Below are 113,719 nucleotides of genomic sequence, written 5' to 3' on the forward strand. Positions count from 1 at the left end.
ACCAGATCCTGCTGCGGCGTAGGGCTGCTGCCCTGTATGGCATCCGGCACGCTGACGCAACCGCTTAACGCTACGGCGATAAGCCCGGCAATGGCGCCACGAACGATGAATTTTTTACCTGCCATGATGCTGCTCCCGATCTCAATATTCACTTACTAAGATTCATTCGCGGCCAGGAAGTTTCTTCCACGCAACTTCATTACGCAAATAAACGGGTTCCGCTTTGTCTACGGCGACCGTTTTGCCCTGAGCCAGTAGCTGACAGGCAATCGGCAGCATATCTTCGGCCTCAGGCAGGTTAACTCCACCGTCGCGCAGCGTCACGCTTGTTCCCTGCGCCATCTCAGGCCATGCGGCCCAGCCGGTGCCAACGGTGGCCCATTCGCCGCTCAGGGCGCTCAGGCGCTGCTGTACCGCTTCCGGCTTAAGCACCGCTTCGCTTGCTTCGCCGTGCCATACGCCCTGCTCATCACGCTGGTACTCCGCCCAGTACACTTCGCCCATGCGCGCATCGATAGCGGCCAGTACGCGGGTTGCGCCCTGTTTGCGCCACGCCCCCTGCGCCATTGTCGCCAGCGTGGATACGCCGATCATCGGCAGATCGGCGCCTAGCGCCAGCCCCTGCGCAATACCAATGCCAATACGCACGCCGGTAAAGCTACCCGGCCCGCGGCCGAACGCCAGCGCGTCGAGGTCGGTAAGGCTCACGCCGCCTTCAGTGAGAATATCCTGCACGATCGGCAGAATACGTTGAGTGTGTTCACGAGGACAAAGCTCGAAGTGAGCACAGGTTTTACCATCATCCCACAGGGCAGCCGAACAGGCTTCCGTGGCAGTATCGATAGCCAGAATTCGCATGGTTAGTCGCGCTCTCGCAGTTACGGATCAACAAAATGACGCGCATCTTATCACACTTTGCCACGCATTACCGCGTCGATGACAGCGCCAGGAATCGCACCGCCCGGCGAATATCGCGGGTGCGCGGGGCTGGCGGCAGGCTGGCGAGGAACGTTGCCCCATAAGGGCGCATCACCAGACGGTTATCGCAAATCACCAGCACGCCGCGATCGTCAACGTCGCGGATCAAGCGGCCCACGCCCTGCTTGAGGGTAATGACCGCATCAGGGAGCTGCACCTCCTCAAACGGATCGCCGCCACGCAGGCGACAGTCTTCCATTCGCGCCTTCAGCAGCGGATCGTCCGGCGAGGTAAACGGCAGCTTGTCGATAATCACCAGAGAAAGCGTATCGCCGCGCACATCAACCCCTTCCCAGAAGCTGCTGGTGGCAACCAGCAGGGCGTTCCCGGCGCTGACAAATTGTTGCAGCAGTTGGCCTTTACTGGTTTCACCTTGTAACAACACCGGCAGGGTCATGGTGGCGCGGAACTGCTCGGCGAGATCGCGCATCATGGCGTGCGAGGTGCACAGCATAAAGCAGCGCCCGTCGTTGGCCTCAATCAGCGGCTTAAGCATCGCGGCCAGATGGCGCGCGGCGCCGGGCTGATTGGGCAGCGGCAGATTGCGCGGCACGCAGAGCAGCGCCTGGCTGGCGTAGTCGAACGGGCTTGGCAACAGCAGCGAGTGCGCCGCTTCAATGCCCAGTCGTTCGGTAAAATGGTGCAGATCGTCGTTCACCGACAGGGTGGCAGAGGTGAAAATCCAGCTGCCCGGCTTGGCCGCCATCACTTCTTTGAATTTATCCGCGACGGTCAGCGGCGTCAGCGCAAGGGTGAAGTGGCGGGAATTACATTCATACCAGTAGCTATAGCCGGGTGTGTTGATCTCTTTTAACCGCTTAAGCCGCGCACGGTAGAGCGTGGCCCGTTCAAAGGCGGCGTCGAGCAGCGCGGAGCGGCCGAGCGACAGCTTTGCGACGTCGTAACACAGCTCAAGCGCATCGTCGAGCAGCAGCAGCGCGCGCTGCACGGCGCTGTCCGCCAGCAGATCGCGCAGGTTTCCGCGATAGCCCGGGTCGCCCACCTGCAGGCGGAAATCCTGCGTCGCCTGCGCCAGGCGGTCGGCACATTTCTGTAGCTGCTGGGTATCTTTGAGTTCAGTGCGGTAGGCAATAACCACGTCTTTCGCGAGATCCAGCAGCTGGCGGCTGGAAAGCGACTGGCCGAAATACTGGCTGGCGATATCCGGCAACTGGTGGGCTTCATCGAAGATCATCACATCGGCCTCGGGGATCAGCTCACCAAAGCCGCTCTCTTTGACCACCATGTCGGCAAGAAACAGGTGATGGTTAACCACCACCACGTCAGCGTCCATGGCTTTTTTACGCGCCTTCACGACAAAACAGTCCTGATACTGCGGGCAATCGCTGCCCAGGCAGTTGTCATTAGTACTGGTGACCAACGGCCAGGCCTGGGAGTCTTCAGGGACGCTCACGCAGGTGCTGATATCGCCATCAAGCGTCTGGTTAGCCCAGCTACGCAGCAGGATCACATCGCTCAAGGTGTTAACAGGCAGGTCGCCGCCCGCCAGCGCCTGCTGCTCCAGACGTTCGAGACACAGATAGTTTGAGCGCCCTTTCAGCAGCGCCAGCTTACCGGTGAACGTCAGCGCCTTCGCCACGGTGGGCAGATCCCGACTGTAGAGCTGATCCTGTAACGCCTTGGAGCCAGTAGAAATAATGACTTTTTTACCCGCACGTAGCGCGGGTGCCAGGTAGGCATAGGTTTTACCGGTACCCGTACCGGCTTCCACTACCAGCGGCTGACCTTCGTCAATCGCCTGAGCGACGGCGTGCGCCATCTGACGCTGCGGTTCACGCGGTTTAAACCCGGTTATCGCCTGCGCAAGCTGGCCGTCTGCTGCAAAATCGTCCGTCACGTTACCCCCTGGAAAAATTTCCAGTGATTATGTCAGGCCAATCGGGCTTACGCCAGCCGAAGTCGTGACGCGGCGGCGACAATGTGGCAGTCTTAGCGCGATGACGTGATGTGAATAAGGAAATGGAAATGACAATTGTACGTATCGATGCCGAAGCGCGCTGGTCTGATGTTGTGATCCACAACCAGACCCTCTACTACACCGGCGTACCGACAAACCTGGACGCCGATGCGTTTGAGCAGACGGCAAATACGCTGGCGCAGATTGACGCGATGCTGGAAAAACAGGGCAGCAATAAGTCGCGCATTCTCGACGCCACCCTCTTCCTGGCGGACGGCGATGATTTTGCCGCCATGAATAAAGCGTGGGATGCGTGGGTGGTTGCCGGTCACGCGCCGGTGCGTTGCACCGTGCAGACGAAGCTGATGAACCCGAAATATAAGGTTGAGATTAAGATTATCGCCGCGGTGTAAATCAGTATGCCGTGCCTCCCCGGATCGGTGAGGCACGGTATCTGCACGCCGCCATCCGGCAACGTGCGCCAAATGCCTGATGGCGCTACGCTTATCGGGCCTACAATCCCGGACACCACATCAGCTGCTCTTTCAACTGTAGCGTCTCCTGCGGCAAGCACTTCAGCACGTCACGATAGCTCGCCGACTGCTTTGGATACCCGCGCACCGTCTGCAACAGGACACGCAGCGCGCTGTCCCAGACAATCCCCTGCAAATCGCTGTATGGCCAGAGATCCGGTTCGCGGATAAACGGTACCAGGTAGTCAATTCCCTGCTTCACCCCGCGCCCGTCACGAATGTGGTTCCAGCGATCGAACTCAACGTGCTCGGCATAGCGGTTGAGCAGCAGGTGCGCCTCCAGGTTAAACAGCGAGTAGTGGAACGGAATAGTGCGCTCCAGTTCCATCGTCTGCTTGCCGTCCTGGTCAATCTGCGCCGCCATACGCTGGGTGATCCCCTGCTCAATAATCCTCGCCACCAGCCCTTTGTCACCGTAGAACAACGCATTCACCGCGCGCTGGGCGTCGTACCAGGTGCCGTGGTTGTTGTGCCAGACATATTCAGAATGGCCGATTTCGCTGTAGTACATCCAGTGGTTAAAGTCGCGGAACCACTGATGTAAACCGATAATATCGTCGGTATCCAGTACGCTGGCGCCGTTAATCAGCCCGATGGTGTCCACCACCATCCACAGCAGGCGGGTATCGATAAGCCCGGTGCCGCGCCCGGAAACAATCCCCGGAATGGCCTGGCCATAGTTCAGATGCGGGTTCATACGCGTATCCGCGTCAAGGAACCAGCAGCGTATCTGCTGCGCCGCAGCCTGCGCGTACTGACGCTGACCGGTGAAATACCACGCTAAACCTAAAGTCAGGCAGCGTTCACACATGCGGATAATTCGCGACGTGTCGGTATCGTTATTTTCACACTGCGGGTTAATGTGCCCGTCGCGGCGAATATACGGCAGCCCGTTGGGCCGCCGGGGATTGGGCCACCAGTAGGTGCCCAGACTGTAATAATCATGCGCATCGCCGCTCGCCGGGCGCAGCTTCTTATGCACCACGCTTTCCGGCGGCTCGCGCCGAAGCTGGTCCGCCTCGGCCACCAGCTTGCTCAGCGCCAGCTGCAGCGGCGAAAACGGCTGTTTCAGCCCCGCGCGGGCGTTTTCAAGGCAATTTTCATCAAGGGTGTACAGCTTCATCGCCACCTTATTGTTCCTCCAGGCATGCTATGCGCTGGCCGCTTTGTGCGTCGAACAAATGCACGCCGGAGAGCTTCGGCTGCAGCCAGATATTATCGCCCTCTTTCACCGCCAGGCGCTGCTTAAAGACCGAAGTAAAAGCGCCGCCGCCGGTGTCGCAGAACAGCTGCATGTCTGAGCCGGTGTTTTCCACCGCCGTGACCTTTGCCGCCAGCGCATCATCGCGCGCCTCGTGCACCACGTTGACCTGTTCCGGGCGAATCGCATACACCACCTGCTGGCCATGTTTGACCTGCATGCCCGTCGGCAGCGCCAGCAGCGAACCATCCTTCAGACGCAGGCTGGTGACGCTGCCATTGAGCACCACTTCGCCCGGCAGTTGGTTGATTTCAGGCGATCCGATAAAACCAGCAACGAACAGATTGGCCGGCTGGTCATACAGCTCCAGCGGCGTCCCGGCCTGTTCGATACGACCATCGCGCAGCACCACAATCATCTGGCCCATAGTCATGGCTTCAATCTGATCGTGGGTCACGTATACCGAGGTGGTTTTCAGGCGTCGGTGCAGGTCGCGAATCTCGCCGCGCACCTGGGTACGCAGCTTGGCATCCAGGTTAGAGAGCGGTTCATCAAACAGGAACACCTGCGGTTTACGCACGATAGCGCGCCCCATCGCCACGCGCTGACGCTGGCCGCCGGAAAGGTCCTTTGGCAGACGCTCCAACAGCGGTCCCAGCCCCAGCAGCGACGCAGCTTCGTTCACTTTGTCGTTAATTTCGCCTTTCGGCAAACGCGCCATTTTCAGGGCAAAGCCCATGTTTTCACGCACCGTCATCTGCGGATAGAGCGCGTAGCTCTGAAATACCATCGCAATATCGCGCAGTTTTGGCTCCACGTCAGTGACGTTCCGCTCGTTAATATGCACTTCGCCGCCGGAAATCTCTTCCAGACCGGCAATCATCCGCAGCAGCGTTGACTTGCCGCAGCCGCTCGGGCCCACCAGAACGCAAAACTCGCCGTCAGGAATAGTCAACGACACATCTTTAATGACGTGTGCCTCGCCGTATGATTTACGCACGTTATTCAGTACAACGGATCCCATCGGTAGCTCCTTATCCTTTGACCGCGCCGGACATAATCCCGCGGTTGAAATGTTTTTGCAGGCCCAGGTAGACGATGATGCTCGGCAGCATCGCTAACAGCGTAATGGCGATAAAAATGTTTGGCGTGATGCTCTCATCGGTACGCAGCGTGCCGAGGATCACCGGAATGGTGTTCAGGCTGTCCTGGTTCACCACAATGAGCGGCAATAAATACTGGTCCCAAATCATGATGAAGCCGAAGGTGACCACCGTGCCCAGCGCCGGCTTCACCAGCGGCAGGATGACGTGGAAGAAAATCTGCCACTCGTTGGCACCGTCAATCCGCGCCGCCTCTTCCAGCTCTTTCGGAATCGCCGACATAAATTCGGTCAGCACGAAGATGGAGAACGCCCAGCCGACCACCGGCAAGATCATCCCGAGGTAGCTGTTGTACAGCGAGGCGTCAATAAACGGCAGCCGCCAGTTAATGATCATGTACAGCGGAATGGCGATGACCTCTTCCGGCAGCATCATGGTCGAGAGAATGACCAGGCTCACCAGCGCCACGCCGCGAAACTTTTTACGCGCCAGCGCATAGGCGGCCAGCGCGCTCACCGACACCTGCAGGATGGTGCCGAAGAACACCACCAGGATGGAGTTCAGCAGATACTGCCAGACGCCAATGTCCTGCCAGGCAAAGATAAAGTTTTCCAGCGAGAACTGGTTCGGCCACGCCAGCAGCTCCCCCGGCTTCACCGGCGCGCCGCTGAACGCGGTCGCGACGATGCCCCAGAATGGTCCAACAAAAACAATCAACAGCAGCGCATAGATGCACCAGCGACCTGCGGTATCCCAACGTTTACTTAACATCGCGGCTCCTTAGTAACGTGCGATACGTTTTTTCAGCGTCAGATGGCAGATGGTTAACACCACCGTGAAGGCGAACAGCAGGAATGACACCGCCGAGGCGTAGCCGTAGTCGAACTGTTCAAAGCCCAGTTTGTAGATATGGGTCATGATCATCTCCGTGGCGTTAGACGGCCCGCCGCCGGTGGTGGCATACACTTCGGCAAACACACGGAAGCCACGAATGAACGAAAGCATCAGCACTACCGACAGCGCGGGGATCATGCCGGGCAGCGTGACGTAGCGCAGGCGGTTCCACCAGTTTGCGCCGTCGACGTTGGCGGCGTCGTACAGATCGCGGCTAATGCCTGCCAGCCCGGCGATGAAAATCACCATGTTGTAGGGCACCGCTTTCCAGATATGCAGCAACATAATCACCCCAAGCGCCTGATCGGAGCTGGCCAGAAACCCCTGGTCGGCCACGCCAAACCAGCTGAGAATATGGTTTACCACCCCATTCGGCGTTGGGTTGAACAAAATACGCCACATTTCGGCGACAATCGCCGCACTGGTTACCGCAGGCAGGAAGATGGCGGTACGGATGAAACGCAAATGGCGCGCCGGGCCTTCCAGCAGCATCGCGAGGAAGAACGCGAGAATTGCGGCCGCAAACATCGTCACTAATACGTACAGCAACGTGTTGACGACCGCCGCGTGCAGCTCCACGTCGGCAAAGGCACGGGTAAAGTTCGCGAACCCCACCCATTCGTCCGGCTGGTTAAAGTTGACCTTATAAAAGCTCATCACCAGACCCTGGATCATCGGGATAAACTTAAACCAGCTGAAGATCACCAGCGCCGGGGCGAGAAACAGCCAGGGTATCAGCGCCCGTTTGCGCTTTGCCGTCAGCCAGCCGGTCGCGTCAGGCGAAGCGGCTTGCTTTAGCGGCGAGGACTTCGTCTCATGCAGCGTCATCACTTACTCCTTTATTTAGCCAGCACATTTTGTTTCGCCAGCTCGGCATTGACCTTCTCGTCCGTCTTTTTCAGCTCTGCGGTAATATCGCTGTTACAGTCAGCAAAGATACGGTTGAAACCGTCGGCAGCGACCTGACGCACCGGCGTCCAGTTAGGGATTTGCGGTACGTAACGGCCCTGCTCGTTATACAGGCGGGCAAAAGTCTCCCAGCGGTCGTCCTGATAGACGTCCTTCACGTTGACATTCTGGTTCACCGGCAGGCGCACCACCGGAATATGCTGGCTGCCCTTGCCCATCCCGATCTCCTGCCCTTCCGGCGAGATCATGAATTCAATAAATTTGCGCGCCGCCTCTTTCTGCTGGCTGCTTTTCATCATAAAGACGGTGGTTCCTTCGGCGAGGGTCGCTTCGCCTTTCGGCCCGACAACCGGCACCACTTCGAATTTCTCCTTACCTGGGTCTTTATCAAACAGCGCAATATGGTACGGGCCGCTGAAGAACATCCCGCTCTGCCCGGAACGGAACGACGGGATCACGTCGGCAGTCGTCGCGTTAATCGCCCCCGGCTGAGTCACCTTCTCGCACATCATGGTGCGCATAAAGGTCATCGCCTGCGCGACCTCCGGCGTAGCCAGCGAGGCGCTGAACGTCCCGTTATGTTCTTTGACGAAATCACCGCCCGCCTGCCAGATAAAGCTGCTCATAAACCAGCTGGCGTAGCCGCGCGTGGTGGAGCCCGGCATGATAAAGCCGTAGGTATCGTTTTTACCGTTGCCGTCCGGATCCTGGGTGGTAAACGCTTTGGCCAGCGTCTGAATATCCTCCCAGCTTTTCGGCTGCGGCAGACCCAGCTTTTCACGCCAGTCCTTGCGCACAAACAGCGCGAAGGTTTGCGCCGAGGTCGGTACACCGTAGTACTTGCCATCGATATAACGGGTGCTGTTCCAGGCGGTAGGATAAAGCTGGTCGCCGCCGCTGATGGTTTTCGGGTCGATCTCATCAGCAATACCGAGCTGTATAAACTGGCCCAAAGAAGCCGCATCGTTGAAGATCAAATCAGGTAGGGCGTTGCCCGCCGCCGCACGCGCCAGGCGCTGCTCGAAGTCGGTCGTGGCATTGAAGTATTCAATTTTTATCCCGGTCTTCTTCTCGAACGTCTCGGCCTCCTGCTTATAGATATTCTTCGAATCGTTGCTGGCGCGGATCCAGACGTTAAGCGTCGTGGCGGCGTAGCTTTGGCTCACACCAAGACCCAGGGCGGAAAGCAGTAATAATGAACGTAATTTATTCGCAGACATGGTGGCATATCCTTTATTGTAGGGCACAACGGTAAATAAATTCGCACCGGCTGTTTATCATTTCCTGATAAGCAGCCGACATTAATACAACGGACGTAAACGTTATTTTCGAATATTAAATAGAAATGTATTTTCCAATACAACCACGCCAAAAAGAAATCCCATTTCAAAAACGCAAAAGTTGAATCAGATCACATGAAAAAGTGATAATAAAAGTGACTTAATTATTAAATCATTAAAAATCATAAAGATATAATTTTACGCATTTCATTGAAGGAATCAAAAAATGTAGAAAATGGCCAAAATATGTGATCCGCACTACATTAAATGCGCCATTTTTTATTCACACCGCTAAATATGATGAAAGTCACAAAAAAAATCACTTTGTCTTTTACACTGCACGCAATCCTATTTCAGAAATTATTTTGTTAATTAAAAAGCCTGCCTTTTGCGTTTTATTAAATACGCAATGGGGTAATTCTCTTGTTATCTTTTCTCATATTTGCAGAAGGGTTATCACTATGAGTTCAATACCACGTCAAGGACTATTAGGCATTGCCTTACTCTGTTCCGGGCTGAGCGCGTCGCTGTACGCCGCCGAACCGTACACGCTGGATGCTAAAGATCTGGCCTTCAGCCGTCAGCAGATCGCCGCCAAAGACCCGCTGTTCGTGCAGGCCGAAGGCGCGCTGTTGAAAAAGGCGGATCTGGCGCTAAAGCACCCGCTGTTTTCAGTTATGGATAAGTCGCTGGTCGCCGCCAGCGGCAACAAGCACGATTACTACAGCTTCCCGCCTTACTGGTGGCCGAACCCCGACACCCAAGACGGCTTGCCGTACATTCGCAAAGATGGGCAAACCAACCCCGATGCCAACAGCGACGCCACCGACAAAAACCGGCTGGTGAAGATGAGCAACGATGTCTCGACCCTGGCACTGGCCTGGTATTTCTCACATGACGACCGCTACGCACAAAAAGCGGCCGCGCAGATAAAATCCTGGTTCCTCGATCCTAAAACCTACATGACGCCCAATCTCCAGCATGCCCAGGCCATTCCCGGTATTAATACCGGGCGTGGCATTGGGATCATCGACAGCCGGGCGCTGGTTGAGGTGGTTGACGCCATCGCCATTCTGCAGCCGTCCGGTGTGCTCAGCGACAAAGAGATCGGCGAGCTGAAGACGTGGTTCGGTGATTTTTATCACTGGATGACCACCAGCCAGAACGGTTTTGAAGAAGAAAACTGGCACAACAACCACGGGACCTATTTCGATATGCAGGCCGCGACATTTGCGCTGTTCAGCGGCAACGCCGACGAAGCCAAAAAACGGCTGTACATCACCCAGCTACGCCGCATCGCCGGGCAGTTTGACATAGAAGGCCGCCAGATGGCCGAGCTGGAGCGCACGCGTCCCTGGCACTACAGCAACTTTAACCTTGACGCGTATAACCGTCTTGGTCGCCTGGGCGAAAAAGCGGGCGTCGATATCTGGAACTTTACCCTCGACGATCACAGCCTGCGCAAGGGCTACCAATACATCGCCGGCTTTATCAACAGCGACGCCGCCTGGCCGTGGAAAGATCTCGATAAAATGGATGACAAAAAAGCGCTGCGTAACCTTGCAAGCGCCGCTCACGCCTGGCCGGATGACGCACAGTTCCGTGAAAAAGCCCGGTGGCTGCGGGCAAAATATCCTGACGATATCACCACGCTGATTGCCCCGCTGCCAGCGTCGACAGAGGCCAGGGAAAACCAATAATGAAACAATTTTCTGGGCTATGGCCCGAGATTGCCAGACGTGCAGCCGGCAATAGCGGCCTGATTGAACGGCTCATTAAGGATGCACAACCGGCGCTCCACGCTGCGGTCTGTATTCCGCAAAGCGGGATCGCCACCTGGAATCTCTACTATTTTTGTCCGCACCACGGGGTGCGGCTGACCTGGCAGGCGGACTCACCGCACCATCATCGCTGCCCGGTGGACGGCGAAGTCTTCAGCGGCGAGCCGTGGGACGGCGCATGGTGGCGAGAAATGAACGGGCGCAACGCCAGCGCCTGTCAGCAGTTGGGGCTACTGTGGCAATTGACTGGCGAAACCGCCTACCGCGACAAAGTACGCACCCTTCTGATGGGCTACGCTGACGTTTATCCGGCCTATGAAGTGCATGGCGATATTCCGCACAACGGCCCGGGGAAAATGAACGCGCAAACTCTGTGCGAAGCCAACTGTATTCTCGATATGGCGCTGGGCTATGACTTTATTTGCCAGAGCCTTAGCGTGGCCGAACGCGAGCATATCAGCCGCCACCTCCTGCGCTGTGCGGCGACCTTTTTACAGGCGCATCGCAGTCCGCAAATCCATAATCATGAGGTGAAAATCAACGCCGCCCTCGGTGTACTGGGTTTTGTGCTGGAAGATGACAGCCTGCTGGAGTTTGCCGTTAACGCTCCCTACGGCCTTCGCTGGCAGCTCGAGCACGGCCTGCTGGCGGAAGGTCTGTGGTTTGAAGGTTCGGTACACTACCACTACTACGCGCTACAGGGCTTTTTTGCCTTTGAAAAACTGGCGCGCGGCAGCCGCTGGAGCCTGATTGACGGCCCGTGGTACCGGCAGATGCTCAGCTTCCCGCTGTCGCTGCTGCTCCCCGACGGTACCTTCCCACGCCTGAACGACTGCATTGCCGGTCAGGAGAAGCTGCACCACCGGGATCTGTACGAATTCGCGTGGTTTATCTGGCGCGATCCGCAGTACGCGGCGGTGCTGCAGTTTACCGATGTGCAGACGGATGAAATGGAAACGCTGCTCTGGCGCGCCCAACCGCTGCCAGAGGTCGCGGCCTCCCCCATCCCCGAGCATTCCCTGTTTGCCCCTGGTGCCGGTTTAACCCTCTGGCGTCGGCCGCAGCAACGGCAGGCGGTGCTGATAAAACACAGCCCGTGGGGCGGCGAACATGACCACTACGATCGCCTGAGCCTGCTGCTGTGGCACCGGGACGGCTGGCTACTACCGGATCTGGGCACCACCGGCTACGGGGCCCGAATGCACTATGACTACTACAAAAACAGCGCTACTCACAATACGCTAACGGTTAACCAGACCAATCAGCCGCCTGCCAACCCAACGGTACTGGGCCAGCATCAGGGTGACGACTATTTGTGGCTGGATTGCGAGGTGGACTGGGGGCAACCGCCGCCGACGCTTAACAGCCACACCCGCGTCGAGTGGGACGCCGAAGCCTGGCGCGAGGTACGCTTCCGCCGTCGTCTGCTGTGGCTGGACGATGTGCTGATCGACCTTTCGACGGTCGATAATCCGCATCGCCAGCAGCTTGACTGGACGCTGCATCTGGCGGCGCAGGCGCTTGACCAAAGCGGCACACCGCAGCCGTTCTCACTAGGCGGTCCGCTGCGAAACATGTCGTCGTCGACCGTCACGCCGCTGTATGGCTGCCAGCCGCGCCACTTTGCTCGCGAAGGCGATACCTTCGCCCTGTGGCTGGCCGGTGACGGAGAGCTGTGGCAAGGGCTGGCGCCGGATAACCCGGCGGTGAGCGACCTGAGCTATCTGGTTATGCGTAACCATCTGCCGCAGGCACAGTTTGTCTGTCTGTGGGATTTGGCTACCCGCTCACCGCTCACTGAAGTCAGCGTACACACCGCACGAGGCGCTACGCAGCTCACCTTCTGGCGAGGCGAGCGAGCGGCGCACGTCACGCTGCACGACGACCCTCAGCTGTTGCCGGATATCCAGCTTTAACCCGCCGCCTTCCGGCAACGGAAGGCGTATCTACCGCTTCTCAACGGTAATCAGGGTGACGAAAGGATGATACTGCCAGGGGATCGAGCCCCCCTGCTGGTACATTTTAGAAATGGTGCCGTCCAGATAGAGCATCTGCCGGACGTTGAGACGAGATTTTGCATAGCAGGCAAAATCGTAGAAATTGGTTTCGCGTTCGCTCAGCATAAATACCACCTTTCCCTGAGCGGTGATGCCGACGCCGTTGCGCAACTTGCGCGAACTGGCCGACGGCTTGAGTCGCCAGTTGATGATGCCATTTTCAATCAGCATCGGGCCGGACTGAACCGCGTAGTCCATGCCCTTCGTCGACTTTAGCTTATCGAGGCTGACAATCCCCGCCTGCTGACCACGCAGATAGAATACGCCCCCGGGCTTAATGAAAAAGTTGCCGCCGCCGGAAGCCCGGTTGAGGGCCGCTTTGCGCTCGCCGTTTTCAATGTACAACCCCAGCGGCGCATAGGCTTTATCGTAGATTCCGCCGTTCATCGCCATGTGCACCCGACCGTCGTCGTTAATCACATTAAGCAACCCACGCAGCGAACCGTAGGCCTTACCGTCGGGCTTAAGCCAGTACATCGCAATACGCTCGCGAGCAGCATCAACGGTATAGCTTTGCAGCGTCAGTTGAGGATCGGTTAGCGAGCAAGATTCTGCGGCCGCTGCTGTCAGCGGCGCTATCGCCAGCAGCAGCGTTAAACGGGATGCCATCGCTTACTCGTCTTCGTCCTCAAAGCGGGCGACGATGCGCTCACCGGTGTGGTTCGCACGCAGTTCATCGGCTACCAGCGCAATAGCCTGGCCGCTCGCCATACCTTGCGCCATCAGTTCCTGAATACGCTCGACGGCTTTCTGCTGCTGCTCATGGCTCAGTGAAGGTAATCCTGCAAACATTATTGACTCCTGCTACATTGTGGGCGCTTATTATTTCATGCTGCCCGATTCTTCGCCAGAGGCAGCGCAGACCTGGCTGGACAGAATAACCATGTTACACCCTTCTACGATGACGCTGCCGTGGCGACAGGACGCCGCGGAATTCTATTTTGCCCCGCTCAGCGCCTCTCCGTGGGCGATGATGCTGCACTCCGGCTACGCCGATCACCCGCACAGCCGCTATGACATCGTGGTCGCCGAACCCTGTGCCACGCTGGTAACCCACGGCGAAATAACCGTGGTAAACCACGATGGCAGCAGCCATACCTCAACGGCTGACCCGCTACATCTGTTGCAGCAGACGCTGGACGCGCGCGGTTTTGCTCGCGAGCCGTTAAGCGATTTACCCTTTACCGGCGGTGCCGTTGGGCTTTTCGGCTATGATTTGGGGCGACGGTTCGAAACGCTGCCGCAGCACGCCGAACGCGATATCACGCTGGCAGATATGGCGGTTGGCCTCTACGACTGGGCGCTGATTGTCGACCACCAGCGCGAGGTCGTCACCCTGCTCAGCTACGGCGATATCGATGCGCGTCTGGCATGGCTCCAACAGCAGGCAATGCCTGAGACCGAGCCCTTTGCTCTGACGTCGGCCTGGCACTCAAACATGAGCCGCCAGCAGTATGGCGAGAAGTTCCGCCAGGTGCAGGCCTATCTGCACAGCGGCGACTGCTACCAGGTCAACCTGGCGCAGCGCTTTCAGGCCCGCTATCGCGGCGACGAGTGGGCAGCATTTGTCCGCCTGAATCACGCCAACCGCGCGCCGTTCAGCGCATTTTTACGTTTTGCCGACAGCGCTATTTTAAGCCTGTCGCCGGAGCGTTTTATCCAGCTGGAACAAGAGCAGATCCAGACCCGCCCGATTAAAGGCACCCTGCCGCGCCTCGACGATCCGCAGGCCGACGCCGCGCAGGCGCAGAAGCTGGCCGCATCGCCGAAGGATCGGGCAGAAAATCTGATGATTGTCGACCTGATGCGCAACGACATTGGCCGCGTGGCCACGCCCGGTAGCGTACGCGTGCCGGAACTGTTTGTCGTCGAACCCTTCCCGGCGGTACACCACCTGGTGAGCACCATCACCGCCGAACTGCCCGCCGCGCTGCACGCCAGCGATCTGCTGCGCGCCGCTTTCCCCGGCGGCTCCATTACCGGTGCGCCGAAGGTGCGGGCAATGGAGATTATTGACGAGCTGGAGCCGCATCGTCGTAACGCCTGGTGCGGCAGCATCGGCTATCTCAGCGCCTGCGGCAATATGGACACCAGCATTACTATCCGTACCGTCACCGCTACCGGCGGCACGCTTTACTGCTCCGCTGGCGGCGGTCTGGTCGCCGACAGTAATGAAGATGCGGAATATCAGGAAACATTTGATAAAGTGAATCGTATCTTACATCAATTGGAGTCCTGAACATGGAAGAGCGTTCGCTGAATCTGGACGACTTTCTCTCCCGCTTTCAGCTGCTTCGCCCGCAGCCCAGCCGCGCGGCCTTAAACGCCCGCCAGGCGGCGGTGCTCGTGCCCATTGTGCGCCGTCCCGAGCCGGGTCTGCTGCTCACGCAGCGCTCAGCGCGTTTGCGCAAACACCCCGGACAGGTAGCGTTCCCCGGCGGCGCGGTAGACAGCAGCGACGCCTCGCTGATTGCCGCTGCCCTGCGTGAAGCACAGGAAGAAGTCGCCATTCCGCCAGAAAGCGTGGAAATTATCGGCATGCTGCCGCCGGTCGACAGCGTCACCGGTTTTCAGGTGACGCCGGTGCTTGGCGTGATCCCGCCGAATTTGCACTATCACGCCAGCGAAGATGAAGTGGCCTCCGTGTTCGAAATGCCGCTGGCCGAAGCGCTGCGTCTGGGCCGTTACCATCCGCTCGACATCCACCGTCGCGGCAATTCGCACCGCGTCTGGCTCTCCTGGTATCAGCACTATTTTGTCTGGGGCATGACCGCCGGCATCATTCGTGAGCTGGCGCTACAAGTGGGCCTGAAGCCCTGACTATACTTATCATAACCGCCGGTTTTCAGTATTAGTAAAATCACAGAGATTCATTAGTTAAATTCATGTGAATAGTTAAGCTGAACGCCGGGTTCCCTCATACACTATGCGCAGTTATTACATCGTTGCCGCAACAACGCGGCAACCCTGTCAGGAGTGTTAAAGTGATTAGTATATTCGACATGTTTAAGGTGGGGATTGGTCCCTCATCTTCCCATACTGTAGGGCCGATGAAGGCTGGCAAACAGTTCGTCGATGACCTGGTCGAAAAGGGACTGATTGATGACGTGACGCGCGTTGCCGTCGACGTCTACGGTTCACTGTCCCTCACCGGTAAGGGCCACCATACCGATATCGCGATTATTATGGGCCTGGCGGGTAACCAGCCGGACACCGTCGATATCGATGCGATCCCGGCGTTTATTCGTGACGTAGAAACCCGCGGCCGCCTGCTGCTGGCCAACGGGCGCGTGGAAGTTGATTTCCCGGCCGATGACGGCATGAGTTTTCGCAGCGAAAACCTCTCGCTGCATGAAAACGCCATGCGTATTCACGCCTGGGCCGGAGAAACTCTGGTTTACAGCAAAACCTACTACTCTATCGGCGGTGGCTTTATCGTCGATGAAGAACATTTCGGCAAAGAAGCCAGCGACGCGGTCAGCGTACCCTACCCGTTTGCTTCCGCCACGGAAATGCTCGGCTACTGCAAAGAAACCGGGCTGTCGCTCTCCGGTATGGTGATGCAAAACGAGCTGGCACTGCACAGCAAAAAAGAGATTGAAGACTATTTTGCCAACGTCTGGCAGACCATGCGCGCCTGTATCGACCGTGGCATGAACACCGAAGGCATCCTGCCTGGGCCGCTGCGCGTCCCGCGCCGTGCCTCTGCGCTGCGCCGCATGCTGGTGTCCAGCGATAAGCTCTCCCACGACCCGATGAACGTGGTTGACTGGGTGAATATGTTTGCGCTGGCGGTCAACGAAGAGAACGCCGCCGGTGGCCGCGTGGTTACCGCACCGACAAACGGGGCCTGCGGGATCGTACCGGCGGTACTGGCCTACTACGATCACTTTATCGAGTCGGTAAGTCCGGATATCTACATCCGCTATTTCCTTGCGGCGGGCGCTATTGGGGCGCTGTACAAGATGAACGCGTCTATTTCCGGTGCCGAAGTAGGCTGCCAGGGGGAAGTGGGCGTGGCCTGCTCAATGGCGGCGGCCGGCCTCGCGGAACTGCTGGGCGCGAGCCCGGAGCAGGTATGTATCGCGGCGGAAATCGGCATGGAGCACAACCTGGGGCTGACCTGTGACCCGGTGGCCGGTCAGGTGCAGGTGCCGTGCATTGAACGTAATGCGATCGCCTCGGTGAAAGCGATCAACGCCGCGCGGATGGCGATGCGTCGTACCAGCGAGCCGCGCGTGTCGCTCGATAAAGTCATTGAAACCATGTACGAGACCGGCAAAGACATGAATGCCAAATACCGCGAAACGTCGCGCGGCGGTCTGGCCATCAAAGTACAGTGTGACTAATCAGCCTTTTCACCCACCCCCTAATACGGGTGGGTGATTTATCTCCTTATTTTCCTCACAATTTTCGCTTCCCACTACACTTGCTGTGTCGGCACTGGTATTTTCATTATCAATACATCCGCACTGAGCATCGGAAATGCAGACAGCACAATGGATTATCAGGCAGTACCTCCGTAAGCGAATCGCGGTATGTATGGTGATCGCGGTCTGCGCCTTCGCGCTCACCCTGGGGACACGATTTATTTCGCAGCGTGGCGAAAATCAGAAACAGCTAGACCAGCTCACCGCGCATTCCGTTTAGCGATTGAATAAAATATTACAGCCGCTGCAATCTCGGCGCAGCGACATGCTTGCGCTGGTGGGCCAGCCCTGTCAGGCCATCCATTTGCCGTTGCGCAAGCTGGCCGTTGCGCTGCAAACCGTGCGCTCTATTGCGCTGGTAAAAGCCGGTAAGCTGTACTGTTCCAGCGCGCTGGGCGCACGTGACGTTGCGCTACACAGCCTCCAGCCACAGTTGCCCAGCCGTCTGCCGCTGCTGGCGCTGACGCTCGATCACTCCCTGATCGTGGGAACACCAATTCTGATTCAGTGGTACCCGGCCTCCGACGACGGTCAGGACGGCGTCATGGTCTCGATTAATATTGATTTGATCAGCAATATCATTCTTGAACCCTCGCCGCCGTTAATTAACCGTATCAGCCTGAACGTGGGCGATCTGAATTATCAGCACGGTCCCGGCATTAATAACGCGCTGTCGCCGGGTGACGACAAAATCTATACCCGTACATCCACCGCCTTCCCCTTTAGCATCAGTGCCTTGAGTCCGGGCCCCGCGCGGCTTGCGCTACGCAATCTGATCACCGATCTGCCGCTGGCAATTATTATGAGCGTGCTGTTTACATGGATCGCCTGGCTGGCAACCGCTGGGCGGCTGAGCTTCTCACGCGAGATCAACATGGGCATCGCCGGTAAAGAGTTCAGCCTCTACTGTCAACCGCAGATGGACGCCCGTATGCAGCGCTGCATCGGCGTTGAGATCCTGCTCCGCTGGCACAATCCCCGAGTGGGCTGGGTAGAGCCGGACGTGTTTATCCCGATTGCGGAAACGCAAAACCTGATTATTCCCCTTACCCGCTATGTCATCAGCGAAACGGCGAAAAAACTGCATTTGTTTCCCAACGATCGCGCGTTTCAGATAGGTATTAACGTCGCGGCTGCGCACTTTAAACATGGTCGGCTGCTGAAGGATTTACAGCAGCACTGGTTTAGCTATCAGCCGGTACAGCAGTTGACCATCGAGTTAACGGAACGCGATGCTCCGCATGATGTGAGCTATCCGCTACGCAGTGAACTGGGAAATCATCAGGTTAAGCTGGCAATTGACGATTTCGGAACCGGCAATAGCTCCCTCTCCTGGCTGGAGATGCTGCATCCTGACGTGCTGAAGATTGATAAAGCATTCACCGCAGCAATTGGCACCGATGCGGTGAACTCCGCGGTGACGGACATTATCATCGCGCTGGGGCAGCGCCTGAATATTGAGCTGATTGCAGAAGGGGTTGAGACGCAGGAGCAGGCGCTTTACCTGCAGCGCCACGGCGTGCATTTACTGCAGGGATATTTGTTCTCACCGCCAATGCCGCTGGCGGATTTCCCCCGCTGGCTGGCTGAGAATGAAGCAGAAAAAGTCTAGCCGCAGGAGCAGGCAAAACCCCGGCGTCAGCGCTGATACGCCTCGGCCGGGTGAACACGGATTACGCGTCTTCGTCGTGCGGTGAAGACAGCTTCAGCACCCGCACCTGATCGATACGGTAGCCGTTGGCCTCGGTCACGGTGATTTGCAGCGGCGGCAGTTCAACCGTTTCGCCCACTGCCGGAATCTGCCCGTTGACGGCAATCACCAGCCCCGCCACGGTGGCGTAGTCGTGATCTTCGTCCACGAGGTTATCCAGGCCTAGCGTCTGCTGTAGCGCGTGCAAATCGGTAGTACCTTTCACCCGCCAGCCTTCGCCATCGGCCACGATTTCCGGCGTTTCATCGGCATCCGGGAATTCACCGGCAATCGCTTCCAGCACGTCCAGCGGCGTGACCAGCCCCTGCACGACGCCAAACTCGTTGGTCACCATCACAAAGCTACCGCGCGCCCGGCGCAGCACGCCCAGCAGGTTAATCGGGTCCAGCGTGTCCGGGACGATAATCGCCGGGTTGGCGGCAGCCAGCGCTAACACATCTTCACCGGCTTCCAGCGCCACCAGCAGCTCTTTGGCGCGCACAATACCGACAATTTCATCCAGTTCGCCCCGGCACACCGGGAACAAGCTGTGCGGCGACGACAGCAGCTGCTGACGGATTTCATCAGCGTTCAGATCGGCATCGACCCAGCTGATTTCGCCACGCGGCGTCATGATGCTGCGCAACGAACGCGAGGCCAGCGTCAGCACGCCGTTAATCATGTAGCGTTCTTCTTCCACGAAGGCCCCTTCCGGCACCGGCACGGTCGTCGTGTGGCCTTCTTCCTGCGCGGCGCTGACCGGTTTGCGGTTGCCCATCAGGCGCAGGATGGCGTCTGCCGTGCGCGCACGCAGCGGCAGCGTTGACTGATGACGGATAAAGTTACGGCGCGCAATCTGGTTAAACAGTTCAATGATGATCGAGAAGCCAATTGCCGCGTACAGGTAGCCTTTCGGAATATGGAAGCCAAAGCCTTCAGCCACCAGGCTCAAACCGATCATCAGCAGGAAGCTCAGACAGAGCACCACGACCGTAGGATGTTCGTTCACGAATCGCGTCAGCGGTTTAGACGCCAGCAGCATCACGCCCATGGCAATCACCACGGCGGCCATCATGACCGGAAGATCGTTCACCATGCCGACGGCGGTAATCACCGCATCCAGCGAGAACACGGCATCCAGCACCACAATCTGCAGCACCACCACCCAGAAGCTGGAGTAGCCCTTACCGTGGCCTGAGTCGTGCTGGCGGTTTTCCAGCCGCTCATGCAGCTCGGTGGTCGCTTTAAACAGCAGGAACAGGCCGCCGACCAGCATAATCAGGTCGCGTCCGGAGAAACTCTGCCCCCATACGCTAAACAGCGGCGCGGTCAGCGTGACCAGCCAGGAAATAACGGAAAGCAGCCCCAGACGCATCACCAACGCCAGCGACAGACCAATAAGGCGGGCTTTATCACGCTGCTTTGGCGGCAGTTTATCGGCCAGGATGGCGATAAACACCAGGTTATCAATACCGAGAACAATTTCCAGAACGACAAGCGTCAACAATCCGGCCCAAATTGACGGGTCCATCAACAGTTCCATAAACCACTCCAACGAGAGACGTGACGAGTCATCGCTATGTCATGTTTAAGCGAGACGATACCGGGCGATAAAAAAAGGTGGCGCAGAAGGCCGGGAGGTGTGCCGCAACGGCGGTCAATGGCGAAAAGACGTCGGTGACGATCCATACTACGGGCTGATGCCCTATACTCCTGTGTAATTAAACGGAAATACAACATAGCAAAAACAATGAGCATTTTGGCAAAGATTTACGCGTCTTTGCAAAATGTAAGACAATTTTTTGCACCACAAAATAATTGCTGTCCTTTAACTAAATTACGGATCTTCATCACATTAATTATTCTTTCACTGTCTAAAATAATTCTCGGTAGTTATTGGATTTTCTCTCTAACCATTGTCTGAATCGATTCGGTTATGGCATCGGTTCAAAATGTATCAGCCCTACTGATACACACGATAATAAAGGAGGTAGCAAGTGACGATTGCTATTGTTATAGGCACACATGGTTGGGCAGCAGAACAACTGCTGAAAACGGCAGAGATGCTGTTGGGTGAGCAGGAGAATGTTGGCTGGATCGATTTCGTGCCTGGCGAGAATGCAGAAACGTTAATCGAAAAATACAACGCGCAGCTGGCAAAGCTTGATACCAGCAAAGGCGTGTTGTTCCTTGTTGATACCTGGGGCGGTAGCCCATTCAACGCGGCTAGCCGCATTGTTGTCGACAAAGAAAACTATGAAGTGATCGCCGGCGTCAACGTTCCGATGCTGGTTGAAACCTTTATGGCGCGTGACGATAACCCAAGTTTTGATGAGCTGGTTGCGCTGGCTGTTGAAACCGGTAGCGAAGGCGTGAAAGCGCTGAAAGCGAAACCGGTAGAAAAAGCCGCGCCCGTTGCCGCACCTGCTGCACCGAAAGCCGCTGCTCCAGCGAAACCGATGGGCCCGAACGATTACATGATTATCGGTCTGGCTCGTATTGATGACCGTCTGATTCACGGTCAGGTCGCCACCCGCTGGACCAAAGAGACTAACGTGAGCCGCATTATTGTCGTCAGCGATGAAGTCGCTGCCGATACCGTGCGCAAAACGCTGCTGACTCAAGTTGCTCCTCCTGGCGTAACGGCACACGTTGTCGATGTCGCCAAAATGATCCGCGTTTACAACAACCCGAAATACGCGGGTGAACGTGTGATGCTGCTGTTCACTAACCCGACTGACGTAGAACGTATTGTGGAAGGCGGCGTGAAGGTGACCTCCGTAAACGTCGGTGGTATGGCGTTCCGCCAGGGCAAAACCCAGGTGAATAACGCGGTATCCGTTGACGAGAAAGATATCGAGGCGTTTAACAAACTGAACGCACGCGGTATCGAGCTGGAAGTCCGTAAGGTTTCAACCGATCAGCGACTGAAAATGATGGATCTGATTGCTAAAGTGCCGAAATAAGCACTCTGGCAACTTTTTAGCTTTCACACTTAAGTTTGAATTAGCAATAGGAGAAGTACAATGGAGATTACCACTCTTCAGATTGTGCTGGTGTTCATCGTCGCATGTATTGCGGGTATGGAATCGATACTCGATGAATTTCAGTTCCACCGTCCGCTGGTCGCCTGTACGCTGATCGGTATCGTTCTCGGGGATATGAAAACCGGTATTATCATCGGTGGTACCCTGGAAATGATCGCACTAGGTTGGATGAACATCGGTGCGGCGGTTGCACCAGATGCCGCTCTGGCATCTATTATTTCCACCATTCTGGTTATCGCCGGGCATCAAAGTATTGGTGCAGGTATCGCACTGGCGATTCCGCTGGCGGCAGCGGGCCAGGTACTGACCATCATCGTCCGTACCATCACCGTGGCATTCCAGCACGCAGCAGATAAAGCCGCTGAAAACGGTAACCTTACGGCGCTGTCATGGATCCACGTCTCTTCCCTGTTCCTGCAGGCGATGCGTATTGCTATCCCGGCCGTTATCGTTGCTATTTCCGTCGGTACCAGCGAAGTTCAGAGCATGCTGAACGCCATTCCGGAAGTTGTGACCAGCGGTCTGAACATCGCCGGTGGCATGATCGTGGTCGTCGGTTATGCGATGGTCATCAACATGATGCGCGCAGGCTACCTGATGCCGTTCTTCTACCTCGGCTTCGTCACTGCGGCGTTCACTGACTTCAACCTGGTTGCTTTGGGTGTGATTGGCGCCGTTATGGCCGTTCTCTACATCCAGCTTAGCCCGAAATATAACCGCGTCGCCGGTGCGCCAGCTCAGGCTGCAGGCAACAACGATCTTGATAACGAACTGGACTAACAGGTGAGCGACATGGTTGATATGACTAAAACTACCACTGAGAAAAAACTCACACCGAGTGACATTCGTGGCGTGTTCATTCGTTCTAACCTGTTTCAGGGTTCATGGAACTTCGAACGTATGCAGGCGCTGGGTTTCTGCTTCTCCATGGTTCCGGCGATTAAACGCCTGTACCCAGAGAACAACGATGCGCGCAAACAAGCCATCAAACGTCACCTGGAATTCTTCAACACCCATCCGTATGTCGCGGCGCCAGTGCTGGGCGTAACCCTGGCAATGGAAGAGCAGCGTGCGAACGGCGCAGAGATTGACGATGCGGCCATCAACGGCATCAAAGTTGGTCTGATGGGGCCGCTGGCGGGTGTCGGTGACCCGATCTTCTGGGGTACCGTTCGTCCGGTCTTCGCGGCGCTGGGTGCCGGTATCGCGATGAGCGGTAGCCTGCTTGGGCCACTGCTGTTCTTCATCCTGTTCAACCTGGTCCGTCTGGCAACCCGTTATTACGGCGTGGCTTACGGTTACCGTAAAGGTATCGATATCGTTAGCGATATGGGCGGTGGCTTCCTGCAGAAACTGACAGAGGGGGCGTCTATCCTCGGCCTGTTTGTCATGGGGGCATTGGTTAACAAATGGACGCACGTGAACATTCCGCTGGTGGTTTCAACCATCACCGGTCAGGATGGTCAAACCCGTGTGACTACCGTGCAGACTATCCTGGACCAGCTGATGCCGGGTCTGGTACCGCTGCTGCTGACCTTCGCCTGTATGTGGCTGCTGCGTAAGAAAGTCAATGCCCTGTGGATCATCGTTGGCTTCTTCGTCATCGGTATCGTGGGCTACGCTATCGGCCTGCTGGGTCTGTAATATCTGCTGTTCGCCGGGGGCCCTGTGCCCCCGGTTTTTTTATCTGGAGGCTTAATGACCGTAACGGACCTGATACTGGTACTTTTCATTCTTGCGCTGCTGGCATTCGCCATTTACGACCAGTTCATCATGCCTCGCCGTCATGGCGCTACCCTACTCTCCGTCCCGCTACTGCGCCCAGGCCGCGTAGACAGCGTGATATTCGTCGTGCTGATTGTCATTCTGGTTTATAACAACGTCACCCACCACGGCGCAATAATGACCACCTGGTTATTATGCGCGCTGGCGCTGATGGGGTTTTATCTGTTCTGGATCCGCAGCCCCAAAATTATTTTCAAAACGGAAGGCTTTTTCTTCGCCAATGCGTGGATTAAATACAGCCGCATCCAGAAAATGAATTTATCCGAGGATGGCGTACTGGTGATGCAATTAGAGCAGCGCCGTCTTCTTGTGCGGGTCAAAAATATTGATGACCTGGAAAAGATCTACAATCTTCTCATTAACAATCAATGAGTTAAAATATAGCCATCGCTATAACTGTGTTATATTCAAACAGTCGTAATATAGCGTTGGCTATGTTTATTCCGCCAAATGACTTCCTATTTTTTAACTTCTTGATTACGCAATAAATCTAAATGAAAATCGTTATCATTAAACGATAAAATATGCAATAGCAAGAGTTGTTTTATATTCTAAAAATATGTTAAGGTTGCGCCCGTCGTTGGGGAGTAGCTGATTTCCACTTGCTGGGAATGTACGTGTCAACATACTCGTTGCAAAACGTGGTGCGTACGGATTACGTCAGTAGTCAAGCGAGACCATAGACGCATTTACTGCTGATTACTGGGGGCAGGAATGTGTCGTATGGAAACTTCCCGGTCTGGACACGCTCATGAATTTAACCGCCACTATCCTCCTTGCCTTAGGCATGTCAATGGATGCATTCGCAGCATCAATTGGTAAAGGCGCAACCCTGCATAAACCTAAATTCTCTGAAGCCCTGCGCACCGGTCTTATTTTTGGTGTGATTGAAATGCTGACGCCGCTTATTGGCTGGGGGCTGGGCATGCTGGCCAGCCGCTTCGTCATGGAATGGAGCCACTGGGTCGCGTTTGTGCTGTTGGTATTCCTCGGTGGACGTATGATCGTCGAGGGCGTCCGTGGCGATGACGACGAAGAAGAAAAAGAAGCGCCGCGCCGTCACGGCTTCTGGCTACTGGTCACCACGGCCATCGCCACCAGCCTCGATGCAATGGCCGTCGGCGTAGGCCTGGCATTCCTTCAGGTCAACATCCTGGCGACCGCTTTCGCTATCGGCTGCGCCACCTTCCTGATGTCGACGCTGGGTATGATGGTAGGCCGTTTCATCGGCCCGCTGCTGGGTAAACGAGCCGAAATTCTTGGCGGGATTGTGCTGATCGCGATTGGCGCGCAGATCCTCTACGCCCACTTTATGGGTTAATCAGCCTCTCGCTGCCAGGCGTGGATGGCAAAATCCGTCTGGCAGTCAAACTGGCTGCGCTGCTTAAGTGCATCCCACACGTCCGGCTTCGCCCGCCACGCAAACGGCGTCATCTGTAATAGCGTAACCGCTTCACTGCCGGTCAACGCCATCGGATAGGCCAGCGCTTCATGGCTGTGCAGCGTAAAACCCTCAATCACTTCCGAATGCGGCGCATGCAGCTGCACTTCGCTGTAGATTAATCCCTTCAGTTCGACCAGATGACGTGGGCCGGGCGTCACGGTAATGACCCACCCTCCAGGCTTCACCACGCGCTTCAGTTCCAGCGGATTACACGGGGCATAAATGCGGATCACCGCGTCCATGCAGCCGTCGGCAAACGGCAGACGCTGGCTGGAGGCGACGCAGAAATTCACCTGCGGATAACGCTTCGCGCCGTAGCGAACCGCCGTTTTCGACACATCGAGCCCCCACGTTTCCTGCGCTTCAGCGGCGAACGCGTGGGTGTAGTAGCCTTCACCACAGCCGATATCCAGTACCTGCCGCGGCGCAATCATGCGTAGCTTATCGCAAACGGCATCGCGCAGCGGCTGATAGTGCCCGGCATCGAGAAACGCGCGTCGCGCCTGCATCATCTCAGCGCTGTCGCCCGGATCGCGGGAGCGCTTATGCTGGACCGGCAGGAGGTTGACGTAGCCCTCTTTCGCCCGGTCAAACTGGTGGTGCTGCGGGCAAAGGTAACTATTGCCGCTGCGCGTGAGCGGCGCGTGGCAGAGCGGACAACTGTAGGACATAGCAACTCCGGCTTGATAACAAAGGGCGAAGTGTACCGCTATTCTGGCAGCGGCGGAAGGTAAAGCGAGGGGGAAATCGCAGGGGGTATAAATGATAAAGCCCCGCAATTGCGAGGCTTTATGTCTGATAATGTTGCGCTTGCGCGCCGCAAGATCAGTGGTCGTCGAATCAGATAGCGGTTACGTTAACAGCCGCTGGGCCTTTCTGGCCGTCCTGAATTTCGAACTCAACGTTCTGACCTTCAGCCAGAGTTTTGAAGCCGTTACCCTGGATTGCAGAGAAGTGTACGAATACATCTTTGCTGCCGTCAGCCGGAGTAATGAAACCAAAACCTTTAGACTCGTTGAACCACTTAACTTGACCTTTAATCTTTGCCATTTGCAAAATTCCTTAGAGTGTTTTCTGCGCCCGCAGGCGTTTTCATAGATAAAACTGAGACATGACTGCATGAGGCACTAATATAAGGTTCGGCAGAGAAGCGGTATCAACGTCAACGTGTTTACTCAGAACTTCTTTACTGATAATGCCATACATAAACAGAACTGTACCTCGTTTAACCCAAAACGTGTTATCACATACAACGTAAATAATGGCAAGCCATTTTTAAACGCGAGTCGATCGGCCGCACAAATCCCAACAAATCATTTGCTCACCGGCGCTTTTCCACCGACAAGAATGCGCTGCAGGTCTTTGCCAGACAGCCTGATACGTGACCTAGCCTACGGTAACGTAAGACTTTTTTAACATAGACCAACTTTTATCCTGCGTCCAGATTTTGCCTACCGCTTCATAAAAAATTTATATCGTTAGATTATTTTCGCTATAACTTTCATGCCCGCCGGTTTACCGGCTAGTTATAAGGCGTTCTTCTGTTGCCGCCCCTTCTCAGGACGTACTGCTTAATTGCGCTAACTATATTGCACCAAAATAATGATCGTTTCGTGACATTGCTTCATGATTAGGCAATAAAAACGTTTCGCTATTATGATTTGCATTATGCAAGCCGGGATTGCCTGGTTATTAAGCGACGCTACAACATTAATACCATCGATAATAATGTTGAGTTAAATAGAAAACATCAATGAATGATAAATAACAACAACATAAGGTTAGATCTTCAGCAGGAGGAATATCGGTGAAGCGCGCTCAACCACGTTTGCGCAAAATCATGCCAACGGCGCGCAAAGGTGACGAACAGTGATGGGGGGATGGAGTACGCACCGCTTTGGTGCAGCGCGTTGCGGTCCGGCAGCCCATTGCAGGCTGCGCGGTGTCATCACGCAAAGTGTTTATCGCTCGGCAACCAGGCGAATAAAATCATCTTTGTCGTCTTCTTCTACTTCTTCAGCTTTTGGCGCGTCTTCTTCTTTCTTCTCGGGCTCGTTTGCTTCGCACAGACGACGCAGCAGCGCATTCTGGCGCTTTTGCTGATCGAGCAGCGATTCAAGGAGTTCGATTTGCTCGTTAGCGCGGGAGCTGGCGCGGTTCACAAAGAACCACAGAACCAGGCCGACTAACAGCAGCAGGAAGGATAACGCCAGAGATGCCAGATTTAATGCCCCAGAACTTACAAGATCACTCATTTTACCACCTCAAAAGGAACGATCTATTCTACCACTCACATTACGGAAGGAAATGCTGCCGGCAAAAATGTTTTACCAGGGTATAAACCGGTTAATGCTGCAAATTCCGCTGAAAAACTGAACGTCCTGATCGCACATCACGTTGATCATCTGTGTCCAGAGCAGCAGGCAGGCGGCAATCACGAGTATCAGTAATACCCACCGAAACTTTTTCACTCCACTCTCCGCATGAATTCTTATTCAGATGCAACCAAATTAGCATGCTAACCTTAAACCGCGGCTAACTGTAATGGCATCTCGTGCTTTTAGGAATCATAGACTTGTATCAATGCGTTATCACGTTACGGTAGTATTGATGATAGATATAATAGAAGAGGAATGTTTATGCGCTTGTTAATCAGAACCATCGTTTGCCTGGTCATTATCGCGATTGGGGTTCTTTTGAGCGGCTACGGCGTGCTGGCGGGAAGCCAGAAGACCGCCGGTGGGTTAGGACTACAGTGTAAATATCTGACCGCAGAGGGATTTAGCACCGCATTTTATCTGCACGGTGACAACGGCGTTGTCGGCCGTCCGAGCTGCCCGCTGCTGCGCAAAAGCGTTAGCGTCGTCGATCAAGGCTAACGCCAGACGTAAAAAAACCGGCTATTTGCCTGATACCTGTCAGTTAAGCTAAATTCGTAGGTCGGATAAGCAAAGCACCCTCCGGCACACTGCGCTGATTGCCGGATGGCAGCGTAAACGCCTTATCCGGCCGACCGTTCCAGCTTCTGAATTCAACGCCTTAACTGACCAGCATTAGGCTATTTGCCGGTTTTTTTTCATTTCACCATCAGAATGGGTAATCGTTATAACCCATTTGTTCGGAAATTTTACGCGCCGCAGTATGCAACATCTCGACATACTCATGCAGACGTTCTTCAGAGAAACGTAGCGTCGGGAACGAGATACTCAGCCCGGCGATGACCACGCCAAAACGGTCGAATACCGGCACACCGATACAGCGCAGCCCTTCTTCCTGCTCTTCGTTATCTTCACCGTAGCCCTGCTTGCGCACCTGCTCGAGCACGGTAATCAGCTCGTCGGTATTCGCAATCGTACGCTCGGTACTGCACTTATACTCCACGCCTTCAAGAATCTGACGCACTTCAGCCGTATCGCGCCAGGCCAGCAGCACTTTCCCGATTGCCGTACTGTACAGCGGGTTACGACGACCGACGCGGGAATACATACGCAGGTTATACATGGAGTCGATTTTGTGAATGTAGACAATGCTGTCTTCATCCAGCGCGCCCAGGTGGATGGTCTCTTTCGTCAGACGAGAGAGTTCACGCATCTGGATGTCGGCACTGCGGATCAGGTCGACGTTTTGCAGCGCACGTGCGCCAAGCTCAAACAGCTTCAGGGTCAGCGAATACTTCTCGGACTCCCCTTCCTGGGCAACGTAGCCCAACGATTTCATGGTTTGCAAAAAGCGATAAACGGTGCTTTTCGACATCATGACGCGCTGCGAAAGTTCAGTAATGCCAATCTCGCGTTCTTCGCCAAGTGCCTGCAGGATACCAAATACCTTTAGTACCGAAGAGACAGAATCTGGCTGTTTGTCCAAATCTGCTGCTGACATTTATCACCTCATCGCAACTGTTTTATAAATATTAGAACCGGTTTTTATTATAATTTCGCAAGGCCGCCGTAGCAATGAAACTTCTGTGACCTGGTTACAAATCTTCGACATTCAATTGATTAATCAATGCTAGAATCATTCTCCGGTTAATAATTTCATCATAAACAAATTCCCACATGACTAAAAACATGATTGATGGCCTGCCGTTGCCTCAGCGCTACGGTGCCATTTTGACGATTGTCATCGGCATTACGATGGCCGTTCTCGACGGAGCCATCGCCAACGTTGCGCTGCCGACCATCGCCAGCGACCTGAACGCGTCGCCCGCAGCGTCCATCTGGATCGTGAATGCCTATCAAATTGCTATCGTCATCTCCCTGCTGTCTCTTTCTTTTCTTGGCGATATGATTGGCTATCACCGTATCTATAAAGCAGGGCTGGTCGTTTTCACCCTCACCTCGCTGCTGTGCGCGTTCTCGCATTCGCTGGAAATGCTGACCCTCGCGCGTATCGCCCAGGGCTTTGGCGGCGCAGCGCTGATGAGCGTCAACACGGCATTAATTCGTCTGATTTACCCGCAGCGCCAGCTTGGGCGCGGGATGGGGATCAACTCATTTGTCGTGGCGGTATCCTCGGCGGCAGGCCCGACGATTGCCGCCGCAATTCTATCGCTGGCCTCCTGGCAGTGGCTGTTTCTGATTAACGTACCGCTCGGCATTATTGCCTGGCTGTTAGCCGTACGCTTCCTGCCATCAAATGCCAGCCACAGCGATAAACCGCGTTTCGATCTGCCGAGCGCAGTCATGAATGCACTGACCTTCGGCCTGTTGATTACCGCACTCAGTAGCTTTGCCCAGGGGCAGTCGACCACACTGGTGCTGGCCGAAGTGGTCGCGCTGCTGGTCATTGGCTTCTTCTTCGTTCGCCGCCAGCTGCGCCTCCCGGTGCCGCTGCTGCCGGTTGATCTGCTGCGTATTCCGCTGTTTTCGCTGTCAATCTGCACATCGATATGTTCGTTCTGTGCGCAAATGCTGGCGCTGGTCTCCCTGCCGTTCTTTTTACAGACCGTTGTCGGGCGTAGCGAAGTGGAAACCGGTCTGCTGTTAACGCCATGGCCGCTGGCTACCATGGTAATGGCCCCGCTGGCGGGCTATCTGATTGAGCGGGTTCACGCGGGGCTGCTTGGGGCGTTAGGGATGGGGGTGATGGCCTGTGGGCTGTTTGCGCTGGCGCTGCTGCCCGCATCGCCGAGCGACCTCGATATCATCTGGCGTATGCTGCTGTGTGGCGCAGGCTTTGGTCTGTTCCAGTCGCCCAACAACCACACGATTATCGCTTCCGCGCCGCGCAACCGCAGCGGCGGCGCCAGCGGCATGCTGGGCACTGCTCGGCTGCTTGGTCAGAGCACCGGCGCCGCGCTGGTTGCACTGATGTTTAACCTCTTTGGCAACGGCGGCACCCACGTCTCTTTGCTGCTGGCAGGCGCGCTCGCGGTCATTGCTACGCTGTTCAGCGGCCTGCGCGTAACGCAGCCGCGCGCCCAAAGCTAACCCGCATTATCCAGACGATACCCGCCGCCGACCTAACAGGCCGGTATCGTCCACCGCCTCCAGCAGATTATTTTTGAAGATAAACAGGCAGGCCTCATTAAAGTTCTCCACGCCAAGACGCTCAGACAGTTCTGTTCGCTGACGATAAAGTCCCCGTGCCGACGTATTTAACGCATCGGCCACCTCCTCCATGGTTCTCCCGGCCATTAAAAGACGCAGCATGCGCTTTTCGCAAGCGCTGAGCGCCAGGTTCTCTAACCAGACCGGCGTCAAACGACGGCTTTTCATATTTAACAGCAGCGTAAACAGCGCGGCCGTATCCGTCGGCGCGAGTAGGCTGTGTAAAAATACCTTCATATTTAGCATCTCGGCTTCACGATAGCGCATATCCAGCATGATACAGGAGATCGGTTTTTTCGAGCGCATGGCATCAAGGATCAGATAGTCATAGCAGTGGAGCGGCGACCGGCTATCAATCAATCATGTACAGGATCTTTAGCTACAACCAATTGAAATAGATAGAAAAAAGGCTTCGTTTGTGATCTGATTTAATCGCAAAAAAAAACCGACACGCCCGAAGCCATGACTATAATCAATGCAACCCAGTACCTCAAGCAACTTCTTAGCTCTTCTGAACTCAACCGGATCGGTAAATTTACCGGTTTTTGTCAGCGACTCCGGGATATCCAGCCTGCGAGACTACTCCCGGCTCTGCTCTCAGGGCTTGGTTGCGACAAGGTGGATGGTATTGCTGGTTTGCATCGCCATTTCAATGCGTTGCAGCTCCATGATACTGACCAAATAGCGTATAAACCCTTTCACAACCAGTTACGCAAGCAGGGTTTTCCCTTGTTCATGCGCGCACTGGTTGAACGAGCCATCGCCTTACGCCTCAAGGAGTGTCTACCGGACGCCCACGGACTGGCAGGCTTTGAGCAGGTACTGCTGCAGGACGGGTCGTCATTCGCGTTACATCCGCAATTGGCAGAACATTTCCCGGGCCGATTCAATAAGCACAGCCCCGCTGCGGTAGAGTGTCATATGACCATGTCCTTGCTGGACCAGTCGCCGATATCGATGAGTATCACGGCGGATACCGAATCGGAGCGCAAGCATCTTCCGGCCGCAAATTCGTTAAATAACAAACTGTTATTGGCGGATGCCGGTTACATCAGCCGCGAGTACTTTGCTGATGTGACCAAAGCCAAAGGAAGCTATCTGGTCAGAGGGAGTCAAAATCTCAATCCCAAAGTACAGGCAGCTTACCGACAGGACGGCAGGGAAATGCCCAAGTTACTCGGAAAAAAGCTCAAGGATATCGATCGGAGAAGCTGCAGAGCCGAGGTTCTGGATCTGGATGTGAGTTCGGGAAAGTATAAATATCGACTCATAAGACGTTGGTTTGCAGAGGAAAAACGGTTCTGTATATGGATGACCAATCTTCCGCGTGAGCGATGGCCAGCCGAGAAGGTGATGGCATTGTATCGTTGCCGTTGGCAGATCGAACTGTTGTTCAAAGAGCTGAAATCACATAACCGGTTGAAGGCGTTCGCGACACGACAAAAAGCGATAGCGGAAGGCTTGATCTGGGCTAGTTTGCTGGCCTTGCTGGTCAAACGTCGGCTGGCGCTGACGCTGATTGGCAGCGCGGAGTTATCGATGCTGAAGATTGCCAAAAACAGCGCGCTTTGGTTAATGCCGATATTGGCGAGCATCATCCATGGTGCGTGGCAGGAAATAACAGAGAAGTTGGAGTGGGCAATGGTGTATTTATCCAAAAACGGCAAAAAGAGTAGGCAGAGAAAATCCAAGCAAAACAACACGTTAGACGGTATTATTAATTCGCTTGCCGCTTAAGGTTCTGTACATGATCAATCAATACTGAATACTCATCGGCACCACCATCAAATACCTTACGGTCGATCGAATCTAACTGGATAATATCAGGAAACAACAGTTCAATGCCTCTGACGAGGTAGCTGTCTTGCGTGACGAGCAGTATAGATGTTGCCACAAATCATCCCTTATACATTAAAGCAGGAACATCCTTTCAGGAGAAAAGACAACCTCCATTGCATGGCTTATTATAATGGTGACAAACGCGATTAATTTGATTCCCTCTCTCCGTCATATCAAGCACACACCACCTGCAGCACAGTAATGACGAGTCGTAATTATAATTAAAAAACAACCACAGAAAAGATGCCGATTATAAGATTAAGATTTTTTGTCATAAAACATCCTAAATATTAGCGGATAAAATGTCTTTTTCTTCGACGAGACGCGCATGACACAACGACAAGAATTAATACTTGAAAACCAACAAAATAGATCATTATCAATAGTTTAAAAATAAAAAACATGCTGAGATAAATCATAAGATTGCAGCCATCTACAGATAAATCCTAAAATATAGCAGCCATTTGTCGTATATTTATCGCCAAACATATCAGGTGTATATTAGCGTTCACACGGCCCGATCACGAGGAAAATTCATTATTACCTAAAGGTAAGTTAGACACTGCAAAAGAACAATCGCGTCATCACCATTATTACCTTTCCCTGAATCAGGATTGAAAGGCAGCCACGTTTTGTCATGGACTCTGGATACAGCTATGGTAAATAGATATGGATAGTTCGTTTCAACACAATAAAGCGCACGGTTATCTCAACTCGGCATTATCGCTTTCAGTTAGCCTGATATTACTCATTCCGAATCTGGTTCACGGCGCTGAATCCATATATGAACAAAAGATTCAGCAGGCAGGTAACGGTAATTATCGGCCATTTCTTATTTACGTTCAGCGCTATCAGCAGCATCGCGCCTTAAATGCCGAGCAGGTGGCCGACTGGTTACAGGTTGCATTATGGGCCGGAGACGACCGGGACGTCATTCACCTCTGGCAGCGCTATCAGGTGTATATGCCGCTGCCAGCGCGCGGGCTTGCGGCCGCGGCGCAGGCCGCCCGAAACCTTCAGCAGTGGCAAACGGCACTATTGCTATGGCAGCAGGCGCTGACGCTGGCACCCAATAAGGATGACTACCGTATTGGTTACATCAAAACGCTGGCCGACGCCCGTCAGGATACCCTGGCGCTGGAAGCCGCGCGCGGTTTGCTCGCCGAAAGCCCTACCCCAGCGCATCGGCAAACGCTCGCCTATGTGTATCAACAGCAGGGAAAAGAGTGGGATCGGCTGTTAAACGATACCCTCGCGCTCACCCAGAACTCCCGTGATAGCGCGTTGCTTAGCGAGTGGGTAACGGCATTAAGCCGCAACCGCGTTGATACGCCCGCGCAAAGACATGCTTCTGAAGCGAAGCTTTCGCCTGCCCAACAACGGCAATTGGATCTCAACGCGGTGGCTGAAATCGTGCGTCTTGCCGTGCTCCCTACGCGTACTGAGCGCGAGCGCTACCATCTGGCACAGCAGGCGCTCAGCCGCTACGAGGCGCTGCTAACACGCTGGAAAAATAATCCTGACGCGCAGATGGACATTCTACGTGCCCGTATCGACCGGCTTGGCGCACTCTACGCCAATGCCGATTACCCGGGAGTTACCCATGAATATCTTGCGCTGGCCGCCGCACATCAGGCCATCCCCGACTGGGCCATCGGCTGGGTCATTTCGGCCTATCTGGAACAACAAGATGTCGCCGCCGCCCAGACGCTTCTCGCCCGGTACCCCGGTTATGTCCCGGATGCGGAGGATGAGCAAAACGAACTGTTCTTCTCTTTACTGGATACTGGTCAATACCCTGCTGCGCGGCAATACGTGGACCGCGTCATGCAACATGCCCCTTGGGCTCGCTATAACCCCGGCGATCCCAGCGCGCAGCCTAATGACCTCTGGCTTATCGGCCAATCGCTCAACGTCCAGTATCTGACGGCAAGCAACGCGCTGGCGCAGGCACAAACCCTTGCCCGGCAGTTGGCCGATTCCGCACCGGGGAATCAGGGTTTGCAGATTGATTACGCCACCGTATTGCAGGCCCGCGGCCAACCCAGAAGCGCCGAACGCAGGCTCAAAATGGCTGAAGCGCTGGAGCCGACCAATATTGCGCTGGAAAGCCAGCAGGCCTACATCGCCATGGATCTGCATGAGTGGCGACAGATGGATTTACTGACGGATGATGTTATCGCCCGTACGCCAAAAGATCGCAGTGCACAAAAGCTGGCGAGGATGCGCGATATTCAGCATTTTTCCGAGCTACGCGTTAACGCCACTAAAGGGCTGTATTCCGACAACCCGATCAGCGGCTCCCGCGATCTGTCCTGGGATGCCACGCTCTACGGCCCGCCCATGGCGGACAGCTGGCGGCCTTTTGCGGGCACCCGCTTTGCGCAAGGCCATTTTGATGAAGGTAACGGTTCCGCCCATCACCTGTTTGGCGGCCTGGAGTGGCGGCCACGCGATTTTAGGGGAGAAATCGAGCTCTCCAGCAACCACTTTCACGGAGGCAGCAAGCCCGGCGGACGTATTATCGGCGAGTATCGCCCGGTCGATAGCTGGCAGTTTGGCGGCGAACTGGAGCGTATCTCGCGCTCCACGCCGCTGCGGGCGCTGCGCAATGGCATCAGCGCTAATCGGGCTGCCGCTTCGGTACACTGGTATCAGAACGAGCAGCGTAACTATCGCCTCAGCGCCGCTTACAGTGATTTCTCTGACGGTAACCGTCGACAGGAATACAACATAACCGGCGAAGAGCGGATATGGCAGCGGCCTTCAATGACGCTCACCCTCGGGCCAGAAATATCCTGCAGCACCAACAGCCGTGCAGACACGCTGTATTACAACCCTTCCAGGGATCTCGCTACGGCGGCTTCGCTGACCCTTGACCACGAGATGTATCGACATTACGACACGCTCTGGAGCCAACAAATCCTCGCTGGCGGCGGCGTTTACTGGCAGAAGCAACAATCCCCTGGCGCTATCACTCTCCTCGGCTACGGGCAGCGTATCCAGTGGAATAACGTTCTCGATACCGGGCTGATGCTCAATTGGGATAAACGCCCTTACGACGGCAAACGGGAAAGCAATCTCGCCGTCACCTTTGATGCAACTTTACGGTTTTAAGGATGAATATGCTGAATATACGTCTCCGTATCAGCCTGGTAGCCCTCGGCTGGCTATGCCTGAGCGCAGCCGTCTGCGCTCAAGCGGTACCGTTTATCGCCCCACGGGATCGCTCCCCGCTGGCTGCCAGCCAGCCGTGGCCGAAAAATCATTTTCTGGTGCTGGGTTATCACGACGTTGAAGATGATGTTGCCGATCAGCGTTATCTGGCCGTTCGCACCAGCGCGCTCAATGAACAGATAAGCTGGCTGCTGCACAACGGTTATCACGCCGTCAGCGTGCAGGATATTATCGATGCGCACGCATCGCGCAAGACATTGCCGCCGAAGGCTTTCTTACTGAGCTTCGATGATGGATACAGCAGCTTTTACACCCGCGTCTGGCCTCTGCTGAAGGCATGGAACGTCCCCGCACTATGGGCACCTGTCGGTAGCTGGGTGGATACGCCCGCCGGGCAGAAGGTCAATTTCGGCGGGTTGATGACGCCGCGCGATCGCTTCGCCACCTGGCAGATGGTGCAAGAAGTGAGCCGTTCATCATTGGTTGAAGTGGGGGCGCATACCTGGGCCTCACATTACGGTCTTCCGGCTAACCCGCAGGGAAGCCTGGAACCGGCGATTGCCAATCGGTTTTACGATCGGAAAAGCGGCCGCTATGAAACCGACCAACAATTTACCCAGCGCATTAGCGAGGACGTGCGCAAAGTGACCGAGAAAATCAGCTCGGTGACGGGAAAAGCGCCGCGTGCCTGGGTTTGGCCTTACGGCGAAGCCAACGGCGTCACGCTGGCAATAGCTAAAAAACAGGGGTATCAACTGGCCTTTACGCTGGCCGACGGCCTTGGCGATGCACGCAATATCGACAACATTCCGCGCATGCTGATTTCAGGAAACCCCTCGCTGAAAGCCTTTGCCAGCATGGTTACGCAGGCGCAGGAACCGGAGGTGGTGCGAGTGATGCACGTCGACCTCGACTATCTCTACGACCCGGATATTGCCCAGCAAACCCGGAATATCGACAGGCTGGTGCAGCGGGTCTACGACATGAAAATCAGCCACGTTTTTTTACAGGCGTTTTCCGATCCGCAGGGCGATGGCAACGTGAAAGCGCCCTATTTCCCGAATCGCTGGCTCCCCGTGCGGGCCGATCTGTTTAACTTCGTCTCCTGGCAGCTTCAGACTCGTGGCAGGGTTAAGGTGTTCGCCTGGATGCCGGTGCTGGCCTTCAACCTCGCGCCCCCCCTTCCCCGCGTACAGCGCTGGGATCCGCAGAGCGGTCGCACGCTGACGGCCACTGAGCCTTATATCAGGCTGTCACCGTGGAACACGCAGGCGCGCCGCCAGATAACGGATCTCTACGAAGACCTGGCCCGCTACGCTCCGTTCAACGGCATTCTGTTCCACGATGATGCGGTGTTAAGTGATTTTGAGGATGCCGGACCGGAAGCCCTCAGCGCATGGCGACAAACCGGTTCAACCACCGCTATCGCGGAGATGGCGCACAGCCCCGCCGCACAAGAAGCGTGGACCCGTTTCAAAAGTCAGGCGCTCACCGCCTTCACGCTTCAGTTAAGCCAGGCCACGCAGCGCATTCGCGGTCCACAGATACAGACCGCGCGTAATATTTTTGCCCTACCGTTGCTTGAACCGAAAAGCGAAACCTGGTTTGCCCAGAATCTTGACGATTTTCTTGCCGCCTATGACTGGACGGTACCCATGGCCATGCCGCTGATGGAGTCGATTTCGCCCGCACAAAGCCATGCCTGGCTGTCGCAGTTGGTACGCACGGTGGCAGCACGCCCTGGCGCGCTGAACAAAACCATTTTCGAACTGCAGGCCAAAGACTGGAACCAACGACAGCAAAACGCCGTTCCTGACGCCCTACTGGTGAAGTGGATGCAGGTGCTTCAGCTCAACGGCGTGAAAAACTATGGCTATTACCCCGACGATTTCATTAATAACCAGCCCGATATTTCTCATATTCGGCCCGCGTTCTCTTCGTACTGGTACCCAAACAATGACTGATCGCCTTATTGCTTTTTGTATTTTAGGACTGGTATTGGGTCTGCCGCTGGGCGTCGCGGCCATTTTTACCGGTGAACTGATTCTCGATTTCGTCTTCTTCTGGCCGCTGTTTATGTCCGTACTGTGGGTGACCGGCGGCCTTTACTTCTGGTTCCAGCTCGAACGTCACTGGCCGTGGCGTGATGAAATGCCGCCGCCCGAACTCAGCGGCGAGCCGCTGATATCTATTCTGATTCCCTGTTTTAACGAAGGGAAAAATGCGCGAGAAACCATCGCCGCCGCGCTGGCGCAGCGGTATCGGCACCTTGAGGTGATCGCCATCAACGACGGTTCATCGGATAACACCGCCGAGGTGCTTGAGCAGCTTGCGCACGAGCAGCCGCACCTGCGGGTCATTCATCTGGCAGAAAATCAGGGTAAGGCCGTGGCGCTAAAAGCCGGTGCAGCGGCGGCCAGAGGCGATCTGCTGGTGTGTATCGACGGCGATGCGCTGCTCGACCGCGATACGGCGGCCTATCTGGTCGCCCCGCTGATTCAGTATCCGCACGTTGGCGCGGTCACCGGCAATCCGCGAATTCGCACGCGATCTACGCTGATTGGCCGCATTCAGGTTGGCGAGTTTTCCTCCATTATCGGTCTTATCAAGCGAACGCAGCGCATATATGGCCGGGTATTTACCGTATCCGGCGTCATTGCGGCTTTCCGCCGACAGGCGCTGGCCGACGTCGGCTACTGGAGCCCCGATATGATCACCGAGGACATCGATATCAGTTGGAAACTACAGCTACGCCATTGGGACATTTTTTTTGAACCACGCGCGTTGTGCTGGATCCTGATGCCCGAAACGCTAAAAGGACTTTGGAAGCAGCGGCTACGCTGGGCGCAGGGCGGCGCAGAGGTTTTCTGGGTCAACCTGCGCAAGTTATTTTGTTGGGAACACCACCGCATGTGGCCGCTATTTGCAGAATACACGCTCTCTACGCTGTGGGCTTTCGCCTACGCGGTGACGGTGCTGCTGTTTGTGCTCAGCTACCTCGCGCCGCTTCCGGAAAATCTGGCCGTCAAAAGCCTGTTTCCACCGGAGTTCACCGGACTGCTGCTGGGGGTGATGTGTCTGCTGCAGTTCGCCGTCAGCCTGTTTATCGAACGTCGCTATGAAAAACAGGTTGCAACCTCCCTGTTCTGGGTTATCTGGTTTCCGATGGTGTACTGGATGATAGGCATGCTCACCACTGTCGTCGCGTTCCCCAAAGTCATGCTGAAACGCCAGCGCGCCCGTGCACGCTGGGTGAGTCCCGATCGTGGAAAAGGAAGAATGTCATGAGCGAGCATTGCGTTATCTTAACCGAACACCGCCTGCTGCCCCGCTGCTTTGATGCAGTATTAACGTTGATCGCCTGGTGTGGCTTTCTGTTTTTCCTTTATGTCAATCTGGTGATGAAGCTGACGGAAAGCAGCGGTCAGCGCTGGGATACCGCCATCGAAGCATTCAATACGCTGCTGGTGTACCTGCTGATTGCCGTCGCCAACGGCTGGCTATTGATTATCTGGTATCAGTACAACCGCCGACGAACGCATGCCCGACGTCATGCTCGCCTGGCGTCGCTGGAAAATGACGAACTTGCCAGGAGCTTTAATATTGCGCCGCAGATGATTTCGGAGCTGAGCCAGTACAACCTGCTTACGGTCTATCACGATAACATCGGCCGGATTATTGATTTAAAGGCAGAGCCGCCGCAAAACCGCGGCTAAAAAAAAGCCAGCCCGTGACTGACGGGCTGGCTTCATTTTCGGCAACGCCGATTACTTCATGTATTCGCCGCTGCGCAGCGCTTCAATACGTTTATCCAACGGCGGGTGAGTCATGAACATTTCGCTCAGCGACTTCGACTTACCGTTGATGCAGAATGCCATCATGCTGCTGGCCTCCTGCGGCTCATAGCTTGTTTTCAGGCGCTGCAGCGCCGCGATCATTTTCTCACGGCCAACCAGCTTCGCCGAACCGGCATCTGCGTGGAATTCACGATAGCGCGAGAACCACATGGTGATAATGCTTGCCAGAATACCGAACACCAGCTCCAGCACCGTTGCCACCGCGAAGTAAATCAGCGGGTTGCCGTTACTGCTCTCTTCGCCGTCGTCGCGGTTACCGCCGAGGAAACCGGCTGCAATCTGCGCAATCACGCGGGAGATAAAGATAACAAAGGTGTTCACGATACCCTGAATCAACGTCATGGTAACCATATCACCATTAGCGATGTGGCTGATTTCATGCGCGATAACCGCCTCAGCTTCGTCACGGCTCATGTTCTGCAACAGGCCGGTGCTCACGGCGACCAGCGATGCATCACGGCGCGCGCCGGTGGCAAAGGCGTTAATATCCGGCGCATGGTAAAGCGCAACCTGCGGCATAGCGATACCCACCTGCTGCGCCTGGCGGGCAACGGTTTCCATCAGCCAGCGTTCCTGCTCATTACGCGGCTGTTCAATGACCTCGCCGCCCACCGACTTCAGCGCCATCCACTTAGACATCATCAACGACACAATGGAACCGCCAAAACCAAATAGCAGCGCCATAATCAGCAGACCGGTCATGCTGCTCGACTGAATTCCCGTCAGGCTTAGCACCAGCCCAAATACGACCATCACCGCCAGGTTGGTCATCAGGAAGAGCGCGATTCGCATCATAATTTACTTTTAACCTCTTTTTAACAAAACGCACTATGCGATTACCCATATCGTATGGGTAATCCGGGAATTTTCAACGATTACGTGAGGCTAAGTCACGAGAAAGACACAACTTTACATTTTGTAGCATCGTTGTTTACGAGAAGCTGCGGGAGATAAAAAAACAGGCACAATTGCTTGTGCCTGTTGGGGGGTTACTTGCTTGCCGCCGGCTGTTCAGCGGAGGTCGCCTTCTCCAGCTTCGACAGGTCAATAGCGATATTGACCGTCTCATCCAGATACGGATCCGGCTCTTTATAATCCTTCGGCAGATCGTCAAGTTTCTTGATTGACGGTTTACCTTCACGCTTGTAGCGATCGTTTACGCGCGCCAGTCGCGTCGCATCATCTTCCTCGTTCTCTTTGTTACGCTGGGCGTAGTTGAGAGAAACGATGCTGCGCTTGTCCTTCAGCGCATTGAAATGTGCGATATCTTTCGCGATGTACTGGAACTCAGGATCTTTGGCAATACGATCGGCATGCAGCTTCAGCAGCTGCGGCTCGAACGGTGCCATATCGCCCGACTTCACGTAGGTGGCTGCGTTGATGCTGTCCCACGGCAGCGCGTTATCCTCGAACTTCTCGCCGGTTTCGGTCTCTTCGGTACCGGTCGGCATCATGATGTCCGGGGTGACGCCTTTACGCTGCGTACTGCCGCCGTTAATGCGGTAGAACTTCTGAATGGTGTACTGGACGGAGCCCAATGCCGGCCATTCAGGGCGCAGCATCTGATCGTAGATACGATTCAGCGAACGATACTGCTGCACGGTGCCTTTACCGAAGGTCGGTTCGCCGACGATCAGCGCGCGGCCGTAGTCCTGCATCGCCGCAGCGAAGATTTCCGACGCCGAGGCGCTGAAGCGGTCAACCAGCACCACTAGCGGGCCTTTGTAGTAAACGACGCCGTCGTTGTCGCTATCTTCGCGCACCTTACCGTTATTATCGCGCACCTGCACCACCGGGCCGGACGGAATAAACAGACCGGAAAGCGAAACCGCTTCGGTCAGCGCACCGCCGCCGTTGCTACGCAGATCGATAATAATGCTGCTGACGTTCTGTTTTTCCAGCTTCTGCAGCTGTACCTTGACGTCTTCGGTCAGGCCAACGTAGAAGCCAGGAATATCCAGAACCCCCACTTTCTCGTTGCCGGTACCTTTGATCGTCATTTTCACCGCGCGGTCTTCCAGACGGATGCGCTCGCGGGTCAGCGTCACAATACGCGTTTTAGAGCCTTTACCGGCCGGCAGGATCTCCAGGCGCACCTTGCTGCCCTTCGGCCCTTTAATCAGCGCGACCACATCATCAAGACGCCAGCCGATGACATCTATCATCCCTTTACCCGACTGGCCCACGCCGACGATGCGATCGCCTACGCTAATGGCCTTGCTTTTCGCCGCCGGGCCGCCAGCCACCATGGAGTTAATCACGGTGTAATCGTCGTCCATTTGCAGCACCGCGCCAATCCCTTCAAGAGACAGGCTCATCTCGGTATTGAACTGTTCGGTGTTGCGCGGTGAAAGGTAGTTGGTGTGCGGGTCGATCTCGCGGGCGAACGACGTCATCGCCAATGAGAACACGTCTTCGCTGTTGGTTTGCGCCAGGCGACGGATCGCGAACTTATAGCGTCGCGCCAGGGTGTCGTGAATTTCTTTGTCGTCTTTACCGGCGAGCTTGAGGCTCAGCTGGTCGTACTTCACTTTACTGTCCCACAGGGCGTTCAGCTCAGCCTGATCCTTCGGCCACGGCGCTTTGCTGCGATCGAGGTTGAAGGTGTCATTACCGGTGAAGTCCATCGGACGATCGAGCACCTTCAGCGCATATTCATAGCGCTCAAAGCGGCGTTTTTGCGCCAGATTGTAAAGATCGTAGAAGACGTCAAGTTTGCCTGAACGAAGCTCGTCGCCAATCTGACCCTTTTTCGCCGCAAACTGCGCCACGTCGCTGGCCAGCAGCACGTTGTGGCTGTAGTCCAGCAGGTTCAGATAGCGGTCAAAAATTTTAGCCGAAAAGGCCTGGTCGAGATCGAACTGGCGGTAGTGGGAACGGGTAAAGCGCGATGTCACGCGCTCGCTTACCGTGGCGTGCTGAGTCTCTTCCTTAAGAATAGGAAGCTGATCAACACGGGTAATATCTTCTACCGCTACGGCCTGGCCTGTTATTAATAACAGGCCAGCAAGCGCGGAGAGCCTAAAAAATTTGTTCATGCCTGGCCCGGCCTCCGTTTCAGAACACCAGGTGTTCTGCGCGTACAATCATTGACATACCAGAAGTAAGCTGAACGCGAACGCCATCCTTGGTAATTTCCAGGATCGTTGCATCCATAGCGTTATTGCCCGCTTTAACTTTCAGGGATTGACCGACCGTCAGCGCAGACAGATCGGATACCGGCGTCAGTTTTTCTTCACGCACTTCGCGAGCCGGTTTAGCAGCCGGTTTTGCAGCAGCAGCGCGCGGCTTGCGCTCGGCCCCTTCTTTACGGCGTACCGGAGGACGCGGTTTACGCTCACGACGTGGCGCATCACCCTGCTCGCCCGCCGCAGCGGCCGCTTCGCGTTTTTTCGCCTGCTGTTCAGCGCGCTGCGCCTGAACGCGAGCTTTGGCTTCTTCAAGCTGTTGACGTGCGTGTGCAACGTGCTGCTCGTCCAGCTCACCGCATGGGTTGCCGTCGAGATCGACGCGAACGGCACCGGCTTTGATACCGTAAAGGTAGCGCCAGCTTGAAGTATAAAGACGTAATGCGGAACGCAGTTGGGTTTTGCTGAGGTTCATTTCCCCTTCAACACGCTCGACGAGATCCTGAAAAATACCGACTTTCAGAGGACGAGCTTCACCTTCCGCGCTAAAGCACTGCGGAAAACGTTCGGCTAAAAATGCGATAACTTCTTTACTGCTATTCAACTTAGGTTGATTTTCCATGAAATTTCCTGATTACAACGGACGTAGCCAACAAGCCGCAGGCATGAACAGGCGACATTATAATGACGCCATCCGTAAATGCTACGTTATCCGTTGATTATCCTGCGACGGGTGCAAAGAATTTTTGATAATCGGTGGCTTCAAGCACTTTTTGCAGGTGGCCGACCAGTTCACATAAGCCCTGTTCATCCTCTTCGCTAAAGCGCGAGAACGCGGTGCTATCAATATCCAGCACGCCAATCACCTGATTGTTTACCTGCAGCGGTAACACGATTTCGGCGTTGCTGGCCGCATCACAGGCAATGTGCCCATCAAAAGCATGAACATCTGCAATACGCTGAACGCGATTTTCCGCCACCGCGGTGCCGCAAACGCCGCGCCCAACCGGGATTCGCACGCAGGCAATTTTGCCCTGGAACGGCCCGAGAACCAGCGTATCGCCTTCCAGCAGATAGAAACCGGCCCAGTTTACGTCGGACAGACGCTCATACAGCAGCGCGCTGGTGTTAGAGATTACCGCTAAGAAACTTGTTTCACCTGCCATTAATGCCTGAAAATCACGGTTAAGGTCCGCGTAAAATTCTGTTTTGCTCATTATTCAATCACTGTTGTTTACGATGTTACTGGTTCGTTACCCATTCTCTGGCCTGATAAAATACGCATTAAGTGCGTTCGGGCTCAAGATGAATCCATACTTAGGTTAAGATAGAGTTATACATTCATTTATCAATGTAATAAATGGCACTGAAAATATCATCTATAACGCCGACAAAGAAAATACGCATTCACGCGGTGAGCGAACCACTACCGTGGGCACATTACCAACGTTGCCCGCAGTGCGATATGCTTTTTCGGTTACCGGTCGTAAAATCATCGCAATGTGCCTACTGCCCACGCTGTAACGCCAAAGTGCGCGACGGCCGCGATTGGTCGTTAACGCGCCTGGGCGCCATGGCGATTACCATGCTGCTGCTGATGCCCTTCGCCTGGAGCGAACCCCTGCTGCGTCTGCACCTGCTCGGGGTGCGCATTGACGCCAACCTGCTACACGGCATCTGGCAGATGACCGACAGCGGCGACCCGGTCACGGCGGCAATGGTCTTTTTCTGTACCGTCGCCGCCCCGGCGGTGCTGGTTGTCGCTATCGCCTATCTCTGGCTGGGTAATATTCTAGGGATGAATCTGCGTCCTGTCCTGTTGATGCTGGATAAACTCAAAGAGTGGGTGATGCTCGACATCTACCTGGTCGGCATCGCCGTCGCCTCAATTAAAGTTCAGGACTACGCTTTTTTACAACCGGGTGTTGGCCTGCTGGCCTATATTTCGCTGGTCATACTCAGCATCCTGACGCTCATTCACCTTAACGTCGAACAGCTGTGGGAACGCTTCTACCCGCAGCGCCCCGCCACCCGGCCGGACACGTCGCTTCAGGTATGTCTGAACTGCCACTACACGGGCTATCGCGACGCGCGCGGGCGTTGTAGCCGCTGCCACACCCCGCTTTATCATCGCGGTAAGCAGAGTTTACAAAAAAGCTGGGCGGCGCTGGTCGCGTCAATCGTGTTCCTGATTCCGGCGAACCTGCTGCCGATATCGATTATTTATGTCAACGGCGGCCGCCAGGAAGACACCATTCTCTCCGGGATTATGTCGCTGGCTAACAGCAACGTTGCCGTGGCCGCAGTGGTCTTTTTTGCCAGTATCCTGGTGCCGTTCACCAAAGTTATCGTGATGCTGACGCTACTGCTCAGTATCCGGTTTAAATGCGAACAGGGGCTGCGCACGCGTATCCTGCTGCTGCGCTTTGTGACCTGGATTGGCCGCTGGTCAATGCTCGATCTGTTTGTCATTTCATTAACCATGTCGCTCATCAATCGCGATCAGCTTCTCGCCTTCACGATGGGCCCCGCTGCGTTTTATTTTGGCGCTGCGGTAATATTAACTATCCTTGCTGTTGAATGGCTGGACAGCCGCTTACTTTGGGACGCACATGAGTCAGGAAACGCCCGCTTCACAGACTGAAGCGCGAATTAAAACAAAACGTCGCATTTCACCGTTCTGGTTACTGCCGGTTATCGCGCTGATAATTGCCGGCTGGCTTATCTGGAATAGCTACGAGGATCGCGGGACGACCATTACCATCGACTTTATGTCGGCGGATGGTATCGTCCCCGGGCGCACGCCTGTGCGCTTCCAGGGCGTAGAAGTGGGGACGGTACAGGACATCCGCCTGGCAAAAGACCGCAGCAAAATTGAAGTGCGCGCCAGCATCAAAAGCGACATGGAAGACGCGCTGCGCACGGATACGCAGTTCTGGCTGGTCACACCAAAAGCCTCTCTGGCCGGCGTTTCCGGCCTTGATGCTCTGGTTGGCGGTAACTATATCGGAATGATGCCCGGTAAAGGTGAGCCCAGCGATCGCTTTACCGCACTAGATACGCAGCCGAAATACCGTCTGAATAACGGCGAGCTGATGATTCACCTGCATGCGCCGGATCTCGGTTCGCTGAGCAGCGGGTCGCTGGTGTATTTCCGCAAGATTCCGGTTGGCCGCGTGTACGACTACACCATTAACCCAAATAACCAGGGCGTGACGATCGACGTGCTCATTGAGCGTCGCTTCACTAACCTTGTGAAAAAAGGCAGCCGCTTCTGGAACGTCTCCGGCGTGAAGGCCGACGTAGGCCTCAGCGGCGCGAAAGTGCAGCTGGAAAGCCTGGCGGCGCTGGTTAACGGCGCCATTGCCTTCGACTCGCCGGCAGACTCCCAGGCCGCTGCGCAAAACGACGAATTTGGTCTGTATGAAGACCTCGCCCATAGCCAGCGCGGGGTGCTGATTCAGCTCCAACTGCCAAACGGCGATGGGCTGAAAGCCGGTTCGACCCCGATGCTGTATCAAGGACTGGAGGTCGGCCAGCTCACCAAAATGACCTTAAATCCTGACAGCTCGGTGACCGGTGAAATGACCGTCGATCCAAGCGTGGTGTCGCTGCTGCGCGAAAGAACGCGCATCGAACTGCACCAGCCGAAGCTGTCGCTGGAAAACACCAACCTCAGCCAACTGCTGACCGGCAGTACCTTTGAGCTGGTACCGGGCGAAGGCGCGCCAAAAAACAGCTTTACCGTGCTGGCGGCGGATAAAACCCTGTTGCAGCAGCCCGGGGTAATGACGCTAACCCTCACGGCACCGGAGAGCTACGGTATTGAAGCCGGGCAGCCGATTATGCTGCACGGCGTGCGTATAGGTCAGGTGATGGAGCGCACGCTAAGCGCAAAAGGGATCGCCTTCGCCATCGCTATTGACCCGCAGTACCGCGACCTGCTGCACGGCGACAGCAAATTCGTCGTCAACAGCAAGATGGACGTCAAGGTTGGGATTGATGGCGTTGAGTTCCTTGGTGCCAGCGCTAATGAATGGTTAAGCGGCGGCATTCGTATTCTGCCCGGAGAAAAAGGGCCGATGAAGGACAGCTATCCGCTGTACGCCAATCTGGAGAAAGCGCAGGAGAATAACCTGAGCGACTACCCGACCACGACCCTGATGCTTACCGCCGAGACGCTGCCGGATATTCAGACCGGATCGGTGGTGCTGTACCGTAAGTTTGAGGTCGGTGAAGTCACCTCGGTACAGCCGCGTGCCAACGCCTTTGATATCGCCGTGCACATCAAACCGGAATACCGTTCCTTGTTGACCCCAAGTAGCGTCTTCTGGGCAGAAGGCGGCGCGAAGGTACAGCTCAACGGCAGCGGGCTAACGGTACAAGCATCGCCGCTATCGCGTGCGCTGAAGGGGGCTGTGAGCTTTGACAACATCAGCGAAGCCAATAATGGCACCCGCAAAGGTGATAAACGTGTGCTGTTCCCGTCAGAAACGGCCGCCCGCGCCGTCGGTGGTCAAATTACGCTGCACGCTTTCGACGCGGACAAACTGTCCGCCGGTATGCCAATCCGCTACCTCGGTATCGATATCGGCCAGGTGCAGAGCCTGGCGCTTAACGCCTCTCGCAACGAGGTGCAGGCCAGCGCCGTGCTGTACCCAGAGTACGTCAACACCTTTGCTCGCCGCGGCACGCGCTTCTCGGTGATCACCCCCCAGATCTCCGCGGCAGGCGTCGAGCACCTGGACACGCTGCTACAGCCGTACGTCAACGTTGAACCGGGGCACGGCGAGCTGCGTCGTGACTTCGAGCTGCAGGAAGCCACCATCGCCGACTCCCGCTACCTGAACGGGCTGAACGTCGTGGTGGAGGCGCCGGAAGCCGGCTCGCTGAGCATCGGCACGCCGGTGTTGTTCCGCGGTATCGAAGTGGGCACGATTACCGGCCTGCACCTCGGCAGCCTGTCTGACCGGGTCATGGTCGAGCTGCGCATCGGCCAGCGCTACCAGCATCTGGTGCGCAACAACTCGGTGTTCTGGCTGGCATCAGGCTACAGCCTTGACTTTGGCCTGATTGGCGGCGTGGTGAAAACCGGCACCTTCAACCAGTTCATTCGCGGCGGTATCGCCTTCGCCACGCCGCCGGGGACGCCGCTGGCGCCGAAAGCGCAGGAAGGTAAACACTTCCTGCTGCTGGAATCTGAACCCAAAGAGTGGCGCGATTGGGGCACCGCCCTGCCGCGTTAACATCCAGCCTCACGCGCCGGTGTCCCGTCACCGGCGCGTTTTATGCTAGACTGCGCGCTCGTTATCTCCTTGTGGTATCCGCCAGTGGCTCAAAACTCTGTCTATTTTCCTGATGAATTCCTTGCGCAGATGCGCGAGGCCATGCCCGCACATCTCTCTTTTGAGGATTTTCTTGCTGCCTGCCAGCGCCCGCTGCGCCGTAGCATTCGCATCAACACGCTGAAAATCACGGTGGATGATTTTCTGGCGCTGGTCGCCCCCTATGGGTGGCAGCTGACGCCGGTGCCCTGGTGTGCGGAAGGTTTCTGGATTGAACGCGAAGAGGAAGACGCCCTGCCGTTGGGTAGCACCGCCGAACACTTAAGCGGGCTGTTTTACATTCAGGAAGCCAGCTCAATGCTGCCGGTGGCCGCGCTGTTTGCCGAAGGCGAGCGCCCCGAGCGGGTAATGGACGTTGCCGCGGCCCCAGGCTCTAAAACCACGCAAATTGCCGCGCGGATGGGCAATCGCGGTATGCTGCTGGCCAATGAGTTTTCCGCCAGCCGCGTGAAAGTGCTGCATGCCAACATCAGCCGCTGCGGCATCAGTAATACCGCCCTGACCCACTTCGACGGCCGCGTATTTGGCGCCGCGCTGCCGGAATGCTTCGACGCCATTCTGTTGGATGCCCCCTGTTCCGGCGAAGGCGTAGTACGTAAAGATGCGGACGCACTGAAAAACTGGTCGCTGGCGAGCAATCAGGCGATAGCCGATACGCAGCGTGAACTGATCGACAGTGCCTTCCATGCACTACGCCCCGGCGGCACGCTGGTCTATTCAACCTGTACGCTAAACCGCGACGAGAACGAATCGGTGGTGGCCTGGCTGCTGGCGCGCTATCCACAGGCGGTAGAGATAGCGCCACTGGGCACGCTATTCCCTGACGCGGAACAGGCGCTGACGCCAGAAGGTTTTCTGCACGTCTTCCCGCAAATTTATGACTGTGAAGGCTTCTTCGTCGCCCGTTTGCGTAAAACCGCCGCCATCGTTCCCCTACCGGCCCCGGGCTATAAAGTGGGTAAATTCCCGTTTGCGCCCATGAAAAGCCGCGAGTCCGCGGCGGTTGCCGACGCTGCGCGTAAGGTCGGTATTGAATGGGACGATACGCTTACGCTGTGGCAGCGCGACAAAGAGATATGGCTATTCCCGGGCGAGATTGCGCCTCTGCTGGGAAAAGTTCGTTTTTCCCGTATCGGGCTTAAGCTTGCCGAAACGCACAATAAAGGTTTCCGCTGGCAGCATGAAGCGGTTATCGCGCTGGCAAACACCCGAAAGTTAGGGCATGAGCTGACGCTGGAAGAAGCGGAAGAATGGTATCGTGGCCGCGATGTATACCCGCAGCAGTCGCCCGCCACGGACGATGTGATTGTCACTTTCCAGGGATTCCCGCTGGGTCTGGCCAAACGCATCGGCTCACGGCTGAAAAACAGTTATCCCCGTGAATTAGTTCGTGACGGCAAGCTTTTTGCCAACAGGTCGGAGTAGCGCACAAAAAAAAGCGCACCTTTTGACTGGCAGAATTCTCCGCGTTGACTACGCTGAAAAGGTACGGCCTAACTGGTCGTACCACAACGGCCAGCAGATTAACGGAGAGCATTATGAGTAAAACCAGCGTACGCATCGGCGCATTCGAAATTGATGATGCCGTGATGCACGCCGATCAGCACGGCGAGCGAACGTTAAGCATTCCTTGCAAGTCCGATCCTGATTTATGCATGCAGTTAGATGCCTGGGACGCTGATATCAGCATCCCGGCCCTTCTTGATGGCGAACATTCCGTTCTCTATCGTCAACGCTACGATCGACCGTCCGACGCCTGGGTTATGCGGCTTGTCTAACCCAAAAGGAACCCGCCCAAAGGCGGGTTATTTATTTCGCGTGCGGTACGGCTTTATACAGTGACGCCTCTCCGCGCGGCCGGGTTTTGAACCGGCGATGCACCCACAGATACTGCTCCGGCGCACGTAGGATTTCGCGTTCAATAATTTTGTTCATATAGCACGCAGCGGAGATCTCATCACCGCACGGATAATCCGTCATGGCTTCGCTAATATGCAGCGTGTAGCCACGCTGACACGGCTTGCGCACCATGGTCACGGTCAGCATCGCCGCGCCGGAAAGGCGCGACAGCACGTTGGTACCGTTGGTCGTCGCCGCTTCGTTTACCGAGAAAAACGGCGCAAAGACGCTGCCTTTCGGACCGTAGTCCTGATCCGGCGCAAACCAGACGGCCTCACCGGCCTTCAGCGCCTGCACCAGACCACGCAGGTTACGGCGATCGATCATCGCTTTGTTCGAACGCAGGCGACCGGTGGTTTGCACCCATTCCATCAGCGGGTCATTATGCGGACGGTAAGTTGCCATCATTGGACGGCACAGCCCCATCGCACGACCGCCGAGCTCCAGTGACATAAAGTGCACGCCCACCACCATAACGCCGCGCTGCTCTTTCAGCGCGTCCATCAGGTTGGCATAACCTTCAACGTCAAACCATTTCTTAACGCGGGCATCGCTCCAGAACCAGGCCATACCGGTTTCGATAAGCCCCATGCCCAGTGACATAAAGTTTTGTTCAATCAGCTTTTCCCGCTGCGCGGCATCCATATTCGGGAAGCAAAGCTCAATATTGCGCGCGGCAATTTGCTCACGGCGCTTTAAAAAACGTCGTGACGCTTTACCAAGAGAAGTGCCAAGCAGGTGTAAGAGTGGGTACGGCAACTGCACCACCAGCCATAAAGAGGCCAGAGCGAACCACTTCAACCCGTTACGGGGATGAAGTAAAGCGGTATCAAATTTTTTGGACATCATTGTTTCCAGCAACGTAATGCAAGGGTAACGCGTAAGGAAAAAAACGAGTCCGTTCATTTGTCTTTATGCGGTACGTATAATCGTTGGACAGTGCTACGTTCGACAAATTCACTGCCCAGACGTTTATTTACAAAACGGTGGTCAACAGAGGTATGGCGCGGTGTGGCAGGCTGTGGCTCAACTCGCCGCAAAGCATGCGCCTTTTTTAGCAAAAAAAATAGAGATTTTAATTCACAATAGAAAATAAACTTTTTAACGCGACAAATAATATTATTAGCGACATATCTATTTTTCGGAAAAATATGAGTTCTTAGCATTTTGTATTTCGTCTGCGACTATTGTCACTTTATAAAAAGAAAAAAAAGTCGCTAAATTGTACAAAAGTGCTTGGATGGGAGCGAGAATCTGTTTACATTGGGTTAACAAGCTAACGGATTCCCGCGGAGCTTGTCCTGCTGAGTGCATACGGCAGAGAAAAAGAGACCGAATACGATTCCTGTATTCGGTCCAGGGAAATGGCTCTTGGGAGAGAGCCGTGCGCTAAAAGTTGGCATTAATGCAGGCTAAGTCGCCATGCTTTATAAGAATAGATGACCGTGACAGGTTTTCCAGTCCGCAGCCCTTGCGAGCGGAAAATTTTCGTCAATGAAACGGCATAATGAAAAAAAACCGCAGCCATTTCTCGAGAATGATTGCGGTTTTTTATTGATTATTAAACAGATAGACGATCAGCAGAGCTTCTCGGCACGTTCAATAAATGGTGCCAGGCTCATCTTCACTCCCGGTTGGGCAGGATCGTCAATCTGGATAATGCTCAGCGGCTGTGCCTGGGTTTTACCCGCCTTAACCTGCTGCTCGGCCACATCATTGAGCGGATACTGCACCAGCGTACTGGGGTTAATCACGTATAGCGCGTGCCCAGGGCGGCAGGTCAGCATCACCTCCTCACGGTTGAAAGCCCACTTCTCCTTCCCCACCTCAAATCGACTCACGGTGATGACCTGAGCGGCCAGCGCGCTGCCGGAAGCGGTTAATAACAACAAAGACAGAATAATTTTTTTCATAGTTCGCCAGTTTGATTAAAAAGGTTCCCAGGTCGCGAAGAGACTGACGCACGCCAGCACCAGTGCCCCCAATACAATTTCCGCCTGCGTGGTGCGGAGGAACAGACGCTGTGCCAGCCCCTGCGGCGTCGATGCCATGCGTGGCACTAACAGATAGCGGTTTAGTAGCGCCAGCGCGACCATCAACGCAACGAGCCCCATCTTCACCCAAAGTGCGATACCGTACGGCGTGGCGACGGTCAGCCCCCCTTGAATGAGCCAACTATTGATCAACCCCGTCACCAGCGCTCCGGCAACGGCCAGATGGCCGTAGCGGGAATAGCGCATCATCGTACCGATAGCCGCCTTACGCCAGCGTCCTTTCGCCAGTCGCAGGCAGTAGAGAAACGGCACCAGCCCGCCAACCCACGCCGCCGCACACAGCAAATGCAGCGCATGATTAACACGCTGCAGCGCGCCCGCCGCGCCGTCATACATGGCCGCATGGCCCACGCCAGCCAGCAGGATAAACTGCGCGACACAGAGAAGCAAAAGCCGTCGCATCATCTGCCGCGGCCGCACCCAGGCGATGCCCAATGCAACCCAGGACAGCACGATTTCCCACAGCCAGACGCCGCCAAACTGCGTATGCAGCACCGCTTGCCAGACGTCGGGACGCCAGGTGTCAGACCAGCCATCCCCCATCAACCCGCCCTGCACCACCAGCATCAGCATCGCCGAAAGCGCGCTAACGGCCAATGCGCTACGCAGTAGCTGGGCAAAGCGCTGAATCAACAGGCGACGCAGCGCGGAGGGTGCCCACCAGCCCGCGTAAAGCGTGCAGCCAAAAGCGACCATCAAGGCCGCAAAGTGAACAAAACGCAGCGCAATATACAGTGCCGTTAGCATCGTTACTTCACGCTAAACTGATATTGGCCTTTGGTCTTATGCCCGTCGACTGACACCACATGCCACGCGACGGTATAGAGACCAGGCATGAGCGTCTGGGTCAGCGGCACAACCAGCTGCATTTTATTGCTCTCGCTGCGAACCGGTTTGCCAGTAGCGACCGTCTGATGATCCGGTCCGGTTAGCGTCACGCCGCTAAAATGGGGCTCAATGCCTTCGGAGAAATTCAGCGTCAGCGCCTGCGGTGCAGGGCTTACCTCAGTGTTTGCTGCGGGCGTTTGCTGTTGCAGATGGGCGTGCGCCCAGACGGATGAGGCGCTCAAAAGGCCAAGAGTAAAAAGCATGGTGCAGAGCGCGCGGGGTGCGGTGAAGTTCATTTCCATCATTCCCTTTTGTTATCAATATAAGTCAAAGAATAACGCTGTATAATGTTCACGTCGAGATGGGTGCCCTGCGGACTTGCCATTTTGCGAGACTCTTAGTAACTTTTGCGCGATATTCCAAGGAGAAAAGCATGCAAACCAACCTGGCAGCCCTGCCTCAGCAGGAGATGGACAAAGTTAACGTTGACCTGGCCGCAGCGGGCGTTGCGTTCAAAGAGCGCTATAACATGCCGGTCGTTGCCGAAGTCGTCGAACGCGAGCAGCCTGCGCACCTGCGCGACTGGTTCCGCGAGCGTCTCATTGCACACCGTCTGGCTTCCGTAAATCTCTCACGCCTGCCGTATGAACCGAAAACCAAATAATGCTTACTGTTAGTGACAGTTCCTTACGTCAGATTTGATACCTTGTTAGAATAAAAGCCCACAGACGACGTGTTGAAGGATGCAACTATGCTGACATGGACTATTGCTGCAGCGCAATATACGCCCAGAACGGGAGATGTTGCTGAAAACATTACCCGCCATCTGCGTTTTATTGATGCCGCCGCCGAGCAGGCCTGTAAGGTGCTTATTTTCCCGGAACTCTCCCTTACGGGCTCAGCTGACGAGCACGCCCTGCCCGCCCCGCCGCCCGACAGCCAGCTTCGCCCGCTTCGCGATGCTGCACAGCGCCACCGGATGACGATCATCGCCGGGCTGCCGATGGAAAAGGAAGGGCAACGGATTAAGGGGATCGTTATTTTTACCCCCGATGACGCGGCGCCGTCCAAACATCAGCAGGGCCATGGCACCTGTCTGGCACCGGGTTCTGACCAGATAAGCGTTTTTGAACTTAACACCGAAGGCTGTGAGCTGTCTCACCAGGCCTCGTTGCTGGCAACCGTCAGCTGTATGGCCGAACTTCAGCAGCAGCGTACGACCCAGCGTTTACAGCGCTTTGCCCACAAATATGCCATCGCGGTATTAAAATCCAACTACGGCTGCGGCACGTTCTCCGGCGGCAGCGCGCTGTGGGATGAAAACGGCCAGCTGATCGTCCGCGCCGACGCCGGCGAACTGCTGGTAACCGGCAGAAAAAGCGCCCAGGGTTGGCAAGGCGAGATCATTCCTTTACGCTAGACGTTTTGGCCGGGAGTTCGCCATGCTGCGCGTTATCGATACCGAAACCTGCGACCTGCAAGGAGGCGTCGTTGAGATTGCCTCCGTCGATGTTATTGACGGAAAAATCGTCAACCCCATGAGTCATCTGGTTCGCCCCGACCGCCCCATCAGCGCACAGGCCATGGCGATTCACCATATCAGCGAAGAGATGGTAGCCGATAAGCCATGGATTGAAGAGGTAGTGCCGTTTTATCAGGGCAGTCCCTGGTATGTTGCTCACAACGCCAGCTTTGACCGCCGCGTGCTGCCTGAGATGAACGGCGAGTGGATCTGCACCATGAAAATGGCGCGCCGCCTGTGGCCAGGTATCAAGTACAGCAACATGGCGCTGTATAAATCCCGTAAGCTGAGCGTCGCAACCCCGCCGGGGCTGCATCACCACCGCGCGCTTTACGACTGCTACATTACCGCCGCACTGCTGATTGATATTATTCAAGCCTCCGGGTGGACGCCGGAACAAATGGTCGACGTCACCGGGCGTCCGGCGCTGCTGCGTACGTTTACCTTCGGTAAATATCGCGGGCAGGAAGTCGCCGAAGTGGCTAAAAACGATCCGGGCTACCTGCGCTGGCTGTTTAACAACCTCGACCGCATGAGCCCGGAACTGCGTTTGACGCTAAAACACTATCTCGAGGGCTAGCTAGCGCTCCGCACGCCCTGGCAGCGTCCCCTGCGCCAGGGCAATCAGGAACGCGAACTCCAGCGCCACACCCTCATAGCTTTTATAGCGCCCCGACTTACCGCCGTGGCCGGCATCCATTTCGGTACACAACAGCAGCAGATTGTCATCAACCTTCAGCTCGCGTAGCTTCGCCACCCACTTTGTCGGCTCCCAGTACTGAACCTGCGAGTCGTGCAGCCCGCTGGTGACCAGCAGATGCGGGTAAGCCTGCGCCCGCACGTTGTCATACGGGCTATACGATTTCATATAGCGATAGTAGGTTTCATCCTGCGGATTGCCCCACTCCTCAAACTCGCCGGTGGTCAGCGGGATAGACTCATCCAGCATGGTTGTCACCACATCGACAAACGGCACCTGCGCCACTACGCCGTGGAACAGCTCGGGGCGTTCGTTGATCGCCGTTCCCATCAGCATCCCGCCCGCGCTGCCGCCCATGCCATAACACAGCGACGGAGCACCGAATCCCTTCGCCAGCAGGGCATCGCAGACGTCGAGATAGTCATTAAAGGTATTTTTCTTCTTCAGGAATTTGCCGTCTTCATACCACTGCTGCCCCAGCTCGCCGCCGCCGCGAACATGGGCAATGGCGAAGACAAAACCACGGTCGAGCAGGCTAAGACGGCTGCTGCTGAAATCAGCATCCATGCTCGCACCGTAAGAGCCGTAGCCATAGACCAGCAACGGATTCTTGCCGGAACGGAAATGCTCATGCCGATACACCAGCGAAACCGGGACTTCCACCCCGTCGCGCGCGGTGATCCACAGGCGTTCACTGCGGTAGCGGCTGGCGTCGAAGCCTTTAACCTCCTGCTGTTTCAGCACGCGGCGTTCACCGCTGTCCATATCCAGCTCAAACAGGGTATCCGGCGTGGTCATCGACGAGTAGCCATAGCGCAGGCAGGCCGTTTCTGGCTCCGGGTTATAGGCAATCCAGGTCACATAGGTCGGATCGTCAAAGGCGATGGCCGTTTCTTTGTGAGTCTGCCGATGGATCTGCCGCAGGCTTGTCAGGCCACGCTGGCGCTCTTCAACCACCAGCCAGTCACGAAACAGGGTGAAATCTTCCAGCATGACGGCATCACGCGCGGCAATCAGCATCTGCCAGTTGGCCTCTTCCCCACTGACGCCACGATAAAGGCCAAAGTTCTTACCGTCGCGGTTAGAACGCATGTAGAAATGCCCCTGGTAATGGTCGAGACTGTATTCATGATCTTTGCGGCGGGCCAGGAACGTTTGCGGACGAGCGTCGGGATTATCGGCGTCGAGCAGCTGCATTTCGCTGGTGGTGGCGCTGGAGAGCGCAATCACCACAAACTGGCGTGATGACGTTTTATGCAGGCTGACGTAAAAGGTGTCGTCCTGTTCTTCATAGATCAGGCAATCCTGCTCAGGCGCCGTACCAACCTGATGACGCCAGACCTGCCACGGCAGCAGCGTTGTCGGATGCTGGCGAACGTAATAGAGTGAGCGCGAGTCGTTGGCCCACACCACACCCGGTGAGACGTCTTCAATCACCTCAGGCAGCCAGGTTTCGTTAGCCAGATGGCGAAGGCGCAGGCTGTACTGGCGGCGGGAGAGAAAGTCTTCCGTGACCGCCAGCAGGTTGTTATCAGGCGCGACGTTCAGCCCGCCGAGGGTATAGAACTCACTGCGCGCAGCGCGCTTATTTTCATCAATCAGCAGCGACCAGTTTTCTTCGCCTGGCGCCTGTCGCTGATAGATAGCGTACTCCTGGCCTGGCTCAAAAATCTGCCGGTAGCGGTAGCCGTTTTTACAATACGGGGCCGACACTTCCCGCGGCGGAATGCGATCGACAATCTCCTTAAGCACGCGATCCTGCAAACTGCGCTGGCTCGACATCACCTCGCGACCGTAGGCGTTCTCCTGCTGTAAATACTCCATCACGGCGGGCTTCGTGCGCGTGTCGTCACGCAGCCAGTAGTAATGATCAACGCGCGTATCGCCATGTAAGGTCATGGCGTGGGATATCCGTTTTGCTTTTGGCGGCATCTCGTTATTCTTCTGTTTTAGTCACACCCTCTAAGGGTGGACAAATTCAACGTTGATGCAAGCAAAACCTGCAAGATTGCACTTAAAGCTGCTGTTTTTGCTGTTGTAAATCGCGCTCGATGCTTTCGCGCACTTCTGACGGCAGCTTCAGCGCCTCGCCCAGCTCATCCAGATAGCGACGTTCCATAAAGTGATCGATGTCGATTGCCGCGCAGCTCACATAGTACAGCTCAAGCGCCTCTTCTTCGTTATGCACGTCGCGCGCCAGCCGCTGCGGATCGAGCGGTTGTTCAATTGCCTGCGCAATCAGCGCACGGCCCTGCGCTTCCACGCCGGCATCGCGCAGCTGTTGTTCAATCGAAGCCTGCTCTTTAGCATCAATATGGCCATCGCTTTTTGCGGCAAACACCAGCGCCAGAATCAAACGCTCGGTACGCACATCCAGCGGCGCGGCCGGTTGGCCATACTTCGCTTCTGCCGGCGTCGAACCGCGTAGCTGATCTTTGTATTTGTTCCACAGCACGCTCCCGGCGACCGCACCGCCGCCCACCAGCAGCGCGCCAGTACCATACTTCGCCAGCATTTTCCGCGATGATTTACTGGCAAGGAGCAGCCCTGCCAGACCACCTAACGCTCCCGGCACCAGCATTTCGCCAAGCGCGCCTTTCCCATTACCCGATGATTTGCCCAACAGTGATTGCAGTTGATTAAGCCAGCCAGACATATGACCCCCAGTATAAATTCATGAGAAGCTTAGCCTATGCGAGCAGACGTCAGAATATGTCTGGTACAGATAAAGATGTGCAAATTTAACGCGATAGCCGCGCTGCCGCGTCGACAACAAGACAGACGCAAACGTTTTCGTTTATAATGCGACAAATTTTTGTCAGACGGTGGAATAGGTAAATGACGTTATTAGGCACAGCTCTGCGTCCGGCGGCGACGCGCGTAATGCTTTTGGGTTCCGGTGAGTTAGGTAAAGAAGTCGCCATTGAATGCCAGCGATTAGGGATTGAAACCATCGCCGTCGATCGCTACGCCGATGCGCCAGCGATGCACGTAGCGCACCGCTCATACGTTATCAATATGCTTGACGGAGCGGCGCTGAAGGCGCTGGTCGAGCAAGAGAAACCGGATTTTATCGTACCGGAAATCGAAGCGATCGCGACCGACATGCTGATTGCGCTGGAACAGGACGGGCAGCGCGTTGTGCCCTGCGCACGCGCCACTCAGTTGACCATGAATCGCGAAGGCATTCGTCGTCTGGCGGCCGAACAGCTTAAGCTGCCGACCTCAGCCTACTATTTTGCCGATAGCGAAGCACAGTTTCGCCAGGCGGTAGCCACCATCGGCCTGCCGTGTATCATCAAGCCAGTGATGAGCTCCTCCGGCAAGGGGCAGACGTTTATTCGCCGTGAAGATCAGCTGACGCAGGCATGGCAGTATGCGCAGGAAGGTGGCCGCGCAGGGGCTGGCCGGGTGATCGTCGAAGGCGTCGTGAATTTTGACTTTGAAATTACGCTGCTGACGGTGAATGCCGTCGACGGCGTGCACTTCTGCGCACCGGTAGGCCATCGTCAGGAAGACGGCGATTATCGCGAATCCTGGCAACCGCAGCAGATGAGCGAGCTGGCGCTGGAACGCGCGCAGGCAATCGCTCGCGACGTGGTACTGGCACTGGGCGGTTATGGTCTGTTTGGCGTTGAGCTGTTTGTCTGCGGCGACGACGTGGTGTTCAGTGAAGTTTCTCCTCGCCCGCACGATACCGGTATGGTTACGCTCATTTCACAGGATGTGTCTGAGTTCGCGCTGCACGTCCGCGCATTTCTGGGCCTGCCTATCGGCGCCATTCGTCAGTACGGCCCTTCTGCCTCTGCCGTGCTGCTGCCCAAACTGACCAGCCGTAACGTGACCTTTGATAAGGTCCATCATGCGCTTGGCGCGGGGATACAGCTACGTCTGTTTGGCAAACCGGATATTGACGGTTCGCGGCGGATGGGCGTCGCACTGGCTACCGGCGACAGCGTAGAACAGGCGGTGGAACGGGCAAAAATCGCCGCCGCCGCCGTGATTATCCAGGGATAAAAAAAGCGGGCCGCTAACGCGTGCCCGCTCTTTTTTTGCCTTACCCGGTCAGTTAACCGGGTAAGGCAAACACCTTACAGTTTCGCGCCTTCAACCGCTTCGCGAGCCAGTTTGGTGATGCGATCGTAGTCGCCAGCTTCCAGCGCGTCGGCCGGAACCAGCCAGGAACCGCCGATGCACAGTACGCTTTTCAGCGCCAGATAGTCACGGTAGTTCGCCGGAGAGATGCCGCCAGTCGGGCAGAAACGGATATGAGAGAACGGACCTGCGATAGCCTGCAGCGCTTTCACACCGCCGTTCGCTTCAGCCGGGAAGAATTTGAATTCTTTCAGGCCGTGCTGCATACCCAGCATCAGTTCAGAAACGGAGCTAATACCCGGGATCAGCGGAATAGTACCCGCGGTTGCCGCTTTCAGCAGCTCATCGGTCAGGCCCGGGCTGATAGCAAACTGCGCGCCCGCATCGGTCACTTCTTTCAGCTGCTGTGCGTTGGTCACGGTACCCGCGCCCACGATAGCATCCGGCACTTCTTTCGCAATCGCGCGGATAGCGTCCATTGCGCACTCTGTACGCAGCGTCACTTCCAGTACGCGTACGCCGCCAGCAACCAGTGCTTTCGCCATCGGTACGGCGTGCTCAAGCTTTTTCACCACGATGACCGGCACTACCGGGCCAGTGGTCAGGATTGCTTCTGCAGTTGTTTTCCAGTTTTTCATCAGAATTATTCTCTCGCCAGATCTACAAAACGTGTCAACTTAAAAGGTAATACAGGTTGCGCCCTGCTCTGCGCCGGACAGTTTTTCCCGTAATGCGCCAAACAGTTCACGGCCTGTCCCCACGCGCGAGGCGCTCAGATCGGGAATATGCGGCTGACGCGCGGCCAGCTCAGCGTCATCAACCAGCAGCGTCAGCTCACCGGTCTGACCGTTCACGCGAATCATGTCACCGTCGCGGACTTTCGCCAGCAGGCCACCATCATAGGCTTCAGGGGTGACGTGAATCGCTGACGGCACTTTACCGGATGCACCGGACAGTCGTCCATCGGTGACCAACGCAATTTTGAAACAGCGGTCCAATAATACACCAAGTGGCGGCATAAGTTTATGTAATTCTGGCATGCCGTTCGCTTTTGGTCCTTGATGACGCACAACCACCACGCAATCTTTATCCAGCAGACCCGCCTCAAAGGCCGGCAGAACATCGTGCTGACTTTCAAAGACCACGGCCGGTGCCTCAATAATCTGGTTTTCCACCGGCACTGCGGAGGTTTTCATCACCGCGCGGCCAAGGTTACCGCTCAGCACTTTGGTGCCGCCGTGTTTAGAGAACGGCTTGTCGAAGCTGGCGATGATGCTGTCGTCCAGCGAGGCGTTTGCGCCTTCACGCCAGTCCAGTTTGCCGTTATTGAGCCACGGTTCCATGGTGTAGTGGGACAGACCAAAACCGGCGACGGTATTCACGTCTTCGTGCAGCAGGCCGCCTTTCAACAGTTCACGTACCATCACCGGTACGCCGCCAGCCGCCTGGAAGTGGTTGATATCTGCCGGGCCGTTCGGATACAGACGCGCCATCAGTGGTACAACGTCAGACAGTTCAGAGAAGTCGTCCCAGTTGATGATAATGCCCGCCGCGCGTGCCATCGCCACCAGATGCATGGTGTGGTTCGTTGAGCCGCCGGTCGCCAGCAGAGCAACGATACCGTTGACCACCACTTTTTCGTCAATCATTTTACCCAGCGGCATCCATTCGTTGCCGTTGCCGGTCATACGCGTGACCTGGCGTGCCGCCGCAGCGGTCAATTCGGCGCGCAGCGGGGCGTCCGGGTGGACAAACGAAGAACCCGGCAGCTGCATGCCCATGAACTCAATCACCATCTGGTTGGTGTTGGCGGTACCATAGAAAGTACAGGTACCCGGTGCGTGGTAGGACGCGGCTTCTGATTCAAGCAGCGCATTGCGATCCACCTTGCCTTCCGCATAAAGCTGGCGGATACGGACTTTTTCTTTGTTTGGCAGACCGCTGGCCATCGGGCCTGATGGGATGAAGATAGACGGCAGGTGGCCAAAGGAGAGCGCAGCCATCGCCAGCCCCGGGACGATTTTATCGCACACGCCGAGGTATAGCGCGCCGTCAAACATATTGTGAGACAGGCCAACGGCGGCGGACATGGCGATCACTTCACGGCTAAGCAGCGAAAGTTCCATCCCGTCCTGACCCTGAGTGACGCCGTCGCACATTGCCGGAACGCCGCCAGCAACCTGCCCGACCGCGTTCACGCTGTGCAGCGCTTTACGGATGATATCCGGGTAATGCTCGTACGGCTGGTGGGCCGACAGCATGTCGTTATAGGAGGTAATGATCGCGATATTGTTACGCAACATGCTTTTCAGCGACGCTTTATCGTCTGCCTGACAGGCAGCAAAACCGTGTGCCAGGTTGCCACAGGCAAGCTGGGAGCGGTGAACCGTTTCAGTTTTTGCCTGCTCGATACGTGCGAGATAAGCCGCGCGCGTGTCGCGAGAGCGTTCGATAATGCGATTTGTTACCCGTAACATTACAGAGTTCATAAAGGCTCCTTAAAATTTTTCTGTCCAGGCTACGACCTACTGCGGTTTATTTATTGATCTGATTAAGAGATAAATGCCCGAATAGCGCAGCTCAGAGGCAAAGGTCTGCCCGCAGTGTAATAAAAAAAGCCCCGGGGGTGAATCCTCCCGGGGCTTAAATGCGTAAAAAAAGCACGACTTGCTGTGTTAGATCATGTTACCGGTAAAATAACTCTTCCGGATTACAGCGACGCCTTACTCAAACTCGTTCCAGGAACGGCCGTCGCGGGTGATCATCGCCACAGAGGCAACCGGCCCCCAGGTCCCTGCCTGGTAAGGTTTCGGCGCGTCGTTGTCGCTTGCCCACGCTTCAGTAATGGAGTCAACCCACTTCCAGGCTTCTTCCACTTCGTCGCGGCGTACGAACAGCGCCTGGATACCGCGCATCGTCTCCAGCAGCAGGCGTTCGTAAGCATCGGCAAGGTGCGTTTGGTTAAAGGTTTCCGAGTAGCTCAGATCCAGCTTAGTCACCTGCAGGTTATGCTTGTGCTCAAGCCCCGGCACCTTGTTAAGGATCTGAATATCCACGCCTTCGTCCGGCTGCAGACGAATGGTCAGCTTGTTCTGCGGCAGTTCAGGCCAGGTCTCTTTGAACAGATTCAGTTCAGGGTTTTTGAAGTAAACGACGACTTCAGAGCATTTGGTCGGCAGACGTTTACCGGTACGCAGGTAGAACGGCACGCCCGCCCAGCGCCAGTTGTCGATATCTACGCGGATAGAGACGAAGGTTTCCGTGCTGCTGGACTTGTTCGCGCCCTCTTCTTCGAGGTAGCCCGGCACTTTCTGGCCCTGGGCAAATCCGGCGGTGTACTGACCGCGAACGGTTTTATCACGCACGTTGCTGCGGTCGATACGGCGGAGCGACTTCAGGACTTTCACCTTCTCATCACGAATGCTGTCGGCGGTCAGATCGGACGGCGGCGCCATCGCAATCATGCACAGAATTTGCAGCAGGTGGTTCTGGATCATGTCGCGCATTTGACCGGCCTGGTCGAAGTAACCCCAGCGGCCTTCAATGCCAACTTCCTCGGCGACGGTGATTTCCACGTGATCGATGGTGCGGTTATCCCAGTTATTCACAAACAGGGAGTTAGCAAAGCGCAGCGCCAGCAGGTTCAGTACCGTTTCTTTACCCAGATAGTGGTCAATACGGTAAACCTGGCACTCTTCAAAGTATTCACCGACCTGGTCGTTGATCTCACGTGAAGTTTCCAGTGAGGTACCCAGCGGTTTTTCCATGACCACGCGCGCCGGTTTGGCGTTCAGCTTCGCTTCGCCCAGGCCGCGGCAGATGGCGCCAAACGTGCTTGGCGGCATCGCGAAATAGTTGATGGTGGTGCGATTTTTTTGATCGAGCATCTCGCCAAGACGCGCAAATGCCGGGGCATCATTGACATCGAGGTTGCAGAAATCAAGACGTGCGCTGAGGGTGTCCCACAAACCTTCATCGATTTTTTCTTTCATAAAGGTTTCGAGCGCTTCACGGACAACTTTGGTGTATGCCGCTTTATCCCAGTCGGCGCGGCCTACGCCGATAATCCGCGTCTGCGGATTAATCTGGCCGGCTTTTTCAAGCTGGTACAGGGAAGGCAGCAGTTTCCGGCGGGCAAGATCGCCCTTCGCGCCGAAAATGACCAGATCGCATGCCTGGGCCGTTTGCGTTACCGCCATGTCATTCTCCTCAGTTTATATTCCCGGTTCTATGCCAGGCTATCTCCCCGTTATCGCCCGGGTTTCCCCGGAAAATCACGGATATCGTTGTAATTTTCTTACGGTGCACTGTACTGTGTTTACGAAATTGCCGAAACCCTTTAACGCCTTTCAGCGCCGCCGATCGCACAATTCGGAACCAGCAGGGCAACGACGCTTAGGCAATGCGCCAGTTTTGTTCGTTCTTTCGCCTGAAGGGCGTCGGTTAAAATACGACACCGATCATGTAATGAAAAAAAACAACATCTTTTGCTGTTACTCTTCACTTTTCATTCCGCTTCAAGCGTATATTCTTGCTAAAACGCCTGCAGATTTCACCCATTAATGGAATCGTTTCAATCTATGAGCACCTTGTCACGATGAACATGCTGGAAAGAATCCAGTCCCAACTGGAAAACCTTAGCAAATCCGAGCGAAAAGTCGCGGAAGTTATTCTGGCGGCCCCCGAACAGGCAATCCACTCAAGCATTGCCGCCCTCGCTCTGGAAGCTGAGGTAAGCGAACCGACCGTTAACCGCTTCTGCCGCAGCCTGGAAACCAAAGGCTTTCCTGATTTTAAACTGCATCTTGCCCAAAGTCTGGCCAACGGTACACCGTATGTTAATCGTAATGTAGATGAGGATGACAGCGTCGAGGCGTATACGGCAAAAATTTTTGAGTCAGCGATGGCCAGCCTCGCCCACGTGCGTCAGTCGCTCGACATGTCGGCGGTGAATCGCGCCGTCGACCTGCTGACTCAGGCAAAGAAAATCGCCTTTTTCGGGTTGGGTTCCTCCGCCGCCGTGGCGCATGACGCCATGAACAAGTTTTTCCGCTTTAACGTGCCGGTTATCTATTCCGATGACATTGTTTTGCAACGAATGAGCTGTATGAATTGCAGCGATGACGACGTTGTGGTGCTGATTTCCCATACCGGCAGGACCAAGAGCCTGGTGGAGGTTGCGCAGGTGGCGCGTGAAAACGATGCTATGGTCATTGCCATCACCTCCTCAGGGACGCCGCTGGCCAGAGAGGCCACCCTCGCTATCACGCTGGACGTTCCTGAAGATACCGATATTTATATGCCCATGGTGTCGAGGCTGGCCCAGCTCACCGTCATTGATGTGCTGGCAACCGGCTTTACCCTGCGCCGTGGAGCAAAATTCAGGGATAACTTGAAGCGAGTCAAAGAAGCGTTAAAGGAATCGCGGTTTGATAAAGAACTATCGACACACAGCGATAATCACTAAAAGCGATAAAAAAGCGTCATTTATTTAAGCATTCGGTAACGCATTATTGGCATATTGCCGAATTCCTGTTCACGCAACACCTGAGTTGTACTAGTCAACGGAGTATTACATGTCCAGAAGGCTTCGCAGAACCAAGATCGTCACCACGTTAGGCCCAGCAACCGATCGCGACAACAACCTTGAGAAAGTCATTTCCGCCGGCGCTAACGTCGTCCGTATGAACTTCTCTCACGGTACGCCTGAAGATCATCAGCTACGTGCCGACAAAGTCCGCGAAATTGCAGCAAAACTGGGGCGCCATGTAGCCATCCTTGGCGATCTGCAAGGACCAAAAATTCGCGTATCAACCTTCAAAGAAGGCAAAGTTTTCCTCAACATCGGCGATAAATTCCTGCTCGACGCCAACCTAAGCAAAGGTGAAGGCGATAAAGAGAAAGTGGGCATCGACTACAAAGGTCTGCCTGCCGACGTGGTACCGGGCGATATCCTGCTGCTCGATGATGGCCGCGTACAGCTGAAAGTACTGGAAATCCAGGGCATGAAGGTGTTCACCGAAGTGACCGTGGGCGGCCCGCTTTCCAACAACAAAGGCATCAACAAGTTAGGCGGTGGCCTCTCGGCAGAAGCTCTGACCGACAAAGATAAAGCGGACATCCACACGGCCGCCAAAATTGGCGTTGATTACCTGGCCGTCTCCTTCCCGCGCTGCGGCGAAGACCTGAACTACGCTCGCCGCCTGGCCCGTGAAGCGGGTTGCGATGCGAAAATCGTTGCCAAAGTGGAACGTGCGGAAGCCGTCTGCAGCCAGGACGCGATGGACGACATCATCCTGGCGTCCGACGTGGTGATGGTTGCCCGTGGTGACCTCGGCGTTGAAATCGGCGACCCGGAGCTGGTAGGCATCCAGAAAGCATTGATTCGTCGCGCTCGTCAATTGAACCGTTCCGTGATTACCGCGACCCAGATGATGGAGTCAATGATCACCAACCCAATGCCTACCCGTGCGGAAGTTATGGACGTGGCCAACGCCGTGCTGGACGGTACCGATGCGGTCATGCTGTCAGCAGAAACTGCAGCAGGCCAGTACCCATCTGAAACCGTAGCGGCCATGGCGCGCGTTTGCCTGGGCGCAGAGAAGATCCCCAGCATCAACGTTTCTAAACACCGTCTGGACGTGCAGTTCGACAACGTGGAAGAAGCGATTGCCATGTCAGCAATGTATGCGGCTAACCACCTGAAAGGCGTGACCGCCATCATCACCATGACCGAGTCCGGCCGTACCGCGCTGATGACCTCACGTATCACCTCCGGGCTGCCTATCTTCGCGATGTCCCGCCATGAGCGTACGTTGAACCTGACAGCGCTGTACCGCGGCGTGACGCCAGTCTTCTTCGACAGCGAATGTGACGGCGTTGCGGCGGCACACGACGCGGTAAATCTGCTGCGTGATAAAGGCTATCTGATGTCTGGCGACCTGGTTATCGTAACCCAGGGCGACGTGATGAGCACCGTGGGTTCAACCAACACCACGCGTATTCTGACCGTTGAGTAAGTTATTCTCGCGATAAAAAAACCGGACGATGTCCGGTTTTTTTATCTGCGTAGCCCGGCCAAGCGTAGCGCCGCCGGAAAGGCTCGGTGCCGCCCCGTCGTCGCATTGCTCGGACGGGCTACGGGGCTATTTCTTTTTCTTTGGATAGAGTTCTTTACGCTGATACGGCTCGGTTTCACCCGGCTTGCGCGTTTTCAGCAGCTTCAGGATCCACGTGTACTGCTCAGTATGTGGCCCAACGAAAATCTCCACCTCTTCGTTCATTCGACGCGCAATGGTGTTGTCATCCGCTTCCAGCAGGTCATCCATCGGTGGTCGAACCAGAATGGTCAGACGATGCGTTTTGCCATCATAAACCGGGAACAGCGGCACCACGCGCGCGCGGCACACCTTCATCAGACGGCCAATCGCCGGCAGCGTGGCTTTATAGGTAGCAAAGAAATCCACGAACTCGCTGTGCTCCGGGCCGTGATCCTGGTCCGGCAGATAGTAGCCCCAGTAGCCCTGACGGACGGACTGAATAAACGGCTTGATGCCGTCGTTACGGGCGTGCAGACGACCGCCAAAACGACGACGAACGGTGTTCCAGACGTAGTCGAAGACTTTGTTGCCCTGATTATGGAACATCGCCGCCATTTTTTGCCCCTGCGAGGCCATCACCATTGCCGGGATATCCACACCCCAGCCGTGCGGTACCAGGAAAATGACGTTTTCGCCATTGGCGCGGAGTTCATCGATAATCTCCTGCCCCTGCCAGTCGAGGCGCGGCAGAATTTTTTCAGGCCCTTTCAACGCCAGTTCGGCCATCATGACCATTGCCTGCGGCGCGGTGGCAAACATCTCATCAATAATGGCTTCGCGCTCGGCTTCGCTTTTATCCGGGAAGCAATACAGCAGATTGATCTGAGCACGACGGCGAGCGCTGCGGCCAAATTTACCCGCCAGGCGACCGAGCTTACCCAGAATAGGGTCACGAATTTTTGCCGGTACGTAAGCGATCCCCGCAAATGCCAGCACGCCTAACCAGGCACCCCAGTATTGAGGATGGCGGAAAGATTTCTCAAACTCGGGAATATATTCACTGGTATTTTTTTTCGTTTCCATGCCTGTTCCAGGTTCGAATTATCGGGTCGGTGCGAATAATCAAATAGTGTAGCGAGGCAGAATGCTTCGCACAAAAGAAAAAGCCGACGCCATAGTGACGTCGGCTCTGAACGCATACTTCTTAGTCGAAACTAGTCAAAACGCAGCTGCGGCAGAACCTGTTTCACCTGCGCCAGATAGTCGGTACGGTCTGAGCCGGTCAGCCCTTCGGTACGCGGTAATTTCGCCGTCAGCGGGTTAACCGCCTGTTGGTTAATCCACACTTCATAATGCAGGTGCGGGCCGGTTGAACGACCGGTATTACCGGAAAGCGCAATACGATCGCCGCGTTTGACTTTCTGCCCCGGTTTCACCAGCAGCTTACGCAGGTGCATATAGCGCGTGGTGTAGGTACGACCGTGACGCAGCGCCACATAGTAGCCGGCTGCACCGCTACGCTTCGCCACCACCACTTCTCCGTCACCGACGGCCAGCACTGGCGTCCCCTGCGGCATCGCAAAGTCAACGCCACGGTGTGGCGCAACGCGGCCGGTCACCGGGTTCAGGCGGCGCGGGTTAAAGTTAGACGACACGCGGAACTGACGCGCGGTCGGGAAGCGCAGGAAGCCTTTCGCCAACCCGGTGCCGCTACGATCGTAGAATTTACCGTCCTCAGCGCGAATAGCGTAATAGTCTTTACCGTCGGAACGCAGACGCACGCCAAGAAGCTGGCTCTGTTCACGCTTGCCGTCGAGCATTTCGCGCGACATCAGCACCGAGAACTGATCGCCTTTTTTCAGCTTACGGAAGTCCATCTGCCACTGCATGGCTTTGATCACCGCGCTCACTTCCGCGCTGGTTAACCCGGCGCTGGTCGCGCTGGAGACAAAGCTGCCGCCGACGGTGCCGTTGATCAAGCTATTAACCCAGTCGCCCTGCTGCATCTCGCTGCTCATTTTGAAACCGTTTGCAACGCGATCGTAGGTGCGGGTTTCACGACGCGACATTTCCCAGGTTAAACGCTGGAGATCGCCATCATCGTTCAAGGTCCAGGAGAGCTGCTGGCCCACCTTCATATTTTTCAGGTCTTTATCAGCCGCAGCAAGCTGGCTGATGTTGCCCATATCAATGCCGTACTGGTTCAGGATGCTGCTTAGGGTATCGCCCGTGGATACCACATATTCATGCACGCCCGTTTCGTTATCGGCTTTGTCGTCCAGTTCATCCTGAGGAATCGCTTCGTCTTCCTGCGCGGATTGGTCAATCGGTTCGCTGGCCTCCGGTAGCAGAGAGCGAATCTCTTTTTTCTCCAGCTCGATGGTGCGAACAACCGGTGAAGAATTGGGGTGGTAAACATACGGCCGCCAAACGGCGACGGCCAGTGTGAGAACGGTGAGTGACCCCAGCATAACGCGGTGGGGTCGCGGCAAATTGTTAAATGCCAGGGCGACAGAGCGGGCTATCTGCTGCACGTATTCACTTCCTTACTTATCTCCTTTCAGGCAGCTCGCATACTGGGTCGCCAGCTGAGTCAGAAATGCTGGATAGCTCTCTTTGCTCAACTGAATGTTCGTGCCTAGAGGATCTAACGTTCCCATGCGAACGTTGGTTCCCCGCGCGACAGATTCAACGACAGCGGGCCTGAATTGTGGCTCAGCAAAAACGCAGGTTGCTTTTTGCTCAACCAACTGTGTTCTTATTTGATGTAAACGCTGCGCACCAGGTTGAATTTCAGGGTTAACGGTGAAGTGCCCAAGCGGCGTCAAACCGTAGTGTTTTTCGAAGTAGCCATAGGCATCATGAAAAACGAAATAGCCCTTTCCTTTTACCGGCGTCAGCTCATTTGCCACCTGCTTATCGACCGTGGCCAGATTAGCCTCAAAATTCTTCAGGTTGGCGTCAAGCCGGGCTCGACTCTGGGGCATAAGGTCCACTAATTTGTCATGGATTGCAACCGCCGAAAGCCGCGCTATCTCTGGGGATAACCACAGGTGCATGTTGTATTCACCATGATGGTGATGTGCGTCACCTTTTTCGCCGTGGGCGTGTTCACCGTCACCCGCTTCAGCAGCATCATGATCGTCATCATCACTCCCTTTCATGAGCAACGGTTTCACACCATCAAGCTGGGCAATGGTGACTTTTTTGCCGTCGGCAATGCTTTGCGTTGACTTGTCCATGAACGCTTCCATCTCTGGACCAATCCACACCACTAAGTCCGCGTTCTGTAAGCGTTTTGCATCAGATGGGCGCAATGAATAATCATGTTCAGACGCACCGTCAGGCAGTAAAACCTGGGTCTCGGTAACGCCATCGGCAATCGCGGAAGCGATAAATCCTAATGGTTTAAGTGAGGCGACAACGGCAGCATCCGCACGCGGTACGGCGGTACCCAAAAGCGCGGCTGATAAGGCTGCGCAAAGAAGCGTATTTTTCTGTAACATAATGCGTCTGATAATCGAAATGAATAAGTGATGTGTGATATTATAACATTCACTATCTTGTGCAACCCCTAATTGCTATGACGAATCTTGTATCGCTGCAAAATGTCTCCGTCAGCTTCGGCCAGCGCCGGGTGCTCTCCGACATCTCACTGAATCTCAAGCCAGGGCGCATTCTGACGCTGCTTGGCCCGAACGGCGCGGGTAAGTCGACGCTGGTGCGCGTGGTGTTGGGCCTCGTGCCGCCCAGCGAAGGCGTGGTCGTGCGTGAAAAACAGCTGCGCGTAGGCTACGTACCGCAAAAGGTCCACCTTGACGCGACATTACCGCTTACCGTCAAGCGTTTTTTACGCTTGCACCCGGCAACGCGCAAAGAAGATATTCTGCCCGCGCTGATGCGCGTACAGGCCGGGCACCTGCAGGATGCACCGATGCAGAAGCTCTCCGGTGGTGAAACCCAGCGCGTTCTGCTGGCGCGTGCGCTGTTAAACAAGCCTCAGCTGCTGGTGCTGGATGAACCCACCCAGGGCGTTGACGTCAACGGCCAGGTGGCGCTATACGATCTGATTAATCAGCTTCGCCAGGAGCTTAACTGCGCGGTGCTGATGGTGTCGCACGATCTGCATCTGGTGATGGCGAAAACCGACGATGTGCTGTGTCTCAATCATCATATTTGCTGCTCCGGCACGCCGGACGTGGTCTCCATGCATCCGGAATTTATCTCCATGTTTGGCCCGCGCGGCGCCGAACAGCTGGGGATTTACCGTCATCAGCATAACCACCGCCATGATTTACAGGGCCGTATCGTTCTTCGTCGGGGAAATGGGCAGTCATGATTGAAATTTTACTTCCCGGCTGGCTGGCCGGAATGATGCTGGCATGCGCGGCGGGCCCTCTGGGCTCGTTTGTCGTCTGGCGCCGGATGTCCTACTTTGGCGATACCCTCGCCCATGCCTCGCTGCTGGGAGTGGCGTTCGGCCTGCTGCTGGACGTTAACCCTTTCTATGCGGTCATCGCCGTCACGCTGCTGCTGGCCGGTGGTCTGGTGTGGCTAGAGAAGCGCCCTCACCTCGCGGTGGATACGCTTCTCGGCATTATGGCGCACAGCGCGCTGTCGCTCGGCCTGGTGGTCGTCAGCCTGATGTCGAATATCCGCGTCGACCTGATGGCCTACCTGTTCGGCGATCTGCTAGCGGTTACGCCGCAGGATCTGATCTCGATTGCGCTCGGCGTCATCGTGGTGCTGGGTATTTTGTTCTGGCAGTGGCGCAGCCTGCTGTCGATGACCATCAGCCCGGATTTAGCGTTTGTCGACGGCGTGAAGCTCCAGCGGGTTAAACTACTGCTGATGCTGGTGACGGCGCTGACCATCGGCGTGGCGATGAAGTTTGTCGGCGCGTTGATTATTACGTCACTGCTGATTATCCCCGCGGCGACGGCGCGACGTTTTGCGCGTACGCCGGAACAAATGGCGGGTATTGCCGTCGTGGTAGGGATGATTGCGGTAACGGGTGGGCTGACCTTCTCGGCGTTTTACGATACGCCGGCCGGGCCTTCCGTCGTGCTGTGCGCGGCGCTGCTGTTTATCCTGAGCATGACCCGCAAAGCGGCCGCCTGATTTGCTCTGTGGCGCTTCGCCGACCGGGCCTACAGAATGGTAGGCCTGATAAGCGAAGCGCCATCAGGCGTTGCATTGCTAAGGCATTTCCGGCGGCGTGATGCCAAAGTGGCTCCACGCGCGCGTCGTTGCGATGCGCCCACGCGGGGTACGCTGCAAAAAACCCTGCTGAATCAGATACGGCTCCAGCACGTCCTCAATGGTTTCGCGCTCTTCACCGATTGCCGCCGCCAGGTTGTCCAACCCAACCGGCCCACCAAAGAACTTATCAATCACCGCCAGCAGCAGCTTGCGGTCCATATAGTCAAAGCCTTCGGCGTCGACGTTCAGCATATCCAGCGCCTGCGCGGCGATGTCGGCCGAGATAGTGCCGTCATGCTTGACTTCAGCGTAGTCGCGCACGCGCCGGAGCAGGCGGTTAGCGATACGCGGCGTACCGCGCGCGCGACGGGCAACCTCCAGAGCACCTTCGTCGCTCATTTCCAGCCCCATATGGCGGGCGCTACGCCCGACGATGTGCTGCAAATCAGGCACCTGGTAGAACTCCAGACGCTGGACGATACCGAAGCGATCGCGCAGCGGTGAGGTCAGCGAACCCGCGCGGGTGGTAGCACCAATCAAGGTGAACGGTGGCAGATCGATTTTAATTGAGCGCGCAGCCGGGCCCTCGCCAATCATGATATCCAGCTGGTAGTCTTCCATTGCCGGATAGAGCACTTCTTCCACAACCGGCGACAGGCGGTGAATCTCGTCGATAAACAGCACATCGTGCGGTTCAAGGTTGGTGAGCATTGCCGCCAGGTCGCCCGCTTTCTCCAGCACCGGGCCAGAGGTGGTGCGCAGGTTAACGCCCATTTCATTGGCAACAATGTTTGCCAGCGTCGTTTTCCCAAGGCCCGGCGGGCCGAAGATCAGCAGATGATCCAGCGCGTCGCCGCGCAGCTTCGCCGCCTGGATGAAGATTTCCATCTGCGAACGCACCTGCGGCTGGCCGATATACTCTTCCAGTAATTTTGGCCGAATCGCACGGTCTGCCACATCTTCTGGCAACGTGCTTTCAGCGGAAATCAGACGGTCTGCTTCAATCATCCTTTACCTCATAGCGCCGCGCGGAGCGCTTCGCGGATCAATGTTTCACTGCTGGCGTCCGGACGGGCGATTTTGCTCACCATCCGACTGGCTTCCTGAGGTTTATAGCCCAGCGCCACCAGCGCGGCAACCGCTTCCTGCTCGGCGTCGTCGCTCTCCGGCCCCGCAGGAGACGTCAGCACCAGATCGGCGGCAGGGGTAAACAGATCGCCATGCAGCCCTTTGAAGCGGTCTTTCATTTCGACAATCAGGCGCTCGGCGGTTTTCTTGCCAATCCCCGGCAGTTTGACCAGCGCGCCAAGCTCTTCACGCTCAACCGCATTCACGAACTGCTGTGCCGACATGCCCGACAGGATGGCCAGCGCCAGCTTCGGGCCGACGCCGTTGGTTTTAATCAACTCTTTAAACAGGGTCCGTTCCTGTTTATTGTTAAAACCGTACAGCAGCTGGGCATCTTCGCGCACCACAAAGTGGGTGAAGACGATCGCCTCCTGCCCAGCCTCCGGCAGCTCGTAAAAACAGGTCATCGGCATATGCACTTCATAGCCGACGCCGCCGGTCTCCAGAAGGACCAACGGGGGTTGTTTTTCGAGAATGATGCCTCTGAGTCTGCCTATCACATGACGCTCCTGCGTTAAGGGCTGAAAAGGTAATGCACTATCATAAAAAAAGACTGGATAGATATCCAGATGAAAAACGTCTTTAGCGATTTGCCAGGCGCTTTATCGCCTACGGGTACCGTTGCTGGCACGAACAAAATATACCGTATAATGATTATCGACTTTCTTTCGCCCCACCCGGATAACCTCCTGCCCGCGCGTCGTATGGCAAATTCGATAGCCTTTACCGATAAACCGCAGCGCCTCTTCCCGATCCTGCGTTTCCAGTAACAAGTGATGACGGCGATCAATAATACGCCAGGTCTTCAGCACCGGCAGGCGGGGATGCAGTTTATGGTGGACAAAGCGCGTCAGACTCATAAAAGCGGCGATTGACCAGATAGCGATTAAATAAGGTACAAAGCTGGCATTGAAAAAGAGATGATGGCAGAGTTTGGCTACGCTTGGATCGTTCTGGACAAATTGTACGCACATCGCCCTTGCTGGCGGGTTTAGTTCTCTGTCGGTATGAAAAACGTAAGATTGCTCTCCTTGCCGCCAGGTCGTGTCGTACGAATAGAGGCCCGCACACGTATCTCGCGCTAAATGACAATCACCGCTCATCTTGCGCTCAGTGGTGCTAACGTAATGAACGGCGGAAACGAGTCCGCTATCACGAACGCTGTTATGATAATAGCCATATTCCGTGTACAACACATAGCCACTGAAAATGATCGGTACTATCCACAATCTATGTTTCATGGCCATTAGTTTACGCATATTCACCAGCAATACCCTAACCATTTATGCTGATTAATCAGAAGCAAATATTATTACAACAATACCGGTATAACCTGACATATTGAATAAAAACGTTACGGACAACTCGGTTTAAGCTTGCTGAATTCGGTGATGCTGCCAACTTACTGATTTAGTGTATGATGGTGTTTTTGAGGTGCTCCAGTGGCTTCTGTTTCTATCAGCTGTCCCTCCTGTTCAGCTACTGACGGGGTGGTGCGTAACGGCAAAAGCACCGCCGGACATCAGCGCTATCTCTGCTCTCACTGCCGTAAAACATGGCAACTGCAGTTCACTTACACCGCTTCTCAACCCGGTACGCACCAGAAAATCATTGATATGGCCATGAATGGCGTTGGATGCCGGGCAACCGCCCGCATTATGGGCGTTGGCCTCAACACGATTTTCCGCCATTTAAAAAACTCAGGCCGCAGTCGGTAACCTCGCGCATACAGCCGGGCAGTGACGTCATCGTCTGCGCGGAAATGGACGAACAGTGGGGATACGTCGGGGCTAAATCGCGCCAGCGCTGGCTGTTTTACGCGTATGACAGGCTCCGGAAGACGGTTGTGGCGCACGTATTCGGTGAACGCACTCTGGCCACACTGGAGCGTCTTCTGAGCCTGCTGTCGGCCTTTGAGGTCGTGGTATGGATGACGGATGGCTGGCCGCTGTATGAATCCCGCCTGAAGGGAAAGCTGCACGTTATCAGCAAGCGTTACACTCAGCGCATTGAGCGACATAACCTGAATCTGAGACAACATCTGGCAAGGCTGGGACGGAAGTCACTGTCGTTCTCAAAATCGGTGGAGCTGCATGACAAGGTCATCGGGCATTATCTGAACATAAAACACTATCATTAAGTTGGAGTCATTACCCTGAATTCAATTGCATACCGCCATGTTATTATGCTCAACATGCGTTAAACGACCATGACATAGCAAATATTGTGAAAACTCGCCGTTCATTCCATCAAAATTTACAGCAGGAACACCTTCTGGGTAGCTGTAATAAATATTCACATAATTTTCACTACTAAAAATCGTCTGTCGTTTCGCCGTCAAGCCATAACCTTGTGCCGCAATATACTGGAAACAGTGACCATTTGCGCCACAACTTACTCCATCATTAACAATATAAATATCAGCAGTGTTAAACTGTTGTTTTATCCGCTCCTGCCGGATTACACCCCAAATACAGAGCAAAAATAACGCTACGCTCATCATCAGCCAGCCTGATTTATTTACCGCCGTTGTGGACCAGCATGCGATAAACCATGCGACCTGCACACACAAAACTAAGGTTTTATTTCCTGTAGCCAGAGGCCATTGATTAAAGATAAAAGTGATAACAATCGAGACAAACACCACCAGCATTCTGACACTTCGCGCCTTGATAGGAATAAATAAAAAGAACAGCGAAATAGTGCCTGGCTTCAATAAAAAAACGATTGCATTAGCCTCTGTTATATCAACAACCAGACAATAACATAAGCTCAGAAAAAAATGCATGCTGATACAAATACATACATAAGGCGGATAGAATAGCTTTCGTCTTCCCTGCGACTGTTTACCTTCCATTCCCCTTCCTTCTGATAAAATTAAGCGCTCTTTTTTTAATGCCGTAAAAAACACATTAATAGCCCAAATAACAATAGATAACAGCATTCATCAAGATGATTTATCAATAACCCATTTCTTGTCATGGCACTAATATAGTGTTAATTATCTTACAGCGTAAAATAAAGGGCGTCATTTCAGAAAATCACCATGGAACGAGAGCATGAAAAAACATTACTCAACGCAATATGAAACCGGAGATATTGTCTTTACCTGTATAGGTGCTGCGCTTTTCGGCCAGATATCAACCGCATCACAGTGCTGGAGTAACCATGTTGGCATAATTATCGGCCACAACGGCGAAGACTATCTGGTGGCTGAAAGCCGCGTCCCTCTCTCAACCGTCACCACGCTATCGCTGTTTATTCAGCGTTCCGCTGAACAGCGTTATGCCGTTCGTCGCCTGCGCGGCGGCCTGACGGTCGAACAAAAACTCGCGATCATGGAGCAGGTTCCTGCCCGGCTAAATAAATTTTATCACACGGGATTTAAATACGAGTCATCACGCCAGTTCTGTTCGAAATTTGTGTTTGATATCTACAAAGAAGCATTGTGTATTCCGATAGGCGACGTCGAGACGTTTGAAGAATTGCTGCACAGCAACCCCGGTGCGAAGCTCACCTTCTGGAAGCTCTGGTTTTTAGGGTCTATTCCCTGGGAGCGCAAAACGGTGACGCCAGCCAGCCTGTGGCAGCATCCGAATCTTATTCTGGTGGATTCACAAAATGTAGATACCCCCCCAATCAACGGCGACTGAGGCGGTTTAAGTTATCGCAGCCGTCCACGCGCTAAATTCAGCCTTGCATCGCTCACCTGCATGGCATTCTGGCTGACATGGCAATGGGTAATGGCAATCGCCAGCGCATCCGCGGCATCCGCCTGCGGGTTGGCGGGCAGCTTGAGCAGCGTTCGCACCATATGCTGTACCTGGCTTTTTTCCGCGCTACCGATACCCACCACCGTCTGTTTGACCTGGCGAGCCGCATACTCAAAAACCGGCAGTTCCTGGTTGGTGGCGGCTACAATCGCCACGCCGCGCGCCTGCCCTAGTTTGAGTGCCGAATCGGCGTTTTTCGCCATAAAGACCTGCTCGATAGCGAAATAGTCCGGCTGGAACTGCGTGATGATCTCCGTCACGCCTGCGTAAATCAGCTTCAGACGCGACGGCAGATCGTCAACTTTAGTGCGGATGCATCCGCTGCCGAGATAGGTCAACTGGCGACCCACCTGGCGAATGACACCATAACCGGTGATGCGTGACCCCGGGTCAATGCCGAGAATAATAGACATCACGCCTCTCCTGTTATGTCAGCGTTAAACCACCTCATTCTAAGGTAGCAGCAACCTCGTCAGAGATTTCGCCGTTATGGTAGACTTCCTGAACGTCGTCACAGTCTTCCAGCATGTCGATCAGACGCATCAGCTTCGGCGCCGTTTCCGCATCCATATCGGCTTTGGTCGATGGAATCATGGACACTTCCGCCGCGTCGGCTTTCAGACCAGCCGCTTCCAGCGCATCACGCACTTTACCCATCTCTTCCCACGCGGTATAGACGTCAATCGCGCCGTCGTCGAAGGTCACCACATCTTCAGCACCGGCTTCCAGCGCCGCTTCCATGATGACGTCTTCGTCGCCCTGTTCAAAGGAGATCACGCCTTTTTTGCTGAACAGATACGCGACGGAACCGTCGGTACCCAGGTTGCCGCCGGTTTTGCTGAACGCATGACGCACTTCCGCAACGGTACGGTTACGGTTGTCAGACAGGCACTCAATCATCACCGCGGTGCCGCCAGGACCGTAGCCTTCATAGATGATGGTTTCCATGTTGGAATCTTCATCACCGCCCACACCGCGCGCGATAGCGCGGTTCAGGGTATCGCGCGTCATGTTGTTGGCCAGGGCTTTATCTACCGCTGCACGCAGACGTGGGTTCGCATCCGGATCGCCGCCGCCCAGTTTGGCCGCCGTCACCAGCTCACGAATGATCTTGGTGAAGATTTTGCCGCGCTTCGCATCCTGCGCGGCTTTACGATGTCTGGTGTTGGCCCATTTACTATGACCTGCCATAAAAATATCTCCAAAAAACTATGCCCTTTCAGGCAGCGTTAATGACAAATTCTTCAATCGCCTGCCGGTTGCTCCACGACTTGGTGAGCGCCGCCGCAGCGGGCGCATCGAGCCATTGGTAAGCCAGGTGTTCGGTGAACACCACTTCCCGTTCGTGAGGAAGCGCAAGACAGAACCACGATTCCGTATTGCGTTCGACGCCAGGGGCATAGCGATGACGTAAATGTTGAAAAATTTCAAACTCCACCGTGCGTTGACAGTCCATCAAGGTCAGTTGCTCAGACACAACATCAATGGTGACCTCTTCCTTTACTTCACGCATGGCGGCCTGTGACGCGGTTTCCCCTTCCTCTATACTGCCGGTGACCGACTGCCAGAAGTCAGGGTCATCGCGTCGCTGCAACATCAGCACCCGTTTACTGTCCTGGGCGTAAATGACCACCAGAATAGAAACGGGTCGCTTGAATGACATGTTACTTATTCTCCGCCGACTCTTTCGGCTCTTTCGCAATAACCTGAATACCCAGTTCACCCAGCGAAGCCGGGTTCGCGAAGCTTGGTGCTTCGGTCATCAGACAGGCAGCCGCGGTCGTTTTCGGGAAAGCGATAACGTCGCGGATGTTGTCGGTGCCGGTCAGCAGCATGGTCAGACGGTCCAGACCAAACGCCAGGCCCGCGTGCGGCGGCGTGCCGTATTTCAGGGCGTCGAGCAGGAAGCCGAATTTCTCACGCTGTTCCTGTTCGTTAATGCCCAGAATACCGAACACGGTCTGCTGCATATCGCCACGGTGGATACGCACGGAACCGCCGCCCACTTCATAGCCGTTGATGACCATGTCGTAAGCATTCGCCACGGCATCTTCCGGCGCGGCTTTCAGCTCATCGGCGGTCATGTCTTTCGGCGAGGTGAACGGGTGGTGCATCGCGGTCAGGCCGCCTTCACCGTCGTCTTCAAACATCGGGAAGTCGATAACCCACAGCGGCGCCCACATGGACTCGTCGGTCAGGTTAAGATCTTTGCCCAGCTTGAGGCGCAGCGCGCCCATCGCATCGGCCACCACTTTTTTATTGTCGGCGCCGAAGAACACCATGTCGCCATCCTGCGCGCCGGTACGTTCAAGAATCGCTTCCACGATGTCCGCAGTCAGGAATTTGGCCACTGGGCTGTTGATGCCTTCCATGCCTTTAGCACGTTCGGTCACTTTGATGTAGGCCAGGCCTTTCGCGCCATAGATCTTCACAAAGTTGCCGTATTCGTCAATCAGCTTACGGGTCAGAGACGCCCCGCCCGGTACGCGCAGTGCGGCAACGCGGCCTTTCGGATCGTTCGCCGGGCCGGAGAAGACCGCAAACTCAACGTCTTTCACCAGATCGGCAACGTCAACCAGTTCCATCGGGTTACGCAGGTCCGGTTTATCGGAGCCATAGCGACGCTCGGCTTCAGCAAAGGTCATGATCGGGAAATCGCCCAGATCGACACCTTTGATTTCCAGCCACAGCTGACGCACCAGCGCTTCCATCACTTCACGCACCTGCGGTGCGGTCATGAAGGAGGTTTCCACATCGATCTGGGTGAATTCCGGCTGACGGTCGGCGCGCAGGTCTTCGTCACGGAAGCATTTTACGATCTGATAGTAGCGGTCGAAGCCGGACATCATCAGCAGCTGTTTAAACAGCTGAGGAGACTGCGGCAGCGCGTAGAATTTACCTTTATGTACGCGGGACGGTACCAGGTAGTCGCGCGCACCTTCCGGGGTCGCTTTGGTCAGCATCGGGGTTTCGATATCGAGGAAACCGTGATCGTCCATGAAACGGCGCACGAAGCTGGTGATTTTCGCGCGGGTTTTCAGGCGCTGGGCCATTTCCGGACGACGCAGGTCGAGGTAGCGGTACTTCAGACGCGCTTCTTCGGTGTTGACGTGGTTTGAGTCCAGCGGCAGCGATTCTGAACGGTTAATGATTGTCAGGTCAGAAGCAAGCACTTCGATAGCGCCGGTCGCCATGTCCGCGTTGATGTTCTTTTCATCACGCGCGCGAACGGTGCCGGTAACCTGAATGCAGAACTCATTACGCAGTTCAGAGGCTAACTTCAACGCATCCGCACGATCCGGATCGAAGAACACCTGAACGATGCCTTCACGGTCGCGCATATCGATAAAAATGAGGCTACCGAGATCACGACGGCGGTTGACCCAACCACACAGAGTCACCTGCTGCCCAACGTGGGACTGTCGAAGCTGTCCGCAATATTCTGTACGCATGAGATATCCCTTAACTTAGCCGTCGGCGGATTGTCGCCTGCCCTGCAGGCGTTACTGTCGCAGCTTTAGCTGAATGTCACTACTGGATGAAAAAAGGGGGCTATTATACTGGAAATTCTCGCCCACGATAAGTCCGCAGCTGTTTATACGCCTGTTTGCTGAACGCTTATTGCCCCCGCTCACAAAAATTAACAATATTTATCCGTTCAATAACCTGGCGACGATTGTAAGGTATGCTCCCCATAGCCCGTATACCGAGGAACTCCATGCTGAATCTAGACGCAAAAAAAACCGCCCTTGTGGTGATTGACCTTCAGGAAGGCATTCTGCCCTTTGCCGGCGGCCCGCATACCGCTGACGACGTGGTCGCACGCGCGGCGCGTCTGGCCGAGAAATGCCGCGCCGTCGCCGCGCCGGTGGTGTTAGTTCGCGTGGGCTGGTCCGCCGATTTTGGCGAAGCGTTAAAGCAGCCGGTTGACGCCCCGGCCCCGGCAAAAGCGCTGCCGGATAACTGGTGGACCTACCCGGCTGCGCTGGGTAAACAGGACAGCGATATCGAAGTGACTAAACGCCAGTGGGGCGCATTTTACGGTACCGACCTTGAAATGCAGCTGCGTCGTCGCGGTATTGAGAACATCATCCTGTGCGGGATCTCAACCAATATCGGCGTGGAGTCGACCGCGCGTAACGCCTGGGAGCTGGGCTTTAACCTGGTCATAGCCGAAGACGCGTGCAGCGCGTTTAACAACGATCAGCATCAGAGCAGCCTGTCCTATATTTTCCCGCGCATTGCGCGCGTTCGCAGCACCGAAGCGATCCTGGCCGCGCTATGATTTATGTCGGGCTTCCCCAATGGTCGCATCCGAAATGGGTTCGCCTGGGTATCACCAGCCTTGAACAGTATGCCCGTCATTTTAACTGTGTGGAGGGCAATACGACCCTCTACGCCCTGCCTAAAGCCGAGATCGTCGCCCGCTGGCAGGCGCAAACGGACGATCATTTTCGCTTCTGCTTTAAATTTCCGGCAACCATTTCACACCAGGCCGCGCTTCGCCAGTGTGACGATCTCACGCAGGAATTTTTCCAACGCCTGTCGCCGCTCGCCGGGCGTATCGGCCAGTACTGGTTGCAGCTTCCCGCAACCTTCGGCCCGCGCGATCTTCCCGCGCTATGGGCTTTTCTCGATGGTCTGCCGAAAGATTTTCATTACGGTGTGGAAGTGCGCCATCCCGGCTTTTTCAGTAAAGGCGAGGAAGAACGGTTGCTGAACCGCGGCCTGCACGAACGTGGCGTTAACCGCGTTATCCTAATGTCACCCCTCCATTGATACACACCCCCTTAAAGCCTTCAAAATCTCAACTTTGAACATGACCAAAGCCATTGAAAAACATCTGGATAAGGTGTCATATAGCGGGATAAAACCAGCTACGGAGAGTTTCGATGTCTTGGGTATGCCCTCACTGCAACCATTCCGCTGTTATCAGAGGCGATGATAAGAAAACAACGGAAATTGACCTAAATCTTGGCGTTGATATCTGGCATTGCATCACAGTAGGAATTGTGTGCCCTCACCCTGATTGTGGGAAACCGGTTATTACTATTGAAAAAACCGCTTACATCGATATGCACGGGACAATACTCCCAAAAGGCAATAAAACTGTCTTTCCTGTTTACCCTCAAAACATTAATCAAAGAGCAAAGGATTACCCTTCTTACATTCCGTCAGCAATCCTTGCAGACTACCAAGAAGCCTGTGCCATAGTTGACCTATCACCCAAAGCTTCAGCCACTCTTGCACGACGTTGCTTGCAGGGCATGATTCGTGATTTTTGGAAGGTCAACGGAAAAAAGAATCTGCATCAAGAAATACAGGCCATTGAAAATGATGTTGACCCTCTGATTTGGCAAGCAATTTTAAACCTTAAGAGCATTGGCAATATCGGTGCTCATATGGAGCAAGACATCAACCTAATCATTGATGTCAGCCCAGAAGAAGCAGACCTTCTGATTGAGTTGATAGAAATGCTTTTTGATGATTGGTATATAGCCCGCCATAAAAAGCAGCAAAAACTACAGAGAATTAATGAAGTTGCAGCAGAGAAAGCTGAAGCGAGGAAAGGATAATCATGTCAAAAAGCATGTTTCTTCTAGGTGGATTAATGCTGGTGGCTGGTTCCGCTCAGGCCGTGCAGGTAACCGAGGTTATGGGTGTACTCCAATGCACTGTTTATGCTCAAGAAGCGAACATAAAAGGAGATATCTTGCAGAAGGGGCTGAACAAGTCACTTGCGCTGTATAAACAGACTTATGCTTCTAAATAGCTGCGCCTAATACCGCTACACTTTTGCCTGACCATGTTTTCCTCCGGGGAATGGGCTGGCGGTTTCCATAAAATGGCGGACCTTTTTCAGTAACTGCCACATTGAGCGGCACTGATGATTACGGGTTATCGTGTCATGAAGTGCCTGCCATAGCCGTTCCACATGATTCACCCACGGCGAGTAAACCGGCTGGTAAATTACCCTGAACTTGGGATTTGCTTTCAACCAGCGCTGTGTTTCGCGGCTTTTATGGATAATGTAGTTATCAACGATCAGCGTGATTGTTTTCGCCCGCCGGTAAGTGGCTTTCAGGTGCTTCAGCAGAGCGATAAACAGCGCTGAACTTTTGCTGTTGCCGCCCACGTAGCTGACTTTACCCGTGCCACTGTGCAGTGCGCCGGCCAGATAGTATTTTTCGTTCTGCCCCGGCGTCACTACCCGTTTCTGCTGTCCGCGCAACTGCCAGTCCGCACCGATTTTAGGATTAAGGTGGATATCCACTTCATCTTCATAAAATACCGGATGCTCTGCGCTGCATTCATCCAGCGCTTTGTGGATTACCGCCATCTTTTCATCTTTATGTGGGTCACGGATACGCAGAGTTGGCGCGGCCCTGCGCCATACAAGCCCCGCAGATGGCAACCAGCGGCGAACGGTTCCTGCATGTAACTGGCAACCGGTTATCTCATTGATTTTTATTGCCAGTAATTCGGTGCTCCAGCGTGAACGTTGATAACCAAAATCGCCGGGAGAATGCTTTATCAGCTCACGTAACAGGGTGCAGATATGTTCAAAAGGCCAGCGTCGGGAGCGCCCTGCGGGTAAGGATTTCAGGCCTTCAATACCTGAGTGCGTAAACCAGTTAATCCAGCGACCAACGGATGAACGGGCACAACAGAGAGTTCTGGCAACATCGCTGACCCGTTCACCCCGATGAAGCATCAGCATGGCCGTGAGTCTGCGGGCATGATTTTTATCACGCGTTTTATGAATAGCTTTCTGCATCAGGCGTCGTTCGCCACGGGGTATTGGTACTATGATCGGCATCGCTCAGTCCGGTTGGTGATTTTGGTTGGTTTGGCGATTGATCAGATCGCACAATCCGGGCTGAGTTCCCTTTCAGTGATCTACTATTCCGCGCAGCTATTTAGTAACCTCGGAGTACCTACCGGGGATGACCTCGCTACCGGATTTGCTGAGTTTTATCAGTCAATGGGCATCAGTTACGCATATTCGAATATTGAAACTGCATTGCTCAATAAAGGGTTGTCGCTAGGTGGGCCACAATGGGCAACGGAGGCTCGTAATCTGTTCAATCAGGGCAACTGTGAGCTTGTTCTGGGTAAGTAGTTATTTCATAGGGATGTTCAAGGATGTTTAGGTTAGACCCGCTGTTTGTTACCAGTCTGCTGGTATGGTTCATCATGATTTGCATCGTTGGGTATGCGGTAGAACACAAATCACAGTACCCAGCTATCGGGTATGCAGTGAAGTTGGTGGGTGTGCTGCTCACATCGTTCTGGCTCATAGTGTTCGTATTGAAAGAATTGGGATTCGCCACGTATAGTTTCTGACTCTGAAGGGAAGTCTCTGGAGTCTCCCCAAAGATTTCCCTTTTTTATTTTTTCCAAAACATATGGTCATGTGCTTAGAGGGGCTGGCTCTGTGGTAATCATCCCGTAAATTAACAGACGCTAAAAGTAGAATTTTCTCGTACGATAAACGCAGGAGATTCTGCATATGAAAACATCAAAATTTAGTGACAGCCAAATTCTGGCGATTTTAAAACAAGCCGAAGCTGGAGCACCTGTTCCTGAGCTGTGTCGTGAGCATGGCATGAGTTCAGCCACCTTTTACAAATGGCGAGCTAAGTTTGGCGGGATGGATGCGTCAATGATGGCGCGCCTGAAAGAGCTGGAAGCCGAAAATGCCCGACTGAAAAAGATGTATGCCGAAGAGCGGCTCAAAGCCGAAATCCTCAAAGAGGCTATCGAAAAAAAGTGGTAAAGCCGTCGCGCCGACGGGAGTTGGCGCAAAAGGCGGTGCAAAACCATTCCATTACCATCAAGTTTGCATGTGGTCTATTTGGGCTGAGCGAAACCTGTTACCGCTATCAGGCCAAACTCAGTGATGAGAATGCTCAAATCGCCGACTGGCTGCTTCGGTTAACTGAGGCTCACCGCAGCTGGGGTTTTGGAATGTGCTTTTACTTTTTACGCAATGTGAAACGCTTTGGTTGGAACCATAAACGGGTGCTTAGGATTTACCGTGAGCTGGAACTTAATCTGCGGATCAAGCCGAAGAGGCGCTTAAAACGTGATGTGCCTGATGCATTAGTGGTGCCGGAGTCGATAAATCAGTGCTGGTCTATGGACTTTATGCACGACCAGCTCGAGGATGGCCGCAGCTTCAGACTGCTTAATATCATTGATGATTTTAACCGCGAAGGATTGGCGATTGAGGTCGACTTCTCGCTGCCAGCTGAGCGTGTTGTCCGCACTCTCAATCAAGTGATTGAATGGCGCGGCAAGCCCAGACAAATTCGCAGTGACAATGGTCCTGAATACATCAGTGCTTTACTGGCGGAGTGGGCAGCAAAACATGATGTTGAGCTGAAGTTTATCCAGCCTGGCAACCCGCAGCAGAATGCCTATGTGGAGCGGTATAACCGTACAGTTCGCTACGACTGGCTCAACCAATATTTATTCAGCAGTATTGCCGAGGTACAAGAGCATGCGACAGAATGGCTTTGGTTTTACAACAATGAACGACCAAACAAAGCAATTGGTGGCATACCACCGAAATACAAGCAGGCTTTAATAACGCAACCTTCTACTTCTAACGTCCATTAAAAATGGGATGATTACCCTGTAAAGAGGCTGGCTTACCTAAATTTTAAAGTATGGCGAATGGGCTATCAGAAACGCAAAAAGGCCACCTGTTACGGTAGCCTGATATGAGTTCTTTGGAGTTCGCTTGCTAACGACAAGCTCATTATTGTGTCTGTAACGCTTTGACTTTAGCCACCATGCCAAGAGAACAATCACATAACTTTGCTATCTCTGCATAGGTATATGAGCCTTTCTCTAAGTAAGAAGAAACCTTGTCACGTAACGCTGTGTTAGCTGGTCTCCCCTGATACTTCCCTGCATCCTTGGCTTTTGCAATCCCTTCAGCCTGACGTTTACGACGCTTCGTATAGTCTTCACGTGCCATTGTCGCCATGATGTCAATCAGCATGTTGTTAACCGCTTTGAGGACACCAACTGTAACAGCATCATCATTGCTGGTGGTCAGGAACTGCTGAGTAGTTGGCAAGTCCATTATCACGAGGGAGATTCCAGCATCATTGATACGTGATTTCAGCTTATCCCAATCCTGAGCCTCAAGACGTGACAGACGGTCTGTAGACTCCACAAGGAGAACATCACCGGGCTGTGCATCGTTTAACATGTTGGTGAGTTCGGTACGGTTCAGCTTTGTCCCTGACTCGTTTTCAACGTAGCGAGCAACGATGTTTAAACCTTTATCTGAAGCGAATTGTTCAAGCTGGGACAATGCGCGTGTAGCGTCTTGTTCTTGGGTACTTGCACGACAGTAGATACGGACGTTTTTCATGTTGTGTTCACATAGGGTTTTGATGAACTAACTATACGTGAAAACACTATATAGAGCTAGTGAAAAGAACCCTATGTGAACATCTTTTTTCACGAAAGATGTTTTCAGTCTGGGTATACCCATTGTGAACAGAACTTCTTAAGCAGATTTCAGAAATGGCTTACGTGTGAATGTGGCTGTTTCTTTGGTCACATTGGCTGGTGCTGGTGCATTCGCTTCAATAGCTGATTTTGTCATCGGTACTTTACGGATTGCGATGTTACCAGCAGAGATGAGTTTACCTGCTGCTGTGAATTGCTGGTCAGGGGTCATACTGTCCAGTTCAGATTTAGACCAGTGGAACACGTCACGTAAAGTGGTGTAATCACGAGTCAGGACAGCTTGGTAGAACTGTAGGGCGAGTTCTGAAGCCACGAGTGCAGGGGCTGCTGCTTGGGCTGATGTAGTCATTGTAAATAACCTTATTTTCTAAAGGGGATGTATATGTGGGTAATGCTAAGGGGAGATGGTGCAGGGCTGGATGAGCAGAGGAATGATTATTTATCTATTTAAAATCAATTAGTTACACTCTTTTAATCCGACTAGACAGGATATTTACAGCAGCAAGAGTCATGTTCATCTGCTCAGCAATCTCCCGGTGTTTGTACCCGAGCAGTTTTAAACGTAGGAACTCTGTCACACGAGCATCTGCACGTGTTGAATGGGAGAGGGAGTCACGCATCATGCGCTGTTCTGGTGTTAGGGTAATCATTGTGTAAGCCTCATTAAAAGGGAATTTGGTGTCCGTACTGTTGGTAGAAGTACTCGGGTAACTCTGTTTTATGCCAGCGACCATAGCGGTGAATTTCTGTGGCTGTCAGCTTATTTCTGTGGTACTCAGCCTCAAGGATGTAAAGCTGATGGATTGAGTCTTCGTAAACGTTCATTGCTAGAAATACCTTACAAGGGGTTTAAATGCTGGGGCTTGTTGCGGTGGGTGCCTGTCTTCGTCATAGAACCATTCATCATCATCGTCTTGGTCTAATGGTTCATTGTCTTCTTCATCTGGTAACGTGTAAGAGGTTGGTTCAATGTCGAACGGAACACTGGCGTGTTTCTCTTCACGTAGTTCTTCTTTATCTAAAGAGTTCTGTTCAAAGTTGTCTAGACCGCTAGCGCTCTTAATCACAATAGCCTTGTCTCCTTCAATTAAGTCATTACCTCGTGATTCAATCTCTTTTTCTTTAAAGCTATTATTATCTTTATTCTTATCTCTATTATTATAGAGTCGCACTTTGCTACCTCTGGAGGTCGCACTTTGCAAGGTCTGGAGGTCGCAATTTGCGACGTCTGGCTTAGAAGGCAACTTATTAACGGTGACGAGGTTGGATTTGTTGAACCTACGAACCTTCTCAATAGCACCAAGATTAACCAGCTTCTTGGTTGACCTGATAACTGAGTCCTGAGAAATGCTAAGTGATTCAGCCACATGTTCATTAGATGGGAATACCTGAAGACCTGCTTCCTGATAACTCAACAGTGTCAGATAGACCAGTTTATCCGTTGGGTTCAGGTCAGGAGACTTCAATACTTCGTGATAGGCTTTTACAAAAGTGTTTGCATACATTAATACCTCAAATGTTATTAAGCTGGTGATTGGGATTACACCAGTAGTGTGTTTCGCTTCCGTAGAAGCTCAAAAGAAAGTTATAGAAACACCATACCCAGAGTATCAATTGTAAGCGTCGTCTCAGCACCGTCTGGCAGATCCTGATATTCCTGAGAGGATAGTGGACACCAAATATGGTGGACGCTATCCATGAAATCATTAACCGCAGTGCGTAAAAAAAGCCCTAATTATCCCGTTGAGTTCAAAATCAAAATGGTTGAACTCTCGCATCGACCAGAGATCTCCGTAGCGCAACTCGCTCGTGAGCATGGGATCAACGATAATTTGCTGTTCAAGTGGCGCCAGTACTGGCGCGAAGGAAAACTACGTCCTCCTTCAACAACAGAAAACAACGTGCCTGAGCTGCTCCCGATAACAGTTGATACCGAAGATGTTGTCCCTGCAACCTCCCCCCGGTCACAACCTGTAGCTGCTGCGGCACCTGAATCACTCAATATCAGCTGTGAAGTGACGTTCCGGCACGGATCACTCCGTCTGAATGGTGCCATCAGCGAAAATATCCTGAACCTGCTGATACGGGAGCTCAAACGTTGATCCCATTACCATCAGGGACAAAGATCTGGCTGGTCGCTGGCATCACCGATATGAGAAACGGCTTCAACGGCCTGGCGGCAAAGGTGCAGACGACGCTGAAAGACGATCCGATGTCAGGTCACGTTTTTATCTTCCGTGGGCGTAATGGCAGTCAGGTAAAGCTCCTCTGGTCTACCGGCGATGGACTGTGTCTGCTGACCAAACGGCTGGAGCGCGGCCGCTTCGCCTGGCCGTCAGCCCGGGATGGCAAAGTGTTCCTCACACCGGCACAGCTGGCGATGCTCCTTGAAGGTATCGACTGGCGGCAGCCTAAAAGACTGCTTACGTCACTGACTATGTTGTAGGCCTCTTTATCCTGGTCGACGCTGAATGAGCCTGGTAATATACCCGGTATGAACAGCTTACTTCCTGACGATATCGATGAACTGAAACGTCTCCTTGCCGAACAGGAGGCGCTGAACCGTGCCCTTCTGGAAAAGCTGAACGAGCGTGAACGCGAAATAGATCACCTGCAGGCGCAACTGGATAAGCTGCGCCGGATGAACTTCGGCAGCCGCTCCGAAAAAGTCTCCCGCCGTATCGCGCAGATGGAAGCCGACCTTAAGCAGTTGCAGAAAGAAAGCGATACCCTTACCGGCCGGGTGGATGACCCGGCCGTGCAGCGCCCGCTGCGGCAGACCCGTACCCGCAAACCGTTCCCTGAATCACTTCCCCGTGACGAAAAACGGCTGCTGCCGGCAGCGTCATGCTGCCCGGAATGTGGTGGTGCGCTGAGTTACCTGGGTGAAGATGCCGCCGAACAGCTGGAGCTGATGCGCAGCGCCTTCCGGGTTATCCGGACAGTACGTGAAAAGCATGCCTGTACTCAGTGCGATGCCATCGTGCAGGCCCCCGCGCCTTCACGTCCCATCGAGCGGGGTATCGCCGGACCGGGGCTGCTGGCCCGCGTGCTGAGTTCAAAGTATGCAGAACATACCCCGCTGTACCGGCAGTCAGAAATATACAGCCGCCAGGGTGTGGAGCTGAGCCGCTCACTGCTGTCGGGCTGGGTGGATGCATGCTGCCGGCTGCTGTCACCGCTGGAAGAGGCGCTTCAGGGCTATGTCCTGACCGACGGTAAACTCCATGCCGATGACACCCCGGTCCAGGTGCTGCTGCCGGGCAATAAGAAGACGAAGACCGGGCGGTTGTGGACGTATGTTCGTGATGACCGCAACGCTGGATCAGCAGTCGCGCCGGCGGTGTGGTTCGCTTACAGCCCGGACAGAAAAGGCATCCACCCTCAGACCCATCTTGCAGGGTTCAGTGGTGTGCTGCAGGCCGATGCGTACGCCGGGTTCAACGAGCTGTACCGCGATGGCCAGATAACGGAAGCCGCCTGCTGGGCTCACGCCCGCCGTAAAATCCACGATGTGCACGTCCGCACACCGTCGGCGCTGACGGATGAAGCCCTGAAGCGTATCGGCGAGCTGTATGCCGTTGAAGCGGAGATAAGGGGAATGCCGGCGAAGCGACGCCTTGCAGAACGTCAGCAAAAAGCTAAACCGCGGCTGAAATCCCTGGAAAGCTGGCTGCGTGAAAAGGTGAAAACGCTGTCGCGACACTCAGAACTGGCGAAAGCGTTCACGTACGTACTGAACCAGTGGCCGGCGCTGGCTTACTATACTGACGACGGCTGGGCCGAGGCAGATAACAACATAGCTGAGAATGCGCTACGGATGGTCAGCCTGGGCCGCAAAAACTACCTGTTCTTCGGTTCGGATCATGGAGGAGAGCGGGGAGCGCTGCTGTACAGCCTGATCGGGACATGCAAACTGAACGGAGTGGAGCCAGAAAGCTACCTCCGTCACGTCCTTAACGTCATAGCGGACTGGCCGATAAACCGGGTCAGCGAACTACTCCCCTGGCGCGTAGCACTGTCAATTGAATAACGCATCCCCGTCAATACGGTTCTCGCTGCACGCTTACTATCAATTAAGAAACCAAGGTCAGTGAGGTATTAGGCTGCATAGTGGTATATTACGTTCCCACACAACTTAACTGACACACTGGAATGATGCTTTTATAAACTACCTATAGATGGGATGGTCTGGAGGTGACAAATTGCCAGGTCTGGAGTTCTTCTGTGACCATAAGAAATGTTAACATAATGTTAATTAAAAGTCAATCTAAATGTTAACGGACACACAAAAACCCCTGAGAAGGGGTAATTGATTACTTACTCAGCAAGGATGGAGACCAGCCAGCATTGTGTGACTGAGACTGCCAGCCGCCACCTGTGGCTTGGGTCTGCATCATCTTAGTATCGAAGTAGTCTTGCGTAGCTTCCAGACTAACCTTTTTGATAACGCCATCAGGCATGGTCACATCAACACTAGCTGATGCAAGAGTGATAGGGTCAACGGTTACACGAACATCAACCGCCTGCTGAACTGCTGTACCAGTAGAACCATTGTAAGCACCCGGAAACATTGGTGCATTCATAGCCTGATTCCAGTTACCCTTAGCTTCGTCATACAGATTTTCAACTTCAGTAAACAGTTTATCAGCCCACGAACCCTTGATGGTATTGCCACCGTGAGTGGTTTCTGTCCCATCTTTACCACCCCACCCCATGTATTTTGCAAAGGATGGAATCAGCTTATCAAAGACAAGGTTACCAACCTCAACAGCAATCACAGCACTGGTAGCAACAATAGAGGCTTTACCGATAGCGCCAGCAATACGACCACCGACACCAGCAGCACCTACCACACCAGCGCCAGAGCCTAAGATTTTGGTGATAGCACCAACACCAAGACGTGCGGTCAAACTCACGATAAGCAAATCAGCAAAGTCATTGAAGATGATGTAGCCCCCTGAAACACCGGACAGTAGCTGTATCTCCAGATAAGAGATAGGCTTGAATATATGTCTAACACTAACGCCAATTTTGAGATGACCGGGATCCTGTTAGGGCAAGAAGTCCGTAAACGTAAAACTCCTCAGGAGAAGATCGCCATTATCCAGCAGACGATGGAGCCGGGTATGAATGTCTCCCATGTCGCCCGCCTGCATGGTATCCAGCCCAGCCTGCTGTTTAAGTGGAAGAAGCAATATCAGGAAGGCAGCCTCACCGCCGTTGCGGCTGGAGAGGAAGTCGTTCCTGCTTCTGAGCTTACTGCTGCTCTGAAGCAGGTCCGGGAGCTTCAGCGCCTTCTGGGCAAGAAAACGATGGAAGTTGAGATCCTGAAAGAAGCCGTGGAGTACGGTCAGTCGCGAAAATGGATAGCGCACGCGCCCTTGTTGCCAAAGGACGGGGAATAGCCATGGTCAGCCGGACCATGGGCGTGTCGCGTGCGCAACTGTCACTGCGGATTAACCGTTCTGCCGACTGGCAGGACAGGCGCTGTAACCGGCGTAATGAAGAAGCAGACGCAGAAATACTGTCGGCTATCCTCAACATTATCAGCGATATGCCGAGTTATGGTTATCGACGCGTGTGGGGCATCCTGCGCAAGCAACGTCGCACAGAGGGACAGCCACCTGTGAATGCCAAACGGCTTTACAGGATAATGAGCGAGCATAACCTGTTGTTGTTGCATCACAAACCAGAGCGACCGAAGCGTGAACATAAGGGCAAGATAGCGGTGGCAGAAAGCGATATGCGCTGGTGTTCAGATGGCTTCGAGTTCGGCTGCGACAACGGCGAAAAACTGCGGGTAACGTTCGCGCTGGACTGCTGCGACCGTGAGGCCATAGACTGGGCAGCAAGCACGGGAGGCTATGACAGTTCGACCGTGCAGGATGTGATGCTGAGGTCGGTGGAAAAGCGCTTCGGCGACAGGTTGCCCGACACAGCGGTGCAGTGGCTGACGGATAACGGTTCAGCGTATACCGCGTATGAAACGCGGAGGTTCGCGAGAGAGCTGAATCTGGAGCCCTGCACAACAGCGGTGAGCAGCCCGCAGAGTAATGGCATGGCCGAACGGTTCGTGAAAACGATGAAAGAAGACTATATCGCGTTCATGCCAAAACCGGATGTGAGAACAGCACTGCGAAACCTTGCAGTAGCGTTCACGCATTACAATGAAAACCACCCGCACAGCGCGCTGGGATATCACTCCCCGAGGGAATACCGGCGGCAGCGGACATCGTTAACTTAAGATACAAAAGCTGTTCGGAGATGGAGGGTCAAGATCAGCAAAGTCATTGAAGATTTTACCGACTGTCTTCAGGGTTTCCTTCAGCGGTTCTGGCATCCACTGGTAAAGGGCTTGCCACTTCTCATGGATGAGCTGACTGTATCCGTCAATGTTCATTGCCACTGAACCGAACATGTTGCTGAGTTCGGTCAATCTGTCCATGAACCAGCCGATAGCATGACCTGCTGTACGGAATGTACCAGAGTTGGCTTTGAGGTTATTGGTCAGTGACTCAAGGAGCCCTTTGAAACCGTCACTGTACGATTGATACATGACATCCTGAGCATCTTTCTGAGCGGAAGTATATCGCCCCAAGGTTGCAATCATGCTTTTCATGGCCTTGTCAGCAGCACCAGTCTGTTTATTCAGGAGTTCCATCGCCTGAACCATCATCTTAGCCGACTTAGCGCCAGACATTGATTTGAGAGCCTTCAGCATATCACCAACATTCTTTGTCTTGGTGAGTTCCTGAAGAGGCTTAACGATGGCTGGGGCTGAGTTCACAACCTGCATCCAGTCCTGACCCTTCAGATGGTCTGATGCTGCAATCTGCGGTAAGACGTAGTTCAATCTACCGATAGCCTGATTATCCATCCCGGTCTGGTGACCGAATACTGATTCTGTTTCGAGTAACTTTGGAATATCAGCATCTTTGAAGATAGAGGCGGGTAACGTCTGCCTAAGGATAGCGGCTTGTTGCTGTGCCTCAGCTTTGTCCATACCAAACCTGTTAGCATAGTCATTAACTTGCTCGGTGATACTGTCTGTATTTTTGCCATAAGCAGACTGGAGCATGACCTTAGCCTGAGCACGTTTCATACCCTCCTGAAGAGAGTCCTGAAAGAACTGCATCGCTTTCTGTAGGGCAAAGAATCCAGCAATCACACCAGAGATAGGAGACAGCAGACCTTCAAACCTACCACCAGCATTCATAGCTGTTAAACGCTCCTGTGCTCGTGCCTGTGACGCTGCACGTACACCCTGAGCAAACTCATAGTTAAGAGAGCGCAAGCCTGTACGGAACGACTGAAGGTCGCCAGATGCTACATGCTGGTCACGTAGTGCGTTGAGGCGTGATGTATACTCTTGCGCTCTCTCTGGTGTGCGTAGCGCCATATTCCCGTAGAAACCTGATGTGGTATTACGGTGAACAGCATCATTAATACGAGCCTGACGGTTAGCCAGAAGGTCACCAGCAGATTGACGTGTACGAGGGTTATAAACTGGTGGTTCAACGGGCAACCTGATACGCATGTTACGGGCAATCTCACGCCCTACTCTACGGGCTGCATTAGTACCTTCTTGTTCATATTGACGGAAGAGACCAGCCCCACCACCTTAGACTGGCCCCATGAATCTCCAGACAGTTGGTATCACTTAAATTAGTGATAGTCTTAATACTAGTTTTAGACTAGTCGTTGGAGTCCGAATGATTGATGTTCTAGGTCCAGAGAAGCGCAGACGGCGCAGCGTTCAGGAAAAAATCGCCATTGTTCAGCAGAGCTTTGAGCCCGGCATGACCGTGTCGCTGGTCGCCCGTCAGCATGGCGTTGCTGCCAGTCAGCTGTTCCTGTGGCGTAAGCAATATCAGGAAGGCAGTCTCACTGCGGTTGCCGCAGGTGAACAGGTTGTACCCGCGTCGGAGCTGGCATCTGCAATGAAGCAAATTAAAGAGTTACAGCGCCTGCTGGGCAAAAAAACCATGGAAAACGAGCTGCTGAAAGAAGCCGTTGAATATGGCCGACAAAAAAAGTGGATAGCGCACGTGCCCTTGTTGCCGGAGGATGGCGAATAAGCCTTGTCAGTCGTTGCCTCCGGGTCTCACGTGCGCAACTGCATGCCATGGCCCGTCGGTCGAAGGGCTGGCAGGATCGTCGGTGCAAGCGCAAGCCTGATGATACTGAAGCGCTGGCTCGTATCCATACCGTTATCGACGATCTGCCCACCTATGGTTATCGTCGTGTATGGGCACTGCTGCGCAGACAATCAGAAACTGACGACATGGCGGTGATCAATGCCAAACGCGTATACCGCATCATGCGTCAGAATGCGCTGCTGCTTGAGCGTAAACCGGCAATACCGCCCTCGAAGCGGGCGCATAGAGGGAAAGTGGCCGTTGGAGAAAGTAACCAGCGGTGGTGCTCCGACGGCTTCGAGTTCAGCTGTGATAACGGTGAAAAACTGCGGGTCACGTTCGCGCTGGACTGTTGCGATCGCGAGGCACTTCACTGGGCGGCAAGTACCGGTGGATATGACAGTGAAACCGTGCAGGACGTCATGCTGGGTGCAGTAGAGCGTCGCTTCGGTAACAGGCTGCCGACATCCCCCGTTGAGTGGCTGACAGACAACGGTTCAGCCTACCGTTCTCATCAGACGCGTCAGTTCGCCAGAATGGTAGGACTGGAGCCAAAACATACGGCGGTACGTAGTCCAGAAAGCAACGGAATGGCGGAGAGCTTCGTGAAAACGATGAAGCGCGACTACATCAGCATCATGCCAAAACCTGACGGGTTAACAGCGGCAAAGAACCTTGCGGAGGCCTTCGAACATTACAACGAATGGCATCCGCACAGTGCACTGGGATATCGTTCTCCACGGGAATATCTGCGGCGGCGAACCAGTAATGGGTTAAGCGATAAAAAGTGTCTGGAAATATAGGGGCCAATCCACACCTCGCACGTTAAACGCCTGTGTAAGCGATTTATTGACACGACGAGAGGTAGCAATAGCATTCTGTTCAAAACGCTTTAGAGAGCGATTTAGACCCGCTGAGCGGTCACGATTGAAGGTTCTGTTAAGCGTGGTTTCAATCTTCTGAGCGTGTTGACCTACAGCTTTTTCAAGTTTGACTAAGCCGCGCATAACAGTTTCTCGGAACCCTAGCTCGACGACAAACTCGTCTACTACATATTTACTTTCTGACATTGGTAACCTTATCACCAACGACAGCAAGGTTTAGCTTTGCAAGGTCATCAGGTGTGAAGTGATTGGGATAGCGGATTGGTAGCTGGTGGATATACTTCAGCATTTCTTGATTGAGGGGGAAGGATAAACGCCATAAAAGGAGCGGTGATAATGTCATTCATGCTTCCCCCTTTCTCTCAGATACAGAACCCCAGCCGCCAGCAGTCGTAATTGGTCATTAATTTGATTGATTGGGATTCTTGCTTCTTTCAGGGTGACAGATTCGACCTCAGCGATGGCAGACAGTAGCGATGATGGCAGTTGCTTCACCTCATCACTAAGCTGTCGGAGTTCTTTTAAGATTGGGTTAATACGAGGGCGACCATGACCAACGGACACAGTATTACCTTTTTTGAATTGTCCAGAATTGGTCATTGGTATACCTTATTTGAATAATTTACGAGCCTCAGCAATCAAATCTAATTCTGCTTTAACTGTTTTGGTGAATTGAGCCTGTTTAACCTGAGCAGCCTTACGCTTAGCGACAGCCTGAGACATGGATTTTTCATATTTAGCCTCAGCGTATGCGATAGCATCAGATGTCTTCGCAAAATCGGTAATAGCATTGAAGCCATTAGGCCACATAATCACACAAAGGCGTGATGTTACTTCAGATGGCGCTACAACATCTTTCACCGTGTAGCCGTCAATGTTGAACACACCGCTTTTCAGTGCTTCCGTGTAGTAATACAAGTTCTCACAGTAGAAGCGCTTGATGAGTGGCGTACTGTTGGCGTATTCAGCCTGAAGCTGGAGCTTGATGGTGTCTTTGGATTGCTCCAGATACTCCACCTCATCACATGCACGTGCAACGGCATCCTGTAGCTCCAGCAGTCGAGGGTAAGCAAAGTCTTCTACGGCAATCTGACGGGCTGTAGGCGCAAGGTGTCGGAAGCTATCAATGGTAACTACGTCGTCAGGGAGTGCCTGACGGGCTTCAAACTCTGCCATTTCACGAGCCTGTTTATGCTTGATGTTATCCAGTGGGTCGTAATCAGGTTCAGAGGAATCCACCTCATTAGGGATAAACTCAGGCAGACCGTTTGCACCAGTACGCCATTTACCATCACCGGGTACAAGTTTGATACCTGAGGTGACTACAGGCTTGTAACTACCAGCATCCATAAAGGCACTGGTGGTATCGTTTTTAATTGCATCAAATGCAGGGTTGATAGAAGCCATTATTTGTTCTCGTTATTGTAAGGTTGCTGGCGCAGAATGGAATGTTGCAGGTGATGGAGTGGCCTGAGCCTTGGCAATCATACCGTCAAGGTTAGAGCGGATTGTTCCGTACCACTCCAGAGCCTGACCACGTGCCAGTTCTTCAGATAACCCACCAGCAACGAAAGTTTCTTGCAGACTGGTGATAAGAATTTCTGGGTTACCGTAGATACCATTCATCACGGCAGAAAAGGATGCTTCGTTAAAATCAACGGTGAAACCATTCTTCTTAGGGTCAAATTTGGTAAACATTATCTATTTCCCACAAGAGACAAGAATCAGACCAAGGGAATCAAGTTGCTTAACAACAGCATCCAGAACATCCTGAGCATCATCGGTAGCACCAGTCAGGCCAGTGCAGGTGAACTTACCACCATCAAATTCGACACCCTCAAAACCATTGGTCTCAAGAATGGATTGGCGCAGATGTGACACCATATTAGGCACTTCAACCAACATTGCAGACTTCAGGTCAAGAAAGTTTGTCGTTAACTGACCAGCAGCAATAGAGGAAGCAGCAGACAGCATCACGCCAGCAATCTTTGCAGCATCATCAACCACTTTTAAGGTTACCGCCTTACCGCTGGTATCGGAGAAAGCACCGATAAACTGTGATGAGTCAATAGGAACCTCAACACGAGACACACGATTAGGTGATGATGGTTCGGAGATGATGAAATCCAATAGAGGTGCTCGCGTGTACACCGTGTAAATGCCTTTGGATGCATCGCCCAGCTTAATTTTATCTTGGTACATTATTTGGAATCCTTAGACATCAGGGCAAGAACCGCCAAGGTGAAAAGTAGTGTTGCATAGAAGGGAATTTGTTCAATCATTGTGAAAACTCAGATTACGTCTGTTATGCAAAGACCACCAAATACGCATGAACGAACAAGAACGGGCGTATGGGGTTTTGCACCTGTGGAGAGCAGGATTTGATAGACTTTGCGTAACAGACTGGATTTAGAGGATAGGTCAAGGGATTGCAACCAAGACCTATGAAATACTCGGATAGAGTTGCATTTACTTCAGCAGGGAGGCTAATCCCATGTAGTAATGGTAGCATTATTTTAACATATTTGCAACCGTTTATTAACAAATTAAACGAAGTCCATACCACACATCAGTTACCCTGAAAAGGCAAATCGTGCCATTGCATTATATTAACGCTCGATACAAAATTAAAAATGTGCTAAGATAAAGACCTATCTGTAAAGGTTACTGAGAAGTTCGGTTTACCTCTGTTTAGATAGTTGGTTAACAGTTCTGGTCACCATGCGATTAGATGTCATAACACGAAGTGAAGACATCGGTTTTAAGTGTGACCAAACACTTAACAGATTATTTTTAAAAGGTGTTTTAACCTTTTCTTCCCGCTCTCATCGCGGGGAATCAGTTTGCACTGTTAAGTTGCATTTTAAGAATTCTGAGAAGACCCCGTATCGGTGTAAGCTGGTGCGGGGTTTTTCGTTTATCTGATATGGAGCATATGAGATGGGTCACATGAGTTCGTACAGCAAAGCAGAATTACGATTACAGCCCGGTGGCTGTGGGGTAAATATTGGCGGGATTTCTACTGCTATGTGTGGCGACCGTCAACCGGATATGGAAGCGTGGCTTTACCCTGCCTGTAAACAGAAATGGGAAGAGGCGCTGAAGCAGTATCACGAACAGAAGGGTCAGAAATGAGTCATGATGCTGAAATTATCGCCAATGCTATTGCAGCATTGAAGCCAGCACCCGACTACCTGAAGGACTATTGGTTACCAATATTCACTATGTTCTGCTCTGCTCTTCTCGGTGGGTTAGTTGCTATCCGCATCAACAGAGGACAAGAACTCCAGCGTACCGCAAAGGATAACTTTGCCACAGCAAACCAAACGTTCATTCTCGCGCATGAGTGCCTGAATAATCTCATCGCTATCAAGTCAAACTACGCTGGCAACATAACATGGGGTGAACCTCTGTACAGGGCTATCGCTTACCCGACAGTGTTAGCCAAGCTGGAAGAGGTTGCTTTCACCGCTACAGGATTTTATTTCATCAGGGCTGAACCAACAGCTAACAAATCATTGTTCGAAAAAACATCGAGATGGGTAAAGTATCGCTTATTGCGCATGAAGCCCAAAGCACCTAACCCTGATGCTATTGCTATGACGTGGCGAAATACAGTCAGGATTAGCTCAATGTTCGGAAACTACAATCAGGTGATGATGTATCTCCGGGCCAGAAATGAAATCGGCGAGTGGGTAAAAGAACCTCTGTCACGTATGGACTTTGGCAATAAACAGAGCTTCCTTGAGTTGCCTGAGATTATCGGTGCTCCAATGACAGCCAAATATGTAAGCATCACAGAACTCACTATTGCGCTAACTGACCATGTAATCAAAGAGTTGTATTCTTTCCTAATGAACTTCCCTGACATAGCTGAAAGCAACATTGAATTGAGCAGAATCAGGGATTGGGGGACGCTACCACGATACAAGAACGATAAACCATTGTTCTTGAAATGCCTTGAACCGACTCCAGCACCTGATTTTGCAAAGTTAGCGAAGTATACGGGTCTATCGGTGGAAGAAGCACAGAAAAGGCACAGCTTTAGTGATTGGGGCTGAAGTAGCCCCGTTACATTCTCGCCTATTCATACGGGCTAATCGTCTGTTTCCGCTGGTGGTCTTCTCCACTCTTCAGCCATCTCATCCTGCACCCACTCAGGCCAAATATGAGCAGGTGTCGTAGCGGCATCTGCATCTGTGAATGAATGCTCCTGCGAATCGAGCAAGCTGGCAATATCAGCAAGGCGGGAACCATCGACAACGTATGTCAGCGGGTAGTTGTTCAGCTTCACGCCATTGTGCAGAGTAATGTCACAGGTTTTATTTTCCGTGTTCATCCGTATCTCTTTGATGACACGTTTGATGATGATTTGAGCTTCTGTACGGTCTTTCTTCGTTGTCAGGTCAAGGTGATTAATCGTCGCTAACTGGCTGGATGCTTCCCGCTGGTGGACATCAGATATAGAGCGCTCTGCTTCTTTGATTTGTTCGTTCAGTTCTCGTAAACGCTTGGCTGAGGACTCAATATCACCAGAAAGTTCTGCCAGCCTCAGAAGGTTGTCTCTGCGTGTGGTTAGCTCATCCAGTTCAGCCTGTAACGCACCTACAGCCGAATCTTTGCCAGTGGTTAGAGAAAGCCTGTTCGTGTTGTACAGAAGCCCCTGCACCAGTGCCCGGTCAGTCTGTAGACGACTAAACCCTTTTGCATCACATCGACCTTCGGCTTTCATCGAGCATCTGTAGTTACCGCTACGTTTATCCGTGACACCAGAAACTATCATGATAAAACCGCATTTCGAGCAGCGCATAACGCCTTTGAAGAGGTTTGTAAGCAGAGGCTTATCAGATGATGGCTTACGTCCTGAACCCTGCTTGAGTTGTTGTACAGCGTAGAATTGCTCATCTGTGATTATGGCGGGATAGTAGTTCGGTATCTCTGCGACACCTTTCACAACCATAGATTTTGACGGTACTTTGTAGCCAATCACAGCCCGGTTGCTCAGTAGTTCAGTGATTGATGTTTGAGACCAACCACCCTGTACGGGTTTGTACTGGTTGAGCGTGAAGAATCCCTCTTCGTTCATCTTTGCTGCAATCTTGGCGTGTGCCATACCTTCAAGACGTAGCTGGAAGACACGCTGTACAGCTTTAACATTCTCTGGGATATGTTCAAAATGTGACAGGTCATCAGACGCTCTCAGCCACGCTACACAGCGTTTTGACATGATTTGACCAGTCTGTACGGCATGGTCACGTTTAGCAGCCCACACAGAGCGTAGACGCGTTGATTTCATGGCTGATTCTTCATGAGCACGTTGCATCACCAGAATTGCCTTTATCATACTCAGTGGGTCTTTCAGGCTCTCTTTCGTATACCAAGAGCTATCTACGAGGGTCACCACATCTACGCCAGCCCTGAGTATCTTCCTTAGTTGCTCCCCTGCTGCGTCAATATCTTGACGGCTTACCCTGTCCAGTGATTCCACTAGCAGAACAGAACCCGGTTCGATATAGCCCTTTTCTACAGCAGCAAGAAATTCAGCAAAGTCTCCCGACTTAGCATTTGCCCCAGAGAACCCACTGATACCTAAATCTTGGAATTTTAGTGAATCGTCCAGATAGTAATCGGGGTTACGGCTCAACCAATCGTTGATATACTTGGTTTGCCGCTTGGTTGAGTCGCCAACGGATTGATTCTTAGTAGAAAATCTTATGTACGAGATAGCTTTCTTCATCTGGCTAAGTCTGCATCATCAGGAATATTGGAAGTGTATCATAAGACAGGTGTAATTCTCGATAGCCGCCCGGTGCATGCCGCAGTGGCACATAACGCAGCCGTGATAGAAGCTCAGCGCAAAAAGCCCAAAGTGCCGGTACACGCCGTCGTCACCGCCAGCCAGCCGATGGTGCGCTTTATCGGCAGCGATAACATGGCGCAAAATCTGGCGATGTTTACGCCATGGCTGGAAAAGTTGCCGCAGTGGCAGCAGACCACCACGCCCTACCTGTTCCTGCACACGCCGGATATTGCTCAGGCGCCGGAGCTGGTCGATACCCTGTGGAATACGCTTCGCGCCGCCCTCCCCGACCTCGGCGATGCGCCGGCAATTCCACAACAATCTTCTCTTTTCTGACGTTCCTACCTATGATAATGGGTGCCATCTGCCAACAGAAAGGGAGTTTGTATGGTTAGCGCGCTGTATGCCGTCCTGGCGGCATTGTTGCTGATAAAGTTTTCCTTTGATGTCGTTCGTCTGCGTATGCTTTACCGCGTTGCCTACGGCGACGGAGGGTTTAGCGAGCTTCAGAGCGCAATCCGCATTCACGGCAATGCGGTGGAATATATTCCGATTGGCGTTGTTCTGCTGCTGTTTATGGAAATGAACGGTGCCGAAACCTGGATGGTACATATTTGCGGCCTGCTGCTGCTCGCCGGGCGCCTGATGCACTACTACGGTTTCCATCATCGGCTGTTCCGCTGGCGCCGTTCGGGAATGAGTGCAACCTACATTTCACTGTTGCTAATGGTGCTGGCGAACCTTTGGTATATGCCGTGGGAGTTGGTTTTCTCCCTTCGTTAGCGCACAATACGCCGTTTTTATTTTTCCGGATGTCACCTTATGTCTGACCGCGACACGCTATTTTCTGCCCCGATCGCCCACCTTGGCGACTGGACTTTCGACGAACGGGTAGCCGAAGTCTTCCCGGATATGATCCAACGTTCCGTACCGGGCTACTCAAATATTATCTCCATGATTGGCATGCTGGCCGAGCGCTTCGTACAGCCGGGTTCGCAGGTCTATGACCTGGGATGCTCGCTGGGCGCGGCCACGCTTTCTATTCGTCGCAACATCGCCCACGGCGACTGCCGCATCGTTGCCGTTGATAACTCCCCGGCGATGATCGAACGCTGCCGCCGCCATATCGATGCCTACAAAGCGCCGACGCCGGTCGACGTCATCGAAGGCGATATTCGCGATATCGACATTCAAAATGCCTCCATGGTGGTGCTGAACTTCACCGTTCAGTTCCTCGAGCCCGCAGAACGTCAGACGTTGCTCAATAAAATTTATCAGGGGCTGAATCCGGGCGGCGCGCTGGTGCTGTCGGAAAAATTCAGCTTCGAAGACGCTACCGTCGGCGAACTGCTGTTCAACATGCATCATGACTTTAAACGGGCTAACGGCTACAGCGAGCTGGAAATCAGCCAGAAGCGCAGCATGCTGGAAAACGTCATGTTAACTGACTCCGTTGAAGTGCATAAAGCGCGTCTGCGCCAGGCCGGTTTCGAACACAGCGAGCTGTGGTTCCAGTGTTTTAATTTCGGCTCTCTCGTAGCGCTTAAGGCGGGTAGCCCGGCATGATCGAGTTCGGTAATTTCTATCAGCAAATCGCCAAAAGCCCCCTTTCTCACTGGCTGGAAACGCTGCCCGCACAGATTGGCGCCTGGCAGCGCGATCAGCACGGGCTGTTTAAACAGTGGTCCAACGCGGTCGAGTTCCTGCCGGAAATCCAGCCGTGGAAGCTGGATCTGCTGCACAGCGTCACAGCCGAGAGCGAAACGCCGCTCAGCGAAGGTCAGATCAAACGGATTGACACCTTGATGCGCAACCTGATGCCGTGGCGCAAAGGGCCGTTTTCGCTGTACGGCGTCAATATCGATACCGAATGGCGCTCCGACTGGAAATGGGATCGCGTCCTGCCGCACCTGTCTGATCTGAGCGGTCGAACCATTCTTGACGTGGGCTGTGGCAGCGGTTACCACATGTGGCGGATGATCGGCGCGGGTGCCCATCTGGCGGTTGGCATCGATCCCACCCAGCTGTTCCTGTGCCAGTTTGAAGCCGTGCGTAAACTGCTCGGCAACGATCAGCGTGCGCATCTGCTGCCGCTCGGCATTGAGCAGCTTCCGGCGCTGAAAGCGTTTGACACCGTCTTCTCCATGGGCGTGCTCTACCATCGCCGCTCGCCGCTGGAGCATCTCTGGCAGCTTAAAGATCAGCTGGTAAACGACGGTGAACTGGTGCTGGAAACGCTGGTGGTTGACGGTGATGAAAACACGGTGCTGGTGCCGGGCGACCGCTACGCGCAGATGCGTAACGTTTACTTTATTCCCTCTGCCCCTGCGCTGAAAAACTGGCTGGAAAAATGTGGGTTTGTCGATGTGCGTATCGTCGATATGAACGTTACCTCAACCGAAGAACAGCGTCGTACCGAATGGATGGTCACCGAATCGCTGGCCGATTTCCTCGACCCGAACGATCCGACCAAAACCATCGAAGGCTATCCTGCGCCGCTGCGCGCGGTGTTGATTGCGCGTAAACCGTAATCGTTTTGCCTGACTACAAATCGTAGGCCGGATAAGGCAAAGCCGCCATCCGGCAATCAGCGCGACGCTGACCCTGCCAATAAAATACGATGGCGAAAAAAAGGCCCCTGTTTAATGGGCAGGGGCCTGGTACAAGCAAGCATCATATTGGGCGATATGACGCGCGGTAAAAAACAGTTAACTACTCATGACGCGCGACGATCGCACTCATTGCGGCTACGGCCGCACCGTCGACGGCATAACGTGAATACTCATCAGCGTCAGGATCCGTTGACATTGACAGTCCGGGATTGCGATAACGCATTTCGGAGGGCAACCATTGCCCGGCTGAACTGTGCACTTCTTTGACGCCTGCTTCCAGGAAGAGCGAAAGGTTGCTCGCCCTCACACCTGCACCCGCCATAACGGTTGGAGTACCCTCTCGCGCAATAAGTTCCCGAATTAATGAAATACCTTTTTCGGCCGACGGCTGCTGACCAGAAGTCAACACCCGGGAAACGCCTAAATCTGCCAATACATCAGCGGCTTGCAAAGGATTGGCACACATATCAAACGCGCGGTGGAACGTCACCGCCAGCGGCCCTGCCGCTACCATAATTTGCCGCATACGCGGCACGTCAACCTGCCCTTCGGGGTTGAGCACGCCAATCACAAAACCGGGGTAGCCCAGCGAGCGAATCTGACGAACGTCTTCCAGCATGGCGGCAAACTCACCGTCGGTGTAGCAAAAATCGCCGCCGCGCGGGCGGATAATGGGATGCACGGGAATCGTCACCCGCTGGCGCGTCGCTCTCAGGACACCGTACGACGGCGTCAGCCCGCCCTCCAGCGGCGCGGCGCACAGTTCAATGCGATCGGCCCCGTTCTGCTGCGCGATCACCGCGCATTCCGTGCTGTAACAGCAGATCTCCAGCAATGCCATGTTTCTCTCCGTTTTTCTCCAGCGTCCGATGATGCCATCGTTACGCGCGCCAGACCCCGCGTTAGCTCACATTGTTACACTGCTTGTTCGCTGGCAACGATTTCTTCGAGGGTCCATGGATGAAATTTCACCGTTACGTGGCCATCGGTGATCGCCATAGTGGGGTTTGGCAGGCGTTCGCGTTCGCCTTTCGGCGAGCTGGTTTTGACCGATATTCCCGGCTGACTCAAACCCTCGTCGGACAGCAGCGCCAGCGCCCGCGCGTTGAGCTGCTCAGGCTCGCCCGGCAGAACAATCTCAATATGCTCCCAGCCTTCGTGCGGGTAGCGCTTTTCACCCGGCCACGGCAGCTCAACCACCGTAAAGCGCCAGTGCGCAACGCAAACCGGCTCATCGAGTTTAAACAAGCAGATAGGACGCCCGTTGATGAGGTTTTCCGACAGTAACGTACCGCACTGCTCGAAACCGGCACGCCAGCGCTCGGCGGTGGCGTTTTGATGACAACGCAGGGAAATGTGGTCGGCATTGAGCGGCGCGATATCGAGCCCCAACCGTTGCGAAAGCGCAGTGAACGCCTCGGTAAAGCGCGGAAGGTCCGCGGAAATATCCTGTAGCTGCGCGATAGTCTGCCAGTTTGCCATTTCAGCCCTACTCTTATCTGATGAAAAGGCTAATCTACCCTGTTGTGGGCGCTGAACCAACCGACGAGGCGGACAAGCGGTCAATCCCTGCTCAGGCGGCGTTGGGCCAATGCTGACGGCATCGGGCAAATGCAGTATACTCCCGCCTTAATTTATCCACACCCGGCGCTGCACCCCGCGGGCAGCAGCGTCTAAAACGTAAGGTATTCCGGTGAATATTCAGGCTCTTCTCTCAGAAAAAGTCAGTCAGGCCATGATTGCGGCAGGCGCGCCTGCCGATTGCGAACCGCAGGTTCGTCAGTCAGCAAAAGTACAGTTCGGCGACTATCAGGCCAACGGCGTGATGGCGGTTGCGAAGAAACTGGGCATGGCGCCGCGACAACTGGCAGAGCAGGTACTGTCTCATCTCCAGCTTGATGGCATCGCCAATAAAGTGGAAATCGCCGGGCCGGGCTTTATCAACATTTTCCTCGATCCGGCGTTCCTCGCCGAGCACGTTACGCAGGCGCTGAAAAGCGAACGTCTGGGTATCGCGCAGCCGGAGCCGCAGACGATTGTCGTTGACTACTCCGCGCCAAACGTGGCGAAAGAAATGCACGTGGGCCATCTGCGTTCAACCATTATCGGCGACGCGTCGGTCCGTACCCTGGAGCTGATGGGTCACAAGGTTATCCGCGCCAACCACGTCGGCGACTGGGGCACCCAGTTCGGGATGCTGATTGCCTACCTGGAAAAACAGCAGCAGGAAAACGCCGGTGAAATGGCGCTGGCTGACCTCGAAGGTTTCTATCGTGAAGCCAAAAAGCACTACGATGAAGACGAAGCCTTTGCCGAGCGCGCTCGCAGCTACGTGGTTAAACTGCAGGGCGGCGATGAATACTTCCGTAAAATGTGGCGCCAGCTGGTCGACATTACCATGTCCCAGAACCAGCTGACCTACAACCGTCTGAACGTGACCCTGACCCGCGATGACGTCATGGGTGAAAGCCTGTATAACCCCATGCTGCCGGGTATTGTTGCCGATCTGAAGGCCAAAGGGATGGCGGTCGAGAGCGAAGGCGCAACCGTGGTGTTCCTCGACGAATTTAAGAACAAAGAAGGCGAGCCTATGGGCGTCATCATCCAGAAAAAGGATGGCGGCTACCTGTACACCACCACCGATATTGCCTGTGCGAAATACCGTTATGAAACGCTGCACGCCGATCGCGTGCTGTACTACATCGACTCCCGTCAGCACCAGCACCTGATGCAGGCATGGACCATCGTGCGTAAAGCAGGCTACGTGCCAGACAGCGTTCCGCTGGAACACCACATGTTCGGCATGATGCTGGGTAAAGATGGCAAGCCGTTCAAAACCCGCGCCGGCGGTACCGTGAAGCTGGCGGATCTGCTGGACGAAGCGCTGGAGCGCGCGCGTCGCCTGGTGGCGGAGAAGAATCCGGATATGCCGGCAGACGAGCTGGAAAAACTGGCCAATGCCGTCGGCATCGGTGCGGTAAAATACGCCGATCTGTCCAAAAACCGCACCACCGACTACGTGTTCGACTGGGACAACATGCTGGCCTTTGAAGGCAACACCGCGCCGTATATGCAGTATGCCTATACCCGCGTACTGTCTGTGTTCCGTAAGGCCGAGCTGGAAGAAAGCGCCATCGTTAACGCCGCCGTGAACATTACCGAAGAACGTGAAGCGCAGCTGGCCGCGCGCCTGCTGCAGTTCGAAGAAACGCTGAATGTGGTTGCTCGCGACGGTACGCCGCACGTCATGTGCGCATACCTGTACGATCTGGCGGGTCTGTTCTCTGGCTTCTACGAACATTGCCCGATCCTCTCCGCAGAGAGCGAGGCAGTGCGCAACAGCCGCCTGAAGTTAGCGCTGCTGACGGCGAAAACCCTGAAGCTGGGCCTCGATACCCTGGGGATCGAAACCGTCGAACGTATGTAATTTCCGTTCCCCCAAAAAGCCCGCGCCGTGTCGCGGGCTTTTTTATTTTCCCCTCCCCGCCGCGTTTGTTACAAAACACAAGAAATGACACATTTTCCCGGAGGGATGGAACACTTTTTGTCTGTCATGACGCAGGCCGCTCCGTATGATTAGGCGGCTTAAACACCGGGTACTGTCATGACATTTAGAGACTATGAAGCGGAGCGAAAGCTCTTCCTGCGTCGCGCGCTGGTGGCCTTTGGCCTGGTGATCGTCTGCTTTTGCATTCTTATCTTCAACCTTTATCATTTGCAGGTTGATGAGCACGATTACTACACCACGCGATCCGACGCCAACGATATAAAAATGCTGCCTGTCGCCCCCACGCGCGGCATCATCTACGATCGCAACGGTATTCCGCTGGTCAAAAACGTGACCTGGTACGATATTTCCGTCACGCCTTATAAAATCAGCGATATGGACGCGCTGTTGCGCCAGCTAACGCCCATCGTCGACCTTACTGCCGACGATATCGACCAGTTCCGTAAAGCCCTCAAATCAAGCAGCCGCTACCGCCCGGTGGTGCTGAAAAATGCGCTGACCGATATCGAAATCGCACGCTTCTCCGTTAACCAGTTTCGCTTCAGCGGCGTCACCGTCAACAGCTATGAGGACCGACAATATCCCTACGGTGCCGCGCTGGCCCACGTGCTTGGCTACGTATCAAAAATTAACGACAGCGATCTCAAAGCGCTCGATAAACAGGGTATCGCAGAAAACTATGCCGCCGACCACAACATCGGTAAACAGGGGATTGAACGCTACTACGAAAGCGAACTGCACGGTAGGACCGGCTATCAGGAAGTGGAAGTTGATAACCACGGGCGTATCGTTCGTCTGCTAAAAGACGTGCCGCCAGTGGCCGGAAAAGATATTCATCTGACGCTGGATCTGCACCTGCAGGAGTACATTGAGAGCCTGCTGGTCGGCCAGCGCGCGGCGGTACTGGTGGAAGATCCGCACGACGGCTCGGTGCTGGCGATGGTGTCCAACCCGAGCTACGACCCGAATCCATTCGTCAAAGGTATTAGCTACCAGGATTACAATGCGCTGTTACAGGATAAAAACCTGCCGCTGATTAACCGCGTCACTCAGGGGCTGTATCCGCCAGCCTCCACCGTGAAACCCTATATGGCGATGTCGGCGCTGCTCGATGGCGTCATTACGCCGCAAACCCACTTCTTCGGCGCGCCGACATGGACGCTGCCCGGCACGCAGCGCCACTACCGCGACTGGAAAAAAACCGGTCACGGCATGCTCGACGTCACCAAAGCCATCGAAGAGTCCGCCGACACCTTCTTCTACCAGGTCGCCTATATGATGGGCATTGACCGGATTCATAGCATGCTGAGCCAGTTCGGCTACGGTAAACCAACCGGCATTGACCTTGATGAAGAGTACACCGGTCTGCTGCCCAGCCGCGACTGGAAAGAGCGGGTGCACAAAAAAACCTGGTATCAGGGTGATACCATCTCAGTGGGTATCGGCCAGGGTTACTGGATTGCGACACCGATTCAGATGGTGAAGGCGATGGTGGCGCTGCTGAACAACGGCCGCGTGATCCCTCCGCACCTGTTAAAGGATGAGGCGTCTGGCAAAACGCTGATTCCCTACCAGCAGCCGAAAAATGAAACGCAGATTGCCAGCGCCGCCTCTCCGTACTGGAGCCTGGTGCGTCAGGCTATGTTCGGCATGGCCAATGCGCCCAACGGGACCGGCTACAAGTTCTTCCATACCGCACCGTACGGCATTGCGGCAAAAAGCGGCACCTCGCAGGTGTTCAGCCTCAAAGAAAATCAGACCTACAATGCGAAGATGATCCCGACCCGCCTGCGCGATCATATTTTTTATACCGCCTTTGCGCCGTATAAAAATCCGCAGGTTGCCGTTGCGCTGGTGCTGGAGAATGGGGGGAGCGATGGCGTGGTCGCGGCACCGGTCATGCGTCAGATACTCGACCATCTGTTTGCCCCCCAGGACAGTCAGCAGCAGCCGCCGTCCCAGGGGTAAGAGGGAAAATCGTCGGGTGTCTTAGCGCCCGGCGGAGACCGCTTCAACCACAACCGGCGCGTCGTCTTTTTTGAACAGTGGACTGTTGCCCCAGCACTCTTCATAGCGGTGACCAACCAGATCTTCCACCACCGCTCGCACGTCCGGCGCAATGTCTTCCAGCTTGCCGCCGGCCTTGATTCGCGCCACTTCCTGCAGCACGATGAGATGGGTTTTGCGATCCAGCTTCATCTGCTTACTGAAGACCACCGCCGCCAGCGCCAGCAGCGCAACGCCACCGCAGAAGACCACCGCAATGGCGTTCACTGCGCTTTCCGGCTGTACATGCGCTTTCGACTGGAAGCCGTAGTAGCTAAGAACAGCGCCCATCACAAAGACAATAACGGAGCGTAAGATTTTACCGGAGAAGGTCATCGCCCCCGCATAGATCCCTTCACGGCGACGACCGGTGTAGATTTCATCAACGTCCGCGAGGAAGGTGTAAACCGTCCACGGAATGTAATACACGCCGCCGGTCCCCAGCCCAAAGATGATTGTGATGCCGAACATCAGAATCGTCGCCAGGTGCGCAGGCAGATGGAAGAACCACAGGGAGGTGTACAGCAGCACCGCGAAAATAACGATACTCAGCGCCATAATGTACGGCTTACTGAAGCCTTTTTTCACGCACAGGCCGATAAACAGCGCCGTGGAAATCAGCTGCAGGATGGAGTTCAGGCTATTCAGCCCCGCGACCATTGCCGGATCGTGCTGGAGAACAAAAATGACGAAGTAGGTAAAGATAGAGGCGAACAGCCACTCGGCGCCAAAGCCACACAGGTACATCCCCAGGTGCTTACGGAATACGCGCAGATAGAACGTCGAACGCATATCTTTGGCCAGCGACAGCAGCGTGTTGAGCAATCCGGTTTTCACCTGTTCCTGCGGCTCTTCTTCACGCGGGCGCTCCCAGCTGTTGTACCACAGGCAGGCTACAGCGGCGATCAGAATAGCACCGTAGGTCAGGCCGGTCAGAAAGAACGGCGTCGCCGACTCTTTGCCGTACAGCAGGATAAACTGCCCAGGAATAAACGCCGCCAGGAAGTTTGCCAGTTTACCAAAAATCGCTTTGTAACCGGTGAGCCTGGAGCGCAGCGCGAAATCGTCGGTCATTTCGGTCGCCAATGTTTCGTAAGGCACCATGACTGAGGTATAAATGATCTCGAACATCACGTAGGTACCCAGGTAGTACCAGAAGCCCAGCCCTTCCACCCACAGCAGCGGGTAGAACATCATCAGTGGAATGCCGATCAGCAGGAAGAAGCGGCGGCGGCCGAAGCGTTTGCCAAGGCGGGTTTTACCGAAGTTATCGGTGAGGTAACCCATCAATGGGTTACTGATCGCGTCAATGACGCTGGCAACGGAAAAAATAAACGCAGCCTCGATTAACGTCAGGCCGCAGAAGGTGGTGTAGAAGTAAAGAAGCCACGCACCGCTGATTGCCAGCGCGCCGCTGCCCAAGAGGTTTCCGCCTCCGTATGCCAGTTGATGGCGCAGATTGACAGGTCTTCCCTGCAGCCCGTGGGGGGCTGAAGCCGCATTTCTTGCCATAAAAATAAACCTCATGTTTTATAATTTTGAAACACTGTTTTTATATTCTTATCATGAGGTTTGAAATGTGAGCAAAATCACTATTGTCATTACGGCTAATACGCATCATGCAGGAATGCGATCCACTTAAAGTTTTTTTATAACCAAAACTGAAAATTTCAAAAAAAATTGATGGTTAAGATAATAAAAAACCCGACAGCGGTTGCTGCCGGGTTGGCGGGAAGTGTGAGAACTTAGAAGAACTTACGCAGATATTCCGTCAGGCACAGTATCGCCATCGCCTGCCCGTACGGCATGGAGGTCAACGGAATTTCACGGTAGAAATCTAGGTTTGACCCCATGCCGGTACCAAAGGAAGTTTGCAGCAGCTCACCTTCCGGGGAAACGTGCTTCACGATGCCTTTCATCGCTTTTTCCGCGACTTCGGCATACTCCTGGCCCACGTAGCGCTTACGCACCGCCTTCAGAATGCCGTAGGCAAAGCCTGCGGTGGCCGACGCTTCCAGGTAGGAATGAGGATCGTCGAGCAACGTGTGCCACAGACCGCTTTCGTGCTGGCATTTCGCCAGCGCGGCAATCTGCGCGTTCAGCACCTGCACCAGATAACGCCGCGTCGCATTGTTCTCCGGCAGATCCACCAGCTCCAGGAAGTCAGGGATCACGATGGTCAGCCAGCTGTTGCCGCGGGCCCAGCGGGCGTGAGCAAAATTATGGTGGCCGTCATAGTTCCAGCCGTGGAACCACAGACCGGTCTCGCGATCCATCAGATTCTGCACGTGCAGCAGGAACTGATACACCGCTTCTTCGACGTACTCAGGGCGATTCAGCAGCTTGCCGATTTTCGCCAACGGCAGCACGGTCATCATCAACGTATCGTCCCACATCTGCTGATGGTTTTCTTCCGCCAGCGTGATGTGCTGCATGCCGCCGTAGTCGGTGCGCGGCATCTCGTGCATTGCCCACTCAGCCCAGCTGTCCAGCCAGGGTAAATAGGCCGGGTTACCGGTCTCTTCGTAGCGATAGGCCAGCGTCAGGAACGGCGCCATGGTATTCACGTTCTTGGTGGTCGCGCCTTCCGCAAAGCGATCGGCGAACCAGCTATCGATGATGTCGCGCATCGCGACATCACCGGTCTGCTGGTAGTACTGATAGATACCGTACAGCCCTACGCCGTGCGTCCATTCCCAGCCTGCCCATCCTTTGGTATCGATCACGCGACCATCGTCAAGACGCAGCAGAAATTGACCAGTCTCATCCTTGATATTCACCAGATTGTTCGTCACCGTCTGAATCAAGGCTTTCAGCTCTTCCCGGGAGATAAAATGCTCCGGTTGACGTAATAATGGGCTATGTTTGACGGGCCAAACTTTCATATTCTTAACCTCTGTTGTAAGTCGAATTCAATGTTGCAGCCTGCTTCAGCGAAAGTGCCGCAGGTTTATTACGATTCAGGTAACCAATGTTGTTGTTGCCCCACAGGGATTCGTACGGCATTCCCGCCAGCATTTCGACGGTGGCGCGCGCCTGTGGCGTGACGGTTTCCGGTACCACGTGGCCGGACTGGCGCATTTTTGCGGTTTCTTCACGCAGCACGCTGTGGGTTTTCAGGTTCAGCTTAAAGCGCAGTGAGACCAGGAAGCCCAATGCCAGTACCACGATGGTGCCCATACTGAGGATCATCAGGATGGTATGGCTCACTTCCGGCGGCTGGGTTTTCTGCCCGGAGACGAAGCCGGACATCTGCATGATGATGCCCACCAGCATGACCGCCCCCGCCTGAGAGGCTTTACGCGTCAGGGTCATGATGCCGGCGAAGATACCCTCGCGGCGCTGGCCGGTGATCACTTCATCAACGTCAGAGATATAGGTGTAGGTGTTCCACGGCACATAGTTGATGCCGCCGCGTCCCAGACCGGCAATCGCGGAAATCAGCAACAGTAATGCATAGATATCACTCATACCCGCATAGTACAGCGCAGCATACGAGAACGACCCCAGACCAAACAGCACCACCACCATGCGATAGGACGGTGCCGGCCCGAAGCGGATGCACAGCGGAATCATGGCGATGACGGCAATAAACTGGAAGATAGCCATGGTGCCGAGCAGGTTGGAGGCGACGGACGCTTCCTGCATCAGTACGAACACCACGTAGTAGGTAAAGACGGCGTTAAACACATCCTGCGCGATATAGCCGCCGAGGTACATTCCCAGGTGCTGGCGGAAAATCTTGATGCGCAGCGTTGAGCTGAGTTCGACAAACAGGCGATTCATGCTCTGCGCAAACGTCAGGTGTTTTTTCTCCTCTTCCGCCTTCAGCGCCGCCACAGTCCACTCTTCACGCGGGCGCTCCCAGGTAAAGAACCAGACAAAGGTCAGCATGATGGCGCACAGCACCGAGAACACCAGGCTGGCATAGAAGAAGGAAATGGCGTTGTCTTTACCGAAGTGGGTCAGCAGAATGCCCGGCAGGAAGGAAGCCAGAATCGCCGACATCTGCGCCATACCGATACGCGCGCCGGAGAATTTGGTTTTCTGTTTGAAGTCGTCGGTCATTTCCGGGACCAGCGTTTCATACGGCACCAGAATCATGGTGTAGACCACGTCAAAGATCAGATAGGTGACGAGGTAATACCAGAAGCTCATCTCCCCTATCCACATGAAGGAATAGCTGAACACGCAGGGAATGCCGAGCAGAATAAAGAATTTGCGCCGACCAAAGCGTTTACCAAACCAGGTGGAGCCGAAGTTATCGGTCAGGAAGCCCATCAGCGGGCTGACCACCGCATCCAGTACGCGAGCGGTAGCGAAGATAAAAGTGGCTTCAATGGGGGTTAAGCCGCAAAACGTGGTGTAGAAATACAGCAGCCAGGCGGCGGTCAGCGCGGTGGTACCGGCGCCGAGAAAATCTCCCGATCCGTAGGCAAAATAGTTAACGAGTCCTATTTTTCGTGTTCTGTTCATTGACGTTATCCTGTGCCTTTTATTATGGAACTCCTTCAGCCTGCCAGAGCTGATAACAAAGGAGTACTGACACGGCTACAGTAAAAGTATGCGTTAAGGGATACCTTCCTATTTCTGCCAGCGCGAACGCCGGATTGGCAAAAATGCAAAGAGTCGTGGCATATGCATCACTGATTTATAAAACAACGTTTCTTTACAATCAAAAATGAGGGTCAGAAATGCGAGGTCGCCACCAGAATCCGGTGGCGAAAAGAGGAATGTAGGGCTTTCAGCGGTAGTTAACGATAATTTGTATGCTTTGTACCCGTAAGGCCGGAATTAATCTCCCACCGCCCGGCACTTCCCAGATAAACCGAAACGGCTCTGCCGCCGAAACCTGGCTAAAAGCCAGCGTGCTGCCGCTCTGCCCATCCAGCTCCGTACAGCGCGAAAGCGAGCACAGCCGGACCCGCAGCCCGGCCGGTACGGGGCCGTTCAGCGCATAGCGCCAGACCACCCGCGTGGTCATGCCCTGCACCGGCAGTGAGGCGGTCAGCGGCCGCGACGATACGGCAACTCCGCGGTGATTCAGGGT

The 113,719-nt window shown here is 54.3% G+C and carries 108 protein-coding genes and 7 pseudogenes (2 of these 115 only partly in view); 53 read left to right on the top strand and 62 right to left on the bottom strand.

Annotated elements, in window-relative coordinates; all coding sequences use genetic code 11:
- From H7R58_RS13240 to H7R58_RS13250, 3 genes are all read right to left on the bottom strand, one after another.
- On the bottom strand, positions 1–125 hold the 5' end (the start) of the coding sequence (locus tag H7R58_RS13240) for a Slp family lipoprotein (protein WP_106927905.1). 457 nt of this gene lie to the left of the window's left edge; only the first 125 of its 582 coding nucleotides appear in the window; it begins with the start codon at positions 123–125; the stop codon falls past the left edge of the window.
- A 37-nt stretch (positions 126–162) separates the two neighbouring features.
- The gene (gene tsaB, locus H7R58_RS13245; protein WP_182934378.1) at positions 163–858 is read right to left on the bottom strand and encodes a tRNA (adenosine(37)-N6)-threonylcarbamoyltransferase complex dimerization subunit type 1 TsaB; all 696 of its coding nucleotides are present in this window, start codon (positions 856–858) and stop codon (positions 163–165) included.
- 67 nt (positions 859–925) lie between these two features.
- A complete protein-coding gene (locus tag H7R58_RS13250; RefSeq protein WP_106927672.1) occupies positions 926–2,836 on the bottom strand; it encodes an ATP-dependent DNA helicase in 1,911 nt (636 codons plus the stop codon).
- A 128-nt stretch (positions 2,837–2,964) separates the two neighbouring features.
- Here H7R58_RS13250 and H7R58_RS13255 point away from each other — a divergent pair, with 128 nt between their 5' ends.
- Positions 2,965–3,309: a RidA family protein gene (locus H7R58_RS13255; RefSeq protein ID WP_182930434.1), complete on the top strand. Its 345-nt coding sequence runs from the start codon at positions 2,965–2,967 to the stop codon at positions 3,307–3,309.
- A 100-nt stretch (positions 3,310–3,409) separates the two neighbouring features.
- Here the strand turns inward: H7R58_RS13255 and H7R58_RS13260 are convergent, their stop codons facing one another.
- The 5 genes from H7R58_RS13260 to H7R58_RS13280 are packed head-to-tail and all read right to left on the bottom strand — an operon-like array spanning position 3,410 to position 8,756.
- Positions 3,410–4,552, bottom strand: coding sequence for an alginate lyase family protein (locus H7R58_RS13260; protein WP_106927907.1), 1,143 nt, complete (start codon positions 4,550–4,552; stop codon positions 3,410–3,412).
- A 7-nt stretch (positions 4,553–4,559) separates the two neighbouring features.
- Complete coding sequence (locus H7R58_RS13265) at positions 4,560–5,654, bottom strand: ABC transporter ATP-binding protein (RefSeq protein WP_106927675.1); 1,095 nt, start codon at positions 5,652–5,654, stop codon at positions 4,560–4,562.
- Positions 5,655–5,664: 10 nt separating this feature from the next.
- Positions 5,665–6,504: a carbohydrate ABC transporter permease gene (locus H7R58_RS13270; RefSeq protein ID WP_064544808.1), complete on the bottom strand. Its 840-nt coding sequence runs from the start codon at positions 6,502–6,504 to the stop codon at positions 5,665–5,667.
- A gap of 9 nt (positions 6,505–6,513) precedes the next feature.
- A complete protein-coding gene (locus tag H7R58_RS13275; RefSeq protein WP_223878943.1) occupies positions 6,514–7,455 on the bottom strand; it encodes a carbohydrate ABC transporter permease in 942 nt (313 codons plus the stop codon).
- A gap of 11 nt (positions 7,456–7,466) precedes the next feature.
- A complete protein-coding gene (locus tag H7R58_RS13280; RefSeq protein WP_106927677.1) occupies positions 7,467–8,756 on the bottom strand; it encodes an ABC transporter substrate-binding protein in 1,290 nt (429 codons plus the stop codon).
- Positions 8,757–9,277: 521 nt separating this feature from the next.
- Here H7R58_RS13280 and H7R58_RS13285 point away from each other — a divergent pair.
- Positions 9,278–10,516, top strand: a complete 1,239-nt coding sequence (locus H7R58_RS13285) for an alginate lyase family protein (RefSeq protein ID WP_106927679.1) — start codon at positions 9,278–9,280, stop codon at positions 10,514–10,516.
- Positions 10,516–12,513 (top strand): heparinase II/III domain-containing protein, encoded by a 1,998-nt coding sequence (locus H7R58_RS13290; RefSeq protein WP_182930433.1) that lies wholly within the window; start codon positions 10,516–10,518, stop codon positions 12,511–12,513. Before H7R58_RS13285 ends, H7R58_RS13290 begins: the two co-directional genes overlap by 1 nt.
- Positions 12,514–12,543: 30 nt before the next feature.
- Here the strand turns inward: H7R58_RS13290 and H7R58_RS13295 are convergent, their stop codons facing one another.
- Positions 12,544–13,263, bottom strand: coding sequence for a phosphodiester glycosidase family protein (locus H7R58_RS13295; RefSeq protein ID WP_106927683.1), 720 nt, complete (start codon positions 13,261–13,263; stop codon positions 12,544–12,546).
- A gap of 3 nt (positions 13,264–13,266) precedes the next feature.
- Entirely contained in the window at positions 13,267–13,446 is a 180-nt protein-coding gene (locus H7R58_RS13300) for a YoaH family protein (protein ID WP_106927685.1), read from the bottom strand.
- A gap of 91 nt (positions 13,447–13,537) precedes the next feature.
- Here H7R58_RS13300 and pabB point away from each other — a divergent pair, with 91 nt between their 5' ends.
- From pabB to H7R58_RS13320, 4 genes and pseudogenes are all read left to right on the top strand, one after another.
- Positions 13,538–14,893 (top strand): aminodeoxychorismate synthase component 1, encoded by a 1,356-nt coding sequence (gene pabB / locus H7R58_RS13305; protein WP_182930432.1) that lies wholly within the window; start codon positions 13,538–13,540, stop codon positions 14,891–14,893.
- Positions 14,894–14,895: 2 nt separating this feature from the next.
- Positions 14,896–15,474, top strand: coding sequence for a CoA pyrophosphatase (locus H7R58_RS13310; protein WP_106927687.1), 579 nt, complete (start codon positions 14,896–14,898; stop codon positions 15,472–15,474).
- Between the two features lie 164 nt (positions 15,475–15,638).
- Positions 15,639–17,003 carry an L-serine ammonia-lyase gene (sdaA, locus tag H7R58_RS13315; RefSeq protein WP_182934379.1) on the top strand — a complete coding sequence of 455 codons (1,365 nt, stop codon included), beginning with the start codon at positions 15,639–15,641 and terminating at the stop codon, positions 17,001–17,003.
- A 136-nt stretch (positions 17,004–17,139) separates the two neighbouring features.
- Positions 17,140–18,696: pseudogene (locus H7R58_RS13320) on the top strand (EAL domain-containing protein).
- A 61-nt stretch (positions 18,697–18,757) separates the two neighbouring features.
- Here the strand turns inward: H7R58_RS13320 and H7R58_RS25610 are convergent.
- The gene (locus H7R58_RS25610) at positions 18,758–19,552 is read right to left on the bottom strand and encodes a hemolysin family protein (RefSeq protein WP_413774320.1); all 795 of its coding nucleotides are present in this window, start codon (positions 19,550–19,552) and stop codon (positions 18,758–18,760) included.
- Between the two features lie 14 nt (positions 19,553–19,566).
- Between H7R58_RS25610 and H7R58_RS25615 the strand changes: the two are divergent.
- Positions 19,567–19,614 (top strand): annotated as a pseudogene (locus tag H7R58_RS25615) (hypothetical protein); the annotation flags it as partial.
- A gap of 106 nt (positions 19,615–19,720) precedes the next feature.
- Here H7R58_RS25615 and yoaE read toward each other — a convergent pair.
- Positions 19,721–20,317 (bottom strand): annotated as a pseudogene (gene yoaE, locus H7R58_RS25620) (CNNM family cation transport protein YoaE); the annotation flags it as partial.
- 454 nt (positions 20,318–20,771) lie between these two features.
- Here yoaE and manX point away from each other — a divergent pair.
- From manX to mntP, 5 genes are all read left to right on the top strand, one after another.
- Positions 20,772–21,740 (top strand): PTS mannose transporter subunit IIAB, encoded by a 969-nt coding sequence (gene manX, locus H7R58_RS13330; RefSeq protein ID WP_106927695.1) that lies wholly within the window; start codon positions 20,772–20,774, stop codon positions 21,738–21,740.
- A gap of 60 nt (positions 21,741–21,800) precedes the next feature.
- Positions 21,801–22,601: a PTS mannose transporter subunit IIC gene (gene manY / locus H7R58_RS13335; RefSeq protein ID WP_106927697.1), complete on the top strand. Its 801-nt coding sequence runs from the start codon at positions 21,801–21,803 to the stop codon at positions 22,599–22,601.
- Positions 22,602–22,613: 12 nt separating this feature from the next.
- Positions 22,614–23,465 (top strand): PTS mannose transporter subunit IID, encoded by an 852-nt coding sequence (locus tag H7R58_RS13340; RefSeq protein WP_181358014.1) that lies wholly within the window; start codon positions 22,614–22,616, stop codon positions 23,463–23,465.
- Between the two features lie 54 nt (positions 23,466–23,519).
- Positions 23,520–23,978, top strand: coding sequence for a DUF986 family protein (locus H7R58_RS13345; protein ID WP_106927701.1), 459 nt, complete (start codon positions 23,520–23,522; stop codon positions 23,976–23,978).
- A gap of 379 nt (positions 23,979–24,357) precedes the next feature.
- A complete protein-coding gene (gene mntP / locus H7R58_RS13350) occupies positions 24,358–24,927 on the top strand; it encodes a manganese efflux pump MntP (RefSeq protein ID WP_106927703.1) in 570 nt (189 codons plus the stop codon).
- Here the strand turns inward: mntP and rlmA are convergent.
- From rlmA to mgrB, 5 genes and pseudogenes are all read right to left on the bottom strand, one after another.
- The gene (gene rlmA / locus H7R58_RS13355; RefSeq protein WP_182930430.1) at positions 24,924–25,721 is read right to left on the bottom strand and encodes a 23S rRNA (guanine(745)-N(1))-methyltransferase; all 798 of its coding nucleotides are present in this window, start codon (positions 25,719–25,721) and stop codon (positions 24,924–24,926) included. The genes mntP and rlmA overlap by 4 nt on opposite strands.
- A 169-nt stretch (positions 25,722–25,890) precedes the next feature.
- Positions 25,891–26,100, bottom strand: a complete 210-nt coding sequence (gene cspE / locus H7R58_RS13360; protein WP_001062678.1) for a transcription antiterminator/RNA stability regulator CspE — start codon at positions 26,098–26,100, stop codon at positions 25,891–25,893.
- 12 nt (positions 26,101–26,112) lie between these two features.
- Positions 26,113–26,256: pseudogene (locus tag H7R58_RS13365) on the bottom strand (DUF2627 domain-containing protein).
- Positions 26,257–27,011: 755 nt separating this feature from the next.
- The gene (locus H7R58_RS13370; protein ID WP_106927709.1) at positions 27,012–27,305 is read right to left on the bottom strand and encodes a YebO family protein; all 294 of its coding nucleotides are present in this window, start codon (positions 27,303–27,305) and stop codon (positions 27,012–27,014) included.
- A 72-nt stretch (positions 27,306–27,377) separates the two neighbouring features.
- Positions 27,378–27,521, bottom strand: coding sequence for a PhoP/PhoQ regulatory lipoprotein MgrB (mgrB, locus tag H7R58_RS13375; protein WP_035891646.1), 144 nt, complete (start codon positions 27,519–27,521; stop codon positions 27,378–27,380).
- A gap of 168 nt (positions 27,522–27,689) precedes the next feature.
- On the opposite strand from mgrB, the gene H7R58_RS13380 reads away from it, so the two are divergent.
- The gene (locus tag H7R58_RS13380) at positions 27,690–27,929 is read left to right on the top strand and encodes a YobH family protein (protein ID WP_106927711.1); all 240 of its coding nucleotides are present in this window, start codon (positions 27,690–27,692) and stop codon (positions 27,927–27,929) included.
- 208 nt (positions 27,930–28,137) lie between these two features.
- Here the strand turns inward: H7R58_RS13380 and kdgR are convergent, their stop codons facing one another.
- Positions 28,138–28,929 carry a DNA-binding transcriptional regulator KdgR gene (gene kdgR / locus H7R58_RS13385; RefSeq protein ID WP_064544768.1) on the bottom strand — a complete coding sequence of 264 codons (792 nt, stop codon included), beginning with the start codon at positions 28,927–28,929 and terminating at the stop codon, positions 28,138–28,140.
- A 176-nt stretch (positions 28,930–29,105) separates the two neighbouring features.
- On the opposite strand from kdgR, the gene H7R58_RS13390 reads away from it, so the two are divergent.
- The gene (locus H7R58_RS13390; protein WP_106927712.1) at positions 29,106–30,479 is read left to right on the top strand and encodes an MFS transporter; all 1,374 of its coding nucleotides are present in this window, start codon (positions 29,106–29,108) and stop codon (positions 30,477–30,479) included.
- Positions 30,480–30,485: 6 nt separating this feature from the next.
- On the opposite strand, the gene H7R58_RS13395 is transcribed toward H7R58_RS13390, so the two are convergent.
- Complete coding sequence (locus H7R58_RS13395; RefSeq protein ID WP_182934803.1) at positions 30,486–30,905, bottom strand: helix-turn-helix transcriptional regulator; 420 nt, start codon at positions 30,903–30,905, stop codon at positions 30,486–30,488.
- 156 nt (positions 30,906–31,061) lie between these two features.
- Between H7R58_RS13395 and H7R58_RS13400 the strand changes: the two genes are divergently transcribed.
- Positions 31,062–32,336: an IS4-like element ISApu2 family transposase gene (locus H7R58_RS13400; RefSeq protein WP_011191341.1), complete on the top strand. Its 1,275-nt coding sequence runs from the start codon at positions 31,062–31,064 to the stop codon at positions 32,334–32,336.
- On the opposite strand, the gene H7R58_RS13405 is transcribed toward H7R58_RS13400, so the two are convergent.
- Positions 32,317–32,493, bottom strand: a complete 177-nt coding sequence (locus H7R58_RS13405) for a hypothetical protein (RefSeq protein ID WP_227674919.1) — start codon at positions 32,491–32,493, stop codon at positions 32,317–32,319. The genes H7R58_RS13400 and H7R58_RS13405 overlap by 20 nt on opposite strands.
- 614 nt (positions 32,494–33,107) lie before the next feature.
- On the opposite strand from H7R58_RS13405, the gene pgaA reads away from it, so the two are divergent.
- From pgaA to pgaD, 4 genes are read left to right on the top strand one after another with little or no spacing between them, the layout of a single operon-like run.
- A complete protein-coding gene (pgaA, locus tag H7R58_RS13410) occupies positions 33,108–35,555 on the top strand; it encodes a poly-beta-1,6 N-acetyl-D-glucosamine export porin PgaA (RefSeq protein ID WP_182930429.1) in 2,448 nt (815 codons plus the stop codon).
- 8 nt (positions 35,556–35,563) lie between these two features.
- Positions 35,564–37,579, top strand: a complete 2,016-nt coding sequence (gene pgaB / locus H7R58_RS13415) for a poly-beta-1,6-N-acetyl-D-glucosamine N-deacetylase PgaB (protein ID WP_182934380.1) — start codon at positions 35,564–35,566, stop codon at positions 37,577–37,579.
- Positions 37,572–38,903 carry a poly-beta-1,6-N-acetyl-D-glucosamine synthase gene (pgaC, locus tag H7R58_RS13420; protein ID WP_106927720.1) on the top strand — a complete coding sequence of 444 codons (1,332 nt, stop codon included), beginning with the start codon at positions 37,572–37,574 and terminating at the stop codon, positions 38,901–38,903. Before pgaB ends, pgaC begins: the two co-directional genes overlap by 8 nt.
- Complete coding sequence (gene pgaD, locus H7R58_RS13425) at positions 38,900–39,331, top strand: poly-beta-1,6-N-acetyl-D-glucosamine biosynthesis protein PgaD (protein ID WP_106927722.1); 432 nt, start codon at positions 38,900–38,902, stop codon at positions 39,329–39,331. The genes pgaC and pgaD overlap by 4 nt, the downstream gene beginning before the upstream one ends.
- 51 nt (positions 39,332–39,382) lie before the next feature.
- On the opposite strand, the gene htpX is transcribed toward pgaD, so the two are convergent.
- The 4 genes from htpX to H7R58_RS13445 all read right to left on the bottom strand — a co-directional run bounded on the left by htpX (position 39,383) and on the right by H7R58_RS13445 (position 43,817).
- On the bottom strand, positions 39,383–40,267 hold the full coding sequence (gene htpX / locus H7R58_RS13430) for a protease HtpX (protein WP_106927724.1): 885 nt from the start codon (positions 40,265–40,267) through the stop codon (positions 39,383–39,385).
- A gap of 194 nt (positions 40,268–40,461) precedes the next feature.
- Positions 40,462–42,510 (bottom strand): carboxy terminal-processing peptidase, encoded by a 2,049-nt coding sequence (prc, locus tag H7R58_RS13435; RefSeq protein ID WP_182934381.1) that lies wholly within the window; start codon positions 42,508–42,510, stop codon positions 40,462–40,464.
- A gap of 19 nt (positions 42,511–42,529) precedes the next feature.
- The gene (proQ, locus tag H7R58_RS13440; RefSeq protein ID WP_106927728.1) at positions 42,530–43,222 is read right to left on the bottom strand and encodes an RNA chaperone ProQ; all 693 of its coding nucleotides are present in this window, start codon (positions 43,220–43,222) and stop codon (positions 42,530–42,532) included.
- Positions 43,223–43,319: 97 nt separating this feature from the next.
- A complete protein-coding gene (locus H7R58_RS13445; protein WP_106927730.1) occupies positions 43,320–43,817 on the bottom strand; it encodes a GAF domain-containing protein in 498 nt (165 codons plus the stop codon).
- 143 nt (positions 43,818–43,960) lie between these two features.
- Here H7R58_RS13445 and yebS point away from each other — a divergent pair, with 143 nt between their 5' ends.
- The 4 genes from yebS (at position 43,961) to H7R58_RS13465 (ending at position 49,723) form a co-directional block, all read left to right on the top strand.
- Positions 43,961–45,244 (top strand): membrane integrity lipid transport subunit YebS, encoded by a 1,284-nt coding sequence (gene yebS, locus H7R58_RS13450; RefSeq protein ID WP_106927732.1) that lies wholly within the window; start codon positions 43,961–43,963, stop codon positions 45,242–45,244.
- A complete protein-coding gene (locus H7R58_RS13455) occupies positions 45,213–47,846 on the top strand; it encodes a PqiB family protein (RefSeq protein ID WP_106927734.1) in 2,634 nt (877 codons plus the stop codon). Before yebS ends, H7R58_RS13455 begins: the two co-directional genes overlap by 32 nt.
- 84 nt (positions 47,847–47,930) lie before the next feature.
- The gene (rsmF, locus tag H7R58_RS13460) at positions 47,931–49,370 is read left to right on the top strand and encodes a 16S rRNA (cytosine(1407)-C(5))-methyltransferase RsmF (RefSeq protein WP_182930426.1); all 1,440 of its coding nucleotides are present in this window, start codon (positions 47,931–47,933) and stop codon (positions 49,368–49,370) included.
- Positions 49,371–49,483: 113 nt separating this feature from the next.
- A complete protein-coding gene (locus tag H7R58_RS13465; protein ID WP_106927736.1) occupies positions 49,484–49,723 on the top strand; it encodes a DUF1480 family protein in 240 nt (79 codons plus the stop codon).
- A gap of 31 nt (positions 49,724–49,754) precedes the next feature.
- On the opposite strand, the gene lpxP is transcribed toward H7R58_RS13465, so the two are convergent.
- The 4 genes from lpxP to yobA form a co-directional block, all read right to left on the bottom strand.
- A complete protein-coding gene (lpxP, locus tag H7R58_RS13470; protein ID WP_106927738.1) occupies positions 49,755–50,690 on the bottom strand; it encodes a kdo(2)-lipid IV(A) palmitoleoyltransferase in 936 nt (311 codons plus the stop codon).
- 731 nt (positions 50,691–51,421) lie between these two features.
- On the bottom strand, positions 51,422–51,757 hold the full coding sequence (locus H7R58_RS13475; RefSeq protein WP_106927742.1) for a YebY family protein: 336 nt from the start codon (positions 51,755–51,757) through the stop codon (positions 51,422–51,424).
- Positions 51,758–51,772: 15 nt separating this feature from the next.
- Positions 51,773–52,645 carry a copper homeostasis membrane protein CopD gene (gene copD, locus H7R58_RS13480; RefSeq protein WP_182930425.1) on the bottom strand — a complete coding sequence of 291 codons (873 nt, stop codon included), beginning with the start codon at positions 52,643–52,645 and terminating at the stop codon, positions 51,773–51,775.
- A gap of 2 nt (positions 52,646–52,647) precedes the next feature.
- Positions 52,648–53,022, bottom strand: a complete 375-nt coding sequence (yobA, locus tag H7R58_RS13485) for a CopC domain-containing protein YobA (RefSeq protein ID WP_106927913.1) — start codon at positions 53,020–53,022, stop codon at positions 52,648–52,650.
- A gap of 137 nt (positions 53,023–53,159) precedes the next feature.
- Here yobA and H7R58_RS13490 point away from each other — a divergent pair, with 137 nt between their 5' ends.
- The 3 genes from H7R58_RS13490 (at position 53,160) to exoX (ending at position 54,828) form a co-directional block, all read left to right on the top strand.
- Complete coding sequence (locus H7R58_RS13490; protein WP_106927746.1) at positions 53,160–53,390, top strand: DNA polymerase III subunit theta; 231 nt, start codon at positions 53,160–53,162, stop codon at positions 53,388–53,390.
- 87 nt (positions 53,391–53,477) lie between these two features.
- Positions 53,478–54,146 (top strand): carbon-nitrogen hydrolase family protein, encoded by a 669-nt coding sequence (locus H7R58_RS13495; RefSeq protein ID WP_106927748.1) that lies wholly within the window; start codon positions 53,478–53,480, stop codon positions 54,144–54,146.
- Between the two features lie 22 nt (positions 54,147–54,168).
- A complete protein-coding gene (gene exoX, locus H7R58_RS13500; RefSeq protein ID WP_106927750.1) occupies positions 54,169–54,828 on the top strand; it encodes an exodeoxyribonuclease X in 660 nt (219 codons plus the stop codon).
- Here exoX and ptrB read toward each other — a convergent pair whose 3' ends face one another.
- Both ptrB and H7R58_RS13510 read right to left on the bottom strand, forming a co-directional pair.
- Entirely contained in the window at positions 54,829–56,880 is a 2,052-nt protein-coding gene (gene ptrB / locus H7R58_RS13505) for an oligopeptidase B (RefSeq protein ID WP_182930424.1), read from the bottom strand.
- 82 nt (positions 56,881–56,962) lie between these two features.
- Positions 56,963–57,604: a tellurite resistance TerB family protein gene (locus H7R58_RS13510; RefSeq protein ID WP_106927754.1), complete on the bottom strand. Its 642-nt coding sequence runs from the start codon at positions 57,602–57,604 to the stop codon at positions 56,963–56,965.
- 182 nt (positions 57,605–57,786) lie between these two features.
- Between H7R58_RS13510 and purT the strand changes: the two genes are divergently transcribed.
- Positions 57,787–58,965, top strand: a complete 1,179-nt coding sequence (gene purT, locus H7R58_RS13515; protein WP_106927756.1) for a formate-dependent phosphoribosylglycinamide formyltransferase — start codon at positions 57,787–57,789, stop codon at positions 58,963–58,965.
- Positions 58,966–59,039: 74 nt separating this feature from the next.
- Here purT and H7R58_RS13520 read toward each other — a convergent pair whose 3' ends face one another.
- The 3 genes from H7R58_RS13520 to zwf all read right to left on the bottom strand — a co-directional run bounded on the left by H7R58_RS13520 (position 59,040) and on the right by zwf (position 63,242).
- Positions 59,040–59,681 carry a bifunctional 4-hydroxy-2-oxoglutarate aldolase/2-dehydro-3-deoxy-phosphogluconate aldolase gene (locus H7R58_RS13520; RefSeq protein ID WP_106927758.1) on the bottom strand — a complete coding sequence of 214 codons (642 nt, stop codon included), beginning with the start codon at positions 59,679–59,681 and terminating at the stop codon, positions 59,040–59,042.
- A gap of 39 nt (positions 59,682–59,720) precedes the next feature.
- Entirely contained in the window at positions 59,721–61,532 is a 1,812-nt protein-coding gene (gene edd / locus H7R58_RS13525; RefSeq protein WP_182928593.1) for a phosphogluconate dehydratase, read from the bottom strand.
- Positions 61,533–61,766: 234 nt separating this feature from the next.
- Positions 61,767–63,242, bottom strand: a complete 1,476-nt coding sequence (zwf, locus tag H7R58_RS13530) for a glucose-6-phosphate dehydrogenase (RefSeq protein ID WP_106927762.1) — start codon at positions 63,240–63,242, stop codon at positions 61,767–61,769.
- Between the two features lie 363 nt (positions 63,243–63,605).
- Here zwf and H7R58_RS13535 point away from each other — a divergent pair.
- Both H7R58_RS13535 and pyk read left to right on the top strand, forming a co-directional pair.
- A pseudogene (locus H7R58_RS13535) lies at positions 63,606–64,510 on the top strand (MurR/RpiR family transcriptional regulator).
- 109 nt (positions 64,511–64,619) lie between these two features.
- Entirely contained in the window at positions 64,620–66,062 is a 1,443-nt protein-coding gene (gene pyk, locus H7R58_RS13540) for a pyruvate kinase (protein WP_106927766.1), read from the top strand.
- A gap of 126 nt (positions 66,063–66,188) precedes the next feature.
- Here pyk and lpxM read toward each other — a convergent pair whose 3' ends face one another.
- The 3 genes from lpxM to znuA all read right to left on the bottom strand — a co-directional run bounded on the left by lpxM (position 66,189) and on the right by znuA (position 69,589).
- Positions 66,189–67,166, bottom strand: coding sequence for a lauroyl-Kdo(2)-lipid IV(A) myristoyltransferase (lpxM, locus tag H7R58_RS13545; RefSeq protein ID WP_106927768.1), 978 nt, complete (start codon positions 67,164–67,166; stop codon positions 66,189–66,191).
- A 131-nt stretch (positions 67,167–67,297) separates the two neighbouring features.
- On the bottom strand, positions 67,298–68,617 hold the full coding sequence (gene mepM, locus H7R58_RS13550; RefSeq protein WP_106927770.1) for a murein DD-endopeptidase MepM: 1,320 nt from the start codon (positions 68,615–68,617) through the stop codon (positions 67,298–67,300).
- Between the two features lie 12 nt (positions 68,618–68,629).
- The gene (gene znuA / locus H7R58_RS13555) at positions 68,630–69,589 is read right to left on the bottom strand and encodes a zinc ABC transporter substrate-binding protein ZnuA (RefSeq protein WP_106927772.1); all 960 of its coding nucleotides are present in this window, start codon (positions 69,587–69,589) and stop codon (positions 68,630–68,632) included.
- 77 nt (positions 69,590–69,666) lie between these two features.
- Between znuA and znuC the strand changes: the two genes are divergently transcribed.
- Positions 69,667–70,422: a zinc ABC transporter ATP-binding protein ZnuC gene (znuC, locus tag H7R58_RS13560; protein WP_106927774.1), complete on the top strand. Its 756-nt coding sequence runs from the start codon at positions 69,667–69,669 to the stop codon at positions 70,420–70,422.
- Positions 70,419–71,204 carry a zinc ABC transporter permease subunit ZnuB gene (znuB, locus tag H7R58_RS13565; RefSeq protein ID WP_106927776.1) on the top strand — a complete coding sequence of 262 codons (786 nt, stop codon included), beginning with the start codon at positions 70,419–70,421 and terminating at the stop codon, positions 71,202–71,204. The genes znuC and znuB overlap by 4 nt, the downstream gene beginning before the upstream one ends.
- Before the next feature lie 78 nt (positions 71,205–71,282).
- On the opposite strand, the gene ruvB is transcribed toward znuB, so the two are convergent.
- The 3 genes from ruvB to H7R58_RS13580 all read right to left on the bottom strand — a co-directional run bounded on the left by ruvB (position 71,283) and on the right by H7R58_RS13580 (position 73,672).
- A complete protein-coding gene (ruvB, locus tag H7R58_RS13570; RefSeq protein WP_106927779.1) occupies positions 71,283–72,293 on the bottom strand; it encodes a Holliday junction branch migration DNA helicase RuvB in 1,011 nt (336 codons plus the stop codon).
- An 8-nt stretch (positions 72,294–72,301) separates the two neighbouring features.
- A complete protein-coding gene (gene ruvA, locus H7R58_RS13575) occupies positions 72,302–72,913 on the bottom strand; it encodes a Holliday junction branch migration protein RuvA (protein WP_064544698.1) in 612 nt (203 codons plus the stop codon).
- 102 nt (positions 72,914–73,015) lie between these two features.
- Positions 73,016–73,672 (bottom strand): hypothetical protein, encoded by a 657-nt coding sequence (locus H7R58_RS13580; protein WP_182934382.1) that lies wholly within the window; start codon positions 73,670–73,672, stop codon positions 73,016–73,018.
- A 183-nt stretch (positions 73,673–73,855) separates the two neighbouring features.
- Between H7R58_RS13580 and H7R58_RS13585 the strand changes: the two genes are divergently transcribed.
- Positions 73,856–74,553 (top strand): IS1 family transposase gene (locus tag H7R58_RS13585; RefSeq protein WP_223335778.1). Its coding sequence is split into 2 segments (ribosomal slippage): positions 73,856–74,105 and positions 74,105–74,553, totalling 699 coding nucleotides; the frame shifts between segments, so codons are not numbered across the junction.
- Positions 74,554–74,574: 21 nt separating this feature from the next.
- On the opposite strand, the gene H7R58_RS13590 is transcribed toward H7R58_RS13585, so the two are convergent.
- A complete protein-coding gene (locus H7R58_RS13590) occupies positions 74,575–75,270 on the bottom strand; it encodes a hypothetical protein (protein ID WP_182930421.1) in 696 nt (231 codons plus the stop codon).
- A 202-nt stretch (positions 75,271–75,472) separates the two neighbouring features.
- Here H7R58_RS13590 and H7R58_RS13595 point away from each other — a divergent pair, with 202 nt between their 5' ends.
- Positions 75,473–76,066: a YebB family permuted papain-like enzyme gene (locus tag H7R58_RS13595; protein WP_182930420.1), complete on the top strand. Its 594-nt coding sequence runs from the start codon at positions 75,473–75,475 to the stop codon at positions 76,064–76,066.
- Positions 76,067–76,077: 11 nt separating this feature from the next.
- On the opposite strand, the gene ruvC is transcribed toward H7R58_RS13595, so the two are convergent.
- From ruvC to aspS, 4 genes are read right to left on the bottom strand one after another with little or no spacing between them, the layout of a single operon-like run.
- Positions 76,078–76,599 carry a crossover junction endodeoxyribonuclease RuvC gene (gene ruvC, locus H7R58_RS13600; RefSeq protein WP_106927781.1) on the bottom strand — a complete coding sequence of 174 codons (522 nt, stop codon included), beginning with the start codon at positions 76,597–76,599 and terminating at the stop codon, positions 76,078–76,080.
- 34 nt (positions 76,600–76,633) lie between these two features.
- Positions 76,634–77,377, bottom strand: a complete 744-nt coding sequence (locus H7R58_RS13605; RefSeq protein ID WP_106927783.1) for a YebC/PmpR family DNA-binding transcriptional regulator — start codon at positions 77,375–77,377, stop codon at positions 76,634–76,636.
- Positions 77,378–77,405: 28 nt separating this feature from the next.
- Positions 77,406–77,849: a dihydroneopterin triphosphate diphosphatase gene (nudB, locus tag H7R58_RS13610; RefSeq protein WP_106927785.1), complete on the bottom strand. Its 444-nt coding sequence runs from the start codon at positions 77,847–77,849 to the stop codon at positions 77,406–77,408.
- 1 nt (position 77,850) lies between these two features.
- Positions 77,851–79,638, bottom strand: coding sequence for an aspartate--tRNA ligase (aspS, locus tag H7R58_RS13615; protein WP_106927787.1), 1,788 nt, complete (start codon positions 79,636–79,638; stop codon positions 77,851–77,853).
- Positions 79,639–79,904: 266 nt separating this feature from the next.
- Here aspS and H7R58_RS13620 point away from each other — a divergent pair, with 266 nt between their 5' ends.
- The 4 genes and pseudogenes from H7R58_RS13620 (at position 79,905) to H7R58_RS13635 (ending at position 81,959) form a co-directional block, all read left to right on the top strand.
- Entirely contained in the window at positions 79,905–80,471 is a 567-nt protein-coding gene (locus H7R58_RS13620) for a hydrolase (protein ID WP_182930419.1), read from the top strand.
- Positions 80,468–80,962 (top strand): annotated as a pseudogene (locus H7R58_RS13625) (DUF72 domain-containing protein); the annotation flags it as partial. The gene H7R58_RS13620 and the pseudogene H7R58_RS13625, both read left to right, overlap by 4 nt.
- Positions 80,963–81,078: 116 nt before the next feature.
- Complete coding sequence (locus H7R58_RS13630; RefSeq protein WP_182934383.1) at positions 81,079–81,762, top strand: DUF4145 domain-containing protein; 684 nt, start codon at positions 81,079–81,081, stop codon at positions 81,760–81,762.
- Between the two features lie 2 nt (positions 81,763–81,764).
- Positions 81,765–81,959 carry a hypothetical protein gene (locus H7R58_RS13635; RefSeq protein ID WP_182934384.1) on the top strand — a complete coding sequence of 65 codons (195 nt, stop codon included), beginning with the start codon at positions 81,765–81,767 and terminating at the stop codon, positions 81,957–81,959.
- Positions 81,960–81,974: 15 nt separating this feature from the next.
- Here the strand turns inward: H7R58_RS13635 and H7R58_RS13640 are convergent, their stop codons facing one another.
- Positions 81,975–83,006: an IS630-like element ISEc33 family transposase gene (locus H7R58_RS13640; RefSeq protein WP_001395480.1), complete on the bottom strand. Its 1,032-nt coding sequence runs from the start codon at positions 83,004–83,006 to the stop codon at positions 81,975–81,977.
- Here H7R58_RS13640 and H7R58_RS13645 point away from each other — a divergent pair.
- Positions 82,947–83,309, top strand: coding sequence for a hypothetical protein (locus H7R58_RS13645; protein ID WP_182934820.1), 363 nt, complete (start codon positions 82,947–82,949; stop codon positions 83,307–83,309). The genes H7R58_RS13640 and H7R58_RS13645 overlap by 60 nt on opposite strands.
- A 390-nt stretch (positions 83,310–83,699) precedes the next feature.
- Positions 83,700–84,811, top strand: a protein-coding gene (locus tag H7R58_RS13650) for an IS3 family transposase (RefSeq protein WP_110198830.1) whose coding sequence is annotated in 2 segments (ribosomal slippage) — positions 83,700–83,961 and positions 83,961–84,811 — 1,113 coding nt in all. Because the reading frame shifts where the segments join, the coding sequence is not laid out codon by codon here.
- 142 nt (positions 84,812–84,953) lie between these two features.
- Here the strand turns inward: H7R58_RS13650 and H7R58_RS13655 are convergent.
- The 3 genes from H7R58_RS13655 to H7R58_RS13665 form a co-directional block, all read right to left on the bottom strand.
- Complete coding sequence (locus H7R58_RS13655) at positions 84,954–85,577, bottom strand: recombinase family protein (protein WP_182934385.1); 624 nt, start codon at positions 85,575–85,577, stop codon at positions 84,954–84,956.
- 138 nt (positions 85,578–85,715) lie between these two features.
- Positions 85,716–86,027 carry a hypothetical protein gene (locus H7R58_RS13660; protein ID WP_182934386.1) on the bottom strand — a complete coding sequence of 104 codons (312 nt, stop codon included), beginning with the start codon at positions 86,025–86,027 and terminating at the stop codon, positions 85,716–85,718.
- 478 nt (positions 86,028–86,505) lie between these two features.
- On the bottom strand, positions 86,506–87,183 hold the full coding sequence (locus H7R58_RS13665) for a helix-turn-helix domain-containing protein (RefSeq protein WP_182934387.1): 678 nt from the start codon (positions 87,181–87,183) through the stop codon (positions 86,506–86,508).
- 192 nt (positions 87,184–87,375) lie between these two features.
- Here H7R58_RS13665 and tnpA point away from each other — a divergent pair, with 192 nt between their 5' ends.
- From tnpA to tnpC, 3 genes are read left to right on the top strand one after another with little or no spacing between them, the layout of a single operon-like run.
- Positions 87,376–87,780 carry an IS66-like element accessory protein TnpA gene (gene tnpA, locus H7R58_RS13670; protein ID WP_182934388.1) on the top strand — a complete coding sequence of 135 codons (405 nt, stop codon included), beginning with the start codon at positions 87,376–87,378 and terminating at the stop codon, positions 87,778–87,780.
- Complete coding sequence (tnpB, locus tag H7R58_RS13675; RefSeq protein WP_000612626.1) at positions 87,777–88,124, top strand: IS66 family insertion sequence element accessory protein TnpB; 348 nt, start codon at positions 87,777–87,779, stop codon at positions 88,122–88,124. Before tnpA ends, tnpB begins: the two co-directional genes overlap by 4 nt.
- Positions 88,125–88,172: 48 nt before the next feature.
- Positions 88,173–89,711, top strand: a complete 1,539-nt coding sequence (tnpC, locus tag H7R58_RS13680) for an IS66 family transposase (protein ID WP_115074996.1) — start codon at positions 88,173–88,175, stop codon at positions 89,709–89,711.
- Between the two features lie 283 nt (positions 89,712–89,994).
- On the opposite strand, the gene H7R58_RS13685 is transcribed toward tnpC, so the two are convergent.
- Positions 89,995–90,606, bottom strand: coding sequence for a hypothetical protein (locus H7R58_RS13685; RefSeq protein WP_182934389.1), 612 nt, complete (start codon positions 90,604–90,606; stop codon positions 89,995–89,997).
- Positions 90,607–90,717: 111 nt separating this feature from the next.
- On the opposite strand from H7R58_RS13685, the gene H7R58_RS13690 reads away from it, so the two are divergent.
- Positions 90,718–91,925, top strand: a protein-coding gene (locus H7R58_RS13690) for an IS3 family transposase (RefSeq protein ID WP_089617520.1) whose coding sequence is annotated in 2 segments (ribosomal slippage) — positions 90,718–91,039 and positions 91,039–91,925 — 1,209 coding nt in all. Because the reading frame shifts where the segments join, the coding sequence is not laid out codon by codon here.
- On the opposite strand, the gene H7R58_RS13695 is transcribed toward H7R58_RS13690, so the two are convergent.
- The gene (locus H7R58_RS13695) at positions 91,917–93,218 is read right to left on the bottom strand and encodes a hypothetical protein (RefSeq protein ID WP_182934390.1); all 1,302 of its coding nucleotides are present in this window, start codon (positions 93,216–93,218) and stop codon (positions 91,917–91,919) included. The two genes, H7R58_RS13690 and H7R58_RS13695, sit on opposite strands and share 9 nt — an antisense overlap.
- Before the next feature lie 175 nt (positions 93,219–93,393).
- On the opposite strand from H7R58_RS13695, the gene H7R58_RS13700 reads away from it, so the two are divergent.
- A protein-coding gene (locus H7R58_RS13700) for an IS3 family transposase (protein WP_094333936.1) occupies positions 93,394–94,622 on the top strand; the annotation gives its coding sequence in 2 pieces (ribosomal slippage) (positions 93,394–93,709 and positions 93,709–94,622; 1,230 coding nt in all).
- Here the strand turns inward: H7R58_RS13700 and H7R58_RS13705 are convergent.
- The 5 genes from H7R58_RS13705 to H7R58_RS13725 form a co-directional block, all read right to left on the bottom strand.
- Positions 94,593–94,889 (bottom strand): hypothetical protein, encoded by a 297-nt coding sequence (locus H7R58_RS13705; RefSeq protein ID WP_182934391.1) that lies wholly within the window; start codon positions 94,887–94,889, stop codon positions 94,593–94,595. The two genes, H7R58_RS13700 and H7R58_RS13705, sit on opposite strands and share 30 nt — an antisense overlap.
- A gap of 153 nt (positions 94,890–95,042) precedes the next feature.
- Entirely contained in the window at positions 95,043–95,303 is a 261-nt protein-coding gene (locus H7R58_RS13710) for a hypothetical protein (RefSeq protein ID WP_182934392.1), read from the bottom strand.
- 9 nt (positions 95,304–95,312) lie between these two features.
- The gene (locus H7R58_RS13715) at positions 95,313–96,110 is read right to left on the bottom strand and encodes a hypothetical protein (RefSeq protein ID WP_182934393.1); all 798 of its coding nucleotides are present in this window, start codon (positions 96,108–96,110) and stop codon (positions 95,313–95,315) included.
- A gap of 12 nt (positions 96,111–96,122) precedes the next feature.
- Positions 96,123–96,401, bottom strand: coding sequence for a hypothetical protein (locus H7R58_RS13720; protein ID WP_182934394.1), 279 nt, complete (start codon positions 96,399–96,401; stop codon positions 96,123–96,125).
- A 3-nt stretch (positions 96,402–96,404) separates the two neighbouring features.
- On the bottom strand, positions 96,405–96,905 hold the full coding sequence (locus H7R58_RS13725) for a hypothetical protein (protein ID WP_182934395.1): 501 nt from the start codon (positions 96,903–96,905) through the stop codon (positions 96,405–96,407).
- A 747-nt stretch (positions 96,906–97,652) separates the two neighbouring features.
- Between H7R58_RS13725 and H7R58_RS13730 the strand changes: the two genes are divergently transcribed.
- Entirely contained in the window at positions 97,653–97,838 is a 186-nt protein-coding gene (locus tag H7R58_RS13730) for a hypothetical protein (RefSeq protein ID WP_182934396.1), read from the top strand.
- Positions 97,835–98,764: a hypothetical protein gene (locus H7R58_RS13735; RefSeq protein WP_182934397.1), complete on the top strand. Its 930-nt coding sequence runs from the start codon at positions 97,835–97,837 to the stop codon at positions 98,762–98,764. The genes H7R58_RS13730 and H7R58_RS13735 overlap by 4 nt, the downstream gene beginning before the upstream one ends.
- 35 nt (positions 98,765–98,799) lie before the next feature.
- Here the strand turns inward: H7R58_RS13735 and H7R58_RS13740 are convergent, their stop codons facing one another.
- Positions 98,800–100,440: a recombinase family protein gene (locus H7R58_RS13740; protein WP_182934398.1), complete on the bottom strand. Its 1,641-nt coding sequence runs from the start codon at positions 100,438–100,440 to the stop codon at positions 98,800–98,802.
- 51 nt (positions 100,441–100,491) lie between these two features.
- On the opposite strand from H7R58_RS13740, the pseudogene H7R58_RS13745 reads away from it, so the two are divergent.
- From H7R58_RS13745 to cmoB, 4 genes and pseudogenes are all read left to right on the top strand, one after another.
- Positions 100,492–100,839, top strand: a pseudogene (locus tag H7R58_RS13745) (DUF72 domain-containing protein); the annotation flags it as partial.
- A 51-nt stretch (positions 100,840–100,890) separates the two neighbouring features.
- Positions 100,891–101,286 carry an MAPEG family protein gene (locus H7R58_RS13750; protein ID WP_182930417.1) on the top strand — a complete coding sequence of 132 codons (396 nt, stop codon included), beginning with the start codon at positions 100,891–100,893 and terminating at the stop codon, positions 101,284–101,286.
- Between the two features lie 39 nt (positions 101,287–101,325).
- Positions 101,326–102,069, top strand: a complete 744-nt coding sequence (gene cmoA, locus H7R58_RS13755; protein WP_106927793.1) for a carboxy-S-adenosyl-L-methionine synthase CmoA — start codon at positions 101,326–101,328, stop codon at positions 102,067–102,069.
- A complete protein-coding gene (gene cmoB / locus H7R58_RS13760) occupies positions 102,066–103,034 on the top strand; it encodes a tRNA 5-methoxyuridine(34)/uridine 5-oxyacetic acid(34) synthase CmoB (RefSeq protein WP_182930416.1) in 969 nt (322 codons plus the stop codon). The genes cmoA and cmoB overlap by 4 nt, the downstream gene beginning before the upstream one ends.
- A gap of 181 nt (positions 103,035–103,215) precedes the next feature.
- On the opposite strand, the gene cutC is transcribed toward cmoB, so the two are convergent.
- Both cutC and H7R58_RS13770 read right to left on the bottom strand, forming a co-directional pair.
- Positions 103,216–103,956 (bottom strand): copper homeostasis protein CutC, encoded by a 741-nt coding sequence (cutC, locus tag H7R58_RS13765; protein WP_182930415.1) that lies wholly within the window; start codon positions 103,954–103,956, stop codon positions 103,216–103,218.
- Positions 103,957–104,030: 74 nt separating this feature from the next.
- Complete coding sequence (locus H7R58_RS13770) at positions 104,031–104,597, bottom strand: VOC family protein (protein ID WP_106927799.1); 567 nt, start codon at positions 104,595–104,597, stop codon at positions 104,031–104,033.
- Positions 104,598–104,808: 211 nt separating this feature from the next.
- Between H7R58_RS13770 and argS the strand changes: the two genes are divergently transcribed.
- On the top strand, positions 104,809–106,542 hold the full coding sequence (argS, locus tag H7R58_RS13775) for an arginine--tRNA ligase (RefSeq protein WP_106927801.1): 1,734 nt from the start codon (positions 104,809–104,811) through the stop codon (positions 106,540–106,542).
- Between the two features lie 177 nt (positions 106,543–106,719).
- Positions 106,720–108,591: a penicillin-binding protein 2 gene (gene mrdA / locus H7R58_RS13780; protein ID WP_182930414.1), complete on the top strand. Its 1,872-nt coding sequence runs from the start codon at positions 106,720–106,722 to the stop codon at positions 108,589–108,591.
- Between the two features lie 21 nt (positions 108,592–108,612).
- On the opposite strand, the gene H7R58_RS13785 is transcribed toward mrdA, so the two are convergent.
- The 4 genes from H7R58_RS13785 to flhE form a co-directional block, all read right to left on the bottom strand.
- Positions 108,613–110,181 carry an MFS transporter gene (locus tag H7R58_RS13785; protein ID WP_106927805.1) on the bottom strand — a complete coding sequence of 523 codons (1,569 nt, stop codon included), beginning with the start codon at positions 110,179–110,181 and terminating at the stop codon, positions 108,613–108,615.
- 233 nt (positions 110,182–110,414) lie between these two features.
- Positions 110,415–111,554: a beta-galactosidase BglB gene (locus H7R58_RS13790; RefSeq protein WP_106927807.1), complete on the bottom strand. Its 1,140-nt coding sequence runs from the start codon at positions 111,552–111,554 to the stop codon at positions 110,415–110,417.
- Positions 111,555–111,558: 4 nt separating this feature from the next.
- Positions 111,559–113,145, bottom strand: a complete 1,587-nt coding sequence (locus H7R58_RS13795; protein WP_182930413.1) for an MFS transporter — start codon at positions 113,143–113,145, stop codon at positions 111,559–111,561.
- 268 nt (positions 113,146–113,413) lie between these two features.
- On the bottom strand, positions 113,414–113,719 hold the 3' portion of the coding sequence (gene flhE, locus H7R58_RS13800; RefSeq protein ID WP_106927811.1) for a flagellar protein FlhE. The gene runs 90 nt beyond the window's last position; 306 of the gene's 396 nt are visible here — the last part of the coding sequence; its start codon lies off the right edge, out of view — the gene reads right to left on this strand; its stop codon occupies positions 113,414–113,416.

Source organism: Klebsiella sp. WP4-W18-ESBL-05, assembly GCF_014169075.1.
Taxonomy (GTDB): Bacteria; Pseudomonadota; Gammaproteobacteria; order Enterobacterales; family Enterobacteriaceae; genus Kluyvera; species Kluyvera ascorbata_B.

What these genes read in the sequence shown, in the direction of transcription:
- tsaB (WP_182934378.1), bottom strand. Translation starts at nt 858, where the DNA reads ATGCGAATTCTGGCTATCGATACTGCCACGGAAGCCTGTTCGGCTGCC.
- H7R58_RS13255 (WP_182930434.1), top strand. Translation starts at nt 2,965, where the DNA reads ATGACAATTGTACGTATCGATGCCGAAGCGCGCTGGTCTGATGTTGTG.
- H7R58_RS13260 (WP_106927907.1), bottom strand. Translation starts at nt 4,552, where the DNA reads ATGAAGCTGTACACCCTTGATGAAAATTGCCTTGAAAACGCCCGCGCG.
- H7R58_RS13265 (WP_106927675.1), bottom strand. Translation starts at nt 5,654, where the DNA reads ATGGGATCCGTTGTACTGAATAACGTGCGTAAATCATACGGCGAGGCA.
- H7R58_RS13270 (WP_064544808.1), bottom strand. Translation starts at nt 6,504, where the DNA reads ATGTTAAGTAAACGTTGGGATACCGCAGGTCGCTGGTGCATCTATGCG.
- H7R58_RS13275 (WP_223878943.1), bottom strand. Translation starts at nt 7,455, where the DNA reads ATGACGCTGCATGAGACGAAGTCCTCGCCGCTAAAGCAAGCCGCTTCG.
- H7R58_RS13280 (WP_106927677.1), bottom strand. Translation starts at nt 8,756, where the DNA reads ATGTCTGCGAATAAATTACGTTCATTATTACTGCTTTCCGCCCTGGGT.
- H7R58_RS13285 (WP_106927679.1), top strand. Translation starts at nt 9,278, where the DNA reads ATGAGTTCAATACCACGTCAAGGACTATTAGGCATTGCCTTACTCTGT.
- H7R58_RS13290 (WP_182930433.1), top strand. Translation starts at nt 10,516, where the DNA reads ATGAAACAATTTTCTGGGCTATGGCCCGAGATTGCCAGACGTGCAGCC.
- H7R58_RS13295 (WP_106927683.1), bottom strand. Translation starts at nt 13,263, where the DNA reads ATGGCATCCCGTTTAACGCTGCTGCTGGCGATAGCGCCGCTGACAGCA.
- H7R58_RS13300 (WP_106927685.1), bottom strand. Translation starts at nt 13,446, where the DNA reads ATGTTTGCAGGATTACCTTCACTGAGCCATGAGCAGCAGCAGAAAGCC.
- pabB (WP_182930432.1), top strand. Translation starts at nt 13,538, where the DNA reads ATGTTACACCCTTCTACGATGACGCTGCCGTGGCGACAGGACGCCGCG.
- H7R58_RS13310 (WP_106927687.1), top strand. Translation starts at nt 14,896, where the DNA reads ATGGAAGAGCGTTCGCTGAATCTGGACGACTTTCTCTCCCGCTTTCAG.
- H7R58_RS25610 (WP_413774320.1), bottom strand. Translation starts at nt 19,552, where the DNA reads ATGGGCAACCGCAAACCGGTCAGCGCCGCGCAGGAAGAAGGCCACACG.
- manY (WP_106927697.1), top strand. Translation starts at nt 21,801, where the DNA reads ATGGAGATTACCACTCTTCAGATTGTGCTGGTGTTCATCGTCGCATGT.
- H7R58_RS13340 (WP_181358014.1), top strand. Translation starts at nt 22,614, where the DNA reads ATGGTTGATATGACTAAAACTACCACTGAGAAAAAACTCACACCGAGT.
- H7R58_RS13345 (WP_106927701.1), top strand. Translation starts at nt 23,520, where the DNA reads ATGACCGTAACGGACCTGATACTGGTACTTTTCATTCTTGCGCTGCTG.
- mntP (WP_106927703.1), top strand. Translation starts at nt 24,358, where the DNA reads ATGAATTTAACCGCCACTATCCTCCTTGCCTTAGGCATGTCAATGGAT.
- rlmA (WP_182930430.1), bottom strand. Translation starts at nt 25,721, where the DNA reads ATGTCCTACAGTTGTCCGCTCTGCCACGCGCCGCTCACGCGCAGCGGC.
- cspE (WP_001062678.1), bottom strand. Translation starts at nt 26,100, where the DNA reads ATGGCAAAGATTAAAGGTCAAGTTAAGTGGTTCAACGAGTCTAAAGGT.
- H7R58_RS13370 (WP_106927709.1), bottom strand. Translation starts at nt 27,305, where the DNA reads ATGAGTGATCTTGTAAGTTCTGGGGCATTAAATCTGGCATCTCTGGCG.
- H7R58_RS13380 (WP_106927711.1), top strand. Translation starts at nt 27,690, where the DNA reads ATGCGCTTGTTAATCAGAACCATCGTTTGCCTGGTCATTATCGCGATT.
- kdgR (WP_064544768.1), bottom strand. Translation starts at nt 28,929, where the DNA reads ATGTCAGCAGCAGATTTGGACAAACAGCCAGATTCTGTCTCTTCGGTA.
- H7R58_RS13390 (WP_106927712.1), top strand. Translation starts at nt 29,106, where the DNA reads ATGACTAAAAACATGATTGATGGCCTGCCGTTGCCTCAGCGCTACGGT.
- H7R58_RS13395 (WP_182934803.1), bottom strand. Translation starts at nt 30,905, where the DNA reads ATGCGCTCGAAAAAACCGATCTCCTGTATCATGCTGGATATGCGCTAT.
- H7R58_RS13400 (WP_011191341.1), top strand. Translation starts at nt 31,062, where the DNA reads ATGACTATAATCAATGCAACCCAGTACCTCAAGCAACTTCTTAGCTCT.
- pgaA (WP_182930429.1), top strand. Translation starts at nt 33,108, where the DNA reads ATGGATAGTTCGTTTCAACACAATAAAGCGCACGGTTATCTCAACTCG.
- pgaB (WP_182934380.1), top strand. Translation starts at nt 35,564, where the DNA reads ATGCTGAATATACGTCTCCGTATCAGCCTGGTAGCCCTCGGCTGGCTA.
- pgaC (WP_106927720.1), top strand. Translation starts at nt 37,572, where the DNA reads ATGACTGATCGCCTTATTGCTTTTTGTATTTTAGGACTGGTATTGGGT.
- pgaD (WP_106927722.1), top strand. Translation starts at nt 38,900, where the DNA reads ATGAGCGAGCATTGCGTTATCTTAACCGAACACCGCCTGCTGCCCCGC.
- htpX (WP_106927724.1), bottom strand. Translation starts at nt 40,267, where the DNA reads ATGATGCGAATCGCGCTCTTCCTGATGACCAACCTGGCGGTGATGGTC.
- prc (WP_182934381.1), bottom strand. Translation starts at nt 42,510, where the DNA reads ATGAACAAATTTTTTAGGCTCTCCGCGCTTGCTGGCCTGTTATTAATA.
- proQ (WP_106927728.1), bottom strand. Translation starts at nt 43,222, where the DNA reads ATGGAAAATCAACCTAAGTTGAATAGCAGTAAAGAAGTTATCGCATTT.
- H7R58_RS13445 (WP_106927730.1), bottom strand. Translation starts at nt 43,817, where the DNA reads ATGAGCAAAACAGAATTTTACGCGGACCTTAACCGTGATTTTCAGGCA.
- yebS (WP_106927732.1), top strand. Translation starts at nt 43,961, where the DNA reads ATGGCACTGAAAATATCATCTATAACGCCGACAAAGAAAATACGCATT.
- H7R58_RS13455 (WP_106927734.1), top strand. Translation starts at nt 45,213, where the DNA reads ATGAGTCAGGAAACGCCCGCTTCACAGACTGAAGCGCGAATTAAAACA.
- H7R58_RS13465 (WP_106927736.1), top strand. Translation starts at nt 49,484, where the DNA reads ATGAGTAAAACCAGCGTACGCATCGGCGCATTCGAAATTGATGATGCC.
- lpxP (WP_106927738.1), bottom strand. Translation starts at nt 50,690, where the DNA reads ATGTCCAAAAAATTTGATACCGCTTTACTTCATCCCCGTAACGGGTTG.
- H7R58_RS13475 (WP_106927742.1), bottom strand. Translation starts at nt 51,757, where the DNA reads ATGAAAAAAATTATTCTGTCTTTGTTGTTATTAACCGCTTCCGGCAGC.
- copD (WP_182930425.1), bottom strand. Translation starts at nt 52,645, where the DNA reads ATGCTAACGGCACTGTATATTGCGCTGCGTTTTGTTCACTTTGCGGCC.
- yobA (WP_106927913.1), bottom strand. Translation starts at nt 53,022, where the DNA reads ATGAACTTCACCGCACCCCGCGCGCTCTGCACCATGCTTTTTACTCTT.
- H7R58_RS13490 (WP_106927746.1), top strand. Translation starts at nt 53,160, where the DNA reads ATGCAAACCAACCTGGCAGCCCTGCCTCAGCAGGAGATGGACAAAGTT.
- H7R58_RS13495 (WP_106927748.1), top strand. Translation starts at nt 53,478, where the DNA reads ATGCTGACATGGACTATTGCTGCAGCGCAATATACGCCCAGAACGGGA.
- exoX (WP_106927750.1), top strand. Translation starts at nt 54,169, where the DNA reads ATGCTGCGCGTTATCGATACCGAAACCTGCGACCTGCAAGGAGGCGTC.
- ptrB (WP_182930424.1), bottom strand. Translation starts at nt 56,880, where the DNA reads ATGCCGCCAAAAGCAAAACGGATATCCCACGCCATGACCTTACATGGC.
- H7R58_RS13510 (WP_106927754.1), bottom strand. Translation starts at nt 57,604, where the DNA reads ATGTCTGGCTGGCTTAATCAACTGCAATCACTGTTGGGCAAATCATCG.
- purT (WP_106927756.1), top strand. Translation starts at nt 57,787, where the DNA reads ATGACGTTATTAGGCACAGCTCTGCGTCCGGCGGCGACGCGCGTAATG.
- H7R58_RS13520 (WP_106927758.1), bottom strand. Translation starts at nt 59,681, where the DNA reads ATGAAAAACTGGAAAACAACTGCAGAAGCAATCCTGACCACTGGCCCG.
- edd (WP_182928593.1), bottom strand. Translation starts at nt 61,532, where the DNA reads ATGAACTCTGTAATGTTACGGGTAACAAATCGCATTATCGAACGCTCT.
- zwf (WP_106927762.1), bottom strand. Translation starts at nt 63,242, where the DNA reads ATGGCGGTAACGCAAACGGCCCAGGCATGCGATCTGGTCATTTTCGGC.
- pyk (WP_106927766.1), top strand. Translation starts at nt 64,620, where the DNA reads ATGTCCAGAAGGCTTCGCAGAACCAAGATCGTCACCACGTTAGGCCCA.
- lpxM (WP_106927768.1), bottom strand. Translation starts at nt 67,166, where the DNA reads ATGGAAACGAAAAAAAATACCAGTGAATATATTCCCGAGTTTGAGAAA.
- znuA (WP_106927772.1), bottom strand. Translation starts at nt 69,589, where the DNA reads ATGTTACAGAAAAATACGCTTCTTTGCGCAGCCTTATCAGCCGCGCTT.
- znuC (WP_106927774.1), top strand. Translation starts at nt 69,667, where the DNA reads ATGACGAATCTTGTATCGCTGCAAAATGTCTCCGTCAGCTTCGGCCAG.
- znuB (WP_106927776.1), top strand. Translation starts at nt 70,419, where the DNA reads ATGATTGAAATTTTACTTCCCGGCTGGCTGGCCGGAATGATGCTGGCA.
- ruvB (WP_106927779.1), bottom strand. Translation starts at nt 72,293, where the DNA reads ATGATTGAAGCAGACCGTCTGATTTCCGCTGAAAGCACGTTGCCAGAA.
- H7R58_RS13580 (WP_182934382.1), bottom strand. Translation starts at nt 73,672, where the DNA reads ATGCGTAAACTAATGGCCATGAAACATAGATTGTGGATAGTACCGATC.
- H7R58_RS13590 (WP_182930421.1), bottom strand. Translation starts at nt 75,270, where the DNA reads ATGGAAGGTAAACAGTCGCAGGGAAGACGAAAGCTATTCTATCCGCCT.
- H7R58_RS13595 (WP_182930420.1), top strand. Translation starts at nt 75,473, where the DNA reads ATGAAAAAACATTACTCAACGCAATATGAAACCGGAGATATTGTCTTT.
- ruvC (WP_106927781.1), bottom strand. Translation starts at nt 76,599, where the DNA reads ATGTCTATTATTCTCGGCATTGACCCGGGGTCACGCATCACCGGTTAT.
- H7R58_RS13605 (WP_106927783.1), bottom strand. Translation starts at nt 77,377, where the DNA reads ATGGCAGGTCATAGTAAATGGGCCAACACCAGACATCGTAAAGCCGCG.
- nudB (WP_106927785.1), bottom strand. Translation starts at nt 77,849, where the DNA reads ATGTCATTCAAGCGACCCGTTTCTATTCTGGTGGTCATTTACGCCCAG.
- aspS (WP_106927787.1), bottom strand. Translation starts at nt 79,638, where the DNA reads ATGCGTACAGAATATTGCGGACAGCTTCGACAGTCCCACGTTGGGCAG.
- H7R58_RS13620 (WP_182930419.1), top strand. Translation starts at nt 79,905, where the DNA reads ATGCTGAATCTAGACGCAAAAAAAACCGCCCTTGTGGTGATTGACCTT.
- H7R58_RS13630 (WP_182934383.1), top strand. Translation starts at nt 81,079, where the DNA reads ATGTCTTGGGTATGCCCTCACTGCAACCATTCCGCTGTTATCAGAGGC.
- H7R58_RS13635 (WP_182934384.1), top strand. Translation starts at nt 81,765, where the DNA reads ATGTCAAAAAGCATGTTTCTTCTAGGTGGATTAATGCTGGTGGCTGGT.
- H7R58_RS13645 (WP_182934820.1), top strand. Translation starts at nt 82,947, where the DNA reads ATGAATAGCTTTCTGCATCAGGCGTCGTTCGCCACGGGGTATTGGTAC.
- H7R58_RS13640 (WP_001395480.1), bottom strand. Translation starts at nt 83,006, where the DNA reads ATGCCGATCATAGTACCAATACCCCGTGGCGAACGACGCCTGATGCAG.
- H7R58_RS13655 (WP_182934385.1), bottom strand. Translation starts at nt 85,577, where the DNA reads ATGAAAAACGTCCGTATCTACTGTCGTGCAAGTACCCAAGAACAAGAC.
- H7R58_RS13660 (WP_182934386.1), bottom strand. Translation starts at nt 86,027, where the DNA reads ATGACTACATCAGCCCAAGCAGCAGCCCCTGCACTCGTGGCTTCAGAA.
- H7R58_RS13665 (WP_182934387.1), bottom strand. Translation starts at nt 87,183, where the DNA reads ATGTATGCAAACACTTTTGTAAAAGCCTATCACGAAGTATTGAAGTCT.
- tnpA (WP_182934388.1), top strand. Translation starts at nt 87,376, where the DNA reads ATGAAATCATTAACCGCAGTGCGTAAAAAAAGCCCTAATTATCCCGTT.
- tnpC (WP_115074996.1), top strand. Translation starts at nt 88,173, where the DNA reads ATGAACAGCTTACTTCCTGACGATATCGATGAACTGAAACGTCTCCTT.
- H7R58_RS13695 (WP_182934390.1), bottom strand. Translation starts at nt 93,218, where the DNA reads ATGCGTATCAGGTTGCCCGTTGAACCACCAGTTTATAACCCTCGTACA.
- H7R58_RS13705 (WP_182934391.1), bottom strand. Translation starts at nt 94,889, where the DNA reads ATGTCAGAAAGTAAATATGTAGTAGACGAGTTTGTCGTCGAGCTAGGG.
- H7R58_RS13710 (WP_182934392.1), bottom strand. Translation starts at nt 95,303, where the DNA reads ATGACCAATTCTGGACAATTCAAAAAAGGTAATACTGTGTCCGTTGGT.
- H7R58_RS13715 (WP_182934393.1), bottom strand. Translation starts at nt 96,110, where the DNA reads ATGGCTTCTATCAACCCTGCATTTGATGCAATTAAAAACGATACCACC.
- H7R58_RS13720 (WP_182934394.1), bottom strand. Translation starts at nt 96,401, where the DNA reads ATGTTTACCAAATTTGACCCTAAGAAGAATGGTTTCACCGTTGATTTT.
- H7R58_RS13725 (WP_182934395.1), bottom strand. Translation starts at nt 96,905, where the DNA reads ATGTACCAAGATAAAATTAAGCTGGGCGATGCATCCAAAGGCATTTAC.
- H7R58_RS13730 (WP_182934396.1), top strand. Translation starts at nt 97,653, where the DNA reads ATGAGTTCGTACAGCAAAGCAGAATTACGATTACAGCCCGGTGGCTGT.
- H7R58_RS13735 (WP_182934397.1), top strand. Translation starts at nt 97,835, where the DNA reads ATGAGTCATGATGCTGAAATTATCGCCAATGCTATTGCAGCATTGAAG.
- H7R58_RS13740 (WP_182934398.1), bottom strand. Translation starts at nt 100,440, where the DNA reads ATGAAGAAAGCTATCTCGTACATAAGATTTTCTACTAAGAATCAATCC.
- H7R58_RS13750 (WP_182930417.1), top strand. Translation starts at nt 100,891, where the DNA reads ATGGTTAGCGCGCTGTATGCCGTCCTGGCGGCATTGTTGCTGATAAAG.
- cmoA (WP_106927793.1), top strand. Translation starts at nt 101,326, where the DNA reads ATGTCTGACCGCGACACGCTATTTTCTGCCCCGATCGCCCACCTTGGC.
- cmoB (WP_182930416.1), top strand. Translation starts at nt 102,066, where the DNA reads ATGATCGAGTTCGGTAATTTCTATCAGCAAATCGCCAAAAGCCCCCTT.
- cutC (WP_182930415.1), bottom strand. Translation starts at nt 103,956, where the DNA reads ATGGCATTGCTGGAGATCTGCTGTTACAGCACGGAATGCGCGGTGATC.
- H7R58_RS13770 (WP_106927799.1), bottom strand. Translation starts at nt 104,597, where the DNA reads ATGGCAAACTGGCAGACTATCGCGCAGCTACAGGATATTTCCGCGGAC.
- mrdA (WP_182930414.1), top strand. Translation starts at nt 106,720, where the DNA reads ATGACATTTAGAGACTATGAAGCGGAGCGAAAGCTCTTCCTGCGTCGC.
- H7R58_RS13785 (WP_106927805.1), bottom strand. Translation starts at nt 110,181, where the DNA reads ATGGCAAGAAATGCGGCTTCAGCCCCCCACGGGCTGCAGGGAAGACCT.
- H7R58_RS13790 (WP_106927807.1), bottom strand. Translation starts at nt 111,554, where the DNA reads ATGAAAGTTTGGCCCGTCAAACATAGCCCATTATTACGTCAACCGGAG.
- H7R58_RS13795 (WP_182930413.1), bottom strand. Translation starts at nt 113,145, where the DNA reads ATGAACAGAACACGAAAAATAGGACTCGTTAACTATTTTGCCTACGGA.